The organism is Gaetbulibacter jejuensis (assembly GCF_039524015.1).
In the GTDB taxonomy this organism is placed as follows: domain Bacteria; phylum Bacteroidota; class Bacteroidia; order Flavobacteriales; family Flavobacteriaceae; genus Gaetbulibacter_B; species Gaetbulibacter_B jejuensis.
The window spans coordinates 749728-865070 of the sequence record NZ_BAAAGF010000001.1 but is presented as its reverse complement, the minus strand read 5'-3'; the positions used below and the strand labels follow the sequence as shown (position 1 = coordinate 865070).

At 33.0% G+C, this 115343-nt stretch carries 87 protein-coding genes and 2 tRNA genes (1 of these 89 running past the window's edge); 23 read left to right on the top strand and 66 right to left on the bottom strand.

The features are described 5' to 3' along the window. On the top strand, positions 1 to 876 hold the 3' portion of the coding sequence (locus ABD011_RS03810; RefSeq protein ID WP_134198575.1) for a Pycsar system effector family protein. Its footprint begins 408 nt before the window's first position; only the last 876 of its 1284 coding nucleotides appear in the window; its start codon lies off the left edge, out of view; its stop codon occupies positions 874 to 876. Here the strand turns inward: ABD011_RS03810 and ABD011_RS03805 are convergent. Further along, the gene (locus tag ABD011_RS03805; RefSeq protein WP_131506081.1) at positions 866 to 3241 is read right to left on the bottom strand and encodes a GAF domain-containing protein; all 2376 of its coding nucleotides are present in this window, start codon (positions 3239 to 3241) and stop codon (positions 866 to 868) included. The two genes, ABD011_RS03810 and ABD011_RS03805, sit on opposite strands and share 11 nt — an antisense overlap. A gap of 175 nt (positions 3242 to 3416) precedes the next feature. Between ABD011_RS03805 and ABD011_RS03800 the strand changes: the two genes are divergently transcribed. Next, positions 3417 to 6785 (top strand): T9SS type B sorting domain-containing protein, encoded by a 3369-nt coding sequence (locus tag ABD011_RS03800; RefSeq protein ID WP_343795911.1) that lies wholly within the window; start codon positions 3417 to 3419, stop codon positions 6783 to 6785. A 23-nt stretch (positions 6786 to 6808) separates the two neighbouring features. Here the strand turns inward: ABD011_RS03800 and ABD011_RS03795 are convergent, their stop codons facing one another. From ABD011_RS03795 to ABD011_RS03755, 9 genes are all read right to left on the bottom strand, one after another. Then, entirely contained in the window at positions 6809 to 8926 is a 2118-nt protein-coding gene (locus tag ABD011_RS03795) for a glycoside hydrolase family 97 protein (protein ID WP_343795909.1), read from the bottom strand. Between the two features lie 10 nt (positions 8927 to 8936). Beyond that, on the bottom strand, positions 8937 to 10595 hold the full coding sequence (locus ABD011_RS03790) for an alpha-amylase family glycosyl hydrolase (RefSeq protein ID WP_343795907.1): 1659 nt from the start codon (positions 10593 to 10595) through the stop codon (positions 8937 to 8939). A gap of 33 nt (positions 10596 to 10628) precedes the next feature. Continuing rightward, complete coding sequence (locus ABD011_RS03785) at positions 10629 to 12407, bottom strand: alpha-amylase family glycosyl hydrolase (protein ID WP_343795905.1); 1779 nt, start codon at positions 12405 to 12407, stop codon at positions 10629 to 10631. Between the two features lie 121 nt (positions 12408 to 12528). Continuing rightward, complete coding sequence (locus ABD011_RS03780) at positions 12529 to 16017, bottom strand: TIM-barrel domain-containing protein (RefSeq protein ID WP_343795903.1); 3489 nt, start codon at positions 16015 to 16017, stop codon at positions 12529 to 12531. Continuing rightward, positions 16014 to 17963 (bottom strand): glycoside hydrolase family 13 protein, encoded by a 1950-nt coding sequence (locus ABD011_RS03775; protein ID WP_343795901.1) that lies wholly within the window; start codon positions 17961 to 17963, stop codon positions 16014 to 16016. Before ABD011_RS03775 ends, ABD011_RS03780 begins: the two co-directional genes overlap by 4 nt. Positions 17964 to 17994: 31 nt before the next feature. Next, on the bottom strand, positions 17995 to 20301 hold the full coding sequence (locus ABD011_RS03770) for a glycoside hydrolase family 65 protein (RefSeq protein WP_343795899.1): 2307 nt from the start codon (positions 20299 to 20301) through the stop codon (positions 17995 to 17997). Between the two features lie 39 nt (positions 20302 to 20340). After that, positions 20341 to 20997, bottom strand: coding sequence for a beta-phosphoglucomutase (gene pgmB / locus ABD011_RS03765; RefSeq protein WP_335973614.1), 657 nt, complete (start codon positions 20995 to 20997; stop codon positions 20341 to 20343). Between the two features lies 1 nt (position 20998). Next, positions 20999 to 22378 (bottom strand): MFS transporter, encoded by a 1380-nt coding sequence (locus tag ABD011_RS03760; RefSeq protein ID WP_343795895.1) that lies wholly within the window; start codon positions 22376 to 22378, stop codon positions 20999 to 21001. A gap of 133 nt (positions 22379 to 22511) precedes the next feature. After that, the gene (locus ABD011_RS03755; RefSeq protein ID WP_131506090.1) at positions 22512 to 23552 is read right to left on the bottom strand and encodes a LacI family DNA-binding transcriptional regulator; all 1041 of its coding nucleotides are present in this window, start codon (positions 23550 to 23552) and stop codon (positions 22512 to 22514) included. Positions 23553 to 23858: 306 nt separating this feature from the next. Here ABD011_RS03755 and ABD011_RS03750 point away from each other — a divergent pair, with 306 nt between their 5' ends. The 5 genes from ABD011_RS03750 (at position 23859) to ABD011_RS03730 (ending at position 33778) form a co-directional block, all read left to right on the top strand. Next, positions 23859 to 26789 (top strand): SusC/RagA family TonB-linked outer membrane protein, encoded by a 2931-nt coding sequence (locus ABD011_RS03750; RefSeq protein ID WP_343795893.1) that lies wholly within the window; start codon positions 23859 to 23861, stop codon positions 26787 to 26789. A gap of 12 nt (positions 26790 to 26801) precedes the next feature. Beyond that, entirely contained in the window at positions 26802 to 28703 is a 1902-nt protein-coding gene (locus ABD011_RS03745) for a RagB/SusD family nutrient uptake outer membrane protein (RefSeq protein WP_134198563.1), read from the top strand. Between the two features lie 16 nt (positions 28704 to 28719). After that, a complete protein-coding gene (locus ABD011_RS03740; RefSeq protein ID WP_343795890.1) occupies positions 28720 to 29922 on the top strand; it encodes a SusE domain-containing protein in 1203 nt (400 codons plus the stop codon). A gap of 82 nt (positions 29923 to 30004) precedes the next feature. Beyond that, positions 30005 to 32845, top strand: a complete 2841-nt coding sequence (locus ABD011_RS03735) for an alpha-amylase family glycosyl hydrolase (protein WP_343795888.1) — start codon at positions 30005 to 30007, stop codon at positions 32843 to 32845. 12 nt (positions 32846 to 32857) lie between these two features. Then, complete coding sequence (locus ABD011_RS03730; RefSeq protein WP_343795886.1) at positions 32858 to 33778, top strand: T9SS type A sorting domain-containing protein; 921 nt, start codon at positions 32858 to 32860, stop codon at positions 33776 to 33778. A 70-nt stretch (positions 33779 to 33848) separates the two neighbouring features. Here the strand turns inward: ABD011_RS03730 and ABD011_RS03725 are convergent, their stop codons facing one another. From ABD011_RS03725 to ABD011_RS03715, 3 genes are read right to left on the bottom strand one after another with little or no spacing between them, the layout of a single operon-like run. Beyond that, complete coding sequence (locus tag ABD011_RS03725; protein WP_343795884.1) at positions 33849 to 34892, bottom strand: UDP-glucose--hexose-1-phosphate uridylyltransferase; 1044 nt, start codon at positions 34890 to 34892, stop codon at positions 33849 to 33851. Between the two features lie 5 nt (positions 34893 to 34897). Then, a complete protein-coding gene (gene galK, locus ABD011_RS03720; protein WP_343795882.1) occupies positions 34898 to 36049 on the bottom strand; it encodes a galactokinase in 1152 nt (383 codons plus the stop codon). Positions 36050 to 36063: 14 nt separating this feature from the next. Continuing rightward, positions 36064 to 37062 (bottom strand): GntR family transcriptional regulator, encoded by a 999-nt coding sequence (locus tag ABD011_RS03715; RefSeq protein ID WP_131506098.1) that lies wholly within the window; start codon positions 37060 to 37062, stop codon positions 36064 to 36066. A 115-nt stretch (positions 37063 to 37177) separates the two neighbouring features. Between ABD011_RS03715 and ABD011_RS03710 the strand changes: the two genes are divergently transcribed. Then, complete coding sequence (locus ABD011_RS03710; protein ID WP_343795879.1) at positions 37178 to 38335, top strand: glycoside hydrolase family 53 protein; 1158 nt, start codon at positions 37178 to 37180, stop codon at positions 38333 to 38335. 2 nt (positions 38336 to 38337) lie between these two features. After that, positions 38338 to 40776: a glycoside hydrolase family 2 TIM barrel-domain containing protein gene (locus tag ABD011_RS03705; protein WP_343795877.1), complete on the top strand. Its 2439-nt coding sequence runs from the start codon at positions 38338 to 38340 to the stop codon at positions 40774 to 40776. Positions 40777 to 40855: 79 nt separating this feature from the next. Here the strand turns inward: ABD011_RS03705 and ABD011_RS03700 are convergent, their stop codons facing one another. The 8 genes from ABD011_RS03700 to ABD011_RS03665 form a co-directional block, all read right to left on the bottom strand. Continuing rightward, entirely contained in the window at positions 40856 to 41626 is a 771-nt protein-coding gene (locus tag ABD011_RS03700) for a 3-hydroxybutyrate dehydrogenase (protein WP_343795874.1), read from the bottom strand. Further along, positions 41619 to 42410 carry an alpha/beta fold hydrolase gene (locus ABD011_RS03695; protein WP_343795872.1) on the bottom strand — a complete coding sequence of 264 codons (792 nt, stop codon included), beginning with the start codon at positions 42408 to 42410 and terminating at the stop codon, positions 41619 to 41621. The genes ABD011_RS03700 and ABD011_RS03695 overlap by 8 nt, the downstream gene beginning before the upstream one ends. Positions 42411 to 42421: 11 nt before the next feature. Next, positions 42422 to 44893 (bottom strand): TonB-dependent receptor, encoded by a 2472-nt coding sequence (locus tag ABD011_RS03690; protein ID WP_262732217.1) that lies wholly within the window; start codon positions 44891 to 44893, stop codon positions 42422 to 42424. 150 nt (positions 44894 to 45043) lie between these two features. Further along, complete coding sequence (locus tag ABD011_RS03685) at positions 45044 to 46459, bottom strand: hypothetical protein (RefSeq protein WP_343795870.1); 1416 nt, start codon at positions 46457 to 46459, stop codon at positions 45044 to 45046. 3 nt (positions 46460 to 46462) lie between these two features. Beyond that, the gene (locus ABD011_RS03680) at positions 46463 to 47404 is read right to left on the bottom strand and encodes an alpha/beta fold hydrolase (protein WP_343795868.1); all 942 of its coding nucleotides are present in this window, start codon (positions 47402 to 47404) and stop codon (positions 46463 to 46465) included. Positions 47405 to 47415: 11 nt separating this feature from the next. Continuing rightward, positions 47416 to 48930: a class I adenylate-forming enzyme family protein gene (locus ABD011_RS03675; RefSeq protein ID WP_343795866.1), complete on the bottom strand. Its 1515-nt coding sequence runs from the start codon at positions 48928 to 48930 to the stop codon at positions 47416 to 47418. Beyond that, positions 48899 to 50410 (bottom strand): sodium/pantothenate symporter, encoded by a 1512-nt coding sequence (locus tag ABD011_RS03670; RefSeq protein WP_343795864.1) that lies wholly within the window; start codon positions 50408 to 50410, stop codon positions 48899 to 48901. Before ABD011_RS03670 ends, ABD011_RS03675 begins: the two co-directional genes overlap by 32 nt. A 250-nt stretch (positions 50411 to 50660) precedes the next feature. Beyond that, a tRNA-Leu gene (locus ABD011_RS03665) sits at positions 50661 to 50742 on the bottom strand. A 122-nt stretch (positions 50743 to 50864) separates the two neighbouring features. Between ABD011_RS03665 and ABD011_RS03660 the strand changes: the two genes are divergently transcribed. Continuing rightward, positions 50865 to 52253: a dipeptidase gene (locus tag ABD011_RS03660; RefSeq protein ID WP_343795862.1), complete on the top strand. Its 1389-nt coding sequence runs from the start codon at positions 50865 to 50867 to the stop codon at positions 52251 to 52253. A gap of 57 nt (positions 52254 to 52310) precedes the next feature. Here ABD011_RS03660 and ABD011_RS03655 read toward each other — a convergent pair whose 3' ends face one another. After that, positions 52311 to 53675, bottom strand: a complete 1365-nt coding sequence (locus ABD011_RS03655; RefSeq protein ID WP_343795860.1) for a M28 family peptidase — start codon at positions 53673 to 53675, stop codon at positions 52311 to 52313. A gap of 122 nt (positions 53676 to 53797) precedes the next feature. Here ABD011_RS03655 and ABD011_RS03650 point away from each other — a divergent pair, with 122 nt between their 5' ends. The 3 genes from ABD011_RS03650 to ABD011_RS03640 all read left to right on the top strand — a co-directional run bounded on the left by ABD011_RS03650 (position 53798) and on the right by ABD011_RS03640 (position 57879). Beyond that, a complete protein-coding gene (locus ABD011_RS03650) occupies positions 53798 to 54169 on the top strand; it encodes a BlaI/MecI/CopY family transcriptional regulator (protein WP_129759462.1) in 372 nt (123 codons plus the stop codon). 6 nt (positions 54170 to 54175) lie between these two features. After that, complete coding sequence (locus tag ABD011_RS03645; protein ID WP_343795857.1) at positions 54176 to 56668, top strand: M56 family metallopeptidase; 2493 nt, start codon at positions 54176 to 54178, stop codon at positions 56666 to 56668. Between the two features lie 110 nt (positions 56669 to 56778). After that, positions 56779 to 57879, top strand: a complete 1101-nt coding sequence (locus tag ABD011_RS03640) for a DUF4407 domain-containing protein (RefSeq protein WP_343795856.1) — start codon at positions 56779 to 56781, stop codon at positions 57877 to 57879. A gap of 1 nt (position 57880) precedes the next feature. On the opposite strand, the gene ABD011_RS03635 is transcribed toward ABD011_RS03640, so the two are convergent. The 9 genes from ABD011_RS03635 to ABD011_RS03595 form a co-directional block, all read right to left on the bottom strand. Then, the gene (locus ABD011_RS03635) at positions 57881 to 58162 is read right to left on the bottom strand and encodes an STAS domain-containing protein (protein WP_129759465.1); all 282 of its coding nucleotides are present in this window, start codon (positions 58160 to 58162) and stop codon (positions 57881 to 57883) included. 182 nt (positions 58163 to 58344) lie between these two features. Beyond that, positions 58345 to 59589: an NAD(P)/FAD-dependent oxidoreductase gene (locus tag ABD011_RS03630; protein ID WP_343795853.1), complete on the bottom strand. Its 1245-nt coding sequence runs from the start codon at positions 59587 to 59589 to the stop codon at positions 58345 to 58347. A 36-nt stretch (positions 59590 to 59625) separates the two neighbouring features. Further along, positions 59626 to 59991, bottom strand: a complete 366-nt coding sequence (locus tag ABD011_RS03625) for a four helix bundle protein (RefSeq protein ID WP_262732228.1) — start codon at positions 59989 to 59991, stop codon at positions 59626 to 59628. A gap of 53 nt (positions 59992 to 60044) precedes the next feature. Then, positions 60045 to 61055, bottom strand: a complete 1011-nt coding sequence (locus ABD011_RS03620) for a 4-hydroxyproline epimerase (RefSeq protein WP_343795851.1) — start codon at positions 61053 to 61055, stop codon at positions 60045 to 60047. Positions 61056 to 61098: 43 nt separating this feature from the next. Next, positions 61099 to 61467 (bottom strand): endonuclease domain-containing protein, encoded by a 369-nt coding sequence (locus ABD011_RS03615; RefSeq protein WP_343795849.1) that lies wholly within the window; start codon positions 61465 to 61467, stop codon positions 61099 to 61101. A gap of 85 nt (positions 61468 to 61552) precedes the next feature. Beyond that, positions 61553 to 63277, bottom strand: coding sequence for a DUF885 domain-containing protein (locus tag ABD011_RS03610; RefSeq protein WP_343795847.1), 1725 nt, complete (start codon positions 63275 to 63277; stop codon positions 61553 to 61555). Beyond that, positions 63274 to 64857, bottom strand: coding sequence for an aldehyde dehydrogenase (NADP(+)) (locus ABD011_RS03605; protein WP_343795845.1), 1584 nt, complete (start codon positions 64855 to 64857; stop codon positions 63274 to 63276). The genes ABD011_RS03610 and ABD011_RS03605 overlap by 4 nt, the downstream gene beginning before the upstream one ends. Before the next feature lie 83 nt (positions 64858 to 64940). Continuing rightward, positions 64941 to 65207 carry a DUF1272 domain-containing protein gene (locus ABD011_RS03600; RefSeq protein ID WP_343795843.1) on the bottom strand — a complete coding sequence of 89 codons (267 nt, stop codon included), beginning with the start codon at positions 65205 to 65207 and terminating at the stop codon, positions 64941 to 64943. A gap of 140 nt (positions 65208 to 65347) precedes the next feature. Then, complete coding sequence (locus ABD011_RS03595; RefSeq protein WP_343795841.1) at positions 65348 to 66262, bottom strand: dihydrodipicolinate synthase family protein; 915 nt, start codon at positions 66260 to 66262, stop codon at positions 65348 to 65350. A gap of 168 nt (positions 66263 to 66430) precedes the next feature. Between ABD011_RS03595 and ABD011_RS03590 the strand changes: the two genes are divergently transcribed. Then, positions 66431 to 67273 carry an AraC family transcriptional regulator gene (locus ABD011_RS03590; protein ID WP_343795839.1) on the top strand — a complete coding sequence of 281 codons (843 nt, stop codon included), beginning with the start codon at positions 66431 to 66433 and terminating at the stop codon, positions 67271 to 67273. 141 nt (positions 67274 to 67414) lie between these two features. Here the strand turns inward: ABD011_RS03590 and ABD011_RS03585 are convergent, their stop codons facing one another. Both ABD011_RS03585 and ABD011_RS03580 read right to left on the bottom strand, forming a co-directional pair. Then, positions 67415 to 67993 (bottom strand): PhnA domain-containing protein, encoded by a 579-nt coding sequence (locus tag ABD011_RS03585; RefSeq protein WP_262732235.1) that lies wholly within the window; start codon positions 67991 to 67993, stop codon positions 67415 to 67417. Between the two features lie 70 nt (positions 67994 to 68063). Then, the gene (locus tag ABD011_RS03580) at positions 68064 to 69251 is read right to left on the bottom strand and encodes a response regulator (protein ID WP_343795837.1); all 1188 of its coding nucleotides are present in this window, start codon (positions 69249 to 69251) and stop codon (positions 68064 to 68066) included. Positions 69252 to 69430: 179 nt separating this feature from the next. Between ABD011_RS03580 and ABD011_RS03575 the strand changes: the two genes are divergently transcribed. From ABD011_RS03575 to ABD011_RS03565, 3 genes are read left to right on the top strand one after another with little or no spacing between them, the layout of a single operon-like run. Beyond that, on the top strand, positions 69431 to 72520 hold the full coding sequence (locus ABD011_RS03575) for a hypothetical protein (protein WP_343795835.1): 3090 nt from the start codon (positions 69431 to 69433) through the stop codon (positions 72518 to 72520). Further along, the gene (locus tag ABD011_RS03570; protein WP_343795834.1) at positions 72520 to 73737 is read left to right on the top strand and encodes a hypothetical protein; all 1218 of its coding nucleotides are present in this window, start codon (positions 72520 to 72522) and stop codon (positions 73735 to 73737) included. Before ABD011_RS03575 ends, ABD011_RS03570 begins: the two co-directional genes overlap by 1 nt. Continuing rightward, positions 73731 to 75245 (top strand): glycoside hydrolase family 2 TIM barrel-domain containing protein, encoded by a 1515-nt coding sequence (locus ABD011_RS03565; protein ID WP_343795832.1) that lies wholly within the window; start codon positions 73731 to 73733, stop codon positions 75243 to 75245. Before ABD011_RS03570 ends, ABD011_RS03565 begins: the two co-directional genes overlap by 7 nt. Here the strand turns inward: ABD011_RS03565 and ABD011_RS03560 are convergent. The 3 genes from ABD011_RS03560 to ABD011_RS03550 form a co-directional block, all read right to left on the bottom strand. Next, positions 75235 to 76452 carry a glycosyltransferase gene (locus tag ABD011_RS03560; protein ID WP_343795830.1) on the bottom strand — a complete coding sequence of 406 codons (1218 nt, stop codon included), beginning with the start codon at positions 76450 to 76452 and terminating at the stop codon, positions 75235 to 75237. The two genes, ABD011_RS03565 and ABD011_RS03560, sit on opposite strands and share 11 nt — an antisense overlap. Before the next feature lie 137 nt (positions 76453 to 76589). Continuing rightward, the gene (locus ABD011_RS03555) at positions 76590 to 77831 is read right to left on the bottom strand and encodes an oligosaccharide flippase family protein (RefSeq protein ID WP_343795828.1); all 1242 of its coding nucleotides are present in this window, start codon (positions 77829 to 77831) and stop codon (positions 76590 to 76592) included. 28 nt (positions 77832 to 77859) lie between these two features. Then, complete coding sequence (locus ABD011_RS03550; RefSeq protein ID WP_131506127.1) at positions 77860 to 78138, bottom strand: STAS domain-containing protein; 279 nt, start codon at positions 78136 to 78138, stop codon at positions 77860 to 77862. Positions 78139 to 78291: 153 nt separating this feature from the next. Here ABD011_RS03550 and ABD011_RS03545 point away from each other — a divergent pair, with 153 nt between their 5' ends. Then, positions 78292 to 80352: a tetratricopeptide repeat protein gene (locus tag ABD011_RS03545; RefSeq protein ID WP_343795825.1), complete on the top strand. Its 2061-nt coding sequence runs from the start codon at positions 78292 to 78294 to the stop codon at positions 80350 to 80352. 67 nt (positions 80353 to 80419) lie between these two features. Here the strand turns inward: ABD011_RS03545 and ABD011_RS03540 are convergent, their stop codons facing one another. The 16 genes from ABD011_RS03540 to ABD011_RS03465 all read right to left on the bottom strand — a co-directional run bounded on the left by ABD011_RS03540 (position 80420) and on the right by ABD011_RS03465 (position 93909). Beyond that, positions 80420 to 82876: a DUF4114 domain-containing protein gene (locus ABD011_RS03540; protein WP_343795823.1), complete on the bottom strand. Its 2457-nt coding sequence runs from the start codon at positions 82874 to 82876 to the stop codon at positions 80420 to 80422. Between the two features lie 92 nt (positions 82877 to 82968). Further along, on the bottom strand, positions 82969 to 83685 hold the full coding sequence (locus ABD011_RS03535; protein WP_343795821.1) for a LytR/AlgR family response regulator transcription factor: 717 nt from the start codon (positions 83683 to 83685) through the stop codon (positions 82969 to 82971). 9 nt (positions 83686 to 83694) lie between these two features. Further along, entirely contained in the window at positions 83695 to 84012 is a 318-nt protein-coding gene (locus ABD011_RS03530; RefSeq protein ID WP_343795820.1) for an Hpt domain-containing protein, read from the bottom strand. Next, on the bottom strand, positions 83999 to 85066 hold the full coding sequence (locus ABD011_RS03525) for a sensor histidine kinase (RefSeq protein ID WP_262732246.1): 1068 nt from the start codon (positions 85064 to 85066) through the stop codon (positions 83999 to 84001). The genes ABD011_RS03530 and ABD011_RS03525 overlap by 14 nt, the downstream gene beginning before the upstream one ends. Continuing rightward, positions 85066 to 86199 (bottom strand): FIST signal transduction protein, encoded by a 1134-nt coding sequence (locus ABD011_RS03520; protein ID WP_343795818.1) that lies wholly within the window; start codon positions 86197 to 86199, stop codon positions 85066 to 85068. The genes ABD011_RS03525 and ABD011_RS03520 overlap by 1 nt, the downstream gene beginning before the upstream one ends. 1 nt (position 86200) lies before the next feature. Further along, the gene (locus ABD011_RS03515) at positions 86201 to 87793 is read right to left on the bottom strand and encodes a sensor histidine kinase (RefSeq protein ID WP_343795817.1); all 1593 of its coding nucleotides are present in this window, start codon (positions 87791 to 87793) and stop codon (positions 86201 to 86203) included. Next, positions 87790 to 88332 (bottom strand): heme NO-binding domain-containing protein, encoded by a 543-nt coding sequence (locus tag ABD011_RS03510; RefSeq protein ID WP_131506134.1) that lies wholly within the window; start codon positions 88330 to 88332, stop codon positions 87790 to 87792. The genes ABD011_RS03515 and ABD011_RS03510 overlap by 4 nt, the downstream gene beginning before the upstream one ends. After that, entirely contained in the window at positions 88332 to 88742 is a 411-nt protein-coding gene (locus ABD011_RS03505; RefSeq protein ID WP_131506135.1) for a response regulator, read from the bottom strand. The genes ABD011_RS03510 and ABD011_RS03505 overlap by 1 nt, the downstream gene beginning before the upstream one ends. A 119-nt stretch (positions 88743 to 88861) precedes the next feature. Next, positions 88862 to 89224: an MmcQ/YjbR family DNA-binding protein gene (locus tag ABD011_RS03500; protein WP_131506136.1), complete on the bottom strand. Its 363-nt coding sequence runs from the start codon at positions 89222 to 89224 to the stop codon at positions 88862 to 88864. Positions 89225 to 89228: 4 nt separating this feature from the next. Further along, entirely contained in the window at positions 89229 to 89627 is a 399-nt protein-coding gene (locus ABD011_RS03495; protein WP_262732250.1) for a GNAT family N-acetyltransferase, read from the bottom strand. After that, positions 89627 to 90235, bottom strand: coding sequence for a DUF4230 domain-containing protein (locus ABD011_RS03490; protein WP_131506137.1), 609 nt, complete (start codon positions 90233 to 90235; stop codon positions 89627 to 89629). The genes ABD011_RS03495 and ABD011_RS03490 overlap by 1 nt, the downstream gene beginning before the upstream one ends. A 2-nt stretch (positions 90236 to 90237) precedes the next feature. Beyond that, entirely contained in the window at positions 90238 to 90609 is a 372-nt protein-coding gene (locus tag ABD011_RS03485) for a DUF4260 domain-containing protein (RefSeq protein WP_343795811.1), read from the bottom strand. After that, a complete protein-coding gene (locus tag ABD011_RS03480; RefSeq protein WP_343795809.1) occupies positions 90593 to 91342 on the bottom strand; it encodes a cyclase family protein in 750 nt (249 codons plus the stop codon). The genes ABD011_RS03485 and ABD011_RS03480 overlap by 17 nt, the downstream gene beginning before the upstream one ends. Further along, positions 91343 to 92473 carry a radical SAM family heme chaperone HemW gene (hemW, locus tag ABD011_RS03475; protein WP_343796778.1) on the bottom strand — a complete coding sequence of 377 codons (1131 nt, stop codon included), beginning with the start codon at positions 92471 to 92473 and terminating at the stop codon, positions 91343 to 91345. Positions 92474 to 92715: 242 nt separating this feature from the next. After that, on the bottom strand, positions 92716 to 93270 hold the full coding sequence (gene ruvC / locus ABD011_RS03470; protein ID WP_343795807.1) for a crossover junction endodeoxyribonuclease RuvC: 555 nt from the start codon (positions 93268 to 93270) through the stop codon (positions 92716 to 92718). A 3-nt stretch (positions 93271 to 93273) separates the two neighbouring features. After that, on the bottom strand, positions 93274 to 93909 hold the full coding sequence (locus ABD011_RS03465) for an outer membrane beta-barrel protein (protein WP_343795805.1): 636 nt from the start codon (positions 93907 to 93909) through the stop codon (positions 93274 to 93276). Between the two features lie 24 nt (positions 93910 to 93933). On the opposite strand from ABD011_RS03465, the gene ABD011_RS03460 reads away from it, so the two are divergent. Genes ABD011_RS03460 through ABD011_RS03445 form a run of 4 tightly spaced genes read left to right on the top strand, consistent with a single transcriptional unit; the run spans position 93934 to position 97686 of the window. Further along, positions 93934 to 94911 (top strand): lysylphosphatidylglycerol synthase domain-containing protein, encoded by a 978-nt coding sequence (locus tag ABD011_RS03460; protein WP_425545547.1) that lies wholly within the window; start codon positions 93934 to 93936, stop codon positions 94909 to 94911. After that, the gene (locus ABD011_RS03455; protein WP_343795801.1) at positions 94908 to 96032 is read left to right on the top strand and encodes a glycosyltransferase; all 1125 of its coding nucleotides are present in this window, start codon (positions 94908 to 94910) and stop codon (positions 96030 to 96032) included. Before ABD011_RS03460 ends, ABD011_RS03455 begins: the two co-directional genes overlap by 4 nt. Before the next feature lie 52 nt (positions 96033 to 96084). Beyond that, positions 96085 to 96948, top strand: coding sequence for a hypothetical protein (locus tag ABD011_RS03450; RefSeq protein WP_343795799.1), 864 nt, complete (start codon positions 96085 to 96087; stop codon positions 96946 to 96948). After that, on the top strand, positions 96949 to 97686 hold the full coding sequence (locus ABD011_RS03445; protein WP_343795797.1) for a Bax inhibitor-1/YccA family protein: 738 nt from the start codon (positions 96949 to 96951) through the stop codon (positions 97684 to 97686). Here the strand turns inward: ABD011_RS03445 and ABD011_RS03440 are convergent. The 4 genes from ABD011_RS03440 to ABD011_RS03425 are packed head-to-tail and all read right to left on the bottom strand — an operon-like array spanning position 97683 to position 101976. After that, the gene (locus ABD011_RS03440; protein ID WP_134198532.1) at positions 97683 to 98159 is read right to left on the bottom strand and encodes a hypothetical protein; all 477 of its coding nucleotides are present in this window, start codon (positions 98157 to 98159) and stop codon (positions 97683 to 97685) included. The two genes, ABD011_RS03445 and ABD011_RS03440, sit on opposite strands and share 4 nt — an antisense overlap. 41 nt (positions 98160 to 98200) lie before the next feature. Next, positions 98201 to 99334, bottom strand: coding sequence for a tetratricopeptide repeat protein (locus ABD011_RS03435; RefSeq protein ID WP_343795795.1), 1134 nt, complete (start codon positions 99332 to 99334; stop codon positions 98201 to 98203). Further along, positions 99327 to 101612 carry an energy transducer TonB gene (locus tag ABD011_RS03430; protein ID WP_343795793.1) on the bottom strand — a complete coding sequence of 762 codons (2286 nt, stop codon included), beginning with the start codon at positions 101610 to 101612 and terminating at the stop codon, positions 99327 to 99329. Before ABD011_RS03430 ends, ABD011_RS03435 begins: the two co-directional genes overlap by 8 nt. A 4-nt stretch (positions 101613 to 101616) precedes the next feature. Further along, positions 101617 to 101976: a BlaI/MecI/CopY family transcriptional regulator gene (locus tag ABD011_RS03425; protein WP_129759487.1), complete on the bottom strand. Its 360-nt coding sequence runs from the start codon at positions 101974 to 101976 to the stop codon at positions 101617 to 101619. Positions 101977 to 102120: 144 nt separating this feature from the next. On the opposite strand from ABD011_RS03425, the gene ABD011_RS03420 reads away from it, so the two are divergent. Continuing rightward, entirely contained in the window at positions 102121 to 102618 is a 498-nt protein-coding gene (locus ABD011_RS03420) for a DUF456 domain-containing protein (RefSeq protein ID WP_343795789.1), read from the top strand. A 236-nt stretch (positions 102619 to 102854) separates the two neighbouring features. On the opposite strand, the gene ABD011_RS03415 is transcribed toward ABD011_RS03420, so the two are convergent. The 10 genes from ABD011_RS03415 to dnaE form a co-directional block, all read right to left on the bottom strand. After that, positions 102855 to 103523 carry a response regulator gene (locus ABD011_RS03415; RefSeq protein ID WP_129759489.1) on the bottom strand — a complete coding sequence of 223 codons (669 nt, stop codon included), beginning with the start codon at positions 103521 to 103523 and terminating at the stop codon, positions 102855 to 102857. Between the two features lie 6 nt (positions 103524 to 103529). Then, complete coding sequence (locus tag ABD011_RS03410) at positions 103530 to 105512, bottom strand: tetratricopeptide repeat-containing sensor histidine kinase (RefSeq protein WP_343795786.1); 1983 nt, start codon at positions 105510 to 105512, stop codon at positions 103530 to 103532. Positions 105513 to 105715: 203 nt separating this feature from the next. Beyond that, entirely contained in the window at positions 105716 to 105889 is a 174-nt protein-coding gene (locus ABD011_RS03405) for a hypothetical protein (RefSeq protein ID WP_161566725.1), read from the bottom strand. Between the two features lie 321 nt (positions 105890 to 106210). After that, positions 106211 to 107221 (bottom strand): LacI family DNA-binding transcriptional regulator, encoded by a 1011-nt coding sequence (locus ABD011_RS03400; RefSeq protein WP_131506152.1) that lies wholly within the window; start codon positions 107219 to 107221, stop codon positions 106211 to 106213. A gap of 129 nt (positions 107222 to 107350) precedes the next feature. After that, the gene (locus ABD011_RS03395; protein ID WP_343795783.1) at positions 107351 to 108397 is read right to left on the bottom strand and encodes an aldose epimerase family protein; all 1047 of its coding nucleotides are present in this window, start codon (positions 108395 to 108397) and stop codon (positions 107351 to 107353) included. Between the two features lie 219 nt (positions 108398 to 108616). After that, positions 108617 to 108690, bottom strand: a tRNA-Asp gene (locus ABD011_RS03390). 81 nt (positions 108691 to 108771) lie between these two features. Then, positions 108772 to 109701 (bottom strand): DUF58 domain-containing protein, encoded by a 930-nt coding sequence (locus ABD011_RS03385; RefSeq protein ID WP_343795781.1) that lies wholly within the window; start codon positions 109699 to 109701, stop codon positions 108772 to 108774. Between the two features lie 6 nt (positions 109702 to 109707). Continuing rightward, positions 109708 to 110250, bottom strand: coding sequence for a ClpP family protease (locus ABD011_RS03380; RefSeq protein WP_343795779.1), 543 nt, complete (start codon positions 110248 to 110250; stop codon positions 109708 to 109710). 79 nt (positions 110251 to 110329) lie between these two features. Beyond that, on the bottom strand, positions 110330 to 110647 hold the full coding sequence (gene trxA / locus ABD011_RS03375) for a thioredoxin (protein WP_103050957.1): 318 nt from the start codon (positions 110645 to 110647) through the stop codon (positions 110330 to 110332). Between the two features lie 257 nt (positions 110648 to 110904). Then, positions 110905 to 115293 (bottom strand): DNA polymerase III subunit alpha, encoded by a 4389-nt coding sequence (gene dnaE, locus ABD011_RS03370; RefSeq protein WP_343795773.1) that lies wholly within the window; start codon positions 115291 to 115293, stop codon positions 110905 to 110907. Between the last annotated feature and the right edge of the window lie 50 nt (positions 115294 to 115343).

The following is a 115343-nucleotide window of genomic DNA, read 5'->3' as shown; positions in this document are numbered from 1 at the left end:
AGTGAGTTTTTAAGAAAGGAAATGGAAATACAAGGTGTTTGCAAGTTTTCACCTAGCGAATGGCTTGAAGAAAACATAAAAGTACTTACCGAAAAGCATGAGTTTTATACTGATTATGCTTTAAAAAATTGGCAAAGACAAAAAGAAGAAAACCTTGCTAAACTGATAAAAAAGAAAAAGAAGAATAAAGAAAAAGCCAATAAAGAAAAAATAAAGGCAAAGTATAAAGCACAGTATAAAAACGAAAGTCCTGAACGTGGTATTCAAACTTTTTATAGAGTTGCATTAAGAAACCACATAAAACTTAGTGACATTGCGGATACTAAAGCCAACATATTACTTTCGGTTAATGCTATTATTATTTCTTTGGTACTTTCTAACCTAATGTCAAAGCTTGATTCTCCTTCAAATAGCTATTTAATAGTACCTACATTAATATTTACTGTTTCTAGTGTGGTTTCGATGATTTTATCAATAATTGCTACAAGACCAAATATTACCAGTGGTGAGTTTACCAAAGAAGATGTTAAGAACAAAAAAGTGAATTTAACCTTTTTTGGAAACTTTCATAAAATGGAGTTAAGTGAGTACCAATGGGCAATTAGTGAGCTTTTAAAAGACAAAGATTACGTGTACAGTTCTTTAACCAAAGACTTGTACTTTCTTGGTAAAGTTTTAGACCGAAAATACAGGATTTTGCGTTTAACCTATACTATTTTTATGGCTGGAATGGTAATATCTGTGATTGCTTTTGCGGTATCTTTTAAAGCTCAACACCCAAAGAAAGACATTAAAGATGTGATTACTAAAAACGAGTATAAACTAAACCCAAAAACTTCAACAAAAAGCAGTGATTCTTTTTATATTACTGCTTAAGTGTTGCCATTAAATCGTCATAGGTGTAGAATTTTTGATCCTCTTTATCAGTGTATAAGATACTGGCTCTTATAGCTCTTAAACCAGTAACACTTTGTAGGTCTTCTAGCTCTAAAATTTCGACCTCATCACCAAGTACGTGCTTAGATTGCAAGAACTTTACATAACGCATGTATTCTTGCTCATCTTCTTTTTGAGAATATACTATAGTAATTTTTCCTTTGTGTGTAATTCTATCAGTAGTTCCTTTAACAAAAGCTTTGTCCACACGTTTTTTTACAACTTCATATCTTGCATTGTAAGTACCATCTACATCAAAACGTTTTTCATCCATTCTAAATCTTATAGACAATGGTTGATTAAACACTAAAATCATTGAAGTAACGTCTAAAGACATTGGATACTCGTGCTGATTGTTGTAAAATTCATTTTCCATTTCGCACATTACCTGAAGCTGCCATAACCTTAGGTTGTACAAGTATATATTATCAAAGCTATCTTCTTTTGTAATCGCTTCTCCTATATACATATTATGCTCAACTCCATCGGTTTTATAACGCTCAAAAAAGTGTGGGTACATTTGTTGCGCATCAACTTGTTTTTCGTCCAGCATACTAGACATTTTTTTATTGATAAGCGCAATGGTATCGTCATAGTTTTTTCTGTAGTAATAAATCATCCCTAAGTTGGAATCAATTTTACTAAAGTAGTCTTCTATACTTTCTTTTAATTCAGAATGTTTAGCTAGTAAAAACTTAAATAAAGCGTCTAATTCTTTATGGAAAAACGCAGCTATTTGTTGCTCACTATCAACTTTAAAATCGGTCTCAATTTCTTTAATATAAGAATCAATTTGAAATCTTACTTGGTCATAGATAGGCATATTTAAATGCTCAGGAATATCTTCAAGAATTTTATTAGCAAAAGACAGTTGAAGCAATAAATCTTTTTGAGTAGTTAAATTTCTGGCTTCTGATGATCCTTTTACATCAATTTGCCCAAAAAGTGGATATACTTTTTCAAAAGAAATTTTTTGAAACATTGCATTTCCATCATTATTGTGCTGATCAATTAAAAATTGCTTTGCAGCTTTTTTAAATTTCCACGACACACTAGGATGTATAGATGTGCATTCTTGTTGTATAACTGCCTCTATTAAGTTTTCTTCTTCGCGCTTAGATCGTTTAACCGAAGACACTATAAATGGCATTACATCGATTAGCTTGTTAGCTACAATGCTATTAAGTACATGTGGTTTTTCTGAAGCTATTTCAAGAACCCCCAATACTTCATCTTTATCAGCAATTGGAGCTAAAATAGCACTTTTAATACCTTGTTTGTTTAAAATAGAAACATGAGGCATTTCTTCTTTATCTACACACGATTTTTCTACATTAGATACCGAAAAAAATTGCTTTTGGTTTATGATTAAATCATAAGACCAATCACAAAGTGCATTTTTACAACTTAAATGATCTTGATCACATAAAAGAAAACTCTCAATACCTTCTCCATAAACTCGTTCAAAACTATCATCTTCTTTATTATAAATAGAAAAACCAACTTTTAAATCTTTAATTCCTAAGAAAGAACTAAAGATATTCTGGAAATCGCTCATAAAGCTTTTATCCTTACGTTTGGCTTCTCCTATAAGTGTAGATTTTATATTGGAAATAGATTGGTCATCAGTAACATCAAACATGTTAGAAATAACAAACCCTTTAAACTCATAACTATTAGGTGGAAACTTTTCTTTCCACAAATCGAGATTATCAAAATTATCTAGTAATTCTTCGTAATCGTCTTGAGTGACTTTAGGAGCATTCTTTTTTGGTACAACTTCGGTAAAATCGGCATTATACAAAATCTTATAATACCTCATCACTCCTTTTTCATCAGGTATTTCGTATAAAAATGGACGTTTAAAGCTTAAATCGTAACCATAATGAAGATTCAAAATAATAGTACACGCAATAATGTACAAATCACTTTCAGGAAGGTTTTTAATTTTAAGTTCAAAGCCATCACCTGCAGCTTTTACTATTTTCTTGAAACGCTCAGAAGAGTTAAAAATAATATTCTGAAATGGTAATGAAACTGCTTTAATTTCGTTATTAGTTAAAGCGTCACTAAAAGTATCTTGTAAAATTGTAGTAATCAGTTCTTGATGCTCTTTCAAGGTTGATTCATCATCAAAGCCATCTCTCAATATACTATGAGGTTCTTGTAACCTAAGTATTCTTTCTGCTTTGGCTTTTTCAAAATCATCTCCTGTTTGCTTCAAATCTTCGTAATATTTGAGCAACTTATCAAAGCTTATCTTAAGCTCAAAAGGCAATTGTGTATTAGGATCAAAATGCTTCATAGTGTGCTGCAAATTTACGAATAAAATAGATTGGTCGTAATTTTATTGATTAAATAACATAATGACTCAACAGAAAAACATGTTTAAAATAACGATTATTTCTGTTTAATGATGGGGAAAAGAGGCAATTAAACTGTTTTAATATTATATTTGATAGTATTCATTACAAACAATAATGCCTTGTAGCTCAATACATAAATTAAAACTTAAACTAACTCGAAGTAAATCATTACAGCTTTCAACAAAAAAGCGAATTGACCTAAGAGCAAAATTGTTTGGAATAACATCTCAATTTTCAAGTAAAATACCGAAGCCCTTTTTTAGCTTTATTTTACTTTTTTTTTCAACGTTTAGCTACGCGCAACTACCAGACTTCAACTTAAACGTCACTCCTATTGACGAAACTTGTTCTGGTAATGGTGCTCTACAAATGGAAGTTTCCAATACAGCATCAGGAGCTGATATTACATATACACTTTACATTTTACCTGACGACTCTACTCCTGTTGCTCAAACATCAACCAACTCATTTAATAATCTTTTTGCAGGAAACTACAAAGTGGTTGCAACCCAATCGTTAAATGGAGACGAAAACACCCAAGAGCAAGAAGCAACTATTAACAACTTAACTACCGAACTGGATTTTGAAATTAGCCACACAACTGCTACATCCTGTAACCAAACTGCCACATTAATTGTAAATGTAACATCTGGTGACGCAGCATTGTATGAAATTACTTCTGGACCAATAACTGTTGCACCACAAACCTCAAATGAATTTTCCAATTTAACACCAGGAACTTATGTTGTACGCGTATATGATGAATGTGAAAACGCACTATCTAAAACCTACACATTAATTCTTGGCGAAAATGACATTACTATTGAGCAATCAGTACTTCCAGTTGTTTATAGCTCTTGTTCAGAAATAGAAATAACCAATAGCATCAATGCGCCTCCTGAAAACCCTATAATTTATCCACTAACCATAACTTATACAATTTATCCTCCTGATGGCTCTCCTGAAATTGTAATTGTTGAAGAAATGACCTCAGGACCTGAGCTACAGTTTAACATTAGCCAAAGCATTATGACTTTTGGTGAAGAAACATTTACAGTAAACATTACAATTACTGATGCTTGCAACAATGTTTTTGAAAGAGATAATGAAATTGACCCAAACCCAAAAGTAATGTTGTTTCCTACTGAAGCATACTGCGGAAAATTTTTAAACCTTATAGTAAACAACTTCTTACCTCCTTATCAAGTTGAATTCATTGAAGCTCCTGAAGGTTTTATACCTTCAGTTTACAATGAAGAATACCCTGGACCTTACAACAATAATGTTGTAGTTTTCGAAACAGAAGGAAACCCTGTACCTTACGGAACATACACTATAAATCTTATAGATGCTTGTGGCAGATCTGGCACACATACTCTACTCTTGGAAGAAATTCCTCTAGAGCCAAATCTAGTAGTTAACAATACAGGGTGTTCGGTAGACTCTGGCTTTATAAATGTTTCAATTCCAGATCGAGAAATTGTATCTGCTACAGTAACTGTAGCTCCAGTATCTTATGAAAACACCTTACCAGATGATATTTCAGAAAATATCAATAATGGTGCTTTAAGTTTAAGTAATTTAGGAAGTGGAATTTATACTATACTAGTTATCGATGATTGCGGAAGTGAATACATCATTGAAACAATTGTTCCTGAATTTGTAATGCAAGAACTATCAGTTATAGCAAAACCAAATTGCTTAACCGAAACCGGATCTTTACGTCTTGCTAGTGGACATGGTAGCCTTACTTCAGTTTTAATTTCATCGGCTCCATCTAACTATACACCTTCACTTCCTGATGATGTAAGTGAAAATATAGCTGACTCAGGTTTTTTCTTTATGAACAACCTTCCTGCTGGAGATTACACTTTTGAATTAGTTGACGAATGCGGATTTCAATACACTGAAAATGTTTACATAAATGCATACATCAGCACTCCAAGTGCTTATACTTTAAACAGAAACTGTGGTTCTTTTGATGTTGGTATTAACGATTCTGACGATTCAGTAGTTTCAAAAACCTATTGGTTTCAAAGGTATTTTCCTGAAACCGAAACATGGGGACACCCAAATACTGGAAGTCCATATACCGAAGGTGATATTCCTAATAGCTCTACAGCCATTCAAATTTTGAATGAGCAAACCATTTACAACATTTTTTTAACTGGAGAATTTAGACTTATTAAGGTGTTTCAACCATTCAACAACCAAAACCCTAACGATTTTTGTTTAGATATTTTTGCAAACTTCTCAGTGTTTTCAAACCTTGTTATTTCTGGTGTTTATAATTTAGGTTGCGATGGTGGTAGCGGACCATCAGATGCTATTGTAGACGTTGTTGGCGTTGGTCCTTTTAACTTTAGTATTATTTCGCCTTTTGAATTTGATAATGGTGAAAGCAACACGTTCTTAAATTTAAATGCAGGAACTTACGAGATAAAAGTTGAAGATGCTTGCGGAAATATTGAAAACACTGTAATAAATATTGAAAACCTATTACCAGTTGTAAATATTACCCAACCTGACAATCTACTGTTCTGTACTGATACCAATAGCAATTCTGAAACCTTTAGTTTAAACGATCAAAATGCATTAATTCTAGGTAATCAAAACCCAAATAATTTCACCGTTAGTTACCATCTCAATCAAGCAGATGCTAACTCAGGCGATAATGCACTACCTAACAACTATACAAACACAAACAATCCACAAACTATCTATACAAGAGTTATTCATAACACATTAGATGTTTGTTATGCAACTACCTCTTTTCAAATTCAAGTTGGCGATATTCCTGTTGTTGATGACGATCAAACTATTTCTATTTGCGATGGAAGCACTACAACATTAACTGCAACATCAGGTTATGATGCTTACGAATGGTCTACTGGAGAAACTTCTCAAAGTATTGCAGTAAGCCAAGGTGGAAATTATTCGGTTACTGTAAAGAATATGTACGGTAACAATAGTTGTGAGGCTATTCAAAATTTCACAGTCTACACCTCTAGTATCGCAACTATTGAAAACATAGAAACTATTGATTGGACTGCCAACAGCAACTCCATTTCTGTTTCAGTTTCAGGAACTGGAAATTATGTATTTTCTTTGGATGGTATTATTTATCAAGAATCAAATGTTTTCAATAATCTTCCAGCTGGTTCTTATACTGTTTTTGTTAAAGATTTAAATGATTGTGGTATTGTTACTGAAGACGTTTCAATATTAAATTATCCAAGTTTTTTCACTCCAAACAATGATGGTTACAACGATTATTGGCAAATCATAGAATCGCAAACTGAACCTAGTTTAGAAGTTACCATTTTTGATCGATTCGGAAAAATACTAACGTCTTTTTATGGCAATCATTTTGGTTGGGATGGTACGTATAATGGAAACAATATGCCAACCAATGATTATTGGTTTTTAGTGAAACGTGCTGACGGAACAACTCATAGAGGTCACTTTACTCTAAAAAGATAAAAAGCTCCTTTCGGAGCTTTTATTTATTTCTTAAGAATACTTATCGCAAAACCGCCTCCTTCTGCTAATTTCACTGAAAGATTTGAGCCTTTTGATACTTCAATTTTTTCAATTATGATGTCTAAAGGATTATTATCCCAATGTGCTTTATCTCCATCTCTGTAAATTACAGCTTCGTAGCTCTGGTTTTCATCTAAAAAGTCGAAAGTTAAATCTAAAGTTCTTGCATTTTCATCTGTAATACCACCAACAAACCAATTACCTGTTTCACGCTCTTGTCTTGCTATGGTTACATAATCGCCAACCACACCATTCAGCACTTTGGTTTGTTGCCAATCTACACCAACATCTTTTATAAATTGAAGTGGCTCTGGGTTGGCTTCGTAATGTTCTACCAAATCAGCGGCCATTTGTATTGGACTATAAATCACCACATACAATGCTAATTGCTGAGCAATCGTAGTGTTTACCTGATTGTCTGGTTTGTATTCATCAAACTTAATATTGAAAATTCCTGGTGTATAATCTATTGGACCAGACAACATTCTTGTAAAAGCAACTATTGGTAAGTGCTCTGGTGGATTACCTCCATCGCTTGCCCAAGCATTAAATTCTTGTCCTCTTAAACCTTCGCGAGAAATGATATTAGGATAGGTTCTTCTTAAGCCTGTTGCTTTAATAGGTTCGTGTGCGTTAACTGCCACTTCATATTTTGCCGCTTTTATAGCTGCACTGTTATAGTGGTTTACCATATACTGTCCGTGATGATATTCACCTTTAGGGAGTATCTTACCAACATAACCAGATTTTACCGAGTGCATACCATATTTTTGCATTAATGCATAGGCTGTGTCTTGTTGCTTAGTATACGTTTCTGTTGCTGCAGAGGTTTCGTGGTGCATTATAATTTCTACACCTTTTTCTTTGGCATATCGTGTTACCTCATCTAAATCATAGTCTGGATAAGGTGTTACAAAATCGAACACACCTTCACGGTCTTCAAAACCAATCCAATGTTCCCAACCTGTATTCCAACCTTCAACTAAAACACCACCAATGTTATTTTTTGCTGAAAAGTCTATAAAACGTTTTACATTTTCAGTATTCGCTCCGTGTTTTCCGTGTGCACCTCCTGTATCTGTCCACGTACTCATATTCTGAGTCATCCCATAATCCCAAGAGGATTTTCCTAAATGCATTTCCCACCAAACACCTGTGTACTTCATTGGTGTAAACCAAGATACATCTCCAAGTTTATTTGGTTCATTTAGATTCACGGTTAAATTTGATTCTATAAGCTCTGGTGCATTATCTGAGATTTGAATTGTTCTCCAAGGTGTCTCAAAAGGTAACATTCGTTTCACCTTATAATCGGTGTTTTCTGAACCAACTAAATTGCTCTTTAAATCAAGATTTTTAGTATCTACTTTTAAGGTCATACCAGAATAATCGATCAGAGCTGCTTCGTGAAAACTCAAATGTGTTCCATCTGCACCAACCATAGTAACTGGTGTATTTACAGCATTTTCCGGAATATACGTTTGCGCTAAATTTTTATGGTTTGCAAACTGTAAGGCATCAACCTCTGATAACTTTGTAGTATTATACAAATGCTCATAAATATCCCAATCTCCAGGAATCCAAAAGGTGTTGTAATCTTCAGTTAAGTTAAACTCCGTATGTTCATCCTTAATTAGTGCTTCTTTAAAGTTAGCTTGTTCTGGGAATTCGTACCTAAATCCAATACCATCGTCATACACTTTGAAAACAAGGTTTAGTTTTCGTTTTAATTCTGATGTTTCTTGTAATTCAACTCTTAATTCATTGTAATGGTTTACTACATCTACTTGTTCTCCCCAAGGCATTTGCCAAGTCTCATTGAACGTGCTTGTTGTTGTATTTACAATATTGAAATTATCCTTTAAAGCTTTAGCATTTGTAAACTCAAACCCTAAGTAAGAGCTATCTACTACGGTTTTGTTATTGAACATTACTGTGTAAAACGGTTGTCCCTGAGCATTAAGGTTGAAATTTACTTTCACTTCACTATTTGGCGAAGTCACTTCAGTAATATGTTTTTCCTTTTGATTACAAGAAAAGAAAAGGACTGTAAGGATTAATGGGATAAGATTGAATTTCATTAAGATTGATTTATTGTCTTTCGATTAAAATGATATTAGCATTCGAATTTATGATAATTTTTCCATTTTCTACAGTGGCTTTAACACCAGAATATGCATCTTGAAGTTTATCTCCTTCTTCAAAAACTTTAGAAACATCGATAACTTTTTCGCCTTTTGGTAAGTCTAAACCAACAATTACCAAATCTTTAAAGTCGCCTTGCTGATAGCTTCTGTAAAATAAATAAGGCTCTTGGGTTATCATTTGATGCTTACCAGCACCTACAGCAGGATGATTTGTTCTGAATTGTCCCAACTTTTGCCAATGCTCTAAAACTGCTTTTGTTTTTGGGTCTGAATTTAAAGCTTCCCAATTCATAAATGAACGTAAGGTAGCATCACCTTCAGTGCCTTCTATAACCAATGATCTTGCAGACTCATCTCCATAATAAACTTGCGATGTTCCTGGTGATAGTAATAATCTATTTGCGGTCTCGTATGGTTTTTCTCTTTTAGCATCAAACGGACTACCATCATCGTGAGAACTTAAATAATTTAATGTTCCAAAACCTTTTAATGGACCTTTTAAACTATCATTATATTTTTTAAACGCATCTTCATAACTCAACTCTTTTGAGTTCCATTTGAATTCAAAATTGATTAAACTTTGAAAACTTGGTGGATTAAAATAGTTCACTTTTCTATCTCCATAATCATAAAATTGTCCTCCACTAATGCCATAGTTATACACTTCGCCAACCAAATAGAAGTTGTTACCGTCTAAAACCTTATCTGGATTGTTTTTCTTATACGTTTCAAAAGCATAATCACATTCTTTCTTAAACTCTTGCCATACATATTCTTCTGTGTGTTTTACGGTATCTACACGGTAACCATCAATACCAAAATCAGTAATGTAATCCGTTAACCATTTCATTATGTAAAAACGAGGTGCTCTTGGATGCCCTGTTCGTTCAAAAAAAGCATCGAGCTCTTTCACTTCTTGCTCGTAACGACCTTCTGCTTTCCATTTTTCTACCAATTGTGGTGGTAGTTCCACATTTTCATTACTTTCAGTTCTGATATCTGGAAGGTTAGCTACCAATGTACAACTGATGGTGTTATCATAACTATCATAAGTACATTGCTTGTCTGTTCTTACCCATTCGTCTGGCCAAACTGGGTCTTTTTCTGTCACAGGTCCTGTGTGGTTTATAACAGCATCTAGCACAATACGAATTCCTTTTGCGTGTGCTTCCTTTACCAGTTCTTTCAAATCCTCTTCAGTTCCGAAATTTGGATCAATTTTAGTCCAATCTTTTGCCCAATAACCGTGAAAACCATAAGTAAAACCTGTACCTTCATCTGTTCCTCCATGGATTTGCTCTACAATTGGTGTCATCCAAATTGCATTTATGCCCAAATCGGTAAAATAGCCTTCTTTAATTTTTTGTGTAATCCCTTTGATGTCGCCTCCTTCAAAACCACGCAATTTTCCCGTTTCTTTTGTTCTGTCAAAGTTAACATCGTTAGAGGTGTCTCCGTTATTGAATCTGTCTGTCAATAAAAAATATAAGTTAGCACCTTCCCAGACAAATGGTGTTACTGGTTTTGGTGCTTCTTGCTTCTGTTCTTGATTGCAAGACATTGCTAAGGTAATCGTAAGTATTGCTAGAGTTAATTTTTTCATTGGTGTTTATTTTCTGCGTAACTAGAATTTAAATTATTCTTTGATTTTTAGAATGAAAGATTCCAGAGGTTTTATATCTATCCTCACTTTTGCTCTACTGTTTTCAACTTTTAAGGTTGACGTATAATTCTTGTACAACTGATCTTCCACTTGATAGTCTCCTTCTTTCAAAGCTAATTTTGAGACCAAATCTTCTGGTAATTGCAATTCAAAACCATAGGTGTTTTCTGCATTAAAGTTTGAAATTACAATGAGTTTTTCATCTTCACTCCAACGTGCAAAACTTAAGACCTTATCGTTGTACCACTCAGTATGTTGTTGATTGTAATGATGCAAATCTTGATAGTCTCCCATTAAAGCGTCACTGGTAATCGTGAAGTTTAATAAGCGCTTATAAAAATCTCTCAATGTTTTTTCGTCTTCGGTAGATTGTCCTCCATCAAACTGTTTGTTGTTTACCCAACGCACAACGCTTGGTACACTTCCATAATCGAAAATTGAGGTTCGGGTTGGGTCGCCAAAACCTAAATCTTCTTCGGCTTTTTCGCCAAATTCCTGACCGAAATATACCATTGTTGGCGATGTGCTTATAGTTGCAGACACCACCATTGCTGGCTTTCCTTTTTCAGCATTACCTGCAAAATCTGGACTCGCAATACGCTGTTCATCGTGATTTTCTAAAAAATGAAGCATATGATGCTCAATATCTTTTAAATCCTCTTGAATTGGCGGAATATTGTAAGTGCTTCCGTGACCTTGCATCACGTGTTTTATGGTGTCATACAATTGTACTTTATCGTACAGGTAATCCATTTTTCCTTTTTTGATGTAATCTCTGTACAAATGCGGTTGATAAACCTCAGCGAGTAAAAAGGCATCTGGATTCTGCATTTTGATGTGCGAATTCATATAACTCCAAAATTCCACAGGTACCATTTCTGCCATATCAAATCGGAAACCGTCTACGCCTTTGGCTGTCCAATACAGTGCAATGTCTTTAAACTTTACCCAAGAACTTGGTATGGTTTTGTCTTTCCAAAAGTTATAATGTGCTTTGTAATCTTCGTTATCGAAACCTTCAGGTAATTCATCAAAATCCTTTTTACCTTCTGGATTTATTCCATAGTTAACTTTTACGGTTTCGTACCAATCGTGCATATTTGGCTGCGACGCTCTTGAACCATTACCTGTCCATTTTGCAGGAATTTCCTCAAACTTACTATCAGCTTTTGGGTGATTTTCGCCTCCCAAAGGTTGGTAACCATTTTCCCAATTTGGCACTTTAAATGGTTCTCCTGGATTGTAATAAAAGTTGTTATTGACTGCGTAAGTCACGGTTTTGTCATCTTCTGCACCAAAATCTGTTACACCTTCAGGATTCGTTAAACTCTGATAATTACGAGCTACATGGTTTGGCACAATGTCTATTAACACTTTTAAACCTGCGTTGTGTGAACGCTCAATTAAAGCTTCAAACTCTTGTAGTCTATTCTCAACATTATCGGCTAAATCTGGATTGACATTATAGTAATCCTTTACGGCATAAGGCGAACCTGCGCGACCTTTTACAATATCTGGATCGTCGTTAGAAATGCCGAATTCAGTATAATCAGTAATCACATCATGATGTGGCACACCTGTGTACCAAATATGTGTGACTCCAAGATCTTTGATTTCAGCAAGTGCTTTATCTGTGAAGTCATTGAATTTACCAACGCCATTTTCTTCTAAAGTTCCCCAAGGTTTGTTGTTGGTATTGGTATTTCCGAATAGTCTTGTAAATACTTGATAAACGACTTCTTTCTTTTTCATTTTTTGCTTTGTTGCATTTGCTTTCAATTCACTATTATTTGATGTCGTGTTGTTTTCATTTTTACAACTGAATATCACTGAAGCGATTAAAATTAGAGCAACTATATAGTTTGAACGCATATTATTTGTTAAGCTTTATTTTAATTTCTTTCTCGGTTGTAGTATCCCAAATCACATCAAGTCTTAAGGTTTCATTATTGATATTGTAATCACCTTCAACTTTTTGACTTCCTACTTTTATTGTTTTTGGTGTTTTAGAAATGTTATGAATAACAAGCTCGATTTCTTTTATTTCACTTGAAAAATGCTTGCCAATTTCTGCATTAAACTCAAATTCTAAATAGCGTTGATTGCTTTCAGATTTGAATTCGAGAATTTCGTAGTTCCCTTTTTCAAAAGCATTAATAGTTGAACCATTGTCATTATACATTTGATAATCACTATTTCCTACATCTTTATCATAATAATAATGAAGTTCTAATACCGAACCATTGTAGGTTTTTGTTGATTGCATTGGTTTTGCCATAGGAATAAAACTTCCTCCTCTCACAAATGTTGGTATGCTATTCTCTTTTATTTCGTAATTAATTGGATGACCTCCTTTGTATAATTCATCAGAATAAAAATCAAACCAATTAGATGTTTTTGGCAGATAAATCACTTGATTTTTTGCTCCAGCATAGGTCACTGGTGAAACCAAAATATCACTTCCCCATAAATAGGCAGTATCATCACTATATAAAATATCTTTACACTCTTCAAAAAACAATGGTCGCATTAATGGTGCTCCTGTTTGGTTGTTTTCAAACATAAGGTTGTAATTATAAGGCAACAACTTGTAGCGTAATTCTATGGCTTGTTTTGCCAAGGCTTTGACTTTCTCACTTCTAAAAACCGGTTCACTAGGAACGTCTTCTTGCGCATGAGGTCTATAAATTGGTTGAAAAACGCCATACTGAAGCCAACGCACATACAGTTCATCATCAAGGTTTGCTCCTGCAAAACCACCAAGATCACTATGCATATAGGCTAATCCTTGCATTCCCATTTGCAATGCAATTTCTGGCTGACTTTGTAATCCGCCCCAAGTTCTGTTGACGTCTCCAGACCAAGGCACTAAACCATAGCGTTGCGAACCTGAATAACCAGCACGCATTAAAATAAATGGTCGTTGATTTGGTAAAGCTTCATGAAAAGCATCTTGAACCAGTTTTGCCCAATCGTGACCAAAAGTATTATGAACTTCATCAGCTGTTCCTGTTGCATGAATTACACTGAAAGGATGTACTTCGGGTTCTCCTAAATCTCCCCAAATTCCAGTTACACCAAGATTCAACAAGTCTTTATTTATGCCTTTAAACCAATTGTAACCAGACTTACTATATACATCTACCAAGCCTGTGTTTCCGAAGAAAAAATCATAGGTTGCTGGGTTGCCCAAGCTATCTTTTGCTAAAACATTGTTAGTAACCGCTTCGTTCCAACGGTTAGAAGTTGTTAATATAAATGGTTCTGTAATGAGAATTGTTTCTACATTTTTGCCCTGTAATTCCTTAATCATTTGTTTTGGATTTGGAAACGAATCTCTATGAAATTCTAAATTACCCATGGTTCCCATAACCTCTTTTCCAAACCAATACAAATCCAGAATCACTGCGTCAACAGGAATATGTTCTTTTCTAAAAGCATCAATGGTTTTTAATGTTTCTTCTTGAGAATGATAACCAAATCTGCTTGAAAAATTTCCTAAAGCCCAACGAGGCAACATAGGTTGTTTTCCTGTTAAATCGGTGTAATTATCTATGACATCATACCAAGAATCCCCAACAATGACTTGATACGTTTTACGACCAGAAATGGTTTCGTAAGTTAGTGTATTGTCGCCTTTACTATCTAAATCTAAATATCCTATTGGAGCATTGTCAAAATGTACCATATACTGTTTTGACGACATCACAATTGGCAAGGTAAAATTCATTAACTCACTTGTAGTTTCATAGCCATAATGCGCTTTATTATAAAGCTGCAAACGATGACCACGACGATTCATTCCTAAAGCTCTTGTTCCAGCTCCATACAACACTTCATCAGGTGTTAAACTAAATTGAATGGTCTCAAAAGCATCATTTTTTTTGTAGCCATTTTTTTCTGAAATGACTTCTTTTCCGTCTTTCCAATACGAAATATTGAAAGGTGATTTGGTTATAAGAACCGATAAATCTTTAGATTTTAACGTCACTTCTGAATTGGTTTCAGAAAATTGAATATCAGAAAACCCTTTGTTTAAAACCACTGCGTGAGATGGCTTTGCTCTCGCAGTTTCACCTTTTGGCAGAAAGGTGGTTTCTGCAATTTTAGATGTAAAGAATTGAATGTTATATGAACCATCAGATACTTTCACGTTTAGCTCATTATTATTAAAAGAAGCATTAACAAACTCACGCGTTTTTATAGCATCTTGAAACAACCACGTAATAGCTTCTTCAAAATTTTCTCGCCATAATGTTTCGTTGTGTTTTCCGTCAGGAACAACTTTTGACCTTATGTTTTCAGCTGAAAAACCATTGTTTTTTAAAACAGAAATCATTTGATTCATGTCTTTAACGGTCTGACTTATCTCATCAAAACCTGCTTTTTTACCTTCTTTTCCACCTGCAAGGAAATACATTTTTGTATCGTTTAGATTTGCATGTGATTTTGTGTAATTTTCAATTTCTGGTGCAAACCAAAATGCTGGTGAATACACACCTATTTTTCCGAATACGTTAGGATATTTTAAGGCTGCATAATGCGAAATTAAACCTCCCATTGAACTCCCAAAAATGGCTGTGTGCTTTTTATCTTTTAAGGTGTTGTAATTAGCATCAATGTATGGTTTTAGTGTATTGACGATAAACTCTAAATAAGCATCGCCTTCGCCTCCGCCATATTTTTCATTTTTGAAAGGTGAATACTCATCCAGACGCTTATCAGCGCCATTATCAATACCAACAACTATAAGCTTTAAATTTTTATTTCGAAATAGTTTATCTAGTGTTTCATCAACACTCCATTCATTTGAATATGAAGATGTTTTTTTATCAAATAAATTTTGTCCGTCGTGCATATACACAACAGGATACGATTGATTTGAGGTCTGATAATCTGCTGGCAAATACAACCAAACACGACGTTTGCGGTTGAGTTGCGGCATGTTGAACGTATCTGATAGAACTGTAACCTGCTTTGTGACTGTTGAAGCATTTTCAACATCAAATAAATTGTCCCAACCTACTATCTTTAGTTTTAAAGTATCTGGTTTACTACCAAATGTGTAACTACGATTTTCAATAGCAAAACCTTTTTTGTCACACTCAACAGAACTCCAAGCACCTTGAGTAAACTTGAAATTAATAGTGCCTTCGCTTTGAGGTAATGTGATGGTATAACGACCATCTTGTAACTCTAATTGATAGGCTTTTTGTCCTCCAGACCAACCTTCAAAATCACCTGAAATAAATATTGAAGCATTTTCTGGTGTTTCCTTTGGCACTTGCTCTACAACAATAGTAACTTGAGCAAATGTTGTTTGGAATAAAAGAAGACATAAGATGTAGGTTAGTTGTTTCATTTAAGTTTTGTTGTTAATACTATGGCTCCTTTTTCTTTTAAAACAATGCTATCTTTCCAAATTACAGTTTCTCCTGTAAATACATTTTTTAATGTTTTTCCTGTTAAACCTAATTCTTCAAATCGGTTTGTGTTCAAATTAAAAGTGTCTTCATTTTTGTTCAGAATATGAACAACTGTTTCGTCATCATTAAACCTTGCTAAAACATAGGTGTTGTTTTCTGGTGCAAAGTGCATGGTTTTTCCATTATGAATGGCTTTAGAGTTTTTTCTAAAATTCATCAATTTAGAGACATAACTCTGCATATCTTTTTTAGTTTCTTCCAGATTGTCGCCTGTAAATGCATTTACGGCATCACCTTCCCAACCACCAGGAAAATCGGTACGAATTAATCCGTGATCACCTGGTTTATCAAAATCATTCATTAAGATTTCTGTACCATAATACATTTGAAACGTACGCGGTAATACTGCCAAATAGCTCAACGCCATTTTCGTGTTGGTAATATCACCTTGTAATTGCGTAAAAATACGGCTCATATCGTGGTTGTCTGGAAACACTAAAATGTCTTCAGGTCTTGTATAATGAAAATCATTAGCCAATGCTGTGTATATTTCTTTAAGACCAGTTCCCCAAGTTTCTTCGTTTTTTAATCCAGAAACTATTTTTTCTTGCATAGCAAAATCCATTGTTGAGCGTAAGTTAGAGTCATAACCATCTGCATTTTGATGACCATCTTGCCAATATCCAATTAACAACGGATTGCTTGACCATTCTTCACCTACAATATTAAAATTTGGATATTCTGCCATTATAGCTCCAGCCCAATCGCTCATGAAATCTTTGTCAGGATATGGATAAGTATCTTGTCGAATACCACCAAGGCCTAGTGTTTCTATCCACCAAATACTATTTTGAATAAGATACTTTGCCATAAACGGATTACGTTGATTAAGATCTGGCATTGCTTGCACAAACCAACCATCACTCATTTCTTGTTTATCAATTTTTGAAGCATAGTTATCTTGGTTTACCGTTCTTCTGTGTGATGAACGTTTTACAATCTCATTACTCCAAGTAGCTTTATTTGCTTCGTAATGCGCTTGGTAATTTACCCAATCACTAAATGGTAAGTCTTTCATCCACCAATGTTCCAAACCGCAATGGTTTGCGACTTGGTCCATAATTAGCTTCATATTATTTTTTCGTAATTCGTCAGCTAATTTTCGGTAGTCTTCGGTTGTACCAAATCTTGGATCTACTTGATAATAATCAGTAATAGCATAACCATGATACGATGCATGATGCATGTCGTTAGTTAGCACAGGACAAGGCCAAACAGCAGTAAAACCTAAATCTTTAATATAGTTTACATGCTCTGTAATTCCTTGAAGATCGCCTCCATGACGTGCATAATCATTGGTTCTATCTATGTGTTTTTCGTTTAGATTATCAAACGTATCATTGTTTGGATTAGCGTTTGCAAAACGATCTGGTGTGATTAGATAAATAGCATCTGAACTATTAAACCCTACAAAATCTTCAGCTGATTTTTCTCTAGCTTTAAGCTCGTAAGTTGTTACTAGTTCTTCGTTGTTATCATTCTTAAATATGATATTGAAAGTTCCTGCTTTGGTACTGTTTGAAATGATGACATCTATAAACAGGTAGTTATTGCTTTTTTCTGCTTTACTTACATGTGCAATAGTTACTCCAGGATATTCAATACTTGGTTGGTAACTCCCAATATTTTGGTGATGTACTAATAACTGCAAGCTATCATTTTTAAAACCAGTCCACCAATTAGGTGGTTCTACGCGATCAATATCGTTTTTATCAATCAACGCTTTAGGTTGACTGCTGGCTATTGATGTAGAAGTTTGCTCTTTACAAGACACACTTAAAACCAATAGAAGCATTAAAAATATAGGTGTGTACGTTTTCATGTTAAAATAGTTTTAAGTGTGTTTTTACTTATTAAACAGTAACCAAGCTATTAGCTTCAATCGTTACTTTTTTATCGTTTACCAAGATGTCTAAACTTTCGCCACCTTCTAGTTCGAAGTTGGTTTTACCTTGGTTAACATTCACTTTTATGATTTGATTTCTAAAGTTGATTTTAAACGAATAACCATCCCATTCTTTTGGGATTTTAGGTGAAAAAGACAAGGTATTATCTTTTACACGCATTCCGCCAAAACCTTCAACAATACTCATCCAAGTTCCTGCCATAGATGTAATATGTAAGCCTTCGTGAACTTCTTTATTATAATCATCTAAATCTAATCGCGATGTTCTTAAATAAAACGTATAAGCTTGTTCCATACGGTCTATTTTTGCCGCTTGAATACTATGAACACAAGGTGACAATGAACTTTCGTGAACAGTATATGGCTCGTAAAAATCGAAATGACGCTCTAACTCTTCAGTAGAAAAATGATCTTCAAAGAAATAGAAACCTTGTAATGTATCGGCTTGTTTTATGTAAGGCGAACGCAAAATGCGATCCCAAGACCAATATTGGTTTATAGGACGTTGACTAGCATCTAGCTCATCAACTTTAATTAATTCTTTATCTAAAAACCCGTCTTGCTGTAAGTACACATTATGCTCTTCAGAATATGGGAAATACATAGCATCAGCAACCGATTTCCATTGTGCTATTTCAGCTTTAGACAGCTTAACTTTGTTCATTATTCTAGTAAAGTCTGTATCGTATTCTGCTTCAACTTTACTAATATTTTCAATAGCATAATCTATACACCATTTAGCTATATAGTTAGTATACCAGTTGTTGTTTACGTTGTTTTCGTACTCATTTGGTCCTGTAACACCTAAAATAACATACTTATTTTTTGCTGTTGAAAACGTAGCGCGTTGGTGCCAAAAACGGGCAATACCAATAAGCACTTCCAAGCCTTTTTCAGGTATGTAACTGTAATCGTTTGTAAACCTGTGGTAGTTATAAATAGCAAAAGCAATAGCACCATTACGATGAATTTCTTCAAAAGTAATTTCCCATTCGTTATGACATTCTTCTCCATTCATAGTTACCATTGGGTACAATGCTGCGCCATTAGTAAAGCCTAATTTTTCAGCATTCTCAATAGCTTTTTGAAGATGATTATATCTGTACTCCAATAAGCTTCTTGCTACTTTTTGGTCTTTTGTAGCCATGTAAAACGGAATGCAATATGCTTCGGTATCCCAATAGGTACTTCCACCATATTTTTCGCCTGTAAATCCTTTTGGACCAATATTTAATCTAGAATCTTTTCCTAAATACGTCTGATTTAAATGAAAGATATTAAAACGAATACCTTGTTGCGCTTTTACATCACCACTAATGGTAATATCTGCCATATCCCAAATGTTAGCCCAAGCTTGTTTTTGTTGCTCTAGCAAAGTATCAAAACCAAGTTGTGTAGCTGTTGCCAACACTGATTTTGCTGCAGTTACCAACGCGTTTTTGTCATGGTTTCTATCTACAGTGTAACCTCCAAATTTATGAATGGCATATGTTTCGCCTTGCTTGACGTTTTGCTTATAGCTGTAAGATACTAATGTTGCATCTGCACTAACGTTTGGCTCGACTAATACCGACTTACCATTGATAAAAACCTTTGATTCCATGAACGTGCATGTATAAAAATCGGTTTTCATGGTTTTAGCCTGAATAAACGCTTGGTTATTATCGTGACTTACTTGAGTAGTGTCCCAAAACTTATCGTCCCAGTTGGTATCTTCGTTTGTAATTCCTGAATCTATATAAGGTTGAAATACAATTTCAGCATCACTATTTAATGGTGTTACTTGATAATTGATTACTCCCATTTCGTCTTGGTTAAGACTTAAAAAACGTTTTGCGTTAACTTCTACTTCTATACCATTTTGAAGTGTTGCCTTAAAAGTTCTAGACAACCAACCTTCTTTCATATTAAGTTCTCGTCTAAAATCTTGAACCGTTTTACACTTGTTTAGGTCTAACTGTTCGCCATTTATTGCCACATTAATACCAATCCAGTTTGGCGCATTAAGTACTTTTGCAAAATATTCTGGGTAGCCGTTTTTCCACCAACCAACACGTGTTTTATCAGGATAATATACACCTGCTATGTAGCTTCCTTGAAAGGTTTTTCCTGAATATTGTTCTTCAAAATTAGCGCGTTGTCCCATGGCTCCGTTGCCAATACTAAACAAACTTTCTGATGATTCTACGCGCTCTGCATGAAACCCTTCTTCTATGATTGACCAATTATCTGGTTTAATATAATCTTGGTTCATAATTTTAATATATTGTCTTGTTATCGCTACAACGACAACTTATTTCTTTATTAATTCTTCTATAAATTCTATACTTATTTCAGTGAAATCTTTAAACACATAATCTGCTTCAGATAACACTGTTTTATCACCTATACCAATTGAAATCATATTGGCATTATTTGCTGCTTGAACACCTGCTACAGAATCTTCAAACACAATACAATTTTCAGGCTTTTGGTTAAGTGCTTTTGCACCTATAAGGAATACTTCTGGATCTGGTTTTGCCTTACTTACATCGTTACCATCTACAATGGCTTGAAAGTTTGAAATAAGGTTTACTTTTTGAAGTATTTTTCTGGCGTTTTTACTTGCCGACCCTAAAGCTACGCCTTGATTATTTTCATTAAGATGATTTAAAATTTTTGGTACATCTGGAAGAATTTCGCTTTCTCCCATTTTATCTATGTAGCTTAAATAATCATCGTTCTTTTTTGCCATTAATGCCATAAACTCATCTTCTGAAATTGTTTTATTTCCCCAAGACAAGATTTTTTCTAAAGATTTTACACGACTTACACCTTTTAGTTGTTCGTTTTGTGTTTCAGTAAAATCAACATCAATACTATTGGCTAATTTTTTCCATGCTAAAAAATGGTATTTTGCAGTATCTACAATAACACCATCTAGGTCAAATATGAATCCTTTTGTATTCATTTTAATTTATTTCGTTTTCTGGTTGATATGAAATTGCGTCTTTATTCACAATAAACAGGTTGCAAAGTGCTGCTAGAATTAAACTAATACCAGCAACAGTCATAGCATTAATAGCATCTTCACCTAAAAGACTAGACACATAATTAATGCCACCAAGTGCTGCTATAATTTGAGGTATTACAATAAACATATTGAAGATACCCATAATAACACCCATCTTTTTAGGATCTACTGAACTTGATAACATCGCATACGGCATTGAAAGAATACTTCCCCATGCAATTCCTATTAAAATAAAACAGTACTTTAAGGTTTCTGGTGTTGCATAATACATAGCCATAAACCCAACGCCTCCTAGTATAAGAGAACCCATGTGAACAAATTTTCTGTTTATACGTTTTTTAGATGTATACAGTGCTAGTAGTAATGCAAATGCCATAGAAGATAATCCATAAACACCCATTGCAGAACCTACCAAGTTTGATGATTTTTGAAATGCTGTATTTGCCGTATCAAAAGCTTCGGCTTGTGATGCAATAGTTAAATCAAAAGCTGCTTCTATTGGTGCAGGTGTTTGAAACACATGCTCTGTAAGCGCAGGATTTGCCATACTCCACATAGTAAAAAACGCAAACCAACTAAAGAACTGTATAAGTCCTAGTTTTTTCATTGTTAGCGGCATTTTGCCTATGTTTTCTAAAATATCAGGAATAAAGCGGTTTTTCTTTTTTCGTTCACGCTCAAATTCCTCCATATCTTCAGGAGGATATTCGGATGTAGTAAATACGGTATATAGAATGCTTATTAAAAATACAACAGCACCAATACCAAAGGCTACTTTTACTGACATTGGCACAACGCCTTTTGGCGCTGCATCGCTAACACCTAGCTGCGATACCATCCAAGGCAAATTACTTGCTATCCAAGTACCAATACCAATAATAAGTGTTTGCACAACAAAACCATACGAACGTTGCGAATTGGGTAGCTTATCTGCCACTAAAGCCCTGAATGGCTCCATTGAAATATTGATAGAAGCATCAAGAATCCATAAAAAACCTGCAGCCATCCACAAAACTGAAGAATGTGGTACTAAAAACAGTGCAAGCGAGCTTAATATAGCTCCGATTAAAAAATATGGACGACGTCTTCCCCAGCGTGGATGCCAAGTTTTATCGCTTAAATAACCAATAATGGGTTGCACTAGTAATCCTGTTAAAGGAGCTGCAATCCATAACAATGGAATAGCATCTTTATCAGCACCAAGTGTTTGAAATATTCGAGACATGAAGCCTCCTTGTAACGCAAAACCAAATTGAATTCCTAGGAAACCGAAACTCATATTCCAGATTTCCCAAAAACTTAAGGAACGCTTTTTCATTAATAGTATAATTTAGATTAATACTATTTTGATAAGCATATACTCATCAAAACTTATGGTGAGAAGTGAAAATATAAGTTTTGATTTCTGGCGGTAAAGATATAAAAGTTTTTAAATACGCAATGTTAAATTTCTATTTGGTAGATTCTCTTTCAATTAATTCGGTCTCAATTACAACTGTTTGGTAGTTTTCTTCATCGTCTTCATTTTCTAATTTATCTATCAATAATTCAGCTGCTTGTTCGCCCATAGTTTGCGCATGTTGACTTACCGTTGTTAAACTTGGAGTTGCGTGTTTTGATAAAACTCCGTCAGTAAATCCTATAAACTGTATATCCTCAGGTATTTTCTTCTTTAGCTTTCTGGCTATTTTCATTGCTGTTAGAGCATAAAGTTCATTTACAGCAAAAACACCATCTATCTTTTTATTCTCTTTAAAAAGCTGTTCTATTTCGGCTTCTAGATCTTCTAAATGATCTTCTGAATCTAATTCTTCTACAATTTTTAAAATCAAGTCTGATTGCGGTTCAATACCATGATCCTCCAAAGCTTCTAAATAACCTTGAGTCCTAAGTTTACCTACACTCACATAGTCTTTGGTAGTAATAATTGCTATGTTTTTACAACCATTTTCAATAAGTTTATTAACTGCTTTTTTAGAGCCTTTTAAATCGTCTACAATAACTTTATCACAATTAACCTCGTTTACAACCCTATCAAACATCACAATTGGCATTCCTTGATTTATGGTTTCGTAAAAATGATGATAATCTTGTTGTGCTAATGTATCTTTGGAAATAGAGAGCACAAAACCATCTATACTACCATTGGCAAGCATTTCCATATTGATAACTTCTTTATTAAAAGACTCATTAGAAAGCCCAATAATAACATTATAACCTCTTCTATTGGCTACTAACTCGATACCTCTTATCACTTTGGCAAAGAAATAATGTACTATCTCAGGAATTATAATTCCAATTGTTTTAGTTTTTCGGTTTTTTAAGCTTAAAGCAATATTGTTTGGACGATAATTATAGAGTTTCGCAAAAGCCTGAACTTTTTGCTTAGTATCATCACTAATTTCTGCACTATTTCTTAACGCTTTTGAAACCGTAGAAATTGACACATCTAACTCTCTTGCAATCTGTTTTAGGGTAATCTTTCTTTTCATATTTTTTTGTACCTTATAAAGGTAAAAATTGCTAAATAATTTTCAATAAACATCTTATTGTTAAAATAAGACTCATCTCAATTTTTTTGAAGATGACAATAAAGGTATTACTTTATTACATATTTAATAATTTTAAGCTGTTTTTTATTGTTTTCTCTCATTTTTAAAAAAGTTTTTAACACGAAAACGTTTTCGCAAGGTAATTAAAAGTACAACTCCAAGAAGATACACAAAATTTACATAGATTTAACATCGAGAAGTGAAAATATACATAGAAAATTAACAAACTAACATTAAAAGTATTGTATGAAAACAACGTTAAATTGCTTACTGTTTTTGTTCTTTATTATACCATCATTTTTGATGGCTCAAAATAGAGTTTCGGGTACAGTAACAGAACAATCCTCATCATTACCCTTACCAGGAGTAAATGTACTAGTAAAAGGTACAACTCAAGGTACAGCAACAGATTTTGATGGGAAATACCAAATTAACATTAATAATGGTGACATCTTAGTGTTTTCTTATCTTGGTTACATTACCCAAGAAATCACTTATACAGGACAATCAACAATTGATGTAAGCCTAGTTGAAGATGCTTCTCAATTAGACGAAGTAGTAGTAATTGGTTATGGTAGTGTAAAGAAAGAAGATCTTACAGGTGCTGCTGATTTAGTGACTTCTGAAGACTTTAACCAAGGGCCTATTGTTTCAGCTCAACAATTAATTTCAGGTAAAGTTGCTGGTGTATCAGTTACTTCTGGTAGTGGAGCACCTGGTGATGGTCAAGAAATTAGAATTAGAGGTAATGGTTCTTTATCATTAAATAACAACCCTTTGATTGTTTTAGATGGAATTCCTCTAGACAGTGGTGGTGTAGGCGGTTCAAGAAACCCTCTTAACCTAGTAAACCCTAATGATATTGAAAGCATGGTAGTACTTAAAGATGCTTCGGCAACCGCAATTTACGGTTCAAGAGCTGCTAATGGTATTATTATGATAACAACTAAAAAAGGAAAGAACAACGAATTTAAATTTAATGTTACTTCATCTACAACAGTACACACATCTGTTGATAGAGTTGATGTCTTATCGGCTGACCAATTTAGAGAAGTTGTAACAACTCATCCTAATGCTAATGCAAACACGTTGGCTTTATTAGGCAATGCTAATACTGATTGGCAAGAAGAAATTTATGCTACTGGTTTTGGTCAAGACCATACTTTTAGTGCTTTGGGTAGCGCTTTTGGTGTTCCTATGAGAGCTTCGTTAGGATATTCTGATCATGATGGAATTCTTAAACGTGATAATTTTAAAAGAACAACTGCCTCGTTAAATTTAACTCCAACTTTTTTAGAAGATCATATAAAATTAGAATTAAATGCAAGAGGTAATTATACCGAAAACTTATTTGGTAACAGAGGAGCAATAGGTTCAGCTAGTACTTATGCGCCAACTCAACCTGTTTACGACCCTAACTCTCAATTTGGAGGTTACTTTTCTTGGATTGATTCTGCTACAGGGTTTCAACCAAGTTTAGCAGGAACAAACCCAGTTGCTCTTTTAAATTTAGTTGATGACGAATCAGAAGTAAGACGATTTGTAGGAAATGCTAAAGTTGATTACAAATTACATTTTTTACCAGACCTTACTGCTACTGTAAACGTTGGTATCGACAAATCTAATAGTCATGGTCGTATCATAACTTCTGAGCTTATCCCTACCGCTGATCAAACATGGAACGGTTCAAGAAGCACATATAATAATGAATCAACTAATAAGTTATTTGATGCTTATTTAACGTATAATAAAACTTTAAATGACGTTCACAACTTAAATGCTGTAGCAGGTTACTCTTATCAATCGTTTGAATATGATAATTACAGCTATAATAGTGAAGACGAAGAAGATGGTAACGATTTTGAATTCTACGACAGTTCTAAAAATGTATTACTTTCTTATTTTGGGCGTTTAAACTATGATTTTGATGGTAAGTACCTTGTAACTGCAACCTTAAGAGCTGATGCTTCTTCTAAATTAAATCCTGATGATCGTTGGGGATATTTCCCTTCTGTAGCATTAGCTTGGAATATTCATAAAGAGGATTTCATAAACTCTAATAGTTTTTTAAATGAACTTAAACTTAGAGCAGGTTATGGTGAAGTTGGAAACGTAAACGGTTTAGGTGACTATGGCTTTTTAACTAGATATACAGTAAGTCAATCATCTGCAAACTATCAATTTGGAAACTCATTTTACCAAACTTACAGACCTGACCCAATCAATGAAGACCTTAGATGGGAAATTGGTAATACTTTAAATATTGGTTTAGACTATGCGTTATTAGACAATAGAATTTCAGGTTCTGTTAATGCATATCTTAAAAAGACTAAAGATTTAATTGCATTTGTTTCTATTGATCCATTTACAAACTTTGGAAGCAGCATTAACAAGAATATAGGTGATATGGAAAATAAAGGTATTGAATTCGCTTTAAACCTTACACCTATTAAAACTGACGATTTTGAATGGAACATTAACTACAATGTTGCCTTTAATGATAACGAGATTATTAGCTTACCTTCAGATATTGAAACTGGTGGAATTAGTGGTGGTGTTGGTAATAACGTACAACTTCACAGAGAAGGCGAATCTCCTTATAGTTTTTACGTATTCCAACAAGTATATGACACTGATGGAAACCCTATAGAAGGTGCTTTTGTTGATAGAAATGGTGATAATGTTATTAATGATGCTGATAAGTATTTATACAAAGATCCTTATGCAGATATCATTATGGGTCTTAACACTAACATAAGTTATAAAAATTGGGATTTAGCTGTAGTAACAAGAGCTAATATAGGTAACTATGCTTATAACAATGTAGCTTCTGGTAACTCTTACCTTAATGGTGTTATCCCAACAACTAATAACTTCTTATGGAATATCCACTCAGATTATTTAAGTACTGGTTTTGAGAATCAATCAGATGAAAAAAACTTTTTAAGTAGCCACTGGATACAAGAAGCATCATTCTTTAAAATAGATAATATCACTTTAGGATATACCATAAACAATGCTATTAAAGATGCTAACATAAGACTTTATGGCTCTATGCAAAATGTTGCAACCATAACAGATTATGACGGTATAGATCCAGAAATAAATGGCGGTATAGATAACGGATTTTACCCTAGACCTCAATCATTTACATTTGGAGTTAATATAGATTTTTAAAAAAATTGACTTATGAAAAATATAATTAAACAACTAATTTGTATAGTAGCTATATCATCTGCCATGGTATCATGTCATGATGATTTAGACCAATTACCTACTGATCCAGATATCTTTTCTGAATTAGATGTATTCGCAAATGCTACTGAAGCTCAAAGCGCTCTAGCAAAACTTTATGCAAGTTTAGCACTTACTGGACAAGATGGTCCGGCTGGAAACCCTGACATCTCTGAAATTGATGAAGGTTTCTCTCAATATTCTAGAATGTTATTTAACCTAAATGAATTAACTACCGATCATGCTGTTGTAGGTTGGGGAGATCCAGGTTTACCTGATTTACATGGACAATACTGGTCTGCAAGTAACGATTTCACAGGTGCTATGTATTTACGTTTAGCACAAGAAGTGTCGTTTTGTAACTCATTTATTCAAAACGCAAGTAACTTAAGTGATGACGTAGTGCAAACCTATATTGCTGAAGCTAGATTTCTACGAGCTTTTGCTTATTATAACCTAGCCGATTTTTATGGTAATGTACCTGTTTTAACCGAAATTTCTACAACACTTCCTACTCAAAATACAAGAGAAGAAGTATTCAACTTTATTGAAGAAGAACTTCTTGCAATACAAGATCTTTTACCAGAATCTAACGAATATGGAAGAGTGGATAAAGTAGCTGCTTGGGCATTACTATCTAAGCTATATTTAAATGCTGAAGTTTGGACAGGAGTTCCTCGTTATAATGACTGTGTTACATTTTCAAACAATGTTATAAACTCTAGTTACACAATTAACATGAATGATGCTAATGGTAACGGAACAGCTTATGACGAATTATTCTTAGCAGACAATGATACTAATGGAGCTCAAAACGAATTCATTTTCACACTTAACTTTGACGGTCTACAATCGCAAACCTACGGAGGAACCACTTTCTTAGTTCATGCAGCAATTGGTGGTTCAATGGATCCTACAGCTTACGGCGTTAATGGTGGTTGGGGAGGCCTTCGAGTTACCAAAAACTTAGTTAATAAATTTGAGACTGGAGAGATTGATATCGACAACTTAAACGGCTCTTTAGGAGGAACATTATCTGATTGGGGACTTGTAGGTGATGCAACTGAAAATAGTTGGGATGGTCCAGACATGGAAATGTTTGAAACTGCAACTAATCAATATGCCCTTTACGCTAACTTAACTTCTGGTGAATTAAAATTCAGATTTAATGAAGATTGGGGGCAAAACTATGGAGACAATGATACTGATGGCACTTTAGAGCCAGGTGGAGCAAACATACCTATAGCTGCTGATGGAACTTATCTTATAACAATGGATTTAGATGGTTTAACATATTCTATTACCGAAATAGTTCCTTCTGGAGACATGAGAGGAATGTTCTATACAGATGGACAAGAGCTTGAAATTGAGAGCATCCCTCCTTTTAGTAATGGTTACGCAACTACTAAATTTAAAAACATTGACTCAAGTGGAAGCCAAGGAAATGATAGTAGTGGTGAATTTGTTGATACAGATATACCTGTAATACGTCTGGCAGAAATCTACTTAAATTATGCTGAAGCAGTAATACGAAGAGATGGAGCAGCAGATCAACAATCAGTTAATTTAATAAATGAATTAAGAGAACGTGCTTATGGTAACTCATCTGGAAATATTTCCATTGGTGATTTAGATGAAGATTTCATCCTTGATGAACGCTCAAGAGAATTATACTGGGAAGGTCAAAGACGTACAGACTTGATTAGATACGACTATTTTACAACATCTGATTATTTATGGCCTTGGAAAGGGAATCAACCAAACGGAGTTTCTACAAGTTCATTTAGAAATGTATTCCCAATCCCAAGTAATACCATATTAACAAACCCTAACTTACAGCAAAACGAAGGTTACTAATTAAAAAATCTAAACAATGAAAAATATAAAAATTTTAGCATTATTGATTATAAGTGTAATTGGCTTTAATGCTTGCGAAAGCGATGATAGCCTTACTTATATTGCACAACCAACAGGAGAGTTTACATTTTCTAACTCATTCTTGTCTGAATACACATTAACAACAGCTACATCTAGTAATCTAGGTGAAAGATTTACTTGGGATGATGCAAATTTTGACATTCCAACTAATGTTACTTACGAAATGCAAAAATCAATCACTGGAGATTTTACTGATATGGAAGTATTAGGTTCTACCAGTGCAAATGAATACACGTTAACTATTGGTGACTTATTAGGTTTTGCAAGTGAAGCAGGTTTAGACAATGACCCAAGCACTGAGAACCCTGACACAGGAACAGTTTCTTTTAGAGTTCGTGCTTTTATAGGAGCTGACTCTTCTGAAGAATTACTTACACCTTCTCAAGCATTAACACTTGTTTTACCTGAAGCAGCCAGTGGAGAACCTGTTTGCGAATTCGACCAACTTTGGGGTGTTGGAGCTGGACTACCAAGCGCTGGTTGGGGATGGACAACTCCTGAAAGCTTTAACTGTATTGGAGATGGTGTTTATGGTGCAAATGTAAACCTTCAAAACCTTGGTGGTGCTGAACCAAATAACAACTTTAGATTCTTTACTGTAGAAGGAGATTGGGCTTCTGGTAGAAACTACCCTTGGTTTATTGATGAAGGCTATACCATAGATGCTAACTTTGAAGATGCAATGGATGGTGATAACAACTTTGCTTTTGTTGGTACAACTGGTACTTACTATTTAGAAATTGATTCAGCTAACAAAACTATAACATTAGACGATCCACAACCATTAGGTGTATGTGAATTTGAAAGACTTTATGGTGTTGGAGCAGGATTACCAACTGCAGGTTGGGGATGGGCAACTCCTGTTAATGTACTTTGCTCAGGAGATGGTGTATATTCGGTTTCTGTAGAATTGCAAAACCTTGGTGGTGCAGAACCAAACAACAACTTTAGATTTTTTACTGTTGATGGTGATTGGGCTTCAGGCAGAAACTATCCTTGGTATGTAGATGCTGGTTATACTATCGATGCTAATTTAGTAGATGCAATGGATGGTGACAATAACTTTGCTTTTGTTGGTACATCTGGAACTTACACCTTAACCATCGATGATAACAATATGACCATTACTTTAGAATAAAAGTCATACCAAATTAATTAAAGATTTAGATAAAAGGTTGTGGCATTTACCATGACCTTTTATTTCTTAAAATTAATAAACCATGAAAAAAACTTTACTTTTCCTTTTCTTACTTGCTTTTACAAGTTTACATGCGCAACTTTCATGGCAAGGAGGAACTAACCCAGAAGAAAATGACTCTGCAACACTTTTGTTTGATAAAACAGGAACAGGATTAGAGTCTTATTCTGGAACTATTTATGCTCATACTGGTGTAACTTTAGATGATACTGATCAATGGCAGAATGTTATTGGTACTTGGGGAAGCAACAGCACACAACCAGCTTTAACTCTTGTTTCAGGAAATATCTACGAACTAGACCTAACGCCAACAATAAGAGATTTTTACAATAACCCTACAGGTTCTATCACCTCAATTAATGTTGTTTTTAGAAGCGACGACGGATCTCAACAAACCGTTGATCTTGAAATTAGTGTAGGTGCTTTTCAAGTAACTATGATTAATCCTGCACCTAGTGCTAACGGTGTTATTATAGTTGACAATGGTGGTGGCACACAAATTTTAGCCCAAAACAGTAATGGTCCTGCTAACTACGAATTATTTGCTAATGGAGTTAGTATACACACTCAAAACAATACAACATTTTACAACGGTTATTTGTTTTCTGGATTAACCGAAAATCAATATTGCGAATTAGTAGTTACTCAAGGTGCTGCAACTACTTCTCGTTCTTTTTTAATTCTAGTAAATAGCACTATTGAAGAAAGTATACCTTCAAACCTTGAAGACGGAATAAATTATAATGATAGTGACCCTACAATAGCTACATTAGTTATCGATGCACCTAATAAAGATTTTGTTTATGTAGCAGGAAGTTTTAATAATTGGGAGCCAACCTCTGCTCATGCAATGAAAAAAGACCCAAGCTCTAGTAAATTTTGGGTACAATTAAATGGTTTAACTTCTGGCCAAATAGAAACTTATCAATATTGGGTTGGTAGCTTAAACCCTATTGCTGGTTCACCTAAATTAGTTAAAACAGCAGACCCTTATTCAACACTAGTACTATCTCCTTTTGATGATCCATGGATTTCTGCTACTACATACCCTAACTTGCCTGCCTACCCTGAAGGTCAAGAGCGCGAAGTAACTGTTTTAGAAACTGGTCAAACACCTTATGCGTGGCAAGTAACTAACTTTCAAAAACCTAAAAAAGAAGATTTAATCATCTATGAGGTATTAGTACGCGATTTTGACCAAGACAGAAATTTTCAAGACTTAATTGACAAGGTCGATTATTTTAAAGACCTTAACGTTAACGCAATTCAATTAATGCCTGTAATGGAATTTGAAGGCAATGAAAGTTGGGGATACAATACTTCATTCCACATGGCTTTAGATAAATTTTATGGCACTGAAGAAAAGTTCAAGGAATTAGTAGATGTTTTCCATCAAAATGGAATTGCAGTAATTCTTGATATTGCTTTAAACCATGCATTTGGAAGAAACCCAATGGTACGTATGTGGATGGACGATCCTGATGGTGATGGTTGGGGAGAACCAAGTAGCGAAAACCCATATTTTAATCAAGTTGCAAAACATAGTTACAGCGTAGGTTCTGATTTTAATCATCAGCAAACAAGAACTCAATATTATGTTGAAAGAGTTGTAAAACATTGGATAGAAGAATTTAACATTGATGGTTTTCGCTGGGATTTAACAAAAGGATTTACACAAAACTGTGAAAATAACGAAGGTTGTACAAACACTTACCAACAAGATCGTGTAGATATTTTAAAGCAATATGCCGATTATTCTTGGAGTTTAGATGATACTCATTATGTAATTTTTGAACACTTAGGTCAAGATAACGAAGAACAAGAATGGGCTAATTACAGATTGAATGAAGATAAAGGTATTATGATGTGGGGAATTATGAACCATGATTACAACGAGCTTACAATGGGCTATCCTGCAGATATTAACAGAATGGGTCACGTTGCAAGAGGTTTTAATGCTCCTAGAGTAGTTGGTTATGCTGAAAGTCATGATGAAGAACGCTTAATGTATAAAAACCTTCAATTTGGTAATAGTAGTGGAGGATATGATATTACAAATCTTAACACTGCACTTGAAAGAATGTCTGCTCTTGGAGCTGTTACACTTACTATTCCTGGTCCAAAAATGATTTGGCATTTTGGTGAATTAGGCATGGAAAACTCAATTTTCACCTGCAACAATGGCACAGTTAACGAACCAGGAGGTACTGATGGTGACTGTAAACTAGACACCAAACCACAACCTCAATGGGTTAATAACTGGATTGGTGATACTAACAGAAGTCAAATTTATAACGATTGGGCTAGGTTAAATGAATTAAAAATCAACGAAGATGTATTTGAAGGCAACTATTCAATAGATTCTGGAGATACGACACCTCGAATCTATATTTGGGATGATGCGCTTCCATCAACTAGTTTGAAAAACGTAGTTATATTAGCAAATTTTGATGTAACTGCTCAAAACATTGTTCCTGATTTTCCTTACACTGGGACTTGGTATGATTTAATGGATGATTCAGGCAGCACAACAATTACTGTTTCAAGTACTACTGCTACTATCAACATTCCTGCTGGAGAATTTAGAATTTATGGAAACCAAGCTTCAACTTTAAGCGTTGAAGATTTCTCATCACTATCAACTCTTAAAATGTTCCCAAATCCTACTTCAAACTCTTTCAAAACTAATAAAACACTTGATAAAGTTTTGATTTATAACACCACTGGTAAACTGATCTACACTTTTGATGGAGGATTCGAAAAAAATCACGAGTTTAATGTTTCTAATCTGTCTCAAGGATTGTATATGGTTAAATTAGAAAGTAATTCTAACACTACAACTAGAAAACTAATTATTAACTAACACCTATAACTCATGAAGAAACTTTATACTTTAGCTTTAAGCTTTTTATCATTTGGTTTGTTTGCTCAAACTACAGTTCAGTATCCTCAACAGGCAGAAAACTATAACGCATTTTTTTCCGATAGTGGTGGACATTTTAACCAAAACTCTGATGAGTTTGGTATGTGGGCTAATGGTGGCGGAGCAAAACAATCAGTAGCTTGGAGATCATTTACTGAAACTGGTCTCCCTGGAGGAACACCTTCTACAATGGCTGTTGGTGATAGCTTTACAATTACTGTTTCTGCTACCCAAGCGTCTTATGGACAAATTGGGGTAGCTCTACTATCGAATCCTTCAACAACTTCTTGGGACGATAGAGTGAGTAACTATGCTGTTCAGGTAAACTTAAATGGAAACAGTGGAGCAAATGATCCATGGGAAGTTGTTTCAAATGGTGGCACAATAAACGCTTCTTCAATTGGAGGTTCTACAAATTATGCTGATTTTAAATTTCAGTTTACTTTAAATTCTGTCAATACTATGACAGTATCAATAAACGATGGAGCTGAAGCTTTTAATATCACATTAAATAATACTGATATTACTGGTTATTCTGTTTATTTTGCTGATGACTGGAATGGAGCCGCAAATGCCAATATTTACTGGAAACCTGTTACTGAGTACACTTATGCTTCAACCTTAAGTATAAATGATGTAAATGTTTTTCCTATTAAATTACATCCAAACCCAGTTAATGATTCTTTCAAAACTAATAAATCATTAAATGGACTTCATATCTATGATATTACTGGAAAACTAGTAAAATCATTTACTGGTGAGTTTACTAAAAATGACAGCTATGATATTTCGAGTTTAACTCAAGGTATGTATTTAGTAAAAATAGAAAACGAAAACGGTGAGTCCATTACATCAAAACTTGTAAAACTTTAATTGATATAATAGTAATTTGAATTAGCCTTAAAAGCTTTCCATTAAACTTGGAAAGCTTTTTATTTTTATGCTAAAAATGTTTTGCAGTATATAAATTATCTGCCAAATGTTTAAGTGTTTGAGCAGCGGTTTCTGGTGTAATATCGCGTTGTGCCATACCAAACATTTCATAACCTACCATAAACTTTTTTACGGTTGCGCTTCGTAATAAAGGCGGATAAAAACTCATGTGCCAATGCCAATGCTCATTATTTTCATTGTTAGTTGGTGCTTGGTGTATTCCGCTTGAATATGGAAACGAGGTATTAAACAGTTTATCATAAATTTTGGTCAATACCGAAATAGCTTCAGCAAACAAAATAGTTTCTTCTCTAGGTAACTCAATAATATCTTTTTGAGGTTGCTTAGGCACTATCATTGCTTCATAAGGCCAAATAGCCCAAAAAGGTACCAAAACCACAAATGCTCTATTTTCGAAAACTATTCGCTCTTTAAGTTTTAATTCTTGTTTTAAATAATCTTGTAGTAAAGTATTATTGTTTTGCTTGTAGTAAGTTTTTTGATGAATATCTTTTTTTGAAACCTCATTTGGCAAAGTAGATTGACTCCAAATTTGACCATGCGGATGCGGATTGCTACAGCCCATTACCGCACCTTTATTTTCAAAAATTTGCACATAATTAATATTAGATTGCTTCCCTAACGACGTAAACTCACTTTGCCAAGTATGAATTACTTTTTGAATATCCTTTACATTCATATCTGCTAAGGACTTGGAATGGTCAGGGCTAAAACAAATTACTTTGCATATACCTTGTTCTACTTCAGCTTTTATCAATCCGTCGTTGAGTGAGAATTGTTTAGAATTTTTTTGAAGTGCCGAAAAATCATTAACAAACACAAACACATCCTCATAATCTGGATTTTTTTCTCCATTAGCTCTTGTATTTCCAGAACACAAATAACAATCAGGATCATGTGTTGGTCTTGTCTCTTGATTTGCATCCTCCTCCTGTCCTTGCCAAGGCCGTTTTGCTCGATGTGGAGACACCAAAACCCATTCACCTGTTAATGGATTAAAGCGTTTGTGTGAATATTCTTGTGTATTTTCCATAACTATTAATTATTAGTAAAATGTGTGCCTTGAGATAGTTTGACAAAATAGATGGAGCATTCTTTCTTAAAAGTTTTTCTATATTTTTTAGAAATATCATCTGAAAACGACTTTACAGCTTCAGTTTTAACAAAATTGATAGTACAACCACCAAAGCCTCCACCCATCATTCTTGCTCCAATTACATGAGGATTATTTTGAGCTTCATCAACTAAAAAATCTAATTCTTTACAACTAATCTTAAATTGATGTTGTGCACCATAGTGCGCCTCAAAAAGCAGTTTTCCAAAACCCAAAACATTTTTTTCTTCAAGCATTTTTCCTGCTTTCAAAACGCGTTCATTTTCTTGAATGATGTATAAAGCTTTTTGATATTCGTCTTCATAAAGTTGATGCTTAATACTGTTAAGCATAGCTTCAGTAGCATCTCTTAAAAAATTTACACTTAGCAATTTTGCTACTTTTTCGCATACGTCTCTTCGATCATTGTATTCGGCATCTACTAAATTATGACTCACATTGGTATTGATAAGCATAACCTGATAATCCTTAAACTCTAATGGATATGTTTTTGCTTTTAGTGTTCTGCAATCAAGTAATAATGCTCTATCCTTTTCACCAAACATGCTCGCATATTGGTCCATAATACCACATCGTACACCAACGTAATTATGCTCAGCTTTTTGTGAGATTTCAATCATTTCTTTTTTAGACAACCCAAGATTAAACAATTCATTTAACCCAAAAATCACACTGTTTTCTAAAGCTGCTGAAGATGACAAACCAGCTCCTTTTGGGATATCACCACCAAACACAAAATTGAAAGGTTCTAGTTCTACACCTCTCTTTTGTAATTCGCCTACAACACCTACAACAAAATTTCGCCATTGACCATTAGCAATTGGCTTGATTGTGTTTAATGAAAATTCGTACTCCTCGTCTAAATCATTAGCTATTACAGTGCAATATGGTTTTTCAGCTTTTTCTATTGCTCCAACAATACCTTTGTTTATTGCGGCAGGAAATACAAATCCTTCGTTATAATCGGTATGCTCACCAATTAAATTTATACGTCCTGGAGAATGCAACACTAAAGGTTGAGTTTTAAATTTATCTTGAAATCTTTTTACGATTTCTGCTGTTAACTTTGGATTCATTAGCGTTTAAAATATTACAATGAATGTCTTATAATAAGTGTATTTGGGTTTTCAATATTTTGCTTTTCTTCTTTCATCAACATTTGAGCTAATCGCTTTCCCATGGCTTTAAAATCAGTTGAAATAGTTGTTATTCCTCCATCTACCACTTCTTTTAAAAGCGTATCATTATATGAAATAATACCTATATCATTTCCTGTTTTTAATTGTTGCTCTTTTATTTTTTTTATCAGAAGTATTAAATCATAATCGTCTAAAACTAGATACACTTCTCCTTTTTTAGGTATTCTATTGTCTAACGAATCAATAACTTCACACGGAAAATCAATAGACTTTCTAAATTTTTGAAAACCATTTAACATGCCTTTAGGCTGTTTTAAATTTGGAAATAACAACACCACTTTTTCATACTTTTTAATTAAGTGAAATGCGTCATTTAGACTCTTAAAAATGTCATTTTCAAAATTTTGGTGAATAGATGGATAGTGTTGTAATTCTTCTGGCATTTGGTCCAGAATATAAACTTTATCTTCTGGAAGTTTGTCAATTACCATTTGGGTTTGACCCATATTTGCAGGCATAATTACATAGTAATTATAATTTCCTATACTATCATAAATATGCTTTTGGAAAACATCAAAACTAAAATGATGAAAAAAAATATCTACTTGAATGTTATCATTTAATTCCTCTAAAAAAGCATTATATAAATCTTCCTTAAACGCATTAAGTTCATCAAAAAGCAGAAATACTTTTCGTTTCACATCTATATTTTCACTTTTTATGTAATAACCTTTACCTGAAACTGACTCAACAATTCCTCGCATTTTCAATTCATTAAAAGCCATTAAAACAGTATCTCTAGACAATGAAAACTTATTTCTAATGCTATTAATAGAAGGCAGCTTATCTCCTTTTTTGAGCAACCCACTAGTTAGACCATCTTCAATTGAAGTTATAATTTGCTTATACTTTGGCGCTCCAATTTGTTCTGAAACTGAAATAATACTCATGTGACAAAGATATAAAAACCGGTAGGTACTGGTAGGGTTTTAAAGAAATAATTTTTAAATTCGCATCAAACAACAATATTTTCAAATGTTTTAATCATCAAACTGATTGATAATTATGAAATTAACAAAACTTATATACTTACTCAATTTGCTCTTGTTTTCAGCTTTAGCGTGTTCGTCTGATACTAACAATACTAGTCAAGACCCTACTGATGACGATGCAGCACCTATTGAAGATAGTTTTTATTATGGTGCAGATTTATCTTACGTAAACGAAATGGAAGACTGCGGAGCTACGTACAAAGATGCAAACGGAGCTACTAAAGATCCTTTTACTATTTTTCAAGAAGCAGGAACAAACTTGGTACGTGTGCGTTTATGGCACAATCCAACTTGGACTAATTATTCCAATTTTCAGGATGTAAAAGAAACCATACAACGTGCTAAAGCAAAAGGAATGGATGTACTCTTAGATTTTCATTATTCCGATACTTGGGCAGATCCAAGTACCCAGGAAATTCCAGCAGCTTGGATAAATGAAATCGACAACACAGAAGCTTTGGGTAATTTACTCTATGAATATACTTATGATACTTTAGAAACACTATCTAACGACAACTTATTACCAGAAATAGTACAAGTAGGTAATGAAATAAATGGTATGATTTTACAACAAGGTGAACTCGTTTGGCCTATAGATTGGACTAGAAATTCGCATTTGATAAATAAAGGCATTGAAGCAGTTAGGGATATTTCTATTGCCAAAAACAAAGACATTGAAATCATGCTTCACATTGCTCAACCTGAAAATGGTTTGTGGTGGTTTGAACAAGCAACCAATGCAGGTGTAAGTGATTATGACTGGATTGGGCTTTCCTATTATCCAATATGGAGCGATTACAATTTAAGCAACGTGGGTTCTGCCCTAAGCACATTAATCAACACCTACAACAAACGCCTAATGATTGTAGAAACTGCTTATCCGTTTACAATGGTAAATGCCGATAGTGCCAATAACATTCTTGGAAACGACGCTTTAGTTTCTAGTTATCCTGCTACTCAACAAGGTCAATTAGGGTATTTAAATCAACTCCAAAGCATCGTAGAAAATGCAGGTGGAGAAGGTATTGTGTATTGGGAACCTGCTTGGGTTTCTACTAGCTGCTCCACGCAATGGGCTCAAGGTTCTCATTGGGACAACGCTACACTTTTTGATCATAATTATCAAGCTACTTTAGGCATGCAATTTTATAACGGTTCACAAGGCAATTAAACATGAAAACTAAAGCACTTCTTCTTTTCTTATCAATCATAATTTTAAGCTGTTCAAAAACTAAAAAGGAGTCTTCCACTCTTGAAATTATTACTTTAAAAGAAGGCTGGAAATTCCAAAAAGGCAGCTTTCCAGATGCTGTTTCTGTTGATTTTGACGATGCAAATTGGGAAACCATAACCGTACCACACGATTGGGCTATTTACGGACCGTTTGACAAAGAAATTGACAAGCAAGTAGTAGCAATTACCCAAAATGGAGAAGAAGTAGCCACAGAAAAAACAGGACGAACTGGAGCTTTGCCTTACATTGGTGAAGCTTGGTACAGAAATACCTTTGATGTTCCTAATTATGATAAAAGTAAAAAGGTTTTGATTTTGTTTGAAGGCGCTATGAGCGAACCTGAAGTGTTTGTAAACGGTAAAAAAGTGGGTGAATGGAAATATGGTTACGCCTATTTCTATTTTGATATTTCTGAACACGTACAATCTACAAACAATTCACTTTCAGTAAAACTCAACAACAAAGGAAAATCTTCAAGATGGTATCCTGGAGCTGGCTTATACAGAAATGTACGTGTTATTTTAAAAAATCAAGAAAGTATTGACCAATGGGGAACCTTCATTACAACGCCAAATATTAATGAAGAGGTTGCTCAAGTAAATGTAAAAACCAACGTTACTGGAGATAACTTAAAACTTGTTACCACTATTTTTGATGCCGAAGGCAATGAAGTTGTTTCAAATGAAACGACTACGCGTTTCGGTAACCAATTCGAACAAAACATTGCCGTAAAAAACCCAAAACTGTGGGATACTGAAAATCCTTATTTATACAAAGCTATTTCAAAATTGTATGTGGGTAATACTTTAAAGGATGAAGTCACTACCAAATTTGGTATTCGTGACATCAACTACGACCGAAATACTGGTTTTTCTCTTAACGGAAAGCCAACCAAGTTTAAAGGAGTTTGTTTACATCATGACTTAGGCCCTTTAGGAACAGCAGTCAACACCTCAGCTTTAAGACGTCAGTTAGAAATATTAAAAGATATGGGAGCAAATGCTATTAGGAGTTCCCACAATATGCCATCTTTTGAACAACTGGAATTGTGTGACGAAATGGGATTTCTATTTTTAGCCGAAAGCTTTGACGAATGGAAAAAACCAAAAGTAGAAAATGGTTACAACCTCTATTTTGATGATTATGCTGAAAAAGACGTGGTCAATTTAGTGCGCGCTACAAGAAATCATCCTTCTATTGTCATGTGGAGTTCTGGAAATGAAGTACCAGACCAATGGGGAAGCGAAGGTGTAAAACGAGCTAAATGGCTACAGGACATTTTTCATCGTGAGGATCCAACACGACCTGTTACTGTAGGTATGGACCAAGTAAAAGCGGTTATGGAGTCTGGGTTTGGTGCTATTATGGATATTCCAGGACTAAACTATCGTGTGCATTTATATGAAGAAGCTTACGAGCGTTTTCCGCAAGGGTTTATTCTAGGTTCAGAAACAGCTTCAACCGTAAGTTCTCGTGGTATTTACCATTTTCCTGTTGAAAAAGGCAGTATGGTGCAACATGACGATTACCAATCTTCTTCTTATGATTTGGAATATTGCAGCTGGTCTAACCTTCCAGAAGACGATTTTATATTACAAGACGACAAACCTTGGGTTTTAGGCGAATTTGTTTGGACTGGTTTTGATTATTTAGGTGAACCAACACCTTATGACGAAGTGTGGCCATCACGTAGTTCGTATTTTGGAATTAATGATTTAGCAGGCTTACCAAAAGACCGTTACTATTTGTACCGAAGCAGATGGAATACCAAAGACGAAACCTTACACATCTTACCACATTGGAATTGGGAAGGTCGCGAAGGCGTAACAACACCTGTTTTTGTTTATACCAATTACAACAGCGCTGAATTATTTTTGAACGGAAAAAGTTTGGGTATTCAAACCAAAAATAATAGTTCACCGCAACATCGCTATCGCTTAATGTGGATGGACGTAAAATACGAACCTGGAACTTTAAAAGTAGTAGCACTAGATGACAACGGAAATCCAACTGCTGAAAAAGAGATTAAAACTTCAGGTAAACCGCATCAACTAATTTTAGAACCTAACACTACACCTATAAAAGCCAATGGCGAAGATCTTGCTTTTGTAACCGTTTCAGTTGTGGATGAAAATGGGATTCCTTGTCCTACAGCAACTAATCAGTTAAAATTTGAAGTAACAGGCAATGGAAGGTATCGAGCAGCTTGTAATGGAAATGCTACCTCATTGGAGCAGTTTCATTTACCAACCATGAAACTATTTAGTGGAAAGCTTGTTGTTTTGGTACAATCCACAAAGGAAGCAGGAGATATTACGCTTACCGTTTCAGGTGAAGGATTAGAATCTTCTAGTGTTCAGTTAAAATCAATACTATAAAAGCCAACTGAAAAACGTCATCTTACCAATTGCTTTCCAGGTGGCTTCACTTAAAATTAAACCAATTCAAATAATCTTTTTACTGCGCTGTCCATCCTCCATCAAGAACGAATTCAGTTCCTGTAATAGTTGATGATGATTCTTTTGATAACAGTAAAGCCATATCTGCCAAAGCTTCAATTGGAACAAAAGACTTTACCGCTTGTTTTTTTAGCATGACTTTGGTTATGACATCCTCTTCAGACATGTTATGAGATTTCGCCTGATCTGGTATTTGTTTTTCAACAAGCGGTGTACGTACATAACCTGGACAAATAGCATTACAAGTTATATTATATGGAGCTCCTTCTAGACCTAATACTTTTGTCATTCCTATTACACCATGTTTTGCAGTTACATAAGCCGTCTTATATTCGGAAGCTCGTAATCCATGAACCGAAGAAATATTTATTATTCTTCCGAAACTTTGTGCTTTCATGTATTTCCAAGCTGCTTTAGAGGCATAAAATGACGCATTCATATTAAGAGCAATAATAGCTTCATATTTTTCGTTAGGAAACTTATCAATTGGTGAAACATACTGTATGCCAGCATTATTTATTAAAACATCTATTCTTCCAAAAGTGTTATAGGTTTGTTCTACTAATTTCTCAACTTGATTGGAATGCATGAGATTAGCATTGGAAAACGCTACTTCAACATTATTTTTAGCTCCAATTTGAGTTGCTATCTCTAATCCATTTGTTTCTAAACCGTGAAACATAATATTATATTGATTTTCAGCAAAATGCCTCGCTATACCTAAACCAATACCGCTTGTACTTCCTGTTATTAATGCAACTCTATTCATTTTTTAAAAAATCTAAAACAATTTCATTAAATGCATCTGGTTGATCTAAAACAACTCCATGTCTTGAGTTTTTTACTACTTCTAGTTGTGCATTTTGCATTCTTGACACATAGGCTTCTTTAAAATCCACAGACGAATAATCCATATCTGAAGCTATAACTAATGTTTTGGTTTTTATTTCTTTGAGCTTAGTACCAAGTCCCCATTCCATCAAGGTAACAAATGACTGATAATAAGCCTCAAAATTATTTGCAGCACAGCGCTTTTCAAACTCATTTCTTAACATTTCTTGTTGTGGTTCTGGAAACATATTAAAGGCTATTTCTTTAGCCAAAGCTTCTAACCCTTTTGTTTTTAAATAAGCTGTTCTACTATTCAATAAATCATCTCCTAATTTTCCCATTCCATTAAAATCTGGACCACTATTAACAATAACCATCTTGTCTACCAAATTTGGATAAGAACATGCTAATTGAAAGGCAACAGCTCCACCCATTGAAAAACCAATTGGTGTAACTTTACTAAGGTTTAACTGATTTAAAAGACTAACCACATCTTCAACCATAATATCTACACCATAGTTCAAGTTTTCTTGAAACGATTTACCATGTCCTCGCAAATCTGGAGCTATTACTCTATACTCTTTAGAAAATGGCGCAATTTGAAACTGCCAATCTAACTTAGTTGACCCTAATCCATGTAACAATAATAACGTTTTGTTATTATTGTTACCAGTATCAGAATAGTCCAAAGAAATAGGCTTTATATTTATTTCTTTTGGCATTTTAGTCTCTATTATTTATTCTTATTAAAGAAGTTTAAATTGTACTTAAGTTCAAAAGAAATCAATCTTCCTATTGTTGGAGAAGCTACAAACTCTCTAATATCTGTATCAAATAAGTTAGTTACATTAACTCCTAAAGACACATTTTCATTTAGATTATATCCAAAATTGGCATCAACAGTAAAACCTCCTAGCTGACCATAATTCCAAGTTCTTCCAACCTGAGCGTTTTCGACAATTTCATTTACACCATCACCATCCATATCTTGAGTTTCAGCAGCTACATTGATACCTGAGAAGAAATCATAGTCTTGTATCCAACGACCAAATATGGCTCCATAAAATTTATCTGTGCTATAATGCAAGCCAATGTTAGCTTTGTTTGCTGGAGTATTTATAGGTAATTCACTCTCTAAAACTACTCCATCTAAGTTTCCATCATTATCAAGATCGTTTGTATCTAAACTTCTGCCGAAGTAAGAGTAGTTTAATGATGCTCTCAATGCATCAGTAAAGTAATAGTTTAGACCCAAATCAAAACCATAAGTATCAACACTACCAAAATTACTATAGGTTAATAAAAATGCCGAGGTACTTGCTCCTGGTGATACTTCGTCAACTGGTGTATCTCCTATGTGAGTTACAAAATTTCCGTTTTCAGCATCTACAATATTTCTTAAAGGGCTTATAAAGTTTTCAGACATATTGTAATATGCACTTGCATCTATAAACAATTTATCTGAGATTTTTCCTTTAAAACCAAGCTCAAAAGAGTTGATGGTCTCAACTTCTAAAGCATTAATTTTTGTACCATCTGTTAATGTAAACCCTTCTCCATTTCCTAAAACCAATCCTCCAAATAGATTTCCTTTTAAGTTAAGTATAGAAGGTACTGCCATACCTCTACCATAAGTTAACCTAAATGTTCCTGCATCGATAGACTTGGTAACAGCAGCTTTAGGTAAAAAATTTGTTCCATATAAATCATGGTTGTCTGCTCTTAAACCTAATAAGAAGTTCCACCCACTGTCTAACTTGTATTCAAACTGGCTATATACACCTGCTTGACCAATCTCAATTGGACCATCAGCATCCAAGAGATATGTTCCTTCAGAATCTGCCATATCCAATTGATATTGTGCTCCTACAGTAAGGTAAAAATTGTTCCAATTATTATTGTATTGTGCTTCTCCATTAAACCTTTCAGAAGCATCTTTAAATAAAGCACCTCTAGGAATAGCTATACCAAACGCTGGAACCCATTGTTCATAAAGTGCACGACTCCAAGCTTCATCTTCAGAAAAACCATTTTCTATAAACGACACATAGTTTTGCGTACGTTGGTTTATTGCGTAAGTTTCATCTGTTCTACTCCAAGTATAATATGTATTTGCAAAGAAGTTTTTTGACACAAATTTTAATTGTGCAATATCCAATGTCCAATCTTTAATTTGATTTCTCCCTGCGTTTGTTACAGCTAAATTAGTATTATTGCTATGGCCATAATACCCTATCAATTCTGATTGTTTTCCTGTTTTATAATGTACTGCTCCACCATATTTAAGCGCATCAAAATCTCTATCTAAATTATGTTCGTTATAAGCTGTTGTACCAACATATACTGAGTCTACATAGTTAAATTCTTTTCCTGCTGTTCTTTCTAGATGCACTTTAAAAGACAATCTATCATTAATAACTTGAGCGTGCCTTAACCTACCTGTGATTACATTTTGATTACCTGCACCAAATACCAAAGTTGTACCTTCTGATGTTCTTGGGTTTTTTGTAATTGTACTTACCAATCCGTTATGAGCATTTGGTCCATAAAGTGTTCCGTTAGGACCCAACAAAATCTCTACGCGCTCTATATCATCTTTTGTAACCGTAGAAAACGACCCATAAGGTAATCCTGTTGCAATAAGCATAGATACTCTATCATCAGTAATTTGTAGGTTTTTTGAATTAAATGCCGAATTAAAACCACGAATATTAATTCCTGTTCCTAAAACTCCTGTCCTAACAAAATCAACTCCTTTTTGTCTCGATGCCATTTCGCCTATATTAAAGCTTGGAAATTCAGCTATTTCCTTAGCTGTAATAACTTCAACAGTTGCTGGTACATCTGTGATTTTTTGGAGTTTTTTTCCAGCGGTAATAACTACTTCATCTAAAACATTTTCACCTTCTTGAAGTGTTATATTTAATTCGGTAGTTTGACCAGCAATAACAGTAACATTTTCTTTATATGCTTTATAACCTACAAAAGACACTGTAATTGAATGTTCGCCCTCTGGGACATTTTCAAGACTGTACTTACCATTAAAATCTGTTACAGCTCCTAAGTTTAATTCAACTATTTGAATGGTAGCTCCTGGCAATGGAACTCCATTTGAATCAACAACTGTCCCTCCTATTTTACCAGAATCTTGTGCATAGGCAAAACCAGTAATCATTAAAATTGTTAGTAGTAGTATTTTCTTCATGATTTATCGCTAATTAAGTTATGCTTGCAATCTATTATGAATATAAATGGATTTAAAAATAAAAGTAAAAGTTATTGACTGCGACTTTAGAATTGTAAAATAGTGAATTGCCTGAATATTAACTTAATTAAAGCTAAAAACAACTATAAATTAAAGGTGTGACTTTAGCTTCAAAAAAGCTTCAGGAAGATTATTTGATAGTGTATCTATAACTTGAACAAGTACCATTTTTTGGCTTTTTGTAGGATTTAAACCCAGTAATGGCACTTTGATTTCTTCTAATAATTTTGAAGAATTTATTTGCCCTTCCATGTATTTTGACAAGGATATACTCCATGATATGTTTGGCACATAATTAGGCATTATTTTTCGATCGGTTTCTTTAGACGAAATATTATAAACTGTTGCAATTTTAAGCAGTTCCTTATACTTTTCATTTGCTATTAATACATTAAAGTAAGAAGTGAAAAAGTGATGCCAACGATGTTTTAAAACTTCCTTTTTATACTGTTTTAAAAAATTAATAGCGATTTCCTCGGCCAACTTATTTTGGTCGAGTTGATTTAGCACTCTTATTTTATAAGAACAAAAGCCAATTTTTTGATGATAGTTATAAGACTCCTTATAAAGCTGATGGTAATTATCTAGAACCTTTTTGGCTTCTTTTGGTTTATTATTTTTTAGCAGAATAGCTACTAGATTGTTTACATACATTAATGTATCGTTATTGTAACGTCTTATGGAAAGGTATGCGTAATACTCGGCTAAATCTAATTCATTTTCTTTAGAATGCATAAGCACTCTACTAGCATAATAATTAGACAACAAACGCCTTGAGTACATCTCACCATTACTAAAGTACCCATCAATTTCATCGAACAATAGTTTTAGTTTTGAGCTTTCATTATAGTTTGTGTACAAAAAAGCCAAAGTAATAAATGCCATGTACCTGTTTCTGCCATCAACATTTTCAGTTTTAAAAACCTCTAAAAGCCACGGCTCCCAATATTTAGTTTCATTTTCTTTTTGGGTGTATTGACTTGTTATTTCGGTTGTTGCACTATACAGCTTTTGCTGAATTGATTTTGATTTTTTATAATCTTCAGAATAGTTTTCTAAAAAACCAGCTACAGTTTCGTGGTCTTTGTAGCGTAACCGAATTAGTAAATAAGGCTTGTACTCTTGGGCTAACTCATAAACAATTTGAAAATTATAGCCCACTGTTTTGTAACGACTTAAAAAGTTTAAAAACACTTTTTCTTCTGAAGAAACAATTGCATCTAAAAGAATTTTTTTCTTTAAATCTAGAATCCATTTAGCTGTTTCATCAACGTCTATACTTTCTAGTTTTTTTAGTATCCAGTTTTTTACATAGGAGTACTTACGTTTGTCTATGTTTGTGTCAAAATTCGCTTTTGAGGTATTACTTATAGCACTTTTTGCTAAACGATTTATAATTTCGGTTTTCTCATCATCAGTAAATAAGTGTTCTGAAGCTAAGTATTTAGCTTCGTTAGGTAGAATTGTTTTGCTAAACTCTGTAAATTTTTTGAGTTTAATCTTCATGAATTAATCTTTTTCAATAAATTCTTTAATTAAAAAATTCACTTTTTCTGATTGCTCAAACTGCAAAAAATGTCCACTTTCTTCAACAAAGTTAAGCTGGCTATTCATTATTAGCTCTTTTGCTTTTTCCCCAACTTTAGCTACATCTAAGTCTGGATGAAAATAACGATTAGGTATCAACCTATCATTTTTACCATAAAGCACTAATGTTTTATGAGGTATTTTGGCCAAATCATCTACAACAGGGTCATTCAACATGCCTGCAATACTTTTTGAAATTGCTATACAATGTGCTTCAAAATCTATTGCTTCTTTAATAGCAATTCTATCTTCAATCATTTTATCTACTTCGTTGGGTTGCTTATAAAAATTAAGCGCATAATTATTTTTAATCTGTTCGTTATTTGTACTCGCAACAAATTCAGGTGTAAACATTGTTTTCATAATAATTCCGTGCGCTTCAGAAAATGTTTCTATTCCTGCAGGAGCGACCAAAATCAACTTATCTATTTTTTCAGGTGAATTAATTGCTAATTTAATGGCTGCCTGCCCTCCCATTGAATGACCTATAAGAATAACATTTTTTAATTTTAACTCATCAATAAATGCTGTTATGGTTTTTGCAAAATAAGATGGTGTATAACTAGCATTTTCGGGTTTTGACGACTTACCATATCCAGGTAAATCCAAAGCAACACATGTAAAATTTTCCTTTAAGGTTTTTATGTTTTTTGACCATGCACCTGCATTACTACTTAAACCATGAACAAATAAAAGAGTTTTTTCTCCTTTACCTTCTTTAATATAGGCAATTTCAATAGTATCTAGATTAACAAAGTGTGTTTCGTATTCGTATTTGGAGACTATGTTTTTCATTATTTTATCACAAGTTTGTGCATACGTAACTAAAGGTAGTATAATTAGCATTAAAATTATTTGCTTCATTTTTTTTAAGTTTAAGGTTGTAATTTAGCTTTATACACTTTGTAATATGCCAGTAGCTTTTTTCTAGAGATTTTCCCTACACTAGTTAATGGAATTTCATCTAATATAATTATATGTTTTGGCCGTTTAAACGATGCCAATTTCTTGTTTACAAAGGTTTTTACTTTTTTTAAAGATTTTTCGTTTTCTAACACTACAAAAGCTACTCCACACTGCCCCCAAACAGGATCGTCAACACTTAAAACTGTAGCTTTCATAACATTTTCACATGTTAATAATGTTGCAGTAATTTCTTGTGGATGAACATTTTCACCTCCAGAAATGTACATATCATCTTGTCGTCCTTTTAAAAATAAAAATCCATCTTTATCCTTTGTCACTAAATCTCCAGTATGCAACCAGCCGTTTTTAATTTTATTATTGGTTTCGGTAGAATTGTTCCAGTAACCTGGTGAAACAATATTACCCTTAATACAAAATTCCCCTACCTCATTTACTCTTGCTTTGCGGCCAGTAGATAAAACTATTTTTGTTTTTAAGTAAAAATTAGGCTTACCGATAGACTCAGGTTTAGTCATAGCTATGTCGTGATGTAAAGACGTAATGCTTGGTCCAGCTTCAGTTAAACCATATCCTGGTCTAATTGATATACCTTTCTTTTCTTTCCAAAGCTTTAAAAGACTAGGCGATACAGTTTCTCCTCCAGAAATTATAAATCGTAGGTGCTCTAAATTTACGCGATTAAACACTTCTGTTTTTTGCATCATTGCCAACATAGTTGGTAATGCCATGAAAAGTGTAGTTTTATTAAGCTCCAACAAACACAATATACGTTCGGCATCAAACTTTTCAACCATATCTATTTGAGCTCCTTTATGTAATAGAGGAGTTATAAAAATATTCCATCCAGAAGTATGATAAGGAGGTAATGTATTAATGGTTGAATCACGAAATGTTATACCTAATTGCATTGAGGTATTTAGGCTATTCCAAAACATCATTTTGTTAGTGTAAATAACTCCTTTTGGTCTTCCTGTTGTGCCTGATGTATAAAAAATAAAAATAGGATTCTTCTCTTTTATTTGAACTGCAATTGGTTTAACATCTACTCCATCCTTGTAATAACGTTCTATAACATCTAAATGAATAGTCTTTGGTAAAGGAATTGAAAGTTGCCCGAGCTTTTCTTTTTGGTTCTCACTATAAAGCAATAGAGCAGGACTACAATCTAAAAACAGCATTTCAATGTCGCTTAAGGATAACCTATAATTTAAAGGCACAATAATAATCCCACTTCGTTGGCAAGCAGACAACAATACAATGTAATGCAAGCTATGCTCTGCCAAAACAGCAATTCTATCTCCTTCTTGAAGACCTAATTCTTCAAATTTCTCGACAAGTCTATTCGCATAAACATGGATTTGACTATAAGTGTATTTTTCTTCGCTGTCAAAAGACGTTACAGCAATTTTATCAGGTGTATAATCTGCCCATTTAGCTATCCAATCCAACGTGTCTGTGGTCATCTTTTTTCTTATTAAAATAGTACAACAAATAGCCTACTACAACCGAACTCACAATAGCAATAGCAGCAGGAATCCCTGGATTATTTACTGGCTCTTGCATATAGGAAGTGAGTCTTCCGTAGTAAATCCCGAAATGAACTACCAAAGCAACAATACTTGCTGCAAAAACAGCTTTAAGCGGAACATTTTTTAAGAACATTCCAAAAAGTACTGGTACAAAAGCAGCAGCAAAATAAGCGTAAACACCATTTTGAGCAAAAATAGCGACACTTACGTCTGGGTTTACAATTTGATTCCAACTTAATACAAAACTCACAAGTCCTAAAATAACTATCACTCCTTTATTTACCAAAACCGAATGCTTTGAAACACGTTCTTTAAAAATTGGCTGTAGTATATCTTGGGTAATAGTAACCGAAAGCGACTGTATTAAACTTTCTAAGGTAGATAATCCTGCTGAAATAAGCCCAACAACTATAAACATTCCAAGTCCAACAGAGAATTTCACTACAACATAGGTAGGAATAATTTCATCCATTTTTAAGGCTGTTCCATTAACTTTCAAATCAGGAAACGTTAACCTCGCATACAAGCCAACAACTACAACCAAAAAGAAAACAACCATAAACATAATACCACTAAAGAGGTATTTATTTATCTTTTTAGAATCTTTTAAAAGTAATGATTTTGTGATAATATGTGGCTGACAAACAATAGCAACACCAATAATTATTTGAGCAAGAATAATTTCAAAATAATCCCTAAACAAAAAACTACTTGTATTTGTGGGTTTAGTTAAGTTTTCATCAATACCACCCAACTTTTCGATAAAACCCGTTACTCCATTTTCAAAAAACTCATAACCAGAACCTATTAAAACCAACGCCACAAAAAACATAATTATGGCTTGAATGGTATTGGTATATACCATAGAGTTAGCACCACCAAACATCATATAACCAAACACAAAAACAGTAATACCCAACAACACGTAAAACGGCTCTGTATTTAACGATTTTGAAATTACCTGCGTTAATCCCACATTGATAAGTACAATAAATGTTATTAAAAGTAATGCCAAAACAGCCATAAAAAAGGCATACGACTTACTTTTATATCGTTGTCCCATCCATTGTGCCATAGTGGTTGCTTTAACACTATGTCCATATTTTGCAAAGCCTTTAGTAAGTACAATTAATGACACAAAAGCTGCAATTGGTAAAACAATACCAAAAGACAATACTCCTGAAATTCCATATAGAGCAATAAAACCTGGATTTATTATAAAAGTAGCAGCACTAGTCATGGAAGCTGCCAAAGAAAGTCCAACAACCCAAGACGGAAACTTTATATTCCCTACAGCAAAATCAGAGATGTTCTTTGCTTTTAATGCTCCTCTTATTACAAAAAACAAAATTACAGCAGCATAAACCACCAATAAAATTGCCATAAAAGTTACCCATTGTTCTGATGCTTTCATTAATTGTTATATTAGAAAAACAAATAAACTTTTTAAAATTTCAATATAAGGAAAGAAAACAAAAATAACATGTGTGACTTTCATTAATTAAACAATATTTTTAAATTTAAAAAACTGAATTACAATTATTTAAAATATAAAGACTATTGAGTTAAATTATAATAAAAAGTAATATGAGTCTTTAGAGGCAAGTTCATAACTATGAAAAACAAAAAAAGCCTCAGTATTTAACTGAAGCTTTCTTGTCTTGTACAGGCGGAGAGACTCGAACTCTCACACCTCGCGGCACTAGATCCTAAGTCTAGCGTGTCTACCAATTCCACCACGCCTGCATTTATTCTCCGAAGTTTCGGGATGCAAATATAAACAATAGTTTCAATATTCAAATAACTTTATTTACTAAAAAATCGTCCTCGATTTTGTATTTTTGGGAGAATTCAAAAAAATATAACAAATGCAACATATTCAATCTTATATTGAAGAACATAAAGATCGATTTTTAAATGAGTTGATTGATTTACTCAAAATACCTTCTATTAGCGCTGACTCAGCTTATAAAAATGATGTTTTAAAAACTGCTGATGCTATTAAAACCAGCTTAGAGCTTGCTGGATGTGACCATGTAGAAGTTTGCGAAACCGAAGGTTACCCAATCGTTTATGGCGAAAAAATAATTGATAAAAACCTACCTACCGTTTTAGTGTATGGTCATTATGATGTACAACCACCAGACCCTATTGAGCTATGGACTTCACCGCCTTTTGAGCCAGTAATAAAAGCAACCGAACTTCATCCTGAAGGTGCTATTTTTGCGCGTGGAGCTTGCGATGACAAAGGCCAAATGTATATGCACGTTAAGGCTATGGAGTTTATGACTAAAACCAACCAACTACCTTGTAATGTGAAATTTATGATTGAAGGTGAAGAAGAAGTTGGTAGCGTTAACCTTTCAAAATTTGTTAAAAACAACCAGAAGAAATTAAAAAATGATGTCATTTTAATTTCTGATACAGGAATGATTGCTAAAGATGTACCTTCTATTACAACAGGCTTAAGAGGGTTAAGCTACGTAGAAGTTGAAGTTACTGGACCTAACAGAGACTTACACTCTGGTTTATATGGAGGAGCTGTTGCTAACCCAATAAATGTGTTAACCAAAATGATTGCATCTCTTCATGACGAAAACAATCATATTACCATCCCAGGATTTTATGATAAGGTTGAAAATTTATCAGATGCAGAACGTGCTGAAATGGCAAAAGCACCTTTTTCATTAGAAGACTACAAAAAAGCTTTAGATATTGATGCTGTTTATGGAGAAGAAGGATATACTACTAACGAACGCAACTCAATACGACCAACTCTTGATGTTAATGGTATTTGGGGAGGTTATACTGGAGAAGGCGCTAAAACAGTTATTGCTAGTAAAGCTTACGCCAAAATATCAATGCGTTTAGTACCTCATCAAGATTGGGAGGACATCACCCAGTTATTTAAAACTCATTTTGAAAGTATAGCTCCAGCAGGAGTAAAAGTGAAAGTGAAACCTCATCATGGTGGACAAGGCTATGTAACTCCTATCGATAGCATAGGTTATCAAGCAGCTTCAAAAGCTTATCAAGACACCTTTGGAACAACACCAATACCTCAACGTAGTGGTGGAAGTATTCCAATTGTTTCTCTTTTTGAGCAAGAACTGAAAAGTAAAACTATTTTAATGGGATTCGGTTTAAATAGTGATGCTATTCATTCACCAAACGAACATTATGGTGTGTGGAATTATTTTAAAGGCATCGAAACTATTCCTTTATTTTATAAGTATTTTACTGAGCTTTCTAAATAATAGTAATAAAAAACCGTTCAATTTCTTGAACGGTTTTTTTATGCTTTTTACAAAAAGTTACTCCTTAACAATTTTATAAGTCCCTGATTTATTAGAAGACGATACTTTTAAAAAATAAATTCCTTTAGGCAAATCTTTTGTTTTCAAAGTTGTTGAACCCTTAATTTCTGATTTATTTAAAAGCAATTTACCTCCAACATCATAAAGAGTAAATTCATAAGGCTCTTCAAAAGAAATATCGATATTGAGTTTACTTTTTACAGGATTTGGAAAAACACTTATTTCAGAATTAGAAAACGGTTCTAAACTCAACGAATTAAAACTCACACAAACACTAAACTCTGAACAACTTCCATTGGTGACTTCAACAGCATAATTACCATTTACAGTTGGTGTAAAAGTTTGCCCTGTTTCACCTGACAATGCAGTGTTTGTATCACAATTATACCATTGATATGATGCGGAAGCATCATTAGAAGTTAATGTACTTGGGCTTTGCGTAATTGTATTATCAACATCAATCAAATTTGCCTTAGTAACCATATAACCCATAATAAGCTTAGCTAATTCATGATAATACGGAAAGTTTAACGTGTTGTACCTATCATTTGAAGAATGGTAAAATGGTGTTTCGTCATTAGTTTCCCAAGATTCTCCTACTAAAACAGCTGTAAAACCTTGATTCCAAAACCTAGCATGATCACTTGCTGTTGTTCCAGGATTTACAACATTAACATTTAAAGTAAAACCATAGGTAGGATCTTCTAAAACCGCAATAATGTCATCTTTCATAGCAAGCGAATTGCCAAAATCTCTAACATCGATATCAAAATCGTTATCATCATTGCCATCATAACCCATCATATCAATGTTTAAAACGCCCAAGATATTATCACCATTTGAAGCTGCTTGAGTAGCGTAATAATTTGCACCTAGTAAGCCTATTTCTTCTTCATCCCAAAGAGCATAAACAATAGTATTATCTAAGCATTGTGTCGATAAAATACGAGCAATTTCTAGTACAGTTGCAACTCCACTAGCATTATCATCAGCACAATAATCAGCAACCGTATCATAATGCGCACAAATAATATAAATATCGTCAGGATTGGTCTTTCCCACTTGAGTTGCAATTACATTTCTACCGTTAGAGTCAAACTGTTGAGCTACTACAGTAATGTTGTCCATTTGCTCAAACCTTTGAACCAAATAGTCTGCTGCCAAATCGTTATTAGCTTGTTGCCTATTAAGAATTGTTACTGTATTTCCGTTAACAACAGTCGATTGCTCACCTGAAAATTCTCTTAAGGTGAGTTGAAGAGAGTCTAAATTAACTTCATTTATAATGTCTGAAATGTTTTGAGCACTTGTAACGAACACAAATGCAAAAACACCTAACAGACTAAAAATAAGCTTCTTCATTTTGGGGATCCGTGTAAAATTTAGTCAAATATAATAGATTTTAATAAAATAAAGCTTTGGATAATTTGGTTATCTTGTTTTTTATTCTACATTTGTAGAGTTAATTCTAAATATGTAGAATAATGAGTTTATCAAAAACCGAAGAAGATTTAATGAACCACCTGTGGAAGTTAGAAAAAGCTTTTATGAAAGATTTGCTTGATGCTTACCCAGAACCAAAACCAGCTACAACAACGGTTGCTACGCTTTTAAAACGTATGATCGATAAAGGATTTGTAGATTATAAACTCTATGGAAAGTCTAGAGAATATTTTCCTTTAGTAAAAAAGAAAGATTACTTCTCTAAGCATGTTAATGGGTTAATCAAGAACTTTTTTAATGATAGCGCAAGTCAATTTGCATCGTTTTTTACCAAAGAAACCAACTTATCAAAAAAAGAACTTGAAGACTTAAAAGCTTTAATTGATAGCGAAATAAAAAAGAAACCAAACTAAAAAACCATGTTCGATTATATTTTAAAATCATCGGCTTGCTTACTTGTTTTACTACTATTTTACAAGTTAATCTTGGAGCGTGAAAACATGCACCAGTTAAAACGTTTCTACCTATTGTTTGCAACCGTTTTAGGGTTTACTATTCCGTTTATTACCATTACAACCTATGTAGAACCAACATATACTTTAGGCACATTTCAACCTCCTTTACTAGAGCCTGTATTTTATCCTGAAACCACTCAACCTACTGAACAAAACACCAATTTTTGGCCTATACTATTATGGAGTATTTATGGAATAGGAGTGCTTTTATTTTTAGTCAAGTTTATGGTTAACCTCACAAAACTCATCGTAAAAATAAAGACCAATCCTAAACTAAAAAGCAAAAATATCATTAATGTTTTAATCAATAATCTTGAAATTCCTCACACGTTTTTAAGCTATATCTTTTTAAACAAAACCAAGTTTGAAAACAATCAAATACCAGAAGAAGTATTATTACATGAGCACACACACGCTACTCAAAAACATAGCTTAGACATATTATTTATTGAACTTTCACAAATTGTGTTTTGGTTTAATCCGATTATATACTTCTTAAAAAAAGACGTTAAACTCAACCATGAGTACTTAGCTGACCAAGCCGTATTACAACAAGGTACACAAATAAACACATACCAACATTTATTGTTGGCTTTTTCATCAACACATGGTGGTAACGAACTTACCAATGCCATTAATTATTCATCAATCAAAAAACGACTTACAGTTATGAAAACACAAACATCATCCACCAAAAAATGGATTAAAACCTTAGTGGTTTTACCACTTTTGGCAATTTTAATCTTTGGGTTTAGTAAGAAAGAAGAGGTTGTAAAAGAAGTTACACCTTTAATTACTGAAAACAATTATGAAAACAAATCATCGCAATTTTTTATTACAATTGAAAAAAATGAAAACTCAATAACCCTTAAATGTGAAAATGGTTGTAAATGGAGTAAACTACTTTTGGACACCAATACAAATCGAAGTTACACTTTTACCGATTATGGTTTTTCTGAAAGCAAAACTTTAGAAACCGACCAATTTGCCTTTACGATTGAACCTAATGAATCTGGTGTTTTTCTAAATGGGTTGAAAGGCACCGCTTGGTTAGAACTAAGCTTCTCATTATACGAAAATCAGGTTCGAGCGATCGATCAATTTGGAGTAACAAATTTAATACCATCAGGTATTGAAGAAAAAAACAAAAAAACAATAACGATGAAAGCTGTTGACAACGTACTTTTCATTGGTAACAAAAAATCTAGTATCAATACATACGTAGATGACTTAAACGAAATTACCAAAAATTGGACATTGAAGGATTTCGAACTAACAACATTCGATTTAAAAACAGAAAACTGCTCAAAAGAATTTTTGGACAAATTAAATGAATTGCATAAAAAAACCGACTATTTTTTAACTACTGTTATTGGTTCAAAATCTTTAGTTGAAAAATCTAAACTCAAAGCAAAAATCACAAAACAAGATGAAAACGAAAGAAAAATCAAAACTCTAAAAATTAACGACATTGAATGCCAAAAATGTACTATAAACTTACATAAAGAAGAAATCAAAAACATTGTTCTTTCCGATGAAGTTAAATACTTTTCAATTAAAACTGCAGGAACTCAAACTATGTTAATTAAAGGCAATAAATTGAATAGTGAAGTTGCTGAACTTTTAAAATACTCTGATGAATTTTTATTATTTAACTTTAAATACACCAATAAATATGATGAAAAAACTAATAGCGATTTCATTTTAGTTAAAGTCATTGAGTTAAAAAACAATAAAGGAGTAACTAAAGAAGAGTTAGAAGAATACAATGCCCTTGCTAAACATATCAATTCTCAAATTTCTGAGAGTGAATATCCAATTGTGAAGCATAAAGATGTTGTAAGGGTAAAGTATTTGTATAATAAAATGTATAAAGAGCAAAAAGAGTCTGCCGAAGCTTTTCCCGATTTCTCAAAGCTTCCACCTCCACCTCCACCAGCTCCAGACCCAAAAGTCAAAACAGGTTTTATAACTATAAATAATTCCACTCATTATTATGTCACTCAAAATGGAAACACTAAATATTATAACCGTTATGGACAAGAAACCAATAAAGAAGGAACTATAATCAACGACACTCAAGTTGATGGTGACAAAGTAGTTCCTGGTCAAAAAATAACAAAAGTATATAAAGACAATGAAATTGTAAGTGAGTTCAATAAAAATTGGAATCAAGACGTTCCTCCTCCACCACCTCCTCCAAAATCACCTTTAGACCATATAATTGACATGGCTAAAAAAGGCGCTGCATTTTATTATGAAGGAAAATCAATTTCTTCAGACGAAGCCATAGCTTTATTAAAAAAGAATAACGAACTTAATATTTCCACCCAACAAACTGATTCAAAACAAGCTAAAGTTTACATTACAAAAGCGCCTGTTAGCATTAAAAATTGATTCACTTAAAACTTACAATTACCTGAAGCCTTGAATTTTCAAGGCTTTTTTTGTAACAATTCAGTGTTTTTTACGTTCTAATAAACATCAACCAAAAAACCGAATCAGTTATGTTAAAAAAATTCTTCATCATTTGTTCTGGTTCTGATACTGATATTCTTGACAATTGTTCTATTGGTGAACAAAACAAATTTGCAGGTATTGGAGCTACTGTATTTTTTACTGCAGTAATGGCATTTATTGCTGCTAGTTATGCGCTTTATACCGTTTTTGATAATTATTTTACAGCTGTTGCTTTTGGTTTTATTTGGGGATTACTCATTTTTAACCTCGACCGTTTTATAGTATCAACCATTAAAAAAAGAGGTCATATTATTGATGAGCTTATACAAGCTTCTCCAAGGATAATTTTAGCAGTGATTATAGCTATAGTTATTTCTAAACCCTTGGAATTAAAAATTTTTGAAAAAGAAATCAATCAGGTGCTTTTAGAAGAAAAGAATAGCATGACACTTGCTAATCAAAATCAAATTGCTGAACAATACACTCCTGAAATTGCAGCATTAGATAACAATATTGAGTTTCTTAGAAATCAAGTCAACACCAAAGAAACAGAGGTTAATGCCCTTTACGACACCTACATTACTGAAGCTGAAGGCACAAGTGGTTCCATGAAACTAGGCAAAGGTCCTGTTTACAAAGAAAAACGTGATAAGCATGATACTGCTCTAGCGGAATTACAGCAACTAAAAGCCGATAATAAAACAAAAATCGAAGCTATTGAAGCTGAAATTACTCAGCTTAAAACCAATTACGACACACAAATTGCAACCACGCAACCTATTATTGATGGTTTTGATGGTTTAATGGCTCGTGTAAATGCTTTAGGCAAACTACCTTGGCTGCCTTCGTTTTTTATCTTTTTACTGTTTTTAGCTATTGAAACCTCTCCTATTTTTGCAAAACTATTATCACCAAAAGGCGAGTATGATTTTAAACTAGAAGATGCTGAAACTGCTGTTAAAACTTGGGTTGAACAAAAGGTTAACGAACGAAATGTTCTATTAAAAACAGATAGAGACATCAACAATAAAATCTACAGCGATATTGCTGAGGAAGACGAGTTGTATCAATACAAGCGCAAAAAAGCCCGAGAATTAATGCAACTACAAGCTGATGCCTTTTTTAAGCACCAAAAAAACGCATTATAAATTAAGCTGCTGTTTCTTTAGTTTTAAAGTGGTCGTATAACTCTTTACATCCAAAACCAATAATCGACAAGCGTTTTTGTTTTGTAATAGATTCGTTATGGAGTTTAGCTAATGCTCTTACACCATATCTATCAATGCTTTCAATGCCTTCAATACTAATGGTGATTTCATCAGACTTTTCGAATACATTTCTAAATTCATGGTGAAAAACATCTACACTAGTTCTATCGAGTACACCAGTGACTTTAAAAAAATTGTTGTAGCAAGTAATTTTAAGACTCATAAACATAATTTTATAAGGTTAAACAATAAATCTGGTGCTATTAAAATCGGGTGGGAATGGTGTAAATGTCTATAAATGAAATAAAAAACCGAAAGATTTTCGATAAACTACTTAAAAGCTAGACTAGATAAAATTACAAAGCAGAAAAGTCGACAAAACACAGGTTTAGAGTATTTTACCTACTAAAATCTTCTGTCTGGAGTAAAAATGTTAATATCTAGCGAAGTTGTATGATTTGAAATAATTTCAGACACTAACTTCCCTGTTGCTGTTCCCATACTCCAACCCATCATTGCATGACCTGTTGCAATGGTTAGGTTTTCACATTTTGATGATTTTCCTATATAAGGTAATCCATCAGGAGTTACTGGTCGTAAACCACAAGCAGCATCTTGCTTTTCTTCTTGGGTTAACTCTACATTAGGGTAAAAACGTGTTGTAGCTTGAGAAATGGCTTCAACTCGAGTGTTGTTGATTGTATTGTTAATTCCTGCTATTTCCATAGTACCTGCAAAACGTGTAAAACCATTCATAGGAGTTACTGCTACTTTAGCTTCTGTTAATATTGAAGGAATTTGTATTCCAGTAGTCTGAGTAGTATTGATTCTGTAGCCTTTTCCTGCTTGTAACAGTAATTTTAAACCTAATTTTTCACTAAGCAAATTACTCCAAGAACCAGCTGCCAAAACAAATTCATCTGCCTTTAAAGATTGCTTATTTGTTTTTATTTCTGAAATCTTTCGGTTGTCAACCGTTAAATCTTCTACTTTTTCATTTAAAAGAAATTGAACTCCTACAGTTTGCAAATATGTTTTCATTTCAACCATAAACTCATGTGGTGTAGTATGTGAATCGCATTTATAATACGTTGCACCTTTAACATTTATGTTGACGTTGGGTTCTAAAGTTTTCAGTTCTTGAAGACTAATTTCTGATGCATCTAACCCTTCTTGTTTAGCTAAATGTGCTGTTTTAACTTCTTCTTCAAGCATTTTTTCTGTTTGACACAACATTAAAAGCCCTTTCTTTTCATAATGAAATGAAAAGTTCTCAGTTTGCTTTATATCATCATACAAGTCCTGACTCAACAATGAAATAGATTTTATGGCAGGAATTGCTTTTTTAACATGATTAGCATTACACGACTTATTAAACGCTAAGACCCATTTTAGAAAATCAGATTCTAATCTTGGTTTAATATATAACGGACTTGATGAATTAAACATCCATTTCAATCCTTTTTTCATAACTCCAGGAGCAGAAAGTGGAACAATATGACTTGGTGACAAATAACCTGCATTTACATAAGAAGCTCCTGAGTCCATACCAGATTGGTCAACAACAGTTACTTGGTGACCTTCCTTTTGAAGATAATACGCAGAACATAAACCAATAATTCCGCCTCCAATTATTATACAATGCTTCATGGATTTAATGATTTAATGAAATAGTGCTTCATAAAATTAATTAATTGTTCCTGCACTTTTTCTAGCTTTAGAAACTATTTTTACAATTTCAAGCGCTTCGTTCATTAAAGGTGTAAGATGTTCAACAGAAACTAAATTAGAATCATTTAAAATTTCTAACCAAAATAAAGTCTCGTCAGCCTCTTCAACTACAATAGACATTTTCGAGAAAAATTCTTTTTTTGAACGTGAAATACAAGCAGCTCTATAATTTGCTGCAGTGGAAGTTGCAGATCGAATAAGTTGCCTACCAATAACTCTGGTTGCTTCAGTTTTCTGAATTTCATCATAAAGCAAAATAATATCGACAGCTAATTGCTTTGTTCTTTTCTTTATTGATTCTACAAATTCTGACTTTTCCATAATTACATCATTATTTCATTATTTCATTATTTCATTGTTTCATTGTTTCAGTCTTAAATCACTTGAAATCCATACGCATAAGGATCGTCTTCAGTATCTATAGTTATTGTATTATGTCCATAAATTTTTGCCCAACCTTGAATACTTGGTATTATGGCTAATTTATTATCTAAAGTTGCTTCTTTTTCAACACGTCCTATAAATTTACTACCTATAAAACTTTCGTGAATAAAATCTTCTCCAATCTTCAGTTTTCCTTTTGCATACAATTGTGCCATTCTAGCTGAAGTTCCTGTACCACAAGGGCTTCTATCTATAGCTTTATCACCATAAAACACCGCATTTCTACCTGATGAACTAGCATCAATAGGGTTTCCTGTCCACAACATGTGTGAGACATCTTTTATAGTTTCATTTTCAGGATGTATAAATTGATTTGGATATTTTTCATTAATGCGCTGTCTTACTACTTGTGAGTACTGGATAATTTTTGACGCTGAAAAATCATGAACTCCTGAAAAATTATCTTGTGGGTCAACGATAGCATAAAAATTTCCTCCGTAAGCAACATCAAACTTAATTTCACCTAATTCTGGACATTCTACAGATAAGTTTTCTGCAGCTAAATAACTTTTCACGTTAGTTAGCTTAACCCAATCTACTTTTTTACCTGTTTGTTGATATTCTATATCTACCAAACCAGCAGGAGCTTCCATTTTTATTTTTCCAGGTATTTTAGGAGTAATCAATCCCTCTTCAATAGCAATGGTAATTGTTCCTATAGTACCATGTCCACACATTGGCAAGCATCCTGAAGTTTCAATAAACAAAATAGCAAAATCATTTTCTGGATTGTGTGGTGGATATAAAATTGAACCACTCATCATGTCATGACCTCGTGGTTCAAACATTAATCCTTTTCGTATCCAGTCAAAGTCTTTTAAAAAATGCTGACGCTTTTCGCTCATTGTTTTACCAACAAGTTTTGGCCCACCTTCTTTTATAAGCCTAACAGGATTTCCGCAGGTGTGCGCATCAATGCAAACAAAAGTACTTTTACTCATTTACAAATTTTTAAACACTCTCTTTATAAGTTTTAGGAAAGTGTTATTCAATTAACAATTCTTCTATTTTTGTTTCTAACGATAATAAAACACTAAACATATTTTGTTTGACTTCAATATCTGAGAACCTTATAAATACTACACCTTCTTTTTCAAGTCGTCCCTGTCTTCTTGCATCATAAAAATATTTATGTTCGTGACTACTTCCATCAATTTCAATAGCCAAACCTATTTCATGACAATAGAAATCTACGATGTAATCCAACATAGGAACCTGTCTATGAAACTGGACTCCAAAAGCTCTGTTCTTTATATTTTGCCAAAGTAATATTTCTGACATTGTAGAATTTTTTCTTAAATGTCTAGCATATTCTCTGAGCTCAGGCTTATATGGAATTATTTTGTTAGGCATATTTCTTTTGACACTCCCCTTAATCCCCTCTCAAGAGGGGAATTCTTTTGAGTTTCCTCCCTTGAGGGAGGACTAAGGTGGGTGTTTAGTTTTCTTTTTGAATGTAGTTATTCACTCTCTCTTCAAGGATTGACAAGGTTACTGTACCTTGTTCTAAAATTATTTCATGAAATGCTCTAATATCAAACTTAGCACCTAATTCTTTTTCTGCTTTTTGACGTAGTTCTCTTATTTTCAATTCTCCAATTTTATAAGATAATGCTTGTCCTGGCCATGAAATGTATCTGTCAGTTTCAGTATTAATTTCATGTAGTGATAATGCAGTATTTGATGACATATAATCTACTACTTGCTCTCGCGTCCATCCTTTTGCATGTATTCCTGTATCAACCACCAATCGGCAAGCACGCCACATTTCGTAAGTTAATTTTCCGAATTGTTCATAAGGCGTTGTGTATATACCCATTTCATCAGCTAAATATTCTGAATACAATCCCCAACCTTCTCCATAAGCTGAGAGGTATAAATTTTTTCTAAACCTAGGAATACTGTCTCCTAATTCATTATTTAAGCTCCCTTGTAAATGATGACCAGGAACTGCCTCATGAGCTGTTAATGCTGGCAAGGTGTACAAGGTCCTACTAGGTAAATCGTAAGTATTTACCCAATAATAACCAGGATTAGTGCTTTCTTTAGAAGTGCCTATGTAACGACCACTTGTGTATTTTGGTGCAATAGCATCTGGTACTGGAGCTACACCATAAGGTTTACGAGGTAAGGTTTTGAAATATCTTGGCAACTGCGCATCAATACGTTTTGCCATATCACGAGCAATCATTAAAATTTCCTCAGGAGTTTCAGCATAAAACTGCTTGTCTGTTCTTAAAAAATGAAAGAAGTCAGCAAAGCTTCCTTCAAAATTTAACTCTTTTATGATTTGCTCCATTTCTGCTTTTATACGAGCGACTTCTTTTAATCCAATATTGTGAATATCGTCTGCTGTGTATTGTGTACTAGTTGTATAAAAGTTAATTCTATTTTGATAAAACTCATTTCCGTTTGGCGTTTCTGAAACACCTAAAGTTGTTCTAGTTTTTGGGAAATACTCGGTTTCAAAAAAAGTTTTAATGCGTTTAAATTCTGGTGTTACTTTAGTTTCAATTGCATTTTTAGCAGCTGTTAGCACTGAATCCTTTTGAGTTTCACTTAAATCTGAAGGTAAATTCTTAAAAGGTGAGTAGTAGTAACTGTCTTGGTAATTATCTACAATATTATCTTTATAAGTTGACTCATAACCTTTAAAAATAACTAGAGGTTGCGAAATCCCTTTTTCTAATCCTTCTCTTAAGTTTACCAGATGCTGATTTACAAATTCTGGAATAGCATTAAGCTTATTTAAGTAATCTTTTACTTGATTATAATTTGCAAGCGGTCTTACCTCATAAGTCAAGCTGCTATGAAAACCTGCATCAGAAAGTATTGGGTTTAAATACTCTTCAAACATGTAATAATCAATTTGGTCTTGAAGCACAAATGCTAAAAGTTTAGCTGAAATTTTATCAGTTTCGCTCAAACTACTCGTGTCAATTTTTGCTAATTCATCTAATGTTTTTTGAGCAAAATCAGCTTCGATTTTATAATATTCTTTTGTAAAAAGACCTAAAGGATATGACTTGTAATCATACCCTTCATGATCTTGATAGCTATTAATGATTTCATCTAATTTTGATGCTTTCTCAACTTGTTGATCTTTGTTGCATCCAAAGCATAGTACCAATGCAATAAGTGCAATTTGTTTTATGCGTTTCATATTTTTTCAGTGGTTTGTTTGTTATTTACTAAACGTGAAATCCCAAGTGGATTTTCATTTTTCAGTTCATCAGGAAGCAATTCATTAGGCCAATCCTGATAACTAAATGGACGTACCCAACGCTTTATAGAATGGATACCAACAGCTGTAAAACGACTATCAGTTGATGATGGATATGGACCACCATGTGTCATTGAAGGACATACCTCAACTCCTGTTGGTACACCATTAAAAATGATTCGTCCTACTCTATTTTGTAATGCAGAAACAATTTCAGGATATTGAGCAGCTTCATCATCGTGAGCAATTAATGTTCCTGTAAGCTGACCTTCTAAATTTGAAATAATAGCTTCTAATTCTTCTACAGATTCACATTCAACAACCAAAGAATATGGTCCAAACACTTCTTGGTGTAATGTTGGATTATCTATAAATACTTTTCCAGAAACCGTTGCAACTGTTTGTCTAGCATAGTTGGTTTTAACGTCTTCAGCATATTCAGCAGTTACATGCAAATTATCTTGAGTCACAGCCTTTTGTCGTTTAGCATCATAAGCCTTAATAATATTAGGATGTAGCATACAAGTAGGATCGATTTTTACAATTTCTTCAGATAATTTAATGATGAAATTGGTTAAATCATCACCTTTAATTCCTAAAATTAAACCTGGATTGGTACAAAACTGACCTGTTCCTAACGTAATAGAACTCGCATAGGTTTTTGCTAAACTCTTATAATTGTTTTTTACGGATTTTGGCAGCATCACAACAGGATTTATACTTCCCATTTCAGCAAACACAGGAATTGGCTCATCGCGTTGAGCAGCTATATCATACAATGCTCTTCCGCCATTAATACTTCCTGTGAAACCTACTGCTTTAACTCCTGAATGTTTAACCAATTGTTCACCAACTTCAATTCCGCTACTATTTAAATTTGAAAACACTCCGTTTGGCATTCCTGTTTTTTGAACTGCTTTCACTATTGCAGAAGCTACTAATTCTCCTGTTCCTGCATGCATAGGATGCGATTTTACAATAACAGGACAACCAGCAGCAAAAGCTGCAGCTGTATCACCACCAGCAGTTGAATATGCTAAGGGAAAATTACTTGCTCCAAACACCACTACTGGACCTAAAGGAATATACATTTTACGTAAATCGGGTTTTGGAGCTGGTTCTCTGTTGGGTAATGCTGTATCTATTGTAGCATCAACCCAAGAGCCTTCATTTACTAAATCGGCAAACATGCGCAATTGCATTACTGTTCTACCTCGTTCTCCTTTTGCTCTGCCTTCAGGTAATCCGGATTCTGAACAATAGGTTTTTATCAGCAAATCGTCTAGAGCTAAAATTTCATCGGCTATCGTGTTTAAAAATGCTGCTTTTTTCTCTTTTGAAATTGACCTAAATACTTTAAAAGCTTCTGTTGCGAGATGAACTGCTTCATCAATTTCTTCTGCAGTTGCCTCAGTAAACACATGCTCATTTTTTATATTGAGCTGCGGATTAAACGTGTTGTACTGCTTTGTTCCTTTGGATGATAAATTGTTTCCTATGTAGTTTTTTCCGGTTATCATATTTCTTGTTGTCATTCTGCGCTACGACGCAGAATCTATTTGTTTTACTTATGGATTCCGCATCAAGTGCGGAATGACAAAGTCTAATTTTTATTAATTCGTTTTAAATGTGCTTCAACATCTACTGGTTTAAAAACTACTTTTGTTGAAACAGGGTATTTTTTTAAAAGTTGTTTTGGTCGTATTGGTCGTTTCTCAAAACCGCCTCCACAATTAGGACACACATGCTGTAAAACGTTTTCTACACAATCCTTACAAAATGTGCATTCAAACGTGCATATCATTGCCTCCCGAGAATCATAAGGCAATGATTTATTACAATGTTCGCATGTTGGTCTTATGTCTAACATTTTTATTGTGTTAAGGATTGAGGCTTTGTTTGAGCTCTTTAACTTTTAAGGATTCCGCATTGAAGTGCGGAATAACAAAAAGGTAAAAGCGAGTGCCGAAAGCCTGACCACGCTTTTTGCGTGGGAACACCCAAATTAGTTTATAAATTTTTATAATCTGGAAGTTTTGGTCGATTTCCCAGACTCTTCTCTATGATTTTTAAAACCTGTTTGCGCTCTTCTCCATGCAATGGCAAACGAGGAGCACGTACATTTTCGGTTCCTATTTTAGTATAAACTTCAGCGAGTTTAATATTTTGTACTAATTTAGGATTTATATCTAACTCCAACAACGGCAAAAACCATCTATAAATGTCAATTGCTTCCTTAATGCGTCCTGCTTTTTGAAGTTCGTAAATTGCAACCGTTTCTGCTGGAAACGCGCAAACCAAACCAGCAATCCAGCCATCTGCTCCCATGAGTAGACTTTCTAACGCTAAGGTATCAACTCCTGTCATGATTTTTAATCGGTCACCAAATCGGTTTTTAATTCTAGTAACGTTAGAGATATCTCGCGTGGACTCTTTTACTGCTTCAATGTTATCGCACTTGAGTAATTCTTCAAACATATCTAAACTCACCTCTACCTTATAGTCAACAGGGTTATTGTAAATCATTATTGGCAATGAGGTATTATTTGCTACTGCTTTAAAGTATTCTACAGTTTCTTTATCTCCAGATTTATAGCGCATTGGAGGCAACATCATGAGTGCTTGTGCTCCATCATCTTCAGCTTTTTGAGCTGTAGCAATTGCAGCTTTGGTACTTTGCTCTGCCACATTAACCAACACAGGAACTCTTGAATTCACTAGATTTACTGTAGTTTTTGTTAGAATACGCTTTTCTTCATCTAACAATGTACTCGCTTCTCCTAAAGTTCCTCCTAAAACAATACCATGTACACCAGCTTCTAACTGAGCATTGATATTTTTTTCAAACATTTTTAAATCTAGTTCATCAGTGTCAGTAAACTTTGTGGTAACTGCTGGCATAACGCCTTCCCATTGTATACTCATAAATTACGTTTTTTTGATAGTGTAAATTTAGAGTAACAATTGACTAAAAAATTAATAAGCAGTTATCCTTAACTGATACTATATTATCCTGTTTAGTATATTTATGTTTAAATTTGAATAGTATTTAATTATAAAAATTCTTTTATAGAACTAAAAAAGCTGTTTTTAATGCGAGTATTACCTTTTAAAATTCCTAAACCTGAAAAAGATGCTTTTGTCTATCAAGTTGATAACGCAGCTATTTTTTATGATAAGCTACATCAACACGAAGAAATACAAATGAGTTTTATTGTTGAAGGTGAAGGCACTTTACTAGTTGGCGATACAATTAACTACTATTCTAAAGGTGACATACTTATTATTGGCAGCAACTTGCCTCATGTGTTTAAAAGCGATGACAGTACATGTAACACATCACACATGCTAACATTATTTTTTACCAAAAAGACTTTTGGAAGCTCTTTTTTTCAGCTTGAAGAACTGAAAGAGGTTCAACCTTTTTTTAAAAGAGCAACTCACGGATTTAAACTTACATCTAAACAAAAACTAGCAAGTGAACTGTTTTTTAAATTAGAAAATGCTTCAAAATTAAACCGACTGATAATCTTACTTCAGCTTTTAAAACTGACGTCTTCAGCAAACTATAAAAGTTTATCTTCTTTTATATATGACAAAAAATATACTGATAATGAAGGTGCGAGAATGCGAAATGTTTTTGAGTATACTATGAATCATTTTCATGAAAATATTACACTTGAAACGATTTCAGAAATTGCAGCAATGACCAAAAACGCATTTTGTAAATACTTTAAAAAACGTACCAATAAAACTTATATTCAATTTTTAAATGAGCTAAGAATTGAGCATGCCTGTAAACAATTAATTTTAGATAAAGAAATTACTATTGCTCAAATAGCTGAACACTGCGGATTTAATAATATGTCCAATTTCAACAGACAGTTCAAATCTGTTAAAGGCATGACGCCTTATGGTTTTAGACAAACAAGCTGAAATGAAAAACAAACACACTTATTTAATACTAACTATCGCGTTACTCATTACAATTTATGGTGTAGTAAGCGGTAAATTTTTCTTCTTGTTTATCTTTTTGCCCTTAGGTTTAGGGCTTTTCAGTAGAAAGAGAAAGGATGATTAAAGCTTTTTTACATACTCGGTAACAATAACTATTTGTTGTCCGTCAACTTTTCCTTCAATATAAGTGGCATTTTCATGATCTAAACGAATGTTGCGAACAGCTGTTCCTTGTTTAGCTACCATACTTGAGCCTTTTACTTTAAGGTCTTTAATAAGCACTACAGAATCACCATGTTCCAATATTACACCATTGGAGTCTCTATGAATAATTTTTTCGCTGTCGTCTTTATGCTCGCCTGTTTCTTTTGCAAATGCCATTGTTTCGTCATCTAGATACATCATATCTAGTAAGTCTTGTGGCCAACCTTCTTTACGAAGTCTTTGTAACATTCTCCAAGCCATTACTTGTACTGCTTTGTGCTCGCTCCACATGCTGTCGTTTAAACAACGCCAGTGGTTAGCATCCATATCTTCATTGCCTTCAATTTGATTAAAACAGGTTTCGCATGCAAGAATACTTGTATCTACAGTTTCATTTAATGCTGGCGGAATATTGTATTGTTTTAAACCTGTTTTTGAACCACAAAGTTCACAGCTGGTATTGCTTCTTTCTTGTAATGTTTGTAAAACGCTCATGTTATAGAATATTATTTTGCAATAATAAAACAAATAATGGTTTTACGAGTTTGAAAATTTGAGTAATAACTTAGTTTAACTCAAAGTTTACTTTTTCTAGTTTAATATCTTTTTTAGACGATTTCCCTCTATACACCCAAGCTATTTGAGCTAACTGCATTACAATTTTTACAGAATCTTTCATTGATAGTTTAGAACCATCTGCGTGTATCCATCTTTTTAATGGCTGCTCACAAAGCAATGCCTTTGCTTGTTTTAAGCCAAAGTGTTGACTCATTCTTTTAAAGATTTCTACATCAAAAATCCATTGTGTAACAAACTTATCTTTAAAGGCTACTTCTATAACATCTTTACTAAATATTTTAGCTCCACATTGTGTGTCTTTAAAATCCATTTTTAAAATCTTTCTGATTATAAAATTGATTGTTAAGCTTATTATTTTACGAGCAGACTCTTTGGTAATATTAGCTCCCATTCTAGATATTCTAGAACCGCTTACAATTTTAAAATTTGAAGTTTCAATCGTTTTTACTAAATCGTCAAAATCTGATAAATCTGTAGACAAATCGGCATCTAAAAACCCTATGTAATCTAAATCGGCTTTTTTTGCCATGTGTAACATACCTAATCTTACAGCTTCTGCTTTTCCGCCATTTTTCTCACAGTCATACACCGTTATAAAGTCTTCTCTTCCTTTTTGAAGCTCTTTTAAAACCTTAAGAGTATTGTCTTTGCTTCCGTCGTTTACAAAGCAAAGGTGGTATCCTGAATTCTTATCTATATAGCTTAAAAACTCATCACTTAACAAACGCTCTTCTTCATTATAACAAGGGATTACAACACCTACGCAACGTTGTTGAATCATAACATCACTTTTTTCTACAGCTGATACAACTTTTGGTGCACCTATTAATCGTTTTACACGAGCGCTGATTTCGTTTAAGCTTAAAGGTTTTTTCATGTAGTCATCTATTCCTAATTCAAAACCTTCAGTTATTGTTTCATCTTTAGTGTCTCCAGACAATACCATGATTGGTGTTTGTGCTTTTTTAGTAATTCTTATGTGTTTTACAACATCTAATCCAGAAATATCTGGCATATTTACATCTACAATTACTAAATCTGGCTGGTATGAATTGTATGTTTCAATTCCATCTTTACCTTTAGTTTCAATTTTTACATCGTAACCTAATTCTATTAATCTTTTTTGAAGTGGTAATAACACTAATTGTTGATCATCTATTGCTAAAACTTTCATAATGAATTATTTTTAATTGTTTTTGATACTCCAAAAGTACTCTCAAAGACGCTCTAAAAAGATAATTTTAGTTTAACCTATATTTTAGTGTCGACGAATGGTAGATTGCTGTAGATGATTAAAAAATGAACCACTATCTAATTTATTTATCTTTACATTGTTGAAATGTTTAACCCTAAATGAAAGAAACTTCAAACAAATATTTAATTACTGCGCTCTTACTTGGTTTAGCGTTTCATGGTAGTTCTATCTTTTTTACATTAGAGACTACGTATGATGCATTAATTCATTTGTTTTTTGCTGATCATTATGCTAACAGTTGGTTTGAACCCTGGAATTATAAATGGTATACTGGCTTTACCGTACAAAGTTATCCGCCATTAGTTCACCAAAGTATAGCGTTACTCTCTTTGATTGGTGGTTTAAAATTTGGTCTATTTAGTGTCGCGCTTATTGCTATTGTTCTTTTCATAACTGGTGCTTATAGGTTTTCATTAATGATGACTGGAAACAAAACCGTTGCAGGATACGCATCAGTTTTGGCTGTGTTCTCCTCTTCGTTTGTTGAAACGCTACATATTTTTGGGCAACTACCAAGCATTGTTGGTATTTCAGTTTTAATGCATGCCTTACCAGAAATATACTTATGGCTTAAAACTGGTAAGAAATGGTATTTAGCAACCTCTTTATCATTGATTGCTGTTACTGTTACGTCTCATCATGTGACACCTATTTTTGGGATGGTCTTTTTTATATTTCCTTTGATAGGTATGGTGCTTATGGATGTTTCAAAAGAGCAAGTTGGCACCATGAAAGCTGTTACTTTTAAAGTATTTTTAAGTCGCTTTTTTAAGCTTTTTAAACGCATTGTTGTTTTTGGTGGCTGTTCTTTAGTGCTTATTGTTGGTTGTATATTTCCTTATTGGTTAAACTCAAAAGCAAACCCGATTACACAAGTCCCTATTCCGCATGGTTCTAGAGATAATTTTCTTGAGATTACATCTTCTGGTTTAGTTTTCTTTTTAATTCCTTGGGGCGTTTTACTTATTCTACTTCCTTACATTTTTTACAGATATTACAGTAAGCGTTATTTGTTTTTTGGGTTATCCATAACAATATTAACCGTTTTAGGAACTGGAGGCACAACACCTATCCCTAGAAAAATGCTTGGTGAAACTGCTTTCAATATTTTAACGTTAGATAGATTTACACTTTGGGCATCTATTATGTCTATACCTATGCTTGGTGAATTTGCCTACCGACTTGTTGAAGGCGATTTAAAAGTTAGAATTCAATCACGATTTGGTGCTATTTACCATCGTATTATTGGTGGTATCCTTGCTGGTTTATTTGTTTTTATGGTTGTATTCACAATGAGTTTAGGCTATTTTAGACCATCACAACCGCAAAAAATAAAAATGCTTCCTATTGTGAATTTCTTGAACCAGGATGATCATGATAAGTGGCGATTTTTAACACTTGGTTTTGGTGACCAAATGGCTTGGTTAAGTGCACAAACCAATGCTATGACTGTAGATGGCAATTACCATTCAGCAAGACGATTACCCGAACTTACCACTCGACCTATAGAGCGTTTAGAAAACTCAAAATTTAAAGGTGTTGCAGGTATTGGTTCTTTACAGCAGTTTTTAACCACACCTGAAAAATATAATCTTAAGTATATTTTTTCTAACGACAAGTTTTACGACCCTATTCTTTACTTCTGTGGTTGGCAACGTTTACGTCAGTTAGAAAATGGCATTATGGTTTGGGAACGTTTAAACATTCCTCCTGTTTCTTCTATTTTACCAAAAGATGATGTTGCTAAATGGCTAAAAATACATTGGGGAATTATGCCTTTTTTAACGGTTTTAATTGCTTTTGTTTTAAACATTCAAATGCTATGGGTTAATATGCTTAAAACACGTTTTAAACCAATTCCTGATTTTTTAAAATATCCAGTAAACTATTCGCACTTTTCTAAAAACCTGCTACGCATAACGCACGTTTGGTCTTTTATTTTAGCTATTGCTGTGTTTTATGGTATTTATCTTTTTTACTTAAAAAACGATTCGCAACGCAGTCCTGAAAATGCTATTATTGCTTATTATGATGCTTTAGATTTTAAAGAGTTTGAAAAAGCTCATAGTTTAATCAACCCAAATAGCAATATTGATATTGCGCAATACATGCTAGAAATTTCTGTTACCGACGGTTTGTTAAGCAGCTATGCTAAAATGGATGCGATTACTACTGAAATCACAAAGCACAATGACAGTGTTGCTTCTGCAAAAGTAACGAGTCAATGGATTACACCTCTTGAAAAAATTGAAAAGGTCGATTACAAATCCCTTTTAAAAATTAAAGGCAATTGGTTTTTACAACCAGACGAATTAAATAACGACTTGCCACCAGACCAACTGTATTCAAATAATACCACACAATATTTCAACCAAGGAAGAAGACGTATCACGACAGAGCAAACGCATCATGAAGACATTTTAAAACAACCTGTTTTAGAAGTTGTTTCGGCTAAATTGGTAAAACATAATAATAGCTATGCTATTGTTGGCGAAGTACAAAATATTGATAATGTTCCTGCTGATGTCACCTTAAAAGGCACACTTTACAACGATGCCAATAAACAACTAGCCACTTACAATGCTAAATATCATGTAAAGCATAAATTAATGCCTAAAGAATCTAGTAGCTTTAGAATAAACTTTGAAGGTATTGCATGGTCTAAAACGCAAGACTCCATACCAGACACTTTTAATCCTGACGAATTTACTCCAGTTGAATTTGAAGAACAACCAACTAAATTCAACTTGCAAGTAGCTGGAAATGTTTCTGGTTCTGATTTATATAAAAATGTGGTATTAAGTGACATTCACACTACTAACAGCTCAATTAATGGCAATCTTTTTAATAGTGGCATTCAAGAAATAACCATACCACAATTACTTATTACCTATTACAATGCAAATAAAGAAATGGTTTGGGTTGATCACTTATTTATAAAAGAAGGCATTAGACAACAGCGCAAACAAGATTTTAAATATGATATTTTAAACAATGAAACTATAGCTGTAATTTCTGAAAACATGGAAAACATTTATGTCAATGGTTTACCTAACAAAGCCATTGCTTCAAAAATTATATCAAACAGAATACAAAATCATACTGCCGCACAATTACAACCTATTGAGCATCCTGATTTTAGTTATATAAAAATTGAAATTAACACCTATATAGGAAACCCTAATTAATGCAAATAAAAGGCACATACTTGTTTATTTTATGCTTGATGTTTTTATCATCGTTTTTTGTTGTTCAGCAACAAGAATCAATAAAAGACATAAAACTTCTAACTACCAAAACACAGTTTGAAGTTGGTAATGCTATTACATTAAAATTTTCTGGTAACGAAACCTCAACACCTTTACTTTACTGTTCTAGCAGTTATGGTTCCACATTAATTTCGGGTACAACAACTGATAACACTTTAGCTTATACTATTCCAGAAGCAATTTCAAATAAAACAGGCGTTGTAAACTGGAAGCTTGTTAACGACAGTACGTTGCTTTCAGGAAAGTTTAATATCAATCCAAAAGCTGAAGTTGCCACTATGGAAACCTATATTGGTCCGCCAAGTATTGAAGCTGGCGGAACAGATTACACCATGCTTGTAGTAATACCAACAGATTCACTTGACAATCCTGTTCCTTCAAACACACAGGTTAATGCAAAACATCAATTTTTAGCATCAGAAGATACTAGTGCTATTTTCACAAATAACTTAATTGCTTATAAAAACATTTATTCTAAAACTGAACATGGCAGAATGCTTATTTCTTCTGAAAGTTTAGGCACAAACTCTAAAGAGTTTACCATTAATGTTACTGCTGCAATACCTTCAAATTTCAATATTTATTCAAAACGTCCTCATGAATATGCCGACGGAAATCAAATAACAACTTTTTCAACATCAATTATAAAAGACCGATTTAACAACACTGTGAGCGACGGTACATTTGTAACTTTTATTATTACAAATAGTCAAGGAAATATTTTAAAAACCTCCGGAACAACTATTGAAGGTGTTGCTACTGCAAAAATGATTCATCCTGATTATAGTGACAATTGGGTAGTTAAAGCCTTTATTGATGGTATGGCTGAAAGTGATGAAATTACCATAAACTACAAGCAAGCAATAGATGACTTTGATGTTGCTTTTTCAAAAAACAACCGAACTATAAACGTTGGTCCTTTACAAAGTTTCATGCAACAAATGATTCCTGACGGCTTGCAGGTAACGCTTCATATTTACAAAAACAATGCACTTATTCAGTCTGAAATAAAAACATCTTATAATGGTTTTGTAAGTTTTAATATTAACGAAAACATTTACCTTAAAGGACAATATGACTTTACGGTTATAGCTGCTGGCATAGAAAAAAGCTTTAAAAACAAAACACTATGGTAAGCCTCAATAAAAACATATTACGTGCTGCACTTTTGACTTCGTATATAGTAATTATTGCGTTGATTATTTTTGGCGTGAGCGCTTTATACAGCTACTTAAATACAGGTGCTGACAGAAGTGCAATGCTACATACAGAAATAAAAAAGATAGATCAATATTTACCTAAAGTACATTGGCAATCTACAAATAACGAAGGTAGACCCATTGATAGTGAAAACCTAAAAGCAATTCAAAATGATTATTTAGATGCGTGGTATGTTAGGCATGTTGCTTATAAAACCAACACAAAAAATGGCATAGAAGATTATTTTACTGATAGTGCAAGAGAAAATATATACCAATTTATTGCACTAAACAGTTCTAAAAACATCACTGTAGAATCTACTACTTTAAGTCACAATATCACATTAGAGTTTTTTAGTGAAGATGGACAACTAGCAGTAATCACTGATCGTGATGTACAGGAATACAAACGTGTATTTCAAAACAAAAAACAACTTCTAGAAACCAAAGAAGTTTCTACCTACAAAGTGGTTTTACTTTTAGAAGATGGTTTTTGGCGTGTTAGACATTTTATAAAAGAAACAACTAATGCAGACAATACAGCTCCAAAATCTGTTTCAGTTAGTCCTTTGAGCATAAAAGGAATAAACTATTATCCGCAAGCAAATCCTTGGAATATGTTTGGTGATAGCTTTTCTAAAGACACTATTAGCAAAGACTTTAAAATTATAAAAGATGCTGGATTAAATTCGGTTAGAATTTTTGTGCAATATGATGATTTTGGTAAAGCCAATGTAAACCCTGAAAAGCTAAACAAACTACAACAAACTCTGGATGCTGCTGAAGAAAACAAGCTAAAAGTTGTTGTAACATTATTTGATTTTTATGGTGATTACTCTGTACTAAATTGGACCTTAAATCAGCGACATGCTGAAACTATTGTAAACGCACTAAAAAACCATAACGCTTTACTTGCTTGGGACATTAAAAACGAACCTAATTTAGATTTTGAATCTAGAGGGAAAGATAATGTTATTGCTTGGTTAGATAACATGATTGATTTGGTAAAATCTGTTGATAGCATTCATCCTGTTACCATTGGTTGGTCAAACACCAAAAGCGCTACTATATTAAAAGATGATGTTGATATAGTTTCGTTTCATTATTACGAAGATTTAGACAATTTAGACACCGAAATTAAAACGCTAAAATCTAAAACAGATAAACCATTAGTGCTACAAGAATTTGGATTATCATCTTATTCTGGGTTTTGGAATCCGTTTGGCGCTTCAGAAGAAGACCAAGCTAATTATCATAAAAAAGCCCAAAGCATCATTGCAAAAAACAATTTACAATTTATGTCTTGGACCTTATACGACTTTGATAAAATACCAAAGGAAGTCGTTGGTAGACTTCCTTGGCTCAAAAACACTCAAAAACAATTTGGTTTCATTAATAAAAATAATACCAAAAAACTTTCTTTTAAATATATTTCTAGAGAATAATTTCTGAAGTACTTACTTCTCCTCTATTGATTTTTCTGTCTATAATTTGCTCAAAATTATTTAGGTACATATCAGCTATTGTTGACATAGGAAATGCTGTAGCTGCTTTATAATTAGCTTGTCCTAACTGCTCTCTATAGTTATCGTTTACCACAATTGCCTCAATAGCATTTGCTAAACTCTCTACAGATGTTGGCTCAAAAAACTCACCTTGGTATCCTTCATCTTTTACTAATAATGCTAAGTCTCCTAAATCTGGCATTACAACAGCCTTTCCATAACTTCCTGCTTGGTGTAAGACACCAGAGCTTCCTGTTGTAGATGTATACGGGAACACAACCACTGCACTTTCATTAAAAATTACTGGTACATCTTCTTCTTCAACATAACCTGTAAATCTTACTTGTGGCACATGCTTATAATCTTCTTGAACTTTAGCTAAATATCCTGGTACGTTAGGGTTATCTGTTCCTGCAATAACTACTTCTAAATCTAATCCTGTACGTTCTCTTACAAGCTCTACAGCTTCAATCATACCTTCAACTTTTTTGTAAGTTCCAAACTTACCAAAGGTCATAATTTGCATTGGTCCTTCAGGGATTTGATAATTTGGTTCTTCAGCTACTTCAAAAGTACCATGAGGAATTAATGTTACATTTTTAGCATTGTACTTGCTTTCTAAAATGTCAACATATTTTTGCATTGTTACAGCAACAGTATCTGCTTGGAGTATTAATCGTGTTAATGTACTTCCTATAAAACCATACACTTTTTGCATTATTTTATTAGAGGTAAAACCTGCATTTCCTAAGTCTACTTCTTCTAAAATGTTATGTAATAATACAATGTTTGGAATACGTTTCAATCTGCAAACTAATGGCAACATTAATCCTAAAGCTGCTGCTACTTTTTTATCTCCAAATTTCATAAATTGTAAATTGAACAATACTGAATCTGGCTTAGTGTCGTTGATTGCTTTAGTTACTGAAACAATGTTTTTATAACTATTGAATTTCCAGCATTCTTTTACAGTAATTTTACAACCTGCTTCGGTAAATTCTAAGTCTTTTTCTCCTTCTGTTTTATCAGTTAATAATATTAATTCAGTTACATTTTCTTTTTGTCTAAACTGCTTTACTAAATGATATGCATATTCGTTTAAAGTAACTTTACTTGGTGGATATGCTGTTACAATTGCTAGTTTCATAAGGTTAAGTTTTTGATGTTTTTGTTGTGTTTTAATTATAGTACAAATTTGGGGTTTATATTTCCTAAAAAGGGTTGATCTTAGACAGAACGTCTTTTACTGTAGACGAATGGTAATTTGCTTTAGATTAAGTTTCTTTAACGTCTTTTTTGATCAATTACAAAGAATACCACTTGAATTAATAGCAACAACACCATGGCTATAATTTGCATGTGTACCACTTGTTCTAAACTGTCGTGAAAGAATACGACTAAACCTACTTGAAGCATTCCAAAAAGACCTGAAATAACCACTGGAACATATCTATCTAGAGACAAATAGTAGTAAGCAAACAAGTTTGATATTGCAAATAGTCCTGTTGCTAGTGCATACTTCCATAACAATGGAGCCATTGCTAAATAACTATCTCCAAATAATAGTGTAATAGCTGTTTCAGGAAACAAAGCACAACCAATAATTATCAAAGCTGCAATAATTGCTATGTAACCAACATATTTAAATAAAATAGGTGCTGTTTCTTTTCCTTCTTTTTTAAGTTGAATTACAGTTGGCAACAACAACATTACAAACATCCAAGCTATAAAGTAAACGATTCTACCTATAAGTGCTAGCGAAGCATAAAGACCTGCATCATAAGACTCAAAGTAATGCTTAACCAGTAATATGTCACTGTTGTTGATTATAATTTGTGTTAATTCATAAAACGCTGTTATTAAGAAAAAACGTTTTACTTGCTTTGAATATGTTGAAGGTATTGCATAAGATGATTTAAAACTAAATCCTTTAAACTTGAATGGTATTAAACCAAACCCAAAAGAAATTAAAATACCCACAGCAATAACTACTGAAGACTGTATGTTGAATAAAAAAATTAAACCTAGTGTGATGAGTAGTCTACTCAACATTTCAGATTGATAAGTAACTGATAATGCTTTAAATTGCTTTTTACCTTGAAAAACACCTCTGTTTACACTCATTAAAAAGTACAAAGGCACTCCAATACCAAAAATAACGAACATACTAGACGAAGATGTATTAAAAACCACCTGTAAGTCTTTAGCAAAAAAGACTATTAATGCTCCAAATGCTAAACCAAATATTGTGGCATTTTTATAAATTCTAGCTATAAAGCTGTTAAAAATTTCATTCTCAAAAATCACTGAAAATTTAGCAGTCACCAACTGAAATGTCATTGCTACAAATGATAGCACCAACAAAAAAGTGATTAATACTGCGGCATCAGCAAATTGAGCAGGTCCTAAAACACGACCTAAAATAAGATTGTATAAATAGTTTCCTCCGTTTACAGCCAAAACGCTTAACATAAACAGCTGTTCTGGAGACATTTTCTTAACTTTTATTGTAGTAGTTGCTTGCATGACTTTAGGGCTTTAAGATCAAACTTGTTTAGGCTACGTTTTTAAGTCTTAACTCGTCAAAAATTTCTTTACAACCATTACCTAAAATGTAAAATGGCTTTTTCCAAGCTTCTGCTTTTTCATAAAGTGATTTTAAAGCTCTCATTCCGTTAGAATCAATTTCGGTTACATTATTGATGTCTATCGATAATCCGTTTCCTGAATTAAGTGCAATGGCAAAATGCGCTTGAAAATAGCTTGCAGTTGCAGCGTTAATTCTCCCTTTCACTTCAAATGTTTTCTCGTTTCTTGTAATACTAAGTGCCATAATCCAATTATTTTTGTGTGTTTGTTTTTGATTTCTGATACAAATATCTTTCAGAAAACACTGTAAAATGGTTGAATTTCGGTGAGTGGTCGATTGGTGTAGACGAATGATTAAATACGAATGCTTAACTTGCAATTAACTAAACGCTAAAACATGAAACTAAAACCTTTTGTTTTATTTATCTTTTTCATAAGTAGTATTGTTGCCTACTCGCAAAACATGCAAGAAGGGTTTACATATTTAGAAACAGGAAAGTACAATGAAGCCGAAGCTTTTTTTAAACATATTTTAAAAGAATATCCCAATAACAAAACAGCGCGTTTATGTTTTGGAAGAGCAGTTGGATTAAACGGAAACCCAGAACAAGCCAAAATTCTTTTTACCAACTTACTTGCCGATTATCCTAACGATTTTGAAGTAAAATTAAATTATGGAGAATCTTTACTTTGGAATAAAGAATTTAATCAAGCTAAAACCTACTTTAAAAATTTAATTAAAGAAGACCCTAAAAGTTTTCCTGCTTTGTTAAGTTATGCAAACACCTTGTCTAACTTAAAAGATTATGAAAATGCTTTAATTTATGTAGACAAAGCGCTTGAGGTTTCTAATAACAATCCTAATGCGCTAACTTCTAAAAAATACATGCATTTAGGCTATGCTTACCAAAATCAACAAGCTCAAAACTATGATGTTGCTGAAGCCATACTGAAAAAGAATTTAGAACTCTTTAAGGATGACAAAGACACGCTTCTCAATTTAGCTAATCTGTACTTAATTGCTAACAGACTAGAAGATGCTGAAACAACTTATACTATTTTATCTAAAAATCCTGAAAACAAAATTTTAGCATTGAATGGTTTGTCACTAGTTGCACACTTAAATGGAAAAGAAAAAAAGGCTTTAGCTTTAAGCTCTCAAGCTTATGAAAGTTTAGAGGCTTCATCTGACGAAAAAACAGAACAACAAACTACGGAACGTTATATTCAGGCACTTATTTGGAATAAAAAATATAAGCCAGCAAACACACTTATTAATTCTATCATAGAAACAAACCCTAATGAGAATTGGATATTAGCACTTCGAGCAACACTTAATATTTATAAAAGCGATTTCAAAAAGAGTCTAGACGATTATAATCTTATTTTACAAAACGACAGCACGTCGTTTGATGGAAATTTAGGAAAAGCCAATGCATTAAAAGCTTTAGGCAAGTATGACGACGCTTACACATCTGCTGAAAACACTTTAAAATTCTACAACAAACAAAAAGACGCAACTAATTTTATAACAACACTTAATAATAATTTCACGCCTTTTTACGAAGGAAAAGCGTCTTACTCTTTTGATAATGGTGACAACGAAGCTTTTGCATTTAGTAATAATTTAGAATTCCCTCTATCAACAAAATTTAAAGTTTTAGGAAACTACAATTACAGAACCACAAAGAACACTACCACTAACAATAAAGCAACATCAAACGATTTCAGCCTAGGATTATCCTATCAATTAATACCAACTATTACTTTTAAAGGTACTGCTGGTATAACATCGGCAAATGCTAGCTCAAGTGATTACACACAGTTACTAACTGATATTTCTTTCAACATTAAACCTTATAAATTACAAGATTTAACTATTGGCTACAAACGCGAAATACAAAGTTTTAATGCCGAATTATTAGATAGAGAAATTGTTCAAAATAACTTTTATGCTAATTATAATGTAAGCACAAATTTTAATTTAGGATGGTTCACTCAATATTTTTACACAAGTCAAAATGACGACAACACTAGAAATCTTCTTTTCACATCTTTGTATTATAACATCTTACCCAAACCATCACTTAAAGCTGGTTTAAACTACCAATACATTACATTTAAAGACCAAGTGCCTACAGTTTATTTTTCTCCTGAAAAGTTTAACGCAGGAGAAGTATTTGTGAACATCATTAAAGATGAAGCTATTACAAAGCCTAAAGAATGGTTTTATGAACTTACTGCTGCAACAGGCTTACAGTTTATAGAAAACAACAAAAGCCAAAGTACTTATAGAGTACAAGGTAAGTTAGGTTATAGTTTTTCTGATCGTTGTTTGGCAAATATATTTGGAACACGAAGTAATATTGCATCAACAACTGCTGCTGGTTTTACTTTTACCGAAATAGGCATACGCTTTAAATGGTTACTCTTTGATAAGCCGTTGTTTAGAGACTAAACGCTATATAAACGAAAAGGCAAAAAACTTTCGTCTTTTGCCTAATCTTCTTGCTAATAATCAGGGACTACTTGATAAGCAGCTTCAAAGTGTCATAGGTTTGTGTTTTGCTTATTACTTTACAGAAATACAAACCAGAGCTTAAGCTGTTTCTATTTATGTTAATTACATTTTTTCCTTGTGAAACATTACTATTCATGTAGTATACTTGCTTACCTAACTGGTTGTACATTACAAATTGCACAGTTTCATTTTGATTAGCTATAAACTGAATAGATGTGTTTACAGTCATTGGATTTGGTATAGCAGTTACAGTATTATTTAGAGTTTCCTCTTCATATGTTTCTAAATCTAATGTTTCTGCCTCTTGTCTAAATTCTAGTCCATTAATTCCAATATTGAAAGGTGCATAACTTGCATAATCTCCTATTACCGAAAACACTATTGTTTTCACATCATCTATAGTAGCTGATACGCCATTACCATCTACAAAATCAGAAAAAGAAATTGTATAAGTTGTTTCGTTTTGATTTTCTGGAATAGTGTATCTAAATCTATTATTCCAATCTTGCAGGTTTTCTTGCATTAATACAATTTCTATTGGCATATTGTTAGTTATATTGAATTTTAATGCTGAATACTCGGTTACATCTAGTGTTTGATCTCCTGGTAACACGTGTCTGAATAAGTTTACATTACCCTTTACTTGACCTGAAACCATAGGTTGCCTTTCAACTTCATAAGCGTCATCAGTATAATCTATCGCTTGATTGTCTACAAAAAATGTATCTATTGTTGCATACTCTTCAAGATAGTCAACTCCCCAAGGTCCATCAGCTAGGTATAACGCGTCTTGTTGTGTTGACGCACTTGTAGTTAATGAGAACCCAATATCAAACAAACTTCCTGTTTGTATAGAAACCGAATCATTCCAATCTCCATTTAAGCTTACTGCTTGTGTCATATTTGTTCTATCAGACACTTCTGTTGCTGCAATACTACCATTGAATGTAAATGATGATGCACTAACTTTGTTAATGATATTTAAGTGTAACGCACCATTACTATAATATCCTGAACTCACAAATACTGGAGGAACTACATCGCTTAAAGTTTCACTGTTTAAAGGCTTTTCAGCAGTTAAAGTATCAATAATGTGATTTCCTATTGAAAATACTTGCGAGAATGAACTACCCCAAATTTGGAAGTTATAATAATCGCCTTCTGGGTATTGTGCTATATTCCAAAAGCTATATAATTCATTAGCTGCATCGCCTAGCTTTACTGAAAAGCTTAAAGTAAACTCTGTTTCTCCTGTAGCTCTTTTTATTTTTGAACTTATAATTTGATGACCTCTTACAGTTACGGTTCTAACATCTTCTAGAGATGAACTATTTAATCTATCACAAATTACCTTTGAGTGGTCATAAATACTACCCTCTGTTGCAGTTGCTAAAACTGCTGAAACTCTAGTTTCTTCTTTATAAAAATCTACTGAAAATATTTCTGATGCGTTTGTTACACCTAGTAAATCTTCTGGACTAGACACATAAGCAGTTTCTGTTCCATACATACCTGTTTCTGGCAAATAAGACTCTAATGTTGTTGTGTTTGTACTAGATCTGTACAGTATTTGTTGCTTAATAAATGGTGCTTGTTGCACTTTTCTATTTTGCACTTGACCTGTTTTAGTTCTTTTAAAGTTTCTTTTAGCAATTAAACCTGCTAAATTACCATTACTTTCAAGTCCGCCATCATTAGCTGAAGACACATCAGTTGCACTCGAAACATCAGCATAATTTGTTGTTCTTAATGCCTCATATGGATTTGCTGACACATAAAAAATAGCATCGTTAAAATCGTTATCACAAGAGCCATAATCTCTTCTTATATCTTCAAAACCAAGAATAATACGCTCATTATTTGGATCGTTTAGTAACACATTATGGTGTCTTAAATTTTCTTGAGCTTCAGGGTTATAATCTGGATTTGAAAATAATTGCCATAAACCATTTCCAACAGAACTACTACCAGAGCTCCAAGCATTTGCCAACAACACCCAACCAATTCCCGTTCCTGGTTGAAATGTTCCTATTTTCACTTTATCTCCTACTACTAATCCGCCACCACTACCTAGTGCTGACACATTAGGAAAAATAATAGTAATGTCTTCTGGTTGAGGCGCAGTAGCTGGTGGATTGTTTACATCATATGTATAAAAACCTAAAACATTTTTATAACCTGCACCTTCGCTAACAAATGTTACCCAAACGTCTGCTAAATCATCAATAATTAAATCGGTATCATATCCTGATGAAATGTAATGCGGATTGTAATCTGGCACAGGATAACTTTCAGGTAAAGAATTGCTAATCATTTCTAATGTAGCAACATCAACGGTGTCTCCTATAGGTTCTAAATAATCTGGGACTCCATTTGCGCTGTAAGATCCTAAATATTGATAGTTTTGAGCGTTGATTGTAGCACTCAAACATAAACATAATAATAGTAGTAGTTTTTTCATGATATAATAGATTTATACCACAAAACTATACTGTTGTTAAGGTGTAAAGATTATTTTTCGACGAGTAAAAATTTACTGTAGACGAATGGAATTTAAAGCAAGTTAAGACGTTTCATTAATTCTGGTCTATTAGAACGACTTACCGGAATTACATCTTTTTTAATAAGTACACTATTATCTTCTATATCAATAATTTTATCAACGTTAATGATATAGGAACGATGTATTTTCAAGAACAAATCGTTAGGTAGTTTTTCTTCAATTTTTTTTAAGGTAGAATGTACTGTGTAGTTTTTGTCTTCGGTTTTTACATTAATGTAATCGCCTTTGGCTTCAACCAAATATATGCTTGGAATATCAATCTTAATTAAACGTCTGTCAATATTTACATACAAGTCGTTACCTGAAGTTGTTTCTACTTTTTCTGTATTAGCATCAGACTTTTTAGGTGCTGTACTTGCTACACTTTCAGCTTTCAAAATGGCTTTTTGAAAACGTTCAGGCGTAATAGGTTTAACTAAATAATCAACAATACAGTCATACTCAAAAGCTTCAATAGCAAATTTAGGATCTGAAGTGGTAAGTATTATTTTTGGAGGATTTTTTAGAGTTTGTATAAAATCAAAACCTGTAAAATCAGGCATATGAATATCTAAAAAAATCAAATCTACTTCGTTTTGATTTAAATATTTTATGGCTTGTATAGCATTAGGAAATTCTTCTAGAACGTTTAAACTAGAAATATTACTACATAACTGCGAAATGATAGCTCGTGCAGTAGCTTCGTCGTCAATAATTATACAATTCATAAAATTAGGTTATAGTGTCTCTAAAAACTCTGTCATGATTTGTAAGATAGATTCAAAATCTTCTCTACCTGTTGTGCTACTTTCTATAAGGTTATGCTCATAGGTAACAGCAACATCATAACTTTTTTCAAGTCCTAAAATACTAATTTTATGTTTAAGTTTATGAACGTTTTCGGCAGCCTCCTTAAAATTATTAGCGTTTATGTTATTAAAATAAATGCGCTTTTCTTCAGGAAACTCTGTTTTTATAATATCTATTAGCTTTTGTTCAAAGGCTTTGTCTCCTCCTGACATACTTGCTATGTAAGATAGATTAGGCTGCTCCATCTAGTTGTTTTTTTAAGGTAAAAAAGAATGTGGTTCCTTCATTAAGTTTAGAAGTTAACCAAATTTCACCTCCATAAATTTCTACAATCTTTTTTACTATTGACAATCCTATTCCTGTTGAGTCCACACTGTTTTCAAGTTTTTCAAAAGTGTTAAATATCTTATCATGATATTGCTCATCAATACCTATACCATTATCCTTGATATAAAACTCCCAGTGTTCGCCTTTATCTAAAGCACCTAATTCCACAAAACCATTTTCTTTGTCGTTATACTTAATAGCATTATCAATAAGGTTTTGAAATAATTGAATCAATCTGCTTTTGTCTCCATAAATCTGTGGCAAATGGTTTACTTTAACCTTGAAATTTCCAGGTAAATGCATAACCGAAACCAACTCGTTTACTAGATTTTTTAAATCTACATCATAAAACTCTACTTCACTTTTTGAAATGGTTGAGTATTGTAAAATTCCATTGATAAGCGTGTCCATTTTTTCAACATTGGCTCTTACCAAGTTAAGCTGAGAATTGCAATGAGCGTCTAGTTTGTCTTTATTATCTTCTATTAACCAAGACACAAGTGTATCAATACTGCGAAGAGGAGATTTTAAATCATGAGATACCATGTGCGCATAATCACTAAGCTCTTGATTTTGGTGCTCTAACTCTTTTAATAATTTTTCTCGCTGCTTATTAATTTCTAAAATTTCTCTTGCTTGATTATCAATAAAATCGACAAGTTTTAGTTCATTTAAATCATTATTAGTTTCACTCTCACTAGAAGTATTATCCACTAGACCTTTAAACGTTTTTGTAACTCGCTTAAGCTTGTCTATAATCTTTTTTTGAGATTCAGCTTCTTCCCTTAGTTTTTGATTAGCTTCAAACAGTTCATCAGAGCTAATGGTCATTGCACGCTGTTGCATATTAAACTGCTCATCAAAGTTGGTGTATGACCTATCAACAGCATCTAAAAACTGTTCTATTTTTTCATCTGAGGCTAATTCTTCAGTTAAGTATTTTCTTATTTGACGTTTTAGTAATGAATTCATTATTCGCTTATTAGCGTTATAGTCATGGTTTGATTATGTAATTGACAGTTAATTTCAAGATTAAAAGGCGCTATTTCTCCATAAGAGTAAAAACCACAAATTGTTGTATCGTCTCCGACTATTGAAACTACTTCTTCAATCTCTTCCTCAACACGTTGGTCTAATACAAGTTTTCTACCAATACAACTAACTAGTAATGCTAATTGAGGTTTTGTTTTTCGTTTTTCAATTGCTTGTTTAGCAGCCAATTCTGATGCATTTGCAATATTATCTACATTAGTCATCATTAATTGCACTCTAGAATTCTCAGGGATATCACCTGCTAAAACCATAGCGTTAGTTTCTTCATCAATATTTAAAATAGTACGCACATAAGACTGCTTTTCGTTGGCAGACAACACATTAAGCGGATACAACAATGCTGCTGCTGGTAACTCTTTAGATTTTTCACCTAAATACTTTTTATACAAATCTAAAGCTGGTTGACCATCTAGCTCAAACAACACATTAGACTCTGACGAAGTTACTACACGTTCTGGTCCAAAAGGTGTCCAACCTCCATGAATTGCAAATGAAGCTTCAAAAGTTTCGCCATAAAAACCAATAGCAATTATTTCTCCTTGCTTAGGGTTTTCATTGTATGCTGCTAGTGTTTTTTCAAAACGTGCAGCATCACCACATAAACCTCCTGTAACAAGTAACTCATTATCACTTGCTGAATTCATACCTTTAGTAAGCTGGCTTCCGTTTATAAAACTACCTTCTGAAATTACGAAAACGTGTTTTAATCCTTCTTGGTCGAACTGATTTACCAAATCTTGTCCTGTTTTAAAACTGTCTAAATCTGAATTTAATACGTTGCTCCTTTTTATTTGAAATGTGCTTTTTTCAAACTCAATTGCTGTTACAGTTATGCTATCATCTGAAACAAATTGAGAAGTTATATCTCCACTAGTTGAACCAAATACAAGATGACCATCTGGGAATTTTTGACGAAGCTCATCGTAAATCCCTTCATCTTCTAATAAAAATCTATTACCAAACACTAAAACCAAAGGTTGCTTTAATGTTATATCATTTGAAAGATATTCCCATCCTTGGTCTTGTTGTTTTCTTAACTGTACTGTTTTCATATTATTTTTTTAATGTGAAATAAAATGTGGTTCCTTTTTTGGGCTCACTTTCTAACCATATTTCACCTTCGTGTAAATTGACAATCTTTTTTACAATAGATAAACCAACACCTGTTGAGTCTTTACTTTTGTTTAACGAATGAAAGATTTTAAAAATTTTATCGTGATATTGTTTTTCAATTCCTATACCATTATCAGACACTGAAAACTGATAAAACTCTCCTACGTCTTTAACATTAATATGAATTTCTCCTTTTGGTTTATCAATGAACTTTACAGCATTGCTAATTAAGTTTTGAAACAATTGCTGCAGTTTTACTTTATCTCCTTTTACAACAGGTAACTTATTAGCCACAGAAATGTTTATATGCTTTGGAACATACAGTATTTGACACAGCTCATTAACAACTTCGCTTAAATTTACATCAATTTTTTCTTTATCATTTGAACCAATACTAGAATATTCTAAAACATCGGAAATGAGTTGTTCCATTTTTTCCAAAGTGGTTTCAATATGACTTATATTTTGAAGACTTGCCTCATCAAGCTTATCTTTATTATCTTCTTTAATCCATTGCATTAAAGCATCTATACTTCTTAGAGGAGATTTTAAATCGTGAGATACTATGTGAGCATACTCTTGAAGCTCATTGTTACTTTTTTCTAATTTAGATAAGAGGTTTTCCTTTTGCAATTGTAAGCTTTTAAGGTCAGTAATATCTAGATGAATTCCTATTGAACCAATGACATCTCCATTTATATCATAATTTGGAGCTCCACTAATTAACCAATGCCTTATATTGCCTTGTTTAGTTTTTACTTTTATTTCGTATGAGTTCGATTCTCCTTTTAAACGCTTCATGTTTTCCTCTGCTATTACATCAGTTCCACCTTCAACAGGAAAAATGAGTCCTCCTTTTTTACCTTTTAGTTCTTCTTCAGTATACCCAGACATTTCAGAAAAACTCTGGTTAATCATTTGAATTTCATCATCATTATTCACCTCCACAAGACCTAAATTCATGTTAGCAATAATGCTACTATACTTTTGTTTTTCGGCTTCAATAGCTGATCTATACTTATTTTCCAAAGTAATGTCTCTTACTATTCCTTGAGCTGCTACAGGTTTATTGTCATCATTTAAAATGATACTTGCGTTGATTTGAACTAACTTTTGTTCTCCATTTTTAGTGTTCAGTTTTATTTGAAAGTTTGTAATTGAACCTTCAGTAATTAAAGCTTCAAAACTGTTCATCACATTATCAACTTCTGATGGGTCTGCCAGTTCTAATAGGTTTAAATTGTCTTTTTCATTATTGAAACCTAGTAAATTTATTGCAGCATCATTCATTTTAATAACATTTCCCCATAGATCCATTACCACATAAGCATCAACAATGTTTTCAAAAACACCTTTAAGTTCTAGTGTTTTTTCTTTAACAAGCTTTTCGAGTTTTTTATTGGATTCTTGTAGTTTTTGGGTAGTATCATAGAGTTGAGCAGACTTTTGTTCTAAGATTTCTTCGGCTGCTTTTCGTGCAGCTTTTTCTCTTGCAAGTGCTCTTTTAAGAATCTCTATTTCTTCTTGACTCATTGTTTTTTATTAATGGTAAACCTTACTTCAGTACCTTCTTCATTAAGCTTTTCAAAATCAATTTCAGCTGGTACTTTAAACAGTTTAAAGGTTTCTAACATTAATCCTTTCCCTAGCATATACAACGCCTTATCAGATTTATAAACCATTACCATTTTGGTGTCGGTTTTTTCTTCTAATTCAAACGTAGGTAATTGTGCTTCAGGGTAAATTTTCTTAACCTCAACATGAATATGATTTTCTATGGAAGCTAACAAATCCATTGGGTCTTTGTAGTGTTCAACTAAGTTTGGGTGCGATTTTATTAGGGCTTTAAACAAATGTTCAGAATACACCATTAGTAAATCATCTACAGAGATGTCAGTATTTTCACTTAAATGCGAAATAAGTTGAAGCATCTCTGAAAACTCATAGGTTCCAACTGCAGTGTAGACACCGTTTGATTCTAAATTTGATTGGTTTATGATTTTATCAACCATAACTAAACCAAATTTTTCTTCAACTAACTCTAAAAACTCTGTAAAAATTATTCCTTTCACTATGCTGTAATTAATTCGTTAATGCTCCAATATGCTAATAATTTTTCAATTTTAGAAACATAATCTTCATATTTTAATGGTTTTAAAACATAGCCAGCAATTCCAATTTTGTAACACTCCAGTAAATCTCGTTGATTATTAGAGGTTGTAAGAATTATAGTAGGAATATATTTAAGTCTATCATCATTTTTAAGGATTTTTAAAAACTCAATACCGTTAATTTTAGGCATGTTAAGATCCAACAAAATGATATCTGGAAGATTATCTTTTTGCTCAAGAAGTTTTAAGGCTTCTTCACCATTATTAGCTTCTCTTATTTTATGATTTAGTTGAAGTGAACTAGAAGCTCTATTAAGTTTCATTACTTCAATCATATCGTCTTCTATAAGTAAAACATTGAGGGTTTTCATGTCAAATAATTAATATTAATCTGCAAAATAAATTAATACTTAATATTTGTATCTTTTAATTCGTTTGAGGGTGATTAAGTGTCGACGAATGGAATTTAAGTGTCGACGAATGAAATTGACTAGTTTAACTGCTCTCTCATTTTTTTAGTCATTCCCTTAACTACCATATCATAAGAATGATCAATGAGTTCAAAAAGAAATGCTGCAGAAATCTCACCAGAATTGAGCTCAACAGAATTCCAATGTACTTTGCTCATATGGTATCCTGGATAAATACTATCGTACTCAGCCCTTAACTCTTGAGCATACTCAGGATCGCACTTTAAATTAATGAAGCGATTACCTGACTCCCATTTTTCAAGTCCTACTAAAGCAAACATTTTACCTAAAACCTTAAACACTAAGGTGTGTTCATCAAAAGGAAAATCTTCAGTAACGCCTTTCTTCTTTAAACAGTGATTACGTAGTTGATCAATATTCATAGTATTATAATAATCGTTCCATTACTCTTTCTGGTTGTTTTAATTCAGTATACCCAAACTGCTCATAGAGCTTATGAGCATCAAATGTTTTAAGCATAAAAACTTTACACGTTTGTAATTTAGGCTCTTCGTTAATGGCCTTCATTAGCTTTTTTGAATATCCATTTCCTCTATATTCAGGTAAAACAAACACATCCATTAAATAAGCAAAAACAGTATAATCTGTAGCTAATCTAGCAAACCCAATTTGCTTACCTTGTAAATATACTCCAAAACAAAAAGAATGTTCTATTGATTGTTTTACCTCTTCTAAAGTCCTTCCTTTAGCCCAATATGTTGTGGTTAAAAACTGATGGATAACCTCAACTTGAAGTTTACTTTTTTGAGTTGAAATTTCAAACATTATGAAATTTGTTTAACGTTATTGTCTTCAATTTTTAATGCAGAATAGTCTAACGACCAACCAATGGTTTGCACAATATTTTCAATTAATGAAATCGCCTCAAGCGCTTCTTGTTTAGCGACATTAAACAATCCGCTTTCTGGCACTTTGTTCATAATATGAATTTTTGCTTCATTGTGCAACTCGGTTAAATCAGAAGCTTCAAACTTATTGAACATACCATCTTTTTTATCGTAATAATTTAAATCGGTTTCAACACTTAGCACTTCAGGTTGCGGAAAATGATACAACTTTACGGTTTTTGTTTTAGTATCCGATTCCATTTTTATTTTTGACAAATCAAACCCAACATGTGCTTTGGCGTTGATAACCACGAGTGCTTTCTTTTTACTTGTAACTAGTTTTAGAAAGCGTTCTTTTACATCTTCGTAATGATAAATTTCGGCAAAATCACCTTCAACAGTAATAAACTTGCACACTTTTTTTATTTTATCTAAGAGTATAACCGATTGTGAATTTGTACGCTTTTTAATTTGAAATTGCTTCACTATAGTTACAATAGCCAAGGTTACCAAAATGCTAATAATAATTATAAAGAATGTTTCCATAATTAATCTTTTCCTATACTACCCAAATGAGTGTTCTTAAATGAATCGGGAAATTTTAATCCATAGCCAAAAATTCTATCCATTGAGGCATGTGAAAATAAAATAACACCTGTAAGTTTTAGAGGTTCACTTTCAAAATACATGCCAATAAAATACACAAGTATTGCAATTGCTTTATTGTGAAAAATATTATAACTAATAGCTCCAACCTTAGTATTAACATAGTATCCTAACGCACCAACGTCTGGAAGTAAAATCAATACCAAAAACCACCACCAAGCATAAGTAAGCTGGTTAAAAGCAAAAATTCCCAAGGCAAACATTGCCAATTCTTCAATTTTTAATTGTAGCTTAATATTAGTTAACAACTTCATACAAAACAGGTTTACTTGGTGTAGCATCGTTTTCAAAAGGTGCTATTTGCAGGTTTAAAAAGTAAGTACCATCTACCACATTATTAGGCACAAAAATAAACTCGGTTATGGTTGCATCTAACCTTAATTTTCCTGTGGTATTCCAAAATGCATTATGAGCCAACAGCTTACCTTCGTCCTTTTCTTTATCTACACTTGGCAAGTCGATAAGTAAGTGCTTAACGCCTTTCTTTTTTAAATAATTAGCAGTCTCCTCAAGCAAATACGTTGGGTTTGTATTAGAATACTGCATTGACAGCTTTTCTTTGGTATTTGGTATGGTTCTTATGACTACTGCATCTCTTTTTTTATTTCCTAATGCAAATTGCACTTGCTTTTTAGAAATCACAAAATCATCATTCAATTTTTCTGGCGCAACTGTTATAACTTCAGCTAAAAAAAAGAATTGATTAAGGTTTTGGTTTATAGAATGTACTTTTTTTGTAATGTGTCCTACACACTCAGTATGTGTACCATGAGCATGCGGATTAAACTGAATGTTATTAAAATTAACAGGCGACCCTTTAGCTACACTAGCAATCCAATCTTCTATTTGAACAGGCTCAATTTTTGGTTCGTCAATATACCACGCATTTACATTTTGTTTTGAGGCAATTAACGGTATGGATATGTCAATTGGTTGTGAAAAATCTATTTTATATTTGTTTGAGTTGTATTGTATGCTTGCAATCATTTATGTGTTTATTTTAAATAAGTCTGAAGCGATGCCATCGCTTAAAAATTTTCCTTTTTTGGTGACTAACAATTTGTTTTCTTCAATATACAACAATTCATTTTTTAAATGGTTATCTGCTTGACTCAAAAGATAGCTTTTGTAGTCTTTACCAAAATCACGTTCAACTTTATCTAAAGACACTCCCCAAATAGTACGCAACCCAGTCATAACATACTCGTTGTATGCATCAGTTACTGTTAGGGTTTCGATTTCTATTGGTAGTTCGTGATTTAATATTGATTTAATGTATTTTGAATTGTTATTTATGTTCCAGCCTCTAGTGGTTCCATCAAACGAATGTGCTGAAGGACCTATGCCTAAATAAGGTTTTCCTTGCCAATAAGCAGAATTATTTCTACTAAAGAAACCTTCTTTTCCAAAGTTTGAAAGTTCGTAATGCACAAACCCATTTTGGTTTAGCTTTTCAATTAATATATGAAACTGCTCATTAGCCAAATCATCGTCAACATTGGCTATAATACCTTTTTTTATGAAATGTTCCAAAGCTGTTTTAGGTTCTACGGTTAAAGCGTAGCTTGAAATATGAGGAATATTAAACCCTAATGCAGTGTCAATATTTTCAATCCAACGTTCATTGGTTGACCCTGGAATTCCATAAATTAAATCGATAGAAATATTACTGAAATATTGTGTTGCTTGCTCTAAACAGGTTTTAGCTTCATTGGCATTATGAGCACGATTCATTAGCTTTAAATCATCTTCAAAAAAAGACTGAATACCTATACTCAATCTATTTACAGAACTTTTTGACAATGCTTTTAAATACTCCGGATTTAAATCATCAGGATTTGCTTCAAGAGTAATTTCGGCAGTTTCAGAAACCTGATAATCTATCTTTATCAAACCAATAAGCCATTCAATATCTTCAACTTTTAAAATGCTTGGAGTTCCACCACCAAAATAAATGGTCTCTATTGTGGTATTTTTCATTTCGTTTTTACGCAAAATGAGTTCCACTTTAAGAGCAGACAACATTTTATCTTCTTGCTTTAACGATGTAGAAAAATGAAAATCGCAATAGTGACAAGCTTGCTTGCAAAATGGTATATGAATGTAGATTCCTGCGATGAGTTTAGATTTAAAAGATTATAATTTAACGAAGATTAAATTTAGGTTGAAACTTTCTTTTTACAACTAATTTTCTTCTAAAAGCCAAATAAAAAGCATACCCAAAATATCCAAATGCTAATACCAAAAAGAACCAAATCCATTTACTTTTTTTGTTCTTAAACTCAATTAACCTCAACTCTAAAAAGAAAAGATAAATTAAACTTAGTCTTAAAATCAGAAAGAATGTCATAGGATATTCTTTACTTATTCACTCTGTCTTCATTCTGCTTCACAAAGCTTGCCCAACCAGAATAGCTTTTACCAACCTCCACTCTACCTTCGTTGTAAAAGTGGCAAACTGCAGCTGCTAAACCATCGGTTGCATCTAGGTTTTTAGGTAACGTTTTTAAACCTAAAGTACTTTGTAGCATTTTAGCTACTTGTTCTTTACTGGCATTACCATTTCCTGTAATTGCCATTTTAATTTTCTTTGGTGAATACTCAGTAATTGGTACTTCTCTAGATAAACCTGCTGCCATAGCAACACCTTGAGCTCTACCCAATTTTAACATACTTTGTACGTTCTTCCCAAAAAAAGGTGCTTCAATTGCAATTTCATCAGGATGATGAGTTTCAATTAACTCAATAGTACGTTCAAAAATGAGCTTCAGTTTTAAATAATGGTCGTCGTATTTTTTTAAATCCAATTCGTTCAACTGCAAAAACTGCATGGTCTTTCCAACAACTTTTATAAGCCCAAAGCCCATAATTGTTGTTCCAGGATCAATACCTAATATAATTTTTTCTTTACTCATGCATTAACAATATTGACAACCACTTAATGAAAAGGTTATACCAAAAGTTACCGTCAATAAATTTCCATTAAAAGCACCATAACCTTCAGTAATTGGGTCAAAATCCTTTCCAAAACCTAAAATGTATGATACATCAGTGTAAAATGACATACGTTTGTTAAAAGCATAGTGCACTTCCAAGCCTGCCATTGCATTTAAAAACGACACATCATTTCCTGAATAATTACCAAGCGGTTTTACAAACGAATATCCAGGTCCTGCATGTGCTACAAGTCCCATTCGCTCTGGAAGAAACGTAAGGGTTTCGGATGGATCGTAGACTACTTGCAAATTAAGTCTTGTATAATTGGTTTTAAATTCTGGCGAATTATCTTCACTTGAAAATCGGTTAAAACCAAAATCAACCTTTGCTCCCAACTGCGATTTAAACATGTGTTGAATTCCTAAATTCACTGTCGGAAAATTTACAGGCTTACTCTCAAAATCAGCCACAAAACCTGACTGCGACGGATTGTTAAACCCAAGTGCCAATTGTGCTTTCCATTTGTTAGTATCTCGTTGCGCTGTAAGTGTTGCTGTAACAAACACCATAAACACACATACTAAGAGTGATTTTATATGTTTAAAATTTGAGGTCATAGTCTAATTGGTTTTATTTGTAATATGCTTCTAGGAACGCTTTCTTACAAAACTAAGCAATTCTTTGTTGTGCTTATTAAATTAAGCATAGTTGTTGGCGCATTTTATTTTATTTATAAAAAACTGACAGATAATGAGTATTTAGATTTTAACGATTTTACTCGATTTTTATCCGAAAACAAGTCGTTTTCAGTAAAAAACATTACTTTTTTAATCATTTTAAGTGTTTTTAATTGGTTTTTTGAAATTGTAAAATGGAAAACTTTAGTCGATTCCATCAAAAGGATATCCTTTAAAAATGCACTTGAACAAACCTTAGGTTCGTTAACAGCATCATTAATTACACCTAACCGAATTGGTGAATATGGAGCTAAAGCAGCTTACTATACTAAAGCATTTAGAAATCGAATTGCACTATTAAACCTTGTTGGCAATATGATGCAAATGACAGTTACAGTACTTTTTGGTATTGCTGGTCTTATCTTTTTTAAATTAAACTACAACCTGGACATTAATTACCTTAAAGTATCAAGGTTCTTATTTATTATACTTTTAGTAGTTGTGCTCTCCTTTTTTGGAGCTAAGCATAAAACATTCAATATAAAAGGAAATACGCTACAAAAGATCATTCATTTCATTGTATATTTACCAAAAACTGTTTTAGTTAAAGGGTTTTTACTTTCTGTAATTAGGTACGCGATTTTCTCATTTCAGTTCTATTTTCTGCTCACTATTTTTGGAGTAAATGTACACTACAGTAATGCTATGATTGTAATTACAAGCATGTACCTATTAGCCTCTATTATTCCTTCCATTTTTATTTTTGATGTAGTGATAAAAGGTAGTGTTGCTGTGTATTTGTTTTCTATTGTTGGCGTAAATGAGCTTACTATTTTATGCATTGTAACGTTAATGTGGTTGTTGAATTTTGTCATTCCGAGTGTATTTGGAAGCTATTATGTCCTCAATTTTAACCCACCTAAAAACACCTCAAACACATGAGTTTAATAGCACTTATTATTGTGATCCTATATCTAGCTTTAATTGGAAGCCTGATTTTAGGCTTTGACAAAGTGAATGAATTTACTTTAAAAGATGTTACACCAGAAAATAGGTTTTCAATACTTATTCCTTTTAGAAATGAAGCTGAAAATTTACCTGCTTTATTACAGTCCATTTCAACACTAAATTACCCAAAAGCACATTTTGAAATTATTTTTATTGATGACGATTCTGAAGACAATTCAGTAACACTCATTAATGCGTTTCAAAAAAAATCGAAGCTAAACATAAGCTTAATTAAAAACACTCGCAGTTCAAACTCCCCAAAAAAAGATGCTATTACATTAGCTATTTCACAAGCAAAACACCCTTGGATTATCACCACAGATGCTGATTGCGTTTTACCTACATACTGGCTTGATAGTTTTGATTGTTTTATACAAGAGCATCAACCCGATTTTATTGTAGCTCCAGTAACGCTTAGCCATTGCAATACGTTTTTTAAACGCTTTCAATTACTTGAAATTTTAAGTCTGCAAGGAGCAACTATTGGTGGTTTTGGCATCAACAAACCATTTTTGAGTAATGGTGCCAACTTAGGTTTTAAAACAGATTTTTTCAATACTGTTAACGGTTATCAAGGCAACAACACCATTGCTAGTGGTGATGATATTTTTCTTTTGGAAAAAGCTATTAACCATCCTCAAACGCAAGTAGAGTATTTAAAATGTGATAAAGCTGTTGTAACTACAATACCTGAAAATAGCATAACAAGTTTATTTGCACAACGCGTTCGTTGGGCAGCAAAAACAAGTAACTATCGTAATGTTTTTGGAAAACTTTCTGGATTGGTCATTTTTACAATGAATGCTGCATTGCTTTGTTATTTACTATTTGCTATTTCAGGAGTTGTTTCATATAAAGTGTTGGTATATGTGTTTATTATAAAGTTTTGCATAGACTTTCTTCTCATTTTTAAAAGCGCTCGATTTTTTAACCAAGAACATACTTTGTTCTCATATATTTTTGGCTGTTTTTTATATCCTTTTTTTAGTGTTTTCGTGGCCTTCACATCTGTTTTTAAAGGATATAAGTGGAAAGGAAGAGCATACCGAAAATGATGTTTTATCATTTATTTTTGTTAGATTTACTAAACTATAATCCTAAATCCTGATGAAAAAAATAGTCGCTATTCTCTGCATTTTGTTAAGTTATGCTTCAATGAGTGCTCAAGACACCTACACTGTAAATGGTGAAACCCTAGAGTTAAAGACCGAAATTGACGGAAATCTGGATTTACTTTGGACAACTATTGATGGTAAATACCGTTATTTTGTAAGGACTCAAAACAACACCATCTTAGAATTAAAAAACACCAAAGGTGACAACAACAAATACCAAGAAGAGTATAAAACCACGCTAAACAATGTCATGGAAGATTATGGTTTATCAACTGATAAGGTAAAACTCACACTTGGCAGCCTTAAAGACTTTATTGATATGTACAATAGTACGTCTGACGTGTCTTACCAAACGCAACTTAAAAAGAACAAACTCGAACTACGTTTAGGTGTTTTTGGCGGTATTACCAACAATCCATTTGTTCCAAACCCTGATAACTTAAAATCTCCTGTTTTTGGAACCGAACTAGAAGTGATTACTAATGCTGAAAAACCTATACACTCAGGTTTTTTACAACTTAGACAAGTTCTTAAAAACGATGATTTAGAATACACTTCAACCGAGTTTTCTTTAGGCTACAGATGGAGAGCTATTAATATTTCAAACTTAAGTATTTATGGCAATGTAAAATTTGCAACACTCAACTTTAGTAAAGTAACTGTAGCAACCGAAGATGACGTTATTGAAGAAAGCGACACTTCTTTTAATGCGCCTTTTATTTTTGGATTAGGTGCCGATTACAAAGTAGGCAATGGTTATATTACATTTGGGTTTAATCAATTATTTGCTTTAGATTTAGACACTAACGACAATTTCCCAACTGATTTTACATTGGGTTACAAGTTTACGCTGTAAATGAAATTATCAAATTTTAAAACCTCTAACCCAGCCTTTACACCTTATTTTTGGGACGACAACAAAAAGCCTGAAGCAAAAATGACTGTTTCAGGGATTTTTGTAAAATCCATGTTATCCATATTGGTTATTGCTGCAGTTACTGCTGGAGTTTGGAAACTTCATGAAGATGGAATGGATGTAAGCTGGTTTACACTTGGTGGTATGATTGCTTCAATAATTGTAAGTGTAATGATTTCTTACAAGAACAATTGGGCACATATTTTAGTGCCTATTTACTCCATAACCAAAGGTTGTTTTTTAGGCGGTTTTTCGGCTTATGTAAGAGTTAAATTTCCTGAGATGCCTTATCAAGCTATTGGTGTTACCATTGTAACTTTTTTTGTAATGCTCATCTTATACCAAACACGAATTATTGTAGTTACCAAACAACTTAGAAGTGTAATTATCACAGCTGCTGCAAGTATATTTTTGGTGTATATAATTTCGTTTATTTTAGGCTTTTTTGGTATCAAATCGTTTATTTGGGGAACTTCTTGGGTTGCCATTATTTTTAATGTAGTTGCAGCAATTGTAGCTTCGTTTTCATTATTGTTGGATTTTGATTTTATAGAACGTCATAAAAACAAAGCACCAAAATATAAAGAATGGCTTGCTACTTGGGGACTTTTGGTAACTCTGGTTTGGTTGTATGTTGAAATTTTACGCTTAATGCGAAAGCTAGCAATTCGGTTTTAATTAATACTAACTATTACAGGAAGATTAAATTGAGTTGTTACCTGTTGACTGCGTTTTATTGCTGGATATATTTTAGGTAACGAATCAAAACTATGAGTTAACAAACTATCCAACTCAGGAATTTGTTGACGTGTGACATCAGAACTTTTAATGTCTTCAATAGTGAATTGACCTTTGCTATCAATTTTAATTTTTAAAATAACAGTATCATTAACATCTTCAGATACTACAATGTTATGTTTTGAAAGGTTTTCGTTTAGTATGTTTCGTAGTGTGGTTTCGAAGCAGTTTTTTTTGTTTGCCTTTCCAGAAGTGGTGTCGCACGATGCAAATGTAGGATACTCATCAACATCATTCCAGTTGAAGGTTTGCAACTCTTCCTGAAGAATTTCTTCTGTAGAAATCTTCTGTTTATCAAAATAGTCGCAAGACACCAACGTAAAAACACAAAAAATAAAGAATAAGTGCTTCATTAATATACTACTGAAGCCGAAAAGTACAATTTTTTTGGTATTTAATCTTCATTCATAAACTTTTCTTCTTTGAGCTCTTGTAACCGCATATTGGCTAGCTTTACATAAAAACTCTCAGGATATTGGGTTTTAAAATCTTCGTAAAGTTTAATTTTAGCATCAGTATCAGCATAATATTTATCTTTTGAAACAACCATATAAAACGCTGAATTGATATTGTCTGGGTTTTCTTTTAAAGCAGTTTGAAAGCTTGCAATGGCTTCTTTATACTTTTGTTGACGGTTATAGATTGTACCCAATTTTTGATATTCATAATCCAATGGCACATCTTTTAACTTTAAGCATTGTAAAATATACTTTTCAGCATTCTCATAATCGTTTAAACGCTCATAATATGTTCCTATAAGAAACAATCCGTTAGAATCGTAAGGATTAAAGTTTAATGCACGTTTTCGTTGCTCAATGGCTTCTTCATATTCTGAAAGTTCAGCATGAATAACACTTAATTTCACATGAATAAACTCTGATGATTCTCCAAGCTGCACTAACTTGTGAAACCAGATTTTTGAGTTTTTGTAATCGTCTTTGTTATAATAGTTTTGCGCTTTTAAGCTAATAAGACTTACATTGTTCTCATAACTTTCCAAGCCTTTGTTTATAAAATATTCTGCTTGTTCATAAGCACGTTTTTTCACATAGGATCGTGCAATTTTATAAATGGCTTTTTGATGGGTTTGATCCAAATCATAAGCAGAACGAAACCTATTCATAGCAGTTGAATCGTTTAAAGCTTCGAGTGCTAAACCTAATTCATAATGGTAATTTGGATTTTTGTAATCTATATACACCAACTCATTAAATTGAGTTGAAGCTTCTTTAAACTTCTTAGTTTTTGAAAGTAATTTGGCGTATTCGTATTTTACAAGTGCATCATCAGGATTTGCCTCCAAACTCTTTTGGTAATACTCTAAAGCAGCGTCATAATTTCCTATTGCAATGTAGGCTTTTGCAATTTTATCAAACACCTCTTCAGTTTTAGTAAGCGTTTTGTATTGCTCAATAGCTTTACTATAGTTACCGTTTAAGTACAAACTATCTGCATGCTGTAAAACCGAAGTTTGAGCTTCGGTTTTTAATGTAATTAATACTATTAGGATTAAAAGAGCTTTATTCATTGACTTGAAATAGTATTGGTAAGCTATAAAAAACAGAAACTGCCTCACCATTATTTTTTGCAGGTATAAAAACAGGTAATGTGCCTACAACCCTTTTAGCTTCATCCTCTAAAGTTTGATTGTTAGATTCAGATCTTGCCTTTACTTGTTTTACTATTCCTAATTGATCAATAATAAAGTTTACTTTTATCCTTATACGACCTTTTAAACCTGATTCTTTTGCTAAATTCGTATTGAAATTCTTGTTTACATGATTTGTAATAAAATCTATAACACATTTTTTTTGTTCTTCCCTGTTATTTGACTCACACTTTAACACACTTGGCACTTCATCTACTTGATCAAAAGGAAGAGCTTTTTTTGATTCTTGAGCCCAATTATAAGCTTCCTTCAATTTCATTTCATTATATTTTTCACTTTCATTTTCATTATCTGACACTTGAAATAAAATTGGCAAGCTATAAGGCACTACTACAGTTTTTCCTTTTTGCTTTCCTGGTATAAACCTTGGCAATGTTTTTATAACACGCTTTGCTTCTTCTTCTAAAGCTGGGTGTGGTGCTCTTGCAGCAACATCTTTTACAGTACCATCTTTATCTATTTTAAAAATAACATTGATACGCTGTCTTCCTGTAAGTCCTTTTTCCTTTGCAATATTTGTATTGAAATTTTTATTGACATGCTCAGCAATATTGTCGCTCATACACTTTCTCTTCTCCTCTCGAGTTGATAAAGTTTCACAAAAAGTAAATGTAGGCGCTTCATCAATAACAGCAAATGGTACTTCAATAGTTTCTTCAACATGCTCAACTATAACCTCATCATTTTCATTACCTGGGTTTGGTATTTTTTTGCCGTCAATATCATTTACTTGCATTTTTAATATTGTGTTTTTTGTAACAATCATTAACGTATTGAAGTAGTCGTCATTTTGAATCATTTTCATTTTTTGATCATAACGTTGTTGCTCAGCAGCTGTCATGTTTTTAAAGTCATCAACTACCAATCGTAAAATGCCATCTTTGGTGTTACTTTCCCAGCTTAACTTAGCCTCATCAGTCTTCTTATACTCTAAATAATCTTCATAAGTTTTATGTTTAGGAAACCTTTTTTCTCTTCTCTCAAGATCTTCTTGAGTTAAACTTCCGTCTTTTTGCTTTCTCTCAATTTCCTTATCTGCTAAAAATTTATAAAATGCTCCAAACTTTGCATACTCTATTCTCGTAAGAATATATTTATCGGTTTTAGGCATATACTCTTTATATACTTCATCAAAAATATTACTTGAAGCCGTTAGCTCTTTTAATTCCTCATAATACTTTTGAAGCAATTCATCATCAGTCATATCTTTCGTAGACGTATCTTCATGAGTGGTTTTAGTTGTTGACTTTGGGTCTTGTGAATATGACGATGTGTACATAAGCATTCCAAATACCATTGGCAGTAATAATGTGTACTTGAGTAAATGGATTTGTTTTGATTTTGATTTACTTAACATGACTATTCGTTTTTTGATTAATGCTTCTTTAAAAAATGGGTTTATGAAAGAAATGTTTTTAGTCTCGAAAACCTGAGCCAATAAGCTTTCATAGTATTCCTTTTTATCGTGATGTTTTAGTGCTTTATAATCTGCAATGAACTCGTGCAACTCAACTATTCTAGCTTGATACATATACACCAATGGGTTAAACCAAAACGCAATCCTCAGTGCTTCAAAAAACAACAAATCGATAGTATGCTTTTCCTGAACATGAACAAGCTCGTGCTGTAGAATGGTTTTTTGTTCTTTTGACTGTATTTTTTCACCTAAAAACACATAATTAAAAAACGAAAATGCCGCATTACTATTCAATAAATTAACGATTAGCAAATTGCCTTTCCAACGTTTTGGGTTTTTGTAAAATAGAACTAGAAGTTTAATCAACTTAACCATAAACAGTATAGCTGCAATACACATTCCTGCATATAGTAGCATACTCCAAGACCAAGTAAAAACGGGTTCAACCATTTGTTGTGGTTGAGCAATAAAGACATCAATTACAGATTGTTTTTCTTCGACTTTGCCTATGATAATTTCAGGCAATTGAATAACAAACTGCTCTGGAACAATGGCTTTTATACTTTTAAATTTAATAAATGGTAATACCACTGAAAGTATCGCAGTCGATAACAAGTAAAACCTGTTCCAATTAAAAAAAGTTTCCTTTTTTAAAAACACATCGTAGATGAGCAAAAAGAATAATTGAAACGCTATAGTTTGTAATACATAATGCAACATAATACTATTCTTTTTTATTGATTTCTTTTAGTACAGCTTCCAAGTCTTTTAGGTTAATGTCATTTTTCTTCACAAAAAAAGACACCATGCTTTTAAAAGAGCCTTGAAAATAATTATCCACCAATGTATTTATGGTCTGGTTACTATAATCTTGCTTTTTAACCACTGGAAAATACACATGACCTTTACCTTGTTTTTCATAATCAACAAAGCCCTTACTTTCTAAAATTCTTACAATAGTTGATACAGTATTGTAAGCTGGTTTGGGCTCTGGTAACTCATCTATAATATGTTTTACATTGGCCTTTTTAAGTTGCCATAAAACTTGCATGATTTCTTCTTCTGCCTTGGTAAGTTGCTTCATGATGCTTATTTTTAATTTAAAACTCTGAACGAAAGAGCTTAACAAATATAACTAAATTTTTAGTTTAAACTAATTTTTTAGTTACAAATGTAACAAATGACTATTTTCATCGTCACATAATTGTGTAAACTCTAAATAGATTTAATGGATATATTTTTATTGATAATTAGTGGCTTATTAATGCTTCTTGGAATACTTGGTAGCTTTTTACCTGTTTTACCAGGTCCATTAACCAGTTGGGTTGGGCTTTTAGTTTTACATCTTACCGATGCACTACCAATGAACTGGACATTTTTAATCATAACATTAATTGTAGCTATTGCCATTTGGTTGTTAGACTATGTAATTCCAGCTATGGGAACCAAACGTTTTGGAGGCAGTAAAGCAGGAATGATAGGTACAACTATTGGCCTTATAATAGGCTTAATATTTTTAGGACCTTTCGGAATAATTATAGGTCCGTTTTTTGGTGCTCTAATAGGTGAGCTTATTAATAAAAGTGAATTTGATAAAGCTGTGAAAGCTGCTTTTGGATCTTTTTTAGGATTCCTTGCTTCAACGTTTATGAAGTTTATTGTATCAATGATTTTTACCGGATTCTTTATTTATAAAGTAATAAAATATTCTGACGGTTTTGTATAAATGAAAAAACCCAATAACCTAGTGGGTTATTGGGTAATTCTTTATTTGCTATTAATTCAACAAATTACTTAGAGGGATTAATTAATTTCGTTGACTATTACAAATGTATATAAGTAGAAGGTTTTAAATGTGCGGAAAAACCGCAAACTTGATGCGGAAAAACCGTACTTTCTAGCAATAACCTAGTGTTGCATAAGCTTGGAGAAGCTGAAAAAAATGAAGATTTAACGTGAAATTTACAAAAAGCCTTTTTTCCTGGCTTCTTCTAACAAAGTTTCGTCTTTACCATCTTCAACAGAAAATAAAAGTTTCATCTGCTTTTTACGCTTTTCAATAGCACTCATTGATAAGTCTATGTACTCTTTTAGACTTCTTGTTTTTATGCCTTGAGATAATAAGTGAAGTATTTTTCTATTAATGTCGTCAATATAAATATCACTAGTAATAGACTTCTTTAAATAGTTGTTTACTGTACTACTGTAGTATGGAGGGTTGGATAAAATATGCTGAAATGCTTCAGCTAGTTCCATTGATGTTAAATCACTTTTTATTAAAAATCCATCAGGACTTACCTCTTTAATAATATTATGAATCCTGTACGACTCATTAAACATTGTTAAAATAATAATTTTTGCATTAGGCAATATGTCTCGAGCAATTTTTGCTAAATCTTCTCCTGATGTTATTGAACCATCAGAAGAACTGGGTAAACTAATGTCGAAAAAACAGACATCATAAGGTTTTTCTTTAGACGCTTTTTGAAGTAACTCGTTAGCTGTATCACAATTATTAGCTGTATCTATAACTAGTACTTGATCATCGTTTTTTGTAGCCATCAAAGTATTTTGATAACCTTCAATAATTATTGGATGATCATCTACCATTAAGATATTTATGTGTTGCATGATAATTTAGCTTTTATAAGGAATGTCAATTAATACCGAAGTTCCTTTATTTATTTCTGAGTAAAACTTAACTGAGCCTTCTAGCTCGTTTACTCTAGAATTGATATTTTTAAGACCAATTCCTTTCTTACTCTTATTGATTTCAAACCCTTTTCCGTCATCAATAATCGCTAATAAAATTACGTTATTTTTTAATTCAATACTAATTTTTACCTCATTAGCTTCGGCATGTTTATAAATATTTTGAAGTGTTTCTTGTATTATTCTATAGATGTTAATTTTGGTTTTATTAGGCACGAATTCCCAATTAATATCATCAGTATATTTAAAATCGTATTGCAATTGATACGCTTTGATTTGCTTCTCAATTAATTCAGAAATAATATCCATAAACCCTGACCCTGAAACAAAATCGGTATTTAAATCGTGTGATACTTTTCTTATATCTTCTTCAATAGTTTTTAATTCGCTTATATAATTTGCTCTACTTTTAATAGCATCTTTACCTTCACTAAAATTCAAACTATCTAAACTCAACCTTGTCCCAAACAAACGACCTAAAATACCGTCGTGCAATTCTTCAGAAATACGTTTCTTTTCACTAGCTCTAGCTTCATCAACTTTATCTTGCTGCGATAACATAAGGTTGTAAATTTCCTCATTGGCTTGTTGCTGGTCTTGTTTAAACTTTAACTCTTTATTTCTTGCTCTTTGGGTAATGATAATATAAATTAAAAGCGCAGTAAACAACAAACCTATTGACAGTATTGTAAGCCACAAACGCTCTCTAGAAATACGCTTATTTTCCTCTTCTAGTTTATCAGTTTCAAATTCAATTCTTGCAAATTTATTTCTGTTTTTTCGCTCGTTCAACAATAAGCTATCGCTTAGTTTTATGTATTGATTTAGATATGCTTTACCTGCTTCTCCATCATTAATTTTTGACAGTAGTTGCATAGATTCTAACCATATTTGATTAGAGTTTGTTTCTCCACCAATATCGTAAGCTTGTTTAGCATATACTAATGATGAATCTTTGTTTTTTTGTCCATAATAAAACTTAGCCAAATCAATACTAACAGCTAGTTTGGTGATTGGATCCTCGAGACTATCACTAATTTTATATGCAGTTTTAAGCATCTGCTCAATATTATCAATGTCGCTATGTTTTGCTTCATACTTAGTAAACGCTAAGTTTTCTAAAACCAAAGGGTAAAAGGTAGGATCTTCTTCATTATAGACTTCTTTATTTTCTAATACTGTATTATAGAGTTCTAACGCTTTAGCATGATTACCTAACTTTCTATAAACAAACGCCATATTATTTAATGACAGCATTTGATCAATAAAACCAAACTCCATTTTCTTACCAATATCGTAAGCCATATTATGATACTCTAATGAAGCATTATAGAGTTCTAATTTTAAATTTATTACTCCCAATAAATTATATAGTATCCATTTTGTGCTTAAATAATTTTCAGTTTCAGGTAGTCTTTCTAAAATTTTAATAGCTTTAATTGAATTAGCTTCAGCACCAATATAATCTCTTTCAGTATCTTGAATATCTGCTAAGTTTACTAATGTTGTAACCTGTCTATCTAACTCTCCTATTTCGTCAAAAGTTTTAGCCGCTCTTGAATAATAATAGTAAGCGCTATCATTTTGAACCATATTGAAATGATGATACCAACCCAAGTTAAGACTAGCAATACCAATAACCAATGAGTCATTAATTTTCTTAGCCAGTTTTAAATTGTTATGATTGAGTTTTCTATACTTCTCATATTCACCTCTATTCAAATACACACTCGACAAAGTCCTGTTCGAGTTGATCAAAACCGAATCTATTTTAGTTTTTGAAGATAATTCTACAGCGCTAAGTGCAAAAGCTAAACGTTCTTCTAATGAGAATTCAGCATCAGAAGATAAGCTTCTTAACTTTTGGATACTATCAAGTCCTTTAACACTCTTTTCGTTTTGAGACAAAACAGCTTTGGTATTAAAAAAGAGAAAAATTAAAAGAGAGAGATAACGCAACAATGTATTTGGATTATTATGGTTAATCCAAATTTAGAATAATTTATTTAATGTGTTTGACTTATTTTTAATTATAAAGCCAGCTTACAAAAAACAGCAAAAGCCCTTATCTAAAAAAGATAAGAGCTGTATATTTTAAGAAGAAGTATTTTTTATCCGTTAGTAGGAACTAAAACCTTCTTTTTGTTGTGCACTAATAAGTCGTATTTAGTTTCTGATTTTTTGGTAGAGTTATTCTCTTCATTGTTAAAAGAATCACTGCTTTGTCCTGAAACAGTTAATAATAATACAGCTAATAATAAGAAAGTAATTTTAAGGGTCTTCATGTCTATTAATTTTAGGGTTTTACAATATTTAATTTTAGTTAATTACAAATTTTAAGGCATAACCTAATGCCATTGGAGGGAAGAATGGATTATTAACTATAAAGCGTAAACCGCTAAGACTGTATATTTTTTGAGGGAAATGTAAAATACTAATACAGAGTATTCTACTAAAATGGATTAAATGTTACCTTAATAAGTGTTTAGGGCTTAAGAAAGGACTTCAAATGTAACTCAAATATAATTATTAAAATCAAAAAATCGGATTAAATGCATAAAAATATCGATGAAATACACATTTTCACACATTAAAGAAGAGATAATTTATCTTTTTTTGGTAGAATTACGTTCTATAATATTAGTTTTCACTACTTTGTGTACAGGTTGCTCTGGTAGCTTTCCTTGAATTCTATCTAAAAGTATTTCAACAGATGTTCTACCTATATTTTCAGCATGCTGGCTTACCACAGTTAAAGAAGGGATTGAATGCTCTGCCATTAACCCATTTGTAAAACCAATAACTGATATATCATTAGGAACATTATAACCATTAAGTCTAGCTACATTAATCGCTAAAATAGCTGAGTATTCATCAGCAGCTAGAATGGCATCAACTTTTTGATTATTTAAAATTTTAGTAAGCTCCTTTTCTATTTGATTATAATGTTCAACCTTTAAAACTAAGGGCTCTAAACTCAAATCTTCAATAGCCTTTACATAGCCTTCTTCTCTAGACTCGCCAACACTTATATTAGAAATAGGATTTATGAAGATGATATTTTTTGAATCTAATTCATGAAGAAATTGAGTAGCTTCATATGCTCCTTCAAAATCATCGACAGTTACTTTATCACAACTAATGTCCTTTGCAACCCTATCAAACATTACCATTGGTAGATTATACTTTTCACTCTTTAAAAAATGGGTGTGATTTTTTGTTTTTTGGGTTTCTTCAGCAACTGATAAAATAATTCCATCTACACTACCATTAATAAAAGTGTCTATACTCTCACTCTCTTTTTGTTGTAATTCATTAGATAGGCATATTATTATTTTATAGCCTCTTTTAGTAGCTTCAATCTCAATACCATAAAGCACCTTACTAAAAAACTCAAGCAAAATTGCAGGTATAATTACACCTATTGTTTTTGTTGATTTTGACTTTAAACTTTGAGCTATATTGTTTGGGACATATCCATAAGACTCAGCCAATTCTTTAATTTTAGCTCTAGTCTCAATACTAATTTCAGGGTTATCATTGAGTGCTTTAGAAACCGTAGATATTGAAACATTTAAAATTCTTGCTAAATCTTTAAGCGTAATTTTTGAGCCCATGTGTTAAATTTAATAAATCTTTTTGTTCAAAAACAGTTTTTGTAGCACTTAATCTTAAAAGAAAAGCTAATTCTTTGTTTAAAAATTAAAAATACCAAATTTTTGTTCTTTCGTATTATTAAAGAATAATTATTTAATCGAAAACTTAAATACAGTTTCCGAACTAAAAACCTCATCAGGATTTAAAATAACCGTAGGAAAATGACTTTGATTAGGTGAATCAGGAAAATGCTGCGTCTCAAAACAAAATCCAGTTCTTGGCTTAAAATCCCCTTCTAGAAAATTAGCAGTATAAAACTGCAATCCAGGTTGATCAGAAAAAACCTCCATAAATCTCCCACTTTCACCATCATATGCTGAAGCTACAAATCTTAAGCCTTCATTTTGATTATTAACAACCCAATTATGATCATAACCTCCTCCCCTTTTTAATTGCTCTTCGTTTAAATTAATTTCACTACCAATTGGTTTTGGTTTCCTAAAATCAAAAGGAGTATTAAGGACACTTTCATAATCACCCGTTGGAATTAAATTTTCATCAACAGACAAAAAAGAATCTGCATTTATAACTACTTCATGGTTTAAAATTGAAGTATTATAATCTCCTGATAAATTAAAATAAGAATGCTGCGTTAAATTCAATATTGTAGGCTTATCAGTAGTTGATGTATAAGCAACCTTTAGCTCATTATTATTCGTTAACGTGTAATCAATTGTGGTCATTAAATTCCCAGGAAAACCTTCTTCCATATCCACACTTAAATAAGTCAGTTTTAAAGTAACACTATCACTAAATTTTTCAACATTAGCACTCCATACCACTTTATTAAAACCTACTTTCCCACCATGTAAATGGTTTTCACCATTATTAACTACCAAACTATACTTTTTATCACCAATAGAAAATTTTCCATTTGCTATTCTATTACTATACCTACCAATTATAGCCCCTAGATAAAACGTATCATTAATATACTTCTCTAACGTATTAAATCCCAAAACTATGTTTTGCTGCTTTCCTCCTTTATCTATCATTCGCAAAGCAGAAATAATTCCACCATAGGTAAGTATATCAACTTCTAATCCACTAGTATTTTTAAGGATATATTTCTCTATAGAATCTCCATTTGGTGTTCTACCAAATTCAATTTTATCTATGCTGAGTATTTTATTCAAAGAAGTTCCGTTTTGTATTTCAAAAATAACTTACAAAGTGTCTTAAAACAAAAAAGCATCCCAATTTTCTGTAAAGAAAAAAGGAAAGCTTTCCATCGGTTTAATACTCAACTAAATTGGGTATCTCTACCATTGACAGACTCTAACATCTGTCAAACAACACAACTAAATCTTATTGCCAAAAAAAGCTCCAACTTCTTGGAGCTTTAGCAATATTTGCGGTCTGGACGGGACTCGAACCCGCGACCCCCTGCGTGACAGGCAGGTATTCTAACCAACTGAACTACCAAACCGTTGCTTTATTGCGGTTGCAAATATACGCTCCATTTTTTATATCACAAATATTTTTTGTGAAATTTTTAAAAAATTTTCAATTAAGCAAATCTATGTCGCTCTATCATGTACGTTGTTAGGATTTTATCAAAATCCTTATTTATGTCTGCTTCAACATATTTTATCTGATATTGTCCACATTTCAATCGAATATCATTAAAATATTTTTTTACTGAAGTTTCATAATCGTCTTTTATCGAATCAGGATATAAATTGATATATTCACCTGTTTCTACATCTATAAATCGCTTAGGTGTGTTGTCAAAATCAAACTTAAGCTCCTTTTCTCCATCAAAAATATGAAACAACACAACTTCATGCTTGTTATGTTTTAAATGGCGTAAAGCTTCAAACAGCTTAACCTCATCTGTAGAAGTTTGAAACATATCAGTAAAAAAGAAAATCAAAGAACGCCTATGAATCTTTTCTGCTATTAGATGCAAATACGTATAGGTTTCTGTTTGTTTATTTAACGGTCTAGAGTTGACCATATCACTCAACTGATGCAATAACATTTGGTGGTGACGTTCGCTTCCTTTTTCTGGAGCATAATAATCATATGCATCACTATAAATGCTTAACCCTACTGCATCTCGTTGCTTTTTTAAAATATGCATTAAAGATGCTGATGCTAATGCAGAAAATGCAATTTTGTTAAGACTATCTATGGAAAACGAAGATAGTTTAGGAAAATGCATAGAGCTACTATTATCAACAATTAAATGACACCTTAAATTGGTTTCCTCATCATAGCGCTTTGTAAAAAGCTTATCTGTTTTCGCATACAACTTCCAATCGATATGCTTAGTACTTTCTCCTTGGTTGTAAATTTTATGTTCAGCAAATTCAGCAGAAAACCCATGAAACGGACTCTTATGCATACCTGCAATAAACCCTTCAACTACTTGTTTTGCAAGTAGCTCTAGATTTTTAAATCCTCCTGTTTTATTAAGTTCCTGTTGAAGATCCATCAACTACTAAATTATTCCATCTACAATTCCATAAGCAACAGACTCTTCTGCTCCCATCCAATGATCTCTATTAAAGTCTTTCATTACCTTATCAAAATCCTGCCCGCAGTTATCAGCCAAAATTTGAGCACTAAGCTCTTTTGTCTTCAAAATTTCTTGAGCTGTAATTTCAATATCACTAGCTTGACCTCTAGCTCCACCACTAGGTTGATGAATCATTACTCTTGCATGTGGTTGAATAAAACGTTTCCCTTTTGCTCCTACAGATAATAATATAGAACCCATAGAGGCTGCTAAACCAGTACAAATTGTCGACACATCGCTATTTAAAGATTTTATACAATCGTATATCGAAAAACCAGAAGTCACATAACCTCCTGGACTATTTATGTATAATTGAATGTCTTTAGTTTCTAATGCATCCAAATACAGTAATCTATCAATAACATGTTTTGCCGACTTATCATCAACTTGACCCCAAAGAAACACTTTACGGTCTTCTAATAATTTATTATCTATTAAATCTTGGGTTTTTATTACTTTGCTCATGTGTATATTAATTTTCATCTAAAATAAAAAAAGGTTTGCTGTTATAGCAAACCTTTTATCTTTTCTTTTAGAAAGTATCTTATAAAAGCGAATCAATCGCTTCAGTATATGCACTTTTTTGAGCTACACCTACTTGACGTCCTACTACCTCTCCATTTTGAAATACTAAAACAGTTGGTATATTACGCACTCCATATTTTGCAGCAAACTCTTGGTTAGCATCAACATCTACCTTACCTACAACAGCTTTACCTTCATATTCGTTGCTAATTTCATCAATGATTGGTCCAACCATTCTACATGGTCCACACCAAGCAGCCCAAAAATCAACCATTACTGGTTTATCACTTTTTAATACAGTTTCTTCAAACGTTGCATCTGTTATTTCTAATGCCATAATCTTTTATTTAAATGTGTTTTACTTCAATTTTATATGCAATATTAGTCAAAAATTTTGCCAAAACTTACAGCATAACAATTTGTTTTGTTTATATACGCATTGTTTCAGGTTATTAGCTACTTTTTCTTAGGCGCATAAACCATGCTTTATTCATGTATTTCTATTTCTTCGGAATTCGCGAATATAAATATTAACCACTCGCTCTCTTTGAGGAGCTCAAACACACCGTTCAATCCTTTGCGCAATTATATCTATCAATTTAACTTATAGAATACATCATTGCTCTCTAACTCATCTAATAAATCTTGAGATATTTTTATTTTCTGTTTTCGACTTGGCATCGTTAATTTTATCTGCTCATCATTATCATACACCACAAAATTAAGCATTTGATCTCCAGGATGTGTGTGAAATAAGTCTTTTAAAATAGCTATACGTTGTTCCTGCAAGTCATTTATATGCAACTGAATAGATAGTTTTTTTGCATAAGCATCCATAACATCATGCAGTAACTGAAAATTATTAAACTGTATTCTAGGTTCGCCTTTAATACCTGTAGTTTTATTGACCCAACCTTCGCGAACAAATATCTTTACAAACACAAATGAATTCTTGACCAAGAAATGCCTAAACTTTAAATATTCTTCACCAAATATTCTAAACTCAAAACTATCGTCATAATCTTCAACCGTAAAAGCTGCCCAACCTTTACCTTGCTTGCTCACACGATGTTGAACATCTGTCACCACACCTCCAAAAGATAGTTCCCTGTTTATATAAGGTTCTAAATCTCTAAGCAATGATAAATTGGCATTACTAAAAGTTTTCATTTCTATTTTAAAATCATCTAAAGGATGCCCTGAAATATAAATACCAACAACTTCTTTCTCTCTTGCCAATTTTTCCATGGTTCCCCATTCTTCACAAGGTGGTACTTGTGGTTCAGCAATTTGCACATCACTTGCTTCTCCAAACAAACTCACTTGTGCAGAATTTTCATTTTCTTGATGCTTTGCACCATATTTTATGGCTTTTTCTAAAAAGGTAATACCATCTCCTTCATCATGAAAATATTGCGCACGATGCGTTGATTTAAAACAATCAAAACCACCAGCAAGCGCTAGGTTTTCAAAAGCTTTTTTATTGGCAGCACGTAAATCTATACGTTTAGCAAAATCAAAAATAGATTTATAATGACCATCTTTTTTTCGGTTTTCAACAATAGTCATTACAGCTCCATGACCAACCCCTTTTATGGCTCCCATACCAAAACGCACCGCGTTATCTTGGTTTACCGAAAACTTATAATAACTCTCGTTAATATCTGGTCCAAGTACATTCAATTTCATTCGCTTACATTCTTCCATAAAAAAGGTAACCGATTTAATATCATTCATGTTATTTGAAAGTACCGCAGCCATATATTCGGCAGGATAATGTGCTTTTAAATAAGCCGTTTGATAAGCAATCCACGCATAACATGTTGAATGCGATTTATTGAAGGCATAACTTGCAAAGGCTTCCCAGTCTTTCCAAACTTTTTCAAGTACTTTGGCATCATGACCATTTGCACTAGCTTGCTCAATAAATTTCGGTTTCATTTTATCTAGTACCGCAATTTGCTTTTTACCCATGGCTTTACGAAGCATATCGGCTTCACCTTTGGTAAAATCTGCAAGTTTTTGCGATAACAACATTACCTGCTCTTGATAAACGGTAATACCATAGGTTTCTTTAAGGTATTCTTCCATGGCAGGTAAATCATATTCAATCTCTTCATCACCATGCTTTCTGCGAACGAAACTTGGAATATATTCCATTGGACCTGGACGATACAAGGCGTTCATCGCAATTAAATCTTCAAACACCGTTGGTTTTAAATCGCGAAGGTGTTTTTGCATCCCAGGAGATTCGTACTGAAACACACCAACCGTTTCACCACGTTGGAATAACGCATAGGTTTTTTCATCATCTAACGGAAAACTTTCAGGATCTAGCTCAATACCATGTTTTGCTTTTACAATCTTGACTGTATCCTTAATCAGGGTTAAAGTTTTTAACCCCAAGAAATCCATTTTAAGAAGTCCTGCCGATTCTACAACCGAGTTATCAAACTGAGTAACATACAAATCGGAATCTTTTGCTACAGACACCGGAACGAATTTGGTAATATCATCTGGTGTAATAATCACACCACAAGCATGTATACCTGTGTTTCTTACAGAACCTTCAAGTGCACGTGCAGTGTTTACGGTTTCTGCTTCCAAATCAGAGCCTTCAGAAATATTTAAAAGCTGATTAACTTTCTCTAATTCTTCCGATCTAAACTTACCTGCTAACGCTTTTTCATCTAAACCAAATATCTTATTCAGTTTAGACATGTTTGGGATTAATTTGGCAATTCTATCAGCATCAAATAGCGGTAAATCTAATACACGAGCTGTATCACGAATAGAAGATTTAGCAGCCATGGTTCCGTAGGTAATAATTTGCGCCACTTGATTAGCACCATATTTTTTAATTACGTAATCCATAACACGACTTCGGCCTTCGTCATCAAAATCAATATCAATATCAGGCATACTAATACGATCAGGATTTAAGAAACGCTCAAAAAGTAGATCGTACTTCATTGGATCTATGTTGGTAATCCATAAACAGTAAGCAGCTACCGATCCAGCAGCCGAACCACGTCCTGGACCAACCGATACATCCATATTTCTGGCTTCGCGAATGAAATCTTCTACAATCAAGAAATATCCAGGATAACCTGTGTTTTCAATAACGCTTAACTCAAAGTCGAGACGCTCTGTAACTTCTTCTGATAGTGGGTCGCCATAACGCTTTTTAGCACCTTCGTAAACCAGATGTCGTAAATAGGCATTTTCCCCACGTTTTCCACCATCAACTAAATCTTCTTCATGCTTAAATTCATCAGGAATATCAAACGCTGGTAACAGTACATCACGAGCTAACTGAAAAGCTTCAATTTTATCAAGAATATCTTGCGTATTTGAAATCGCATCAGGTAAATCCTTGAAGAGCGTCTTCATTTCATCAGAAGACTTAAAGTAATATTCTTGATTTGGTAAACCGTAGCGATAACCACGTCCACGACCTATTGGTGTGGCTTGTTTTTCACCATCTTTTACACACAATAAAATATCATGCGCATTGGCATCTTCTTGATTTTGATAATAGGTATTGTTAGTTGCAACCAGCTTAACATCATGCTTTCTTGCGAGCTTCACCAATGTATCATTTACACGATTTTCGTCTTCTTGATTATGACGCATAATCTCAACATACAAATCGTCTCCAAACTGTTCTTTCCACCAAATCAGAGCTTCTTCAGCTTGGTTTTCACCAATATTCAACACCTTGCTTGGAACTTCCCCATACAAATTTCCAGTTAAAACAATGATGTCTTCTTTGTATTGTTCAATAAGTTTTTTGTCAATACGAGGTACATAATAAAACCCATCTACAAAGGCATGCGAAGACAGTTTTGCTAAATTATGATACCCATTTTTATTTTTTGCCAAAAGCACAATTTGGTAACCATTGTCTTTTCTGGACTTATCTGTATGATCTTCACAAACAAAAAACTCACAACCTACAATGGGTTTAATAAGTTTCTTATCTGTTGTTTCTCCTTTTTCTTCGGCAGCTTTTATAGCAGCCTCAATATTTTTATTTTGATTGTTTACCGCATTTATAAAATGAAAGGCACCCATCATATTCCCATGATCTGTTAGTGCAACCGCAGGCATATTGTGCGTTGCAGCAGCCGAAACTAAATCAGGAATACTCATTGTAGACTGCAATATTGAGAATTGCGAGTGATTATGAAGGTGTACAAAATCAACTTCTGCTAAATCGGAAATATTTTGTTTTATTTCCTCGGTTGAAATGGTACTGGTTTGCTGTTTTTGAAGACGCTCACGAATTTTAGCACTTTCTCGTTTTAAGTTGATGTGCTTTAATCCGATAAGTTGAATTTCCTGCGGATTAGCTTCAGAAAATTTCTGAAAATAATCTGGCTGAACGTCTAGTTGCTCAACCGTGTATTCTTCACGACGAATTAATTCAAAAAAGCAACGTGTTGTTGCTTCAACATCGGCTGTTGCGTTATGTGCTTCAGCAAAAGGTTTGTTGAATAGAAATTCGTGCAACTCGGTTAAGGTTGGTAACTTAAATTTTCCACCACGACCACCAGGAATTTGGCAAAGTTGCGCTGTATGCTCGGTACAAGTATCAAGCACTGGTAATTCTTGCAATTTATTTGCAACATCGCCTCTGTAAAATTCGGCACCCATAATGTTGACATCAAAGCCAACATTTTGACCAACTATAAACGTGGTTTTATTTAATGCTTCATTAAATTTCTCAAGAACTTCAGATAAAGAGACACCTTGTTCCTCCGCTAATTCGGTAGAAATACCGTGAATTTTCTCGGCATCATAAGGAATATTAAACCCTTCAGGCTTTATTAAATAATCTTGATGCTCAATACAATTACCAAGCGCATCATGCAACTGCCAAGCAATTTGAATAGCTCTTGGCCAGTTATCGGTATCGCTAATAGGCGCATCCCAACGCTTTGGTAATCCGGTTGTTTCGGTATCAAAAATTAAGTACATAAAATGGTTTTATCTTGAAAAATAAGAAGGTTAAAATTAAGAATAATTAT

Excerpts from the sequence above, each read along its gene's own strand:
- ABD011_RS03635 (WP_129759465.1), bottom strand. The coding sequence starts at position 58,162 with ATGAGTCTTAAAATTACTTGCTACAACAATTTTTTTAAAGTCACTGGT.
- ABD011_RS03700 (WP_343795874.1), bottom strand. The coding sequence starts at position 41,626 with ATGAATAGAGTTGCATTAATAACAGGAAGTACAAGCGGTATTGGTTTA.
- ABD011_RS03570 (WP_343795834.1), top strand. The coding sequence starts at position 72,520 with ATGCAAATAAAAGGCACATACTTGTTTATTTTATGCTTGATGTTTTTA.
- ABD011_RS03655 (WP_343795860.1), bottom strand. The coding sequence starts at position 53,675 with ATGAAGAAGCTTATTTTTAGTCTGTTAGGTGTTTTTGCATTTGTGTTC.
- ABD011_RS03785 (WP_343795905.1), bottom strand. The coding sequence starts at position 12,407 with ATGAAAAAGAAAGAAGTCGTTTATCAAGTATTTACAAGACTATTCGGA.
- ABD011_RS03480 (WP_343795809.1), bottom strand. The coding sequence starts at position 91,342 with ATGATTGCAAGCATACAATACAACTCAAACAAATATAAAATAGATTTT.
- ABD011_RS03745 (WP_134198563.1), top strand. The coding sequence starts at position 26,802 with ATGAAAAATATAATTAAACAACTAATTTGTATAGTAGCTATATCATCT.
- ABD011_RS03675 (WP_343795866.1), bottom strand. The coding sequence starts at position 48,930 with ATGACCACAGACACGTTGGATTGGATAGCTAAATGGGCAGATTATACA.
- ABD011_RS03535 (WP_343795821.1), bottom strand. The coding sequence starts at position 83,685 with ATGAATTGTATAATTATTGACGACGAAGCTACTGCACGAGCTATCATT.
- ABD011_RS03695 (WP_343795872.1), bottom strand. The coding sequence starts at position 42,410 with ATGCCAAAAGAAATAAATATAAAGCCTATTTCTTTGGACTATTCTGAT.
- ABD011_RS03450 (WP_343795799.1), top strand. The coding sequence starts at position 96,085 with ATGAAAAAAATAGTCGCTATTCTCTGCATTTTGTTAAGTTATGCTTCA.
- ABD011_RS03490 (WP_131506137.1), bottom strand. The coding sequence starts at position 90,235 with ATGGAAACATTCTTTATAATTATTATTAGCATTTTGGTAACCTTGGCT.
- ABD011_RS03725 (WP_343795884.1), bottom strand. The coding sequence starts at position 34,892 with ATGGAAAATACACAAGAATATTCACACAAACGCTTTAATCCATTAACA.
- dnaE (WP_343795773.1), bottom strand. The coding sequence starts at position 115,293 with ATGTACTTAATTTTTGATACCGAAACAACCGGATTACCAAAGCGTTGG.
- ABD011_RS03440 (WP_134198532.1), bottom strand. The coding sequence starts at position 98,159 with ATGAAGCACTTATTCTTTATTTTTTGTGTTTTTACGTTGGTGTCTTGC.
- ABD011_RS03735 (WP_343795888.1), top strand. The coding sequence starts at position 30,005 with ATGAAAAAAACTTTACTTTTCCTTTTCTTACTTGCTTTTACAAGTTTA.
- ABD011_RS03800 (WP_343795911.1), top strand. The coding sequence starts at position 3,417 with ATGCCTTGTAGCTCAATACATAAATTAAAACTTAAACTAACTCGAAGT.
- ABD011_RS03460 (WP_425545547.1), top strand. The coding sequence starts at position 93,934 with ATGCTTCTAGGAACGCTTTCTTACAAAACTAAGCAATTCTTTGTTGTG.
- ABD011_RS03380 (WP_343795779.1), bottom strand. The coding sequence starts at position 110,250 with ATGAGCAAAGTAATAAAAACCCAAGATTTAATAGATAATAAATTATTA.
- ABD011_RS03575 (WP_343795835.1), top strand. The coding sequence starts at position 69,431 with ATGAAAGAAACTTCAAACAAATATTTAATTACTGCGCTCTTACTTGGT.
- ABD011_RS03550 (WP_131506127.1), bottom strand. The coding sequence starts at position 78,138 with ATGGCACTTAGTATTACAAGAAACGAGAAAACATTTGAAGTGAAAGGG.
- ABD011_RS03660 (WP_343795862.1), top strand. The coding sequence starts at position 50,865 with ATGCAACATATTCAATCTTATATTGAAGAACATAAAGATCGATTTTTA.
- ABD011_RS03515 (WP_343795817.1), bottom strand. The coding sequence starts at position 87,793 with ATGAGTCAAGAAGAAATAGAGATTCTTAAAAGAGCACTTGCAAGAGAA.
- ABD011_RS03595 (WP_343795841.1), bottom strand. The coding sequence starts at position 66,262 with ATGAGTATACAATGGGAAGGCGTTATGCCAGCAGTTACCACAAAGTTT.
- ABD011_RS03500 (WP_131506136.1), bottom strand. The coding sequence starts at position 89,224 with ATGAATATTGATCAACTACGTAATCACTGTTTAAAGAAGAAAGGCGTT.
- ABD011_RS03485 (WP_343795811.1), bottom strand. The coding sequence starts at position 90,609 with ATGAAGTTGTTAACTAATATTAAGCTACAATTAAAAATTGAAGAATTG.
- ABD011_RS03615 (WP_343795849.1), bottom strand. The coding sequence starts at position 61,467 with ATGCCTAACAAAATAATTCCATATAAGCCTGAGCTCAGAGAATATGCT.
- pgmB (WP_335973614.1), bottom strand. The coding sequence starts at position 20,997 with ATGAATACAAAAGGATTCATATTTGACCTAGATGGTGTTATTGTAGAT.
- ABD011_RS03400 (WP_131506152.1), bottom strand. The coding sequence starts at position 107,221 with ATGGGCTCAAAAATTACGCTTAAAGATTTAGCAAGAATTTTAAATGTT.
- ABD011_RS03455 (WP_343795801.1), top strand. The coding sequence starts at position 94,908 with ATGAGTTTAATAGCACTTATTATTGTGATCCTATATCTAGCTTTAATT.
- ABD011_RS03580 (WP_343795837.1), bottom strand. The coding sequence starts at position 69,251 with ATGAAAGTTTTAGCAATAGATGATCAACAATTAGTGTTATTACCACTT.
- ABD011_RS03770 (WP_343795899.1), bottom strand. The coding sequence starts at position 20,301 with ATGAACCAAGATTATATTAAACCAGATAATTGGTCAATCATAGAAGAA.
- ABD011_RS03805 (WP_131506081.1), bottom strand. The coding sequence starts at position 3,241 with ATGAAGCATTTTGATCCTAATACACAATTGCCTTTTGAGCTTAAGATA.
- ABD011_RS03540 (WP_343795823.1), bottom strand. The coding sequence starts at position 82,876 with ATGAAAAAACTACTACTATTATTATGTTTATGTTTGAGTGCTACAATC.
- ABD011_RS03555 (WP_343795828.1), bottom strand. The coding sequence starts at position 77,831 with ATGCAAGCAACTACTACAATAAAAGTTAAGAAAATGTCTCCAGAACAG.
- ABD011_RS03630 (WP_343795853.1), bottom strand. The coding sequence starts at position 59,589 with ATGAAGCATTGTATAATAATTGGAGGCGGAATTATTGGTTTATGTTCT.
- trxA (WP_103050957.1), bottom strand. The coding sequence starts at position 110,647 with ATGGCATTAGAAATAACAGATGCAACGTTTGAAGAAACTGTATTAAAA.
- ABD011_RS03435 (WP_343795795.1), bottom strand. The coding sequence starts at position 99,334 with ATGAATAAAGCTCTTTTAATCCTAATAGTATTAATTACATTAAAAACC.
- ABD011_RS03670 (WP_343795864.1), bottom strand. The coding sequence starts at position 50,410 with ATGAAAGCATCAGAACAATGGGTAACTTTTATGGCAATTTTATTGGTG.
- ABD011_RS03790 (WP_343795907.1), bottom strand. The coding sequence starts at position 10,595 with ATGAAAAAATTAACTCTAGCAATACTTACGATTACCTTAGCAATGTCT.
- ABD011_RS03545 (WP_343795825.1), top strand. The coding sequence starts at position 78,292 with ATGAAACTAAAACCTTTTGTTTTATTTATCTTTTTCATAAGTAGTATT.
- ABD011_RS03525 (WP_262732246.1), bottom strand. The coding sequence starts at position 85,066 with ATGAATTCATTACTAAAACGTCAAATAAGAAAATACTTAACTGAAGAA.
- ABD011_RS03445 (WP_343795797.1), top strand. The coding sequence starts at position 96,949 with ATGAAATTATCAAATTTTAAAACCTCTAACCCAGCCTTTACACCTTAT.
- ABD011_RS03590 (WP_343795839.1), top strand. The coding sequence starts at position 66,431 with ATGCGAGTATTACCTTTTAAAATTCCTAAACCTGAAAAAGATGCTTTT.
- ABD011_RS03740 (WP_343795890.1), top strand. The coding sequence starts at position 28,720 with ATGAAAAATATAAAAATTTTAGCATTATTGATTATAAGTGTAATTGGC.
- ABD011_RS03385 (WP_343795781.1), bottom strand. The coding sequence starts at position 109,701 with ATGGATCTTCAACAGGAACTTAATAAAACAGGAGGATTTAAAAATCTA.
- ABD011_RS03645 (WP_343795857.1), top strand. The coding sequence starts at position 54,176 with ATGTTCGATTATATTTTAAAATCATCGGCTTGCTTACTTGTTTTACTA.
- ABD011_RS03420 (WP_343795789.1), top strand. The coding sequence starts at position 102,121 with ATGGATATATTTTTATTGATAATTAGTGGCTTATTAATGCTTCTTGGA.
- ABD011_RS03780 (WP_343795903.1), bottom strand. The coding sequence starts at position 16,017 with ATGAAACAACTAACCTACATCTTATGTCTTCTTTTATTCCAAACAACA.
- ABD011_RS03405 (WP_161566725.1), bottom strand. The coding sequence starts at position 105,889 with ATGAAGACCCTTAAAATTACTTTCTTATTATTAGCTGTATTATTATTA.
- ABD011_RS03710 (WP_343795879.1), top strand. The coding sequence starts at position 37,178 with ATGAAATTAACAAAACTTATATACTTACTCAATTTGCTCTTGTTTTCA.
- ABD011_RS03640 (WP_343795856.1), top strand. The coding sequence starts at position 56,779 with ATGTTAAAAAAATTCTTCATCATTTGTTCTGGTTCTGATACTGATATT.
- ABD011_RS03415 (WP_129759489.1), bottom strand. The coding sequence starts at position 103,523 with ATGCAACACATAAATATCTTAATGGTAGATGATCATCCAATAATTATT.
- ABD011_RS03530 (WP_343795820.1), bottom strand. The coding sequence starts at position 84,012 with ATGGAGCAGCCTAATCTATCTTACATAGCAAGTATGTCAGGAGGAGAC.
- ABD011_RS03755 (WP_131506090.1), bottom strand. The coding sequence starts at position 23,552 with ATGAAAAGAAAGATTACCCTAAAACAGATTGCAAGAGAGTTAGATGTG.
- ABD011_RS03650 (WP_129759462.1), top strand. The coding sequence starts at position 53,798 with ATGAGTTTATCAAAAACCGAAGAAGATTTAATGAACCACCTGTGGAAG.
- ABD011_RS03495 (WP_262732250.1), bottom strand. The coding sequence starts at position 89,627 with ATGTTTGAAATTTCAACTCAAAAAAGTAAACTTCAAGTTGAGGTTATC.
- ABD011_RS03520 (WP_343795818.1), bottom strand. The coding sequence starts at position 86,199 with ATGAAAACAGTACAGTTAAGAAAACAACAAGACCAAGGATGGGAATAT.
- ABD011_RS03560 (WP_343795830.1), bottom strand. The coding sequence starts at position 76,452 with ATGAAACTAGCAATTGTAACAGCATATCCACCAAGTAAAGTTACTTTA.
- galK (WP_343795882.1), bottom strand. The coding sequence starts at position 36,049 with ATGAATCCAAAGTTAACAGCAGAAATCGTAAAAAGATTTCAAGATAAA.
- ABD011_RS03690 (WP_262732217.1), bottom strand. The coding sequence starts at position 44,893 with ATGAAGAAAATACTACTACTAACAATTTTAATGATTACTGGTTTTGCC.
- ABD011_RS03685 (WP_343795870.1), bottom strand. The coding sequence starts at position 46,459 with ATGAAGATTAAACTCAAAAAATTTACAGAGTTTAGCAAAACAATTCTA.
- ABD011_RS03605 (WP_343795845.1), bottom strand. The coding sequence starts at position 64,857 with ATGATAACCGGAAAAAACTACATAGGAAACAATTTATCATCCAAAGGA.
- ABD011_RS03620 (WP_343795851.1), bottom strand. The coding sequence starts at position 61,055 with ATGAGTAAAAGTACTTTTGTTTGCATTGATGCGCACACCTGCGGAAAT.
- ABD011_RS03750 (WP_343795893.1), top strand. The coding sequence starts at position 23,859 with ATGAAAACAACGTTAAATTGCTTACTGTTTTTGTTCTTTATTATACCA.
- ABD011_RS03505 (WP_131506135.1), bottom strand. The coding sequence starts at position 88,742 with ATGAAAACCCTCAATGTTTTACTTATAGAAGACGATATGATTGAAGTA.
- ABD011_RS03715 (WP_131506098.1), bottom strand. The coding sequence starts at position 37,062 with ATGAGTATTATTTCAGTTTCAGAACAAATTGGAGCGCCAAAGTATAAG.
- ABD011_RS03610 (WP_343795847.1), bottom strand. The coding sequence starts at position 63,277 with ATGAAACGCATAAAACAAATTGCACTTATTGCATTGGTACTATGCTTT.
- ABD011_RS03430 (WP_343795793.1), bottom strand. The coding sequence starts at position 101,612 with ATGTTGCATTATGTATTACAAACTATAGCGTTTCAATTATTCTTTTTG.
- ABD011_RS03705 (WP_343795877.1), top strand. The coding sequence starts at position 38,338 with ATGAAAACTAAAGCACTTCTTCTTTTCTTATCAATCATAATTTTAAGC.
- ABD011_RS03775 (WP_343795901.1), bottom strand. The coding sequence starts at position 17,963 with ATGAAAACGTACACACCTATATTTTTAATGCTTCTATTGGTTTTAAGT.
- ABD011_RS03625 (WP_262732228.1), bottom strand. The coding sequence starts at position 59,991 with ATGGAAAAGTCAGAATTTGTAGAATCAATAAAGAAAAGAACAAAGCAA.
- ABD011_RS03680 (WP_343795868.1), bottom strand. The coding sequence starts at position 47,404 with ATGAAGCAAATAATTTTAATGCTAATTATACTACCTTTAGTTACGTAT.
- ruvC (WP_343795807.1), bottom strand. The coding sequence starts at position 93,270 with ATGAGTAAAGAAAAAATTATATTAGGTATTGATCCTGGAACAACAATT.
- ABD011_RS03565 (WP_343795832.1), top strand. The coding sequence starts at position 73,731 with ATGGTAAGCCTCAATAAAAACATATTACGTGCTGCACTTTTGACTTCG.
- ABD011_RS03465 (WP_343795805.1), bottom strand. The coding sequence starts at position 93,909 with ATGACCTCAAATTTTAAACATATAAAATCACTCTTAGTATGTGTGTTT.
- ABD011_RS03585 (WP_262732235.1), bottom strand. The coding sequence starts at position 67,993 with ATGAGCGTTTTACAAACATTACAAGAAAGAAGCAATACCAGCTGTGAA.
- ABD011_RS03425 (WP_129759487.1), bottom strand. The coding sequence starts at position 101,976 with ATGAAGCAACTTACCAAGGCAGAAGAAGAAATCATGCAAGTTTTATGG.
- ABD011_RS03760 (WP_343795895.1), bottom strand. The coding sequence starts at position 22,378 with ATGAAAAAGCGTTCCTTAAGTTTTTGGGAAATCTGGAATATGAGTTTC.
- ABD011_RS03600 (WP_343795843.1), bottom strand. The coding sequence starts at position 65,207 with ATGTTAGACATAAGACCAACATGCGAACATTGTAATAAATCATTGCCT.
- ABD011_RS03795 (WP_343795909.1), bottom strand. The coding sequence starts at position 8,926 with ATGAAATTCAATCTTATCCCATTAATCCTTACAGTCCTTTTCTTTTCT.
- ABD011_RS03730 (WP_343795886.1), top strand. The coding sequence starts at position 32,858 with ATGAAGAAACTTTATACTTTAGCTTTAAGCTTTTTATCATTTGGTTTG.